General features: G+C 60.2%; 76 protein-coding genes, 2 tRNA genes and 2 pseudogenes. 24 read left to right on the top strand and 56 right to left on the bottom strand.

The window, feature by feature from the left end; all coding sequences use genetic code 11:
* The 12 genes from tolB to ACIPL0_RS12575 form a co-directional block, all read right to left on the bottom strand.
* Window positions 1–1,274 (bottom strand): Tol-Pal system beta propeller repeat protein TolB (gene tolB / locus ACIPL0_RS12630; protein ID WP_400731537.1); only part of this gene is annotated, 1,274 nt, incomplete at its 3' end.
* Window positions 1,271–2,359, bottom strand: a complete 1,089-nt coding sequence (tolA, locus tag ACIPL0_RS12625; protein WP_400596975.1) for a cell envelope integrity protein TolA — start codon at window positions 2,357–2,359, stop codon at window positions 1,271–1,273. The genes tolB and tolA, both read right to left, overlap by 4 nt.
* Window positions 2,359–2,823 (bottom strand): protein TolR, encoded by a 465-nt coding sequence (gene tolR / locus ACIPL0_RS12620; protein WP_400596974.1) that lies wholly within the window; start codon window positions 2,821–2,823, stop codon window positions 2,359–2,361. The genes tolA and tolR overlap by 1 nt, the downstream gene beginning before the upstream one ends.
* 14 nt (window positions 2,824–2,837) lie before the next feature.
* Entirely contained in the window at window positions 2,838–3,533 is a 696-nt protein-coding gene (tolQ, locus tag ACIPL0_RS12615) for a protein TolQ (protein ID WP_400596973.1), read from the bottom strand.
* On the bottom strand, window positions 3,523–3,993 hold the full coding sequence (gene ybgC, locus ACIPL0_RS12610) for a tol-pal system-associated acyl-CoA thioesterase (protein ID WP_400596972.1): 471 nt from the start codon (window positions 3,991–3,993) through the stop codon (window positions 3,523–3,525). The genes tolQ and ybgC overlap by 11 nt, the downstream gene beginning before the upstream one ends.
* 138 nt (window positions 3,994–4,131) lie before the next feature.
* Window positions 4,132–5,187, bottom strand: a complete 1,056-nt coding sequence (gene ruvB, locus ACIPL0_RS12605) for a Holliday junction branch migration DNA helicase RuvB (RefSeq protein WP_400596971.1) — start codon at window positions 5,185–5,187, stop codon at window positions 4,132–4,134.
* On the bottom strand, window positions 5,188–5,796 hold the full coding sequence (gene ruvA / locus ACIPL0_RS12600; RefSeq protein ID WP_400596970.1) for a Holliday junction branch migration protein RuvA: 609 nt from the start codon (window positions 5,794–5,796) through the stop codon (window positions 5,188–5,190). It abuts the gene before it with no gap.
* A 113-nt stretch (window positions 5,797–5,909) separates the two neighbouring features.
* Complete coding sequence (gene ruvC / locus ACIPL0_RS12595) at window positions 5,910–6,434, bottom strand: crossover junction endodeoxyribonuclease RuvC (protein WP_400596969.1); 525 nt, start codon at window positions 6,432–6,434, stop codon at window positions 5,910–5,912.
* Window positions 6,435–6,562: 128 nt separating this feature from the next.
* The gene (locus tag ACIPL0_RS12590) at window positions 6,563–7,309 is read right to left on the bottom strand and encodes a YebC/PmpR family DNA-binding transcriptional regulator (protein ID WP_400596968.1); all 747 of its coding nucleotides are present in this window, start codon (window positions 7,307–7,309) and stop codon (window positions 6,563–6,565) included.
* A 134-nt stretch (window positions 7,310–7,443) separates the two neighbouring features.
* The gene (aspS, locus tag ACIPL0_RS12585; protein ID WP_400597136.1) at window positions 7,444–9,219 is read right to left on the bottom strand and encodes an aspartate--tRNA ligase; all 1,776 of its coding nucleotides are present in this window, start codon (window positions 9,217–9,219) and stop codon (window positions 7,444–7,446) included.
* A 264-nt stretch (window positions 9,220–9,483) separates the two neighbouring features.
* Window positions 9,484–9,825, bottom strand: coding sequence for a ribbon-helix-helix domain-containing protein (locus ACIPL0_RS12580; RefSeq protein WP_400596967.1), 342 nt, complete (start codon window positions 9,823–9,825; stop codon window positions 9,484–9,486).
* 350 nt (window positions 9,826–10,175) lie between these two features.
* Window positions 10,176–10,649, bottom strand: a complete 474-nt coding sequence (locus ACIPL0_RS12575; protein WP_400596966.1) for a Dps family protein — start codon at window positions 10,647–10,649, stop codon at window positions 10,176–10,178.
* Between the two features lie 458 nt (window positions 10,650–11,107).
* Between ACIPL0_RS12575 and ACIPL0_RS12570 the strand changes: the two are divergent.
* Window positions 11,108–11,383 (top strand): annotated as a pseudogene (locus tag ACIPL0_RS12570) (cold shock domain-containing protein membrane protein); the annotation flags it as partial.
* 87 nt (window positions 11,384–11,470) lie between these two features.
* On the top strand, window positions 11,471–11,713 hold the full coding sequence (locus ACIPL0_RS12565; protein ID WP_400597134.1) for a cold shock domain-containing protein: 243 nt from the start codon (window positions 11,471–11,473) through the stop codon (window positions 11,711–11,713).
* Window positions 11,714–11,763: 50 nt separating this feature from the next.
* Here ACIPL0_RS12565 and ACIPL0_RS12560 read toward each other — a convergent pair whose 3' ends face one another.
* A complete protein-coding gene (locus ACIPL0_RS12560; protein ID WP_400596965.1) occupies window positions 11,764–11,970 on the bottom strand; it encodes a SlyX family protein in 207 nt (68 codons plus the stop codon).
* Window position 11,971: 1 nt separating this feature from the next.
* The gene (locus tag ACIPL0_RS12555) at window positions 11,972–12,400 is read right to left on the bottom strand and encodes an HIT family protein (RefSeq protein ID WP_400596964.1); all 429 of its coding nucleotides are present in this window, start codon (window positions 12,398–12,400) and stop codon (window positions 11,972–11,974) included.
* A gap of 992 nt (window positions 12,401–13,392) precedes the next feature.
* Between ACIPL0_RS12555 and ACIPL0_RS12550 the strand changes: the two genes are divergently transcribed.
* The 3 genes from ACIPL0_RS12550 (at window position 13,393) to ACIPL0_RS12540 (ending at window position 17,621) form a co-directional block, all read left to right on the top strand.
* Window positions 13,393–14,715, top strand: a complete 1,323-nt coding sequence (locus ACIPL0_RS12550) for an OprD family porin (RefSeq protein ID WP_400596963.1) — start codon at window positions 13,393–13,395, stop codon at window positions 14,713–14,715.
* A 172-nt stretch (window positions 14,716–14,887) separates the two neighbouring features.
* A complete protein-coding gene (locus ACIPL0_RS12545) occupies window positions 14,888–16,603 on the top strand; it encodes a proline--tRNA ligase (RefSeq protein ID WP_400596962.1) in 1,716 nt (571 codons plus the stop codon).
* A gap of 61 nt (window positions 16,604–16,664) precedes the next feature.
* A complete protein-coding gene (locus ACIPL0_RS12540; RefSeq protein WP_400596961.1) occupies window positions 16,665–17,621 on the top strand; it encodes a hypothetical protein in 957 nt (318 codons plus the stop codon).
* Between the two features lie 7 nt (window positions 17,622–17,628).
* Here ACIPL0_RS12540 and dinB read toward each other — a convergent pair whose 3' ends face one another.
* The gene (gene dinB / locus ACIPL0_RS12535; protein WP_400596960.1) at window positions 17,629–18,687 is read right to left on the bottom strand and encodes a DNA polymerase IV; all 1,059 of its coding nucleotides are present in this window, start codon (window positions 18,685–18,687) and stop codon (window positions 17,629–17,631) included.
* Between the two features lie 197 nt (window positions 18,688–18,884).
* On the opposite strand from dinB, the gene ACIPL0_RS12530 reads away from it, so the two are divergent.
* The 4 genes from ACIPL0_RS12530 to ACIPL0_RS12515 all read left to right on the top strand — a co-directional run bounded on the left by ACIPL0_RS12530 (window position 18,885) and on the right by ACIPL0_RS12515 (window position 23,557).
* Window positions 18,885–18,961: transfer RNA gene (locus ACIPL0_RS12530), tRNA-Met, on the top strand.
* Between the two features lie 241 nt (window positions 18,962–19,202).
* Window positions 19,203–19,279, top strand: a tRNA-Met gene (locus ACIPL0_RS12525).
* 334 nt (window positions 19,280–19,613) lie between these two features.
* Window positions 19,614–22,256, top strand: coding sequence for a bifunctional lysylphosphatidylglycerol flippase/synthetase MprF (gene mprF / locus ACIPL0_RS12520; protein ID WP_400596959.1), 2,643 nt, complete (start codon window positions 19,614–19,616; stop codon window positions 22,254–22,256).
* Window positions 22,256–23,557, top strand: coding sequence for an AcvB/VirJ family lysyl-phosphatidylglycerol hydrolase (locus tag ACIPL0_RS12515; RefSeq protein ID WP_400596958.1), 1,302 nt, complete (start codon window positions 22,256–22,258; stop codon window positions 23,555–23,557). Before mprF ends, ACIPL0_RS12515 begins: the two co-directional genes overlap by 1 nt.
* 207 nt (window positions 23,558–23,764) lie before the next feature.
* On the opposite strand, the gene ACIPL0_RS12510 is transcribed toward ACIPL0_RS12515, so the two are convergent.
* Window positions 23,765–25,663 (bottom strand): potassium transporter Kup, encoded by a 1,899-nt coding sequence (locus ACIPL0_RS12510; protein ID WP_400596957.1) that lies wholly within the window; start codon window positions 25,661–25,663, stop codon window positions 23,765–23,767.
* A gap of 272 nt (window positions 25,664–25,935) precedes the next feature.
* Here ACIPL0_RS12510 and rimO point away from each other — a divergent pair, with 272 nt between their 5' ends.
* Both rimO and ACIPL0_RS12500 read left to right on the top strand, forming a co-directional pair.
* Window positions 25,936–27,273 (top strand): 30S ribosomal protein S12 methylthiotransferase RimO, encoded by a 1,338-nt coding sequence (gene rimO / locus ACIPL0_RS12505; protein WP_400596956.1) that lies wholly within the window; start codon window positions 25,936–25,938, stop codon window positions 27,271–27,273.
* A 162-nt stretch (window positions 27,274–27,435) separates the two neighbouring features.
* On the top strand, window positions 27,436–27,891 hold the full coding sequence (locus ACIPL0_RS12500) for a GNAT family N-acetyltransferase (RefSeq protein ID WP_400596955.1): 456 nt from the start codon (window positions 27,436–27,438) through the stop codon (window positions 27,889–27,891).
* Window positions 27,892–28,018: 127 nt separating this feature from the next.
* On the opposite strand, the gene ACIPL0_RS12495 is transcribed toward ACIPL0_RS12500, so the two are convergent.
* On the bottom strand, window positions 28,019–29,014 hold the full coding sequence (locus ACIPL0_RS12495) for an alpha/beta fold hydrolase (RefSeq protein WP_400596954.1): 996 nt from the start codon (window positions 29,012–29,014) through the stop codon (window positions 28,019–28,021).
* Window positions 29,015–29,175: 161 nt separating this feature from the next.
* On the opposite strand from ACIPL0_RS12495, the gene ACIPL0_RS12490 reads away from it, so the two are divergent.
* The 3 genes from ACIPL0_RS12490 to tsaA are packed head-to-tail and all read left to right on the top strand — an operon-like array spanning window position 29,176 to window position 31,144.
* Window positions 29,176–29,886, top strand: coding sequence for an rRNA pseudouridine synthase (locus ACIPL0_RS12490; protein ID WP_400596953.1), 711 nt, complete (start codon window positions 29,176–29,178; stop codon window positions 29,884–29,886).
* A 54-nt stretch (window positions 29,887–29,940) separates the two neighbouring features.
* Window positions 29,941–30,402: a DUF1456 family protein gene (locus ACIPL0_RS12485; protein ID WP_400596952.1), complete on the top strand. Its 462-nt coding sequence runs from the start codon at window positions 29,941–29,943 to the stop codon at window positions 30,400–30,402.
* A gap of 31 nt (window positions 30,403–30,433) precedes the next feature.
* Entirely contained in the window at window positions 30,434–31,144 is a 711-nt protein-coding gene (gene tsaA / locus ACIPL0_RS12480; protein ID WP_400596951.1) for a tRNA (N6-threonylcarbamoyladenosine(37)-N6)-methyltransferase TrmO, read from the top strand.
* 356 nt (window positions 31,145–31,500) lie between these two features.
* Here tsaA and fpr read toward each other — a convergent pair whose 3' ends face one another.
* Window positions 31,501–32,280: a ferredoxin-NADP reductase gene (gene fpr / locus ACIPL0_RS12475; protein WP_002554680.1), complete on the bottom strand. Its 780-nt coding sequence runs from the start codon at window positions 32,278–32,280 to the stop codon at window positions 31,501–31,503.
* A 122-nt stretch (window positions 32,281–32,402) separates the two neighbouring features.
* Here fpr and ACIPL0_RS12470 point away from each other — a divergent pair, with 122 nt between their 5' ends.
* The gene (locus ACIPL0_RS12470; protein WP_400596950.1) at window positions 32,403–33,329 is read left to right on the top strand and encodes a LysR family transcriptional regulator; all 927 of its coding nucleotides are present in this window, start codon (window positions 32,403–32,405) and stop codon (window positions 33,327–33,329) included.
* Between the two features lie 154 nt (window positions 33,330–33,483).
* Here the strand turns inward: ACIPL0_RS12470 and ACIPL0_RS12465 are convergent, their stop codons facing one another.
* Both ACIPL0_RS12465 and erdR read right to left on the bottom strand, forming a co-directional pair.
* Entirely contained in the window at window positions 33,484–33,852 is a 369-nt protein-coding gene (locus ACIPL0_RS12465; protein WP_400596949.1) for a diacylglycerol kinase, read from the bottom strand.
* Window positions 33,853–33,959: 107 nt separating this feature from the next.
* Window positions 33,960–34,607: a response regulator transcription factor ErdR gene (gene erdR, locus ACIPL0_RS12460; protein WP_400596948.1), complete on the bottom strand. Its 648-nt coding sequence runs from the start codon at window positions 34,605–34,607 to the stop codon at window positions 33,960–33,962.
* A 225-nt stretch (window positions 34,608–34,832) separates the two neighbouring features.
* Here erdR and ACIPL0_RS12455 point away from each other — a divergent pair, with 225 nt between their 5' ends.
* Window positions 34,833–35,726, top strand: coding sequence for a DMT family transporter (locus ACIPL0_RS12455; RefSeq protein ID WP_400596947.1), 894 nt, complete (start codon window positions 34,833–34,835; stop codon window positions 35,724–35,726).
* A gap of 182 nt (window positions 35,727–35,908) precedes the next feature.
* On the opposite strand, the gene ACIPL0_RS12450 is transcribed toward ACIPL0_RS12455, so the two are convergent.
* Window positions 35,909–36,619, bottom strand: a complete 711-nt coding sequence (locus tag ACIPL0_RS12450) for a tRNA-uridine aminocarboxypropyltransferase (RefSeq protein ID WP_400596946.1) — start codon at window positions 36,617–36,619, stop codon at window positions 35,909–35,911.
* A 237-nt stretch (window positions 36,620–36,856) separates the two neighbouring features.
* On the opposite strand from ACIPL0_RS12450, the gene ACIPL0_RS12445 reads away from it, so the two are divergent.
* On the top strand, window positions 36,857–37,282 hold the full coding sequence (locus ACIPL0_RS12445; protein ID WP_400596944.1) for a quorum-sensing-regulated virulence factor family protein: 426 nt from the start codon (window positions 36,857–36,859) through the stop codon (window positions 37,280–37,282).
* Window positions 37,283–37,285: 3 nt separating this feature from the next.
* On the opposite strand, the gene ACIPL0_RS12440 is transcribed toward ACIPL0_RS12445, so the two are convergent.
* Window positions 37,286–37,480: a hypothetical protein gene (locus ACIPL0_RS12440; RefSeq protein WP_400596943.1), complete on the bottom strand. Its 195-nt coding sequence runs from the start codon at window positions 37,478–37,480 to the stop codon at window positions 37,286–37,288.
* A gap of 289 nt (window positions 37,481–37,769) precedes the next feature.
* On the opposite strand from ACIPL0_RS12440, the gene ACIPL0_RS12435 reads away from it, so the two are divergent.
* Window positions 37,770–38,888, top strand: a complete 1,119-nt coding sequence (locus ACIPL0_RS12435; RefSeq protein WP_400596942.1) for a TIGR00730 family Rossman fold protein — start codon at window positions 37,770–37,772, stop codon at window positions 38,886–38,888.
* Between the two features lie 88 nt (window positions 38,889–38,976).
* Here ACIPL0_RS12435 and recX read toward each other — a convergent pair whose 3' ends face one another.
* The 3 genes from recX to ACIPL0_RS12420 all read right to left on the bottom strand — a co-directional run bounded on the left by recX (window position 38,977) and on the right by ACIPL0_RS12420 (window position 41,136).
* The gene (recX, locus tag ACIPL0_RS12430; protein WP_400596941.1) at window positions 38,977–39,447 is read right to left on the bottom strand and encodes a recombination regulator RecX; all 471 of its coding nucleotides are present in this window, start codon (window positions 39,445–39,447) and stop codon (window positions 38,977–38,979) included.
* An 8-nt stretch (window positions 39,448–39,455) separates the two neighbouring features.
* Window positions 39,456–40,523, bottom strand: a complete 1,068-nt coding sequence (gene recA / locus ACIPL0_RS12425) for a recombinase RecA (protein ID WP_400596940.1) — start codon at window positions 40,521–40,523, stop codon at window positions 39,456–39,458.
* Window positions 40,524–40,608: 85 nt separating this feature from the next.
* The gene (locus ACIPL0_RS12420) at window positions 40,609–41,136 is read right to left on the bottom strand and encodes a CinA family protein (RefSeq protein WP_400596938.1); all 528 of its coding nucleotides are present in this window, start codon (window positions 41,134–41,136) and stop codon (window positions 40,609–40,611) included.
* A 330-nt stretch (window positions 41,137–41,466) separates the two neighbouring features.
* Here ACIPL0_RS12420 and mutS point away from each other — a divergent pair, with 330 nt between their 5' ends.
* Window positions 41,467–44,034, top strand: coding sequence for a DNA mismatch repair protein MutS (gene mutS / locus ACIPL0_RS12415; RefSeq protein ID WP_400597133.1), 2,568 nt, complete (start codon window positions 41,467–41,469; stop codon window positions 44,032–44,034).
* A 232-nt stretch (window positions 44,035–44,266) separates the two neighbouring features.
* Window positions 44,267–44,590: a ferredoxin FdxA gene (gene fdxA, locus ACIPL0_RS12410; protein WP_122318745.1), complete on the top strand. Its 324-nt coding sequence runs from the start codon at window positions 44,267–44,269 to the stop codon at window positions 44,588–44,590.
* Window positions 44,591–45,275: 685 nt separating this feature from the next.
* On the opposite strand, the gene rpoS is transcribed toward fdxA, so the two are convergent.
* The 8 genes from rpoS to ACIPL0_RS12370 form a co-directional block, all read right to left on the bottom strand.
* Window positions 45,276–46,280, bottom strand: coding sequence for an RNA polymerase sigma factor RpoS (gene rpoS, locus ACIPL0_RS12405; protein WP_400596937.1), 1,005 nt, complete (start codon window positions 46,278–46,280; stop codon window positions 45,276–45,278).
* Between the two features lie 103 nt (window positions 46,281–46,383).
* On the bottom strand, window positions 46,384–47,280 hold the full coding sequence (locus ACIPL0_RS12400) for a peptidoglycan DD-metalloendopeptidase family protein (protein ID WP_400596936.1): 897 nt from the start codon (window positions 47,278–47,280) through the stop codon (window positions 46,384–46,386).
* A 192-nt stretch (window positions 47,281–47,472) separates the two neighbouring features.
* Window positions 47,473–48,150 carry a protein-L-isoaspartate(D-aspartate) O-methyltransferase gene (locus tag ACIPL0_RS12395; RefSeq protein WP_400596935.1) on the bottom strand — a complete coding sequence of 226 codons (678 nt, stop codon included), beginning with the start codon at window positions 48,148–48,150 and terminating at the stop codon, window positions 47,473–47,475.
* Window positions 48,150–48,899 carry a 5'/3'-nucleotidase SurE gene (surE, locus tag ACIPL0_RS12390; protein ID WP_400596934.1) on the bottom strand — a complete coding sequence of 250 codons (750 nt, stop codon included), beginning with the start codon at window positions 48,897–48,899 and terminating at the stop codon, window positions 48,150–48,152. Before surE ends, ACIPL0_RS12395 begins: the two co-directional genes overlap by 1 nt.
* Window positions 48,887–49,945 carry a tRNA pseudouridine(13) synthase TruD gene (gene truD / locus ACIPL0_RS12385; RefSeq protein WP_400596933.1) on the bottom strand — a complete coding sequence of 353 codons (1,059 nt, stop codon included), beginning with the start codon at window positions 49,943–49,945 and terminating at the stop codon, window positions 48,887–48,889. The genes surE and truD overlap by 13 nt, the downstream gene beginning before the upstream one ends.
* Window positions 49,942–50,415, bottom strand: coding sequence for a 2-C-methyl-D-erythritol 2,4-cyclodiphosphate synthase (gene ispF / locus ACIPL0_RS12380; RefSeq protein WP_400596932.1), 474 nt, complete (start codon window positions 50,413–50,415; stop codon window positions 49,942–49,944). Before ispF ends, truD begins: the two co-directional genes overlap by 4 nt.
* A 107-nt stretch (window positions 50,416–50,522) precedes the next feature.
* A complete protein-coding gene (fghA, locus tag ACIPL0_RS12375; RefSeq protein ID WP_400596931.1) occupies window positions 50,523–51,374 on the bottom strand; it encodes an S-formylglutathione hydrolase in 852 nt (283 codons plus the stop codon).
* Window positions 51,375–51,468: 94 nt separating this feature from the next.
* Window positions 51,469–52,581 (bottom strand): S-(hydroxymethyl)glutathione dehydrogenase/class III alcohol dehydrogenase, encoded by a 1,113-nt coding sequence (locus tag ACIPL0_RS12370; RefSeq protein WP_400596930.1) that lies wholly within the window; start codon window positions 52,579–52,581, stop codon window positions 51,469–51,471.
* Window positions 52,582–52,694: 113 nt separating this feature from the next.
* Here ACIPL0_RS12370 and ACIPL0_RS12365 point away from each other — a divergent pair, with 113 nt between their 5' ends.
* Complete coding sequence (locus tag ACIPL0_RS12365; protein ID WP_400596929.1) at window positions 52,695–53,588, top strand: LysR substrate-binding domain-containing protein; 894 nt, start codon at window positions 52,695–52,697, stop codon at window positions 53,586–53,588.
* Window positions 53,589–53,747: 159 nt separating this feature from the next.
* Here the strand turns inward: ACIPL0_RS12365 and ispD are convergent, their stop codons facing one another.
* The 23 genes and pseudogenes from ispD to rpsB all read right to left on the bottom strand — a co-directional run bounded on the left by ispD (window position 53,748) and on the right by rpsB (window position 79,854).
* On the bottom strand, window positions 53,748–54,458 hold the full coding sequence (gene ispD / locus ACIPL0_RS12360) for a 2-C-methyl-D-erythritol 4-phosphate cytidylyltransferase (RefSeq protein WP_400596928.1): 711 nt from the start codon (window positions 54,456–54,458) through the stop codon (window positions 53,748–53,750).
* A gap of 10 nt (window positions 54,459–54,468) precedes the next feature.
* On the bottom strand, window positions 54,469–54,747 hold the full coding sequence (gene ftsB, locus ACIPL0_RS12355) for a cell division protein FtsB (RefSeq protein ID WP_400596927.1): 279 nt from the start codon (window positions 54,745–54,747) through the stop codon (window positions 54,469–54,471).
* Between the two features lie 158 nt (window positions 54,748–54,905).
* Window positions 54,906–56,195 carry a phosphopyruvate hydratase gene (gene eno, locus ACIPL0_RS12350; protein WP_400596926.1) on the bottom strand — a complete coding sequence of 430 codons (1,290 nt, stop codon included), beginning with the start codon at window positions 56,193–56,195 and terminating at the stop codon, window positions 54,906–54,908.
* 149 nt (window positions 56,196–56,344) lie between these two features.
* Entirely contained in the window at window positions 56,345–57,190 is an 846-nt protein-coding gene (gene kdsA, locus ACIPL0_RS12345) for a 3-deoxy-8-phosphooctulonate synthase (RefSeq protein ID WP_400596925.1), read from the bottom strand.
* 15 nt (window positions 57,191–57,205) lie between these two features.
* Window positions 57,206–58,837: pseudogene (locus tag ACIPL0_RS12340) on the bottom strand (CTP synthase).
* A 268-nt stretch (window positions 58,838–59,105) separates the two neighbouring features.
* Window positions 59,106–60,443 (bottom strand): tRNA lysidine(34) synthetase TilS, encoded by a 1,338-nt coding sequence (gene tilS, locus ACIPL0_RS12335; RefSeq protein WP_400596923.1) that lies wholly within the window; start codon window positions 60,441–60,443, stop codon window positions 59,106–59,108.
* A gap of 51 nt (window positions 60,444–60,494) precedes the next feature.
* Complete coding sequence (locus ACIPL0_RS12330) at window positions 60,495–61,442, bottom strand: acetyl-CoA carboxylase carboxyltransferase subunit alpha (protein ID WP_400596921.1); 948 nt, start codon at window positions 61,440–61,442, stop codon at window positions 60,495–60,497.
* A 114-nt stretch (window positions 61,443–61,556) separates the two neighbouring features.
* Entirely contained in the window at window positions 61,557–65,078 is a 3,522-nt protein-coding gene (gene dnaE, locus ACIPL0_RS12325; protein ID WP_400596920.1) for a DNA polymerase III subunit alpha, read from the bottom strand.
* A gap of 71 nt (window positions 65,079–65,149) precedes the next feature.
* Window positions 65,150–65,791, bottom strand: coding sequence for a ribonuclease HII (gene rnhB / locus ACIPL0_RS12320; RefSeq protein WP_400596919.1), 642 nt, complete (start codon window positions 65,789–65,791; stop codon window positions 65,150–65,152).
* An 11-nt stretch (window positions 65,792–65,802) separates the two neighbouring features.
* Complete coding sequence (gene lpxB, locus ACIPL0_RS12315; protein ID WP_400731536.1) at window positions 65,803–66,957, bottom strand: lipid-A-disaccharide synthase; 1,155 nt, start codon at window positions 66,955–66,957, stop codon at window positions 65,803–65,805.
* Between the two features lie 2 nt (window positions 66,958–66,959).
* Entirely contained in the window at window positions 66,960–67,736 is a 777-nt protein-coding gene (gene lpxA / locus ACIPL0_RS12310; protein ID WP_400596917.1) for an acyl-ACP--UDP-N-acetylglucosamine O-acyltransferase, read from the bottom strand.
* Window positions 67,733–68,173 carry a 3-hydroxyacyl-ACP dehydratase FabZ gene (fabZ, locus tag ACIPL0_RS12305; RefSeq protein WP_279893329.1) on the bottom strand — a complete coding sequence of 147 codons (441 nt, stop codon included), beginning with the start codon at window positions 68,171–68,173 and terminating at the stop codon, window positions 67,733–67,735. Before fabZ ends, lpxA begins: the two co-directional genes overlap by 4 nt.
* A 112-nt stretch (window positions 68,174–68,285) precedes the next feature.
* Entirely contained in the window at window positions 68,286–69,341 is a 1,056-nt protein-coding gene (gene lpxD / locus ACIPL0_RS12300) for a UDP-3-O-(3-hydroxymyristoyl)glucosamine N-acyltransferase (protein ID WP_400596915.1), read from the bottom strand.
* A gap of 4 nt (window positions 69,342–69,345) precedes the next feature.
* A complete protein-coding gene (locus ACIPL0_RS12295; protein WP_400596914.1) occupies window positions 69,346–69,849 on the bottom strand; it encodes an OmpH family outer membrane protein in 504 nt (167 codons plus the stop codon).
* A 46-nt stretch (window positions 69,850–69,895) separates the two neighbouring features.
* Complete coding sequence (gene bamA, locus ACIPL0_RS12290; protein WP_400596913.1) at window positions 69,896–72,283, bottom strand: outer membrane protein assembly factor BamA; 2,388 nt, start codon at window positions 72,281–72,283, stop codon at window positions 69,896–69,898.
* 76 nt (window positions 72,284–72,359) lie between these two features.
* Window positions 72,360–73,712 carry a sigma E protease regulator RseP gene (gene rseP / locus ACIPL0_RS12285; protein WP_400596911.1) on the bottom strand — a complete coding sequence of 451 codons (1,353 nt, stop codon included), beginning with the start codon at window positions 73,710–73,712 and terminating at the stop codon, window positions 72,360–72,362.
* An 81-nt stretch (window positions 73,713–73,793) separates the two neighbouring features.
* The gene (gene ispC / locus ACIPL0_RS12280) at window positions 73,794–74,984 is read right to left on the bottom strand and encodes a 1-deoxy-D-xylulose-5-phosphate reductoisomerase (protein WP_400596910.1); all 1,191 of its coding nucleotides are present in this window, start codon (window positions 74,982–74,984) and stop codon (window positions 73,794–73,796) included.
* Entirely contained in the window at window positions 74,981–75,796 is an 816-nt protein-coding gene (locus ACIPL0_RS12275) for a phosphatidate cytidylyltransferase (RefSeq protein WP_400596909.1), read from the bottom strand. Before ACIPL0_RS12275 ends, ispC begins: the two co-directional genes overlap by 4 nt.
* Window positions 75,796–76,551 carry a polyprenyl diphosphate synthase gene (gene uppS / locus ACIPL0_RS12270; protein ID WP_400596908.1) on the bottom strand — a complete coding sequence of 252 codons (756 nt, stop codon included), beginning with the start codon at window positions 76,549–76,551 and terminating at the stop codon, window positions 75,796–75,798. The genes ACIPL0_RS12275 and uppS overlap by 1 nt, the downstream gene beginning before the upstream one ends.
* Before the next feature lie 15 nt (window positions 76,552–76,566).
* Window positions 76,567–77,124 carry a ribosome recycling factor gene (frr, locus tag ACIPL0_RS12265; protein ID WP_400596907.1) on the bottom strand — a complete coding sequence of 186 codons (558 nt, stop codon included), beginning with the start codon at window positions 77,122–77,124 and terminating at the stop codon, window positions 76,567–76,569.
* Window positions 77,121–77,864: a UMP kinase gene (gene pyrH / locus ACIPL0_RS12260; protein WP_007924076.1), complete on the bottom strand. Its 744-nt coding sequence runs from the start codon at window positions 77,862–77,864 to the stop codon at window positions 77,121–77,123. Before pyrH ends, frr begins: the two co-directional genes overlap by 4 nt.
* A 202-nt stretch (window positions 77,865–78,066) precedes the next feature.
* Window positions 78,067–78,933: a translation elongation factor Ts gene (tsf, locus tag ACIPL0_RS12255; protein ID WP_400596905.1), complete on the bottom strand. Its 867-nt coding sequence runs from the start codon at window positions 78,931–78,933 to the stop codon at window positions 78,067–78,069.
* A 183-nt stretch (window positions 78,934–79,116) separates the two neighbouring features.
* A complete protein-coding gene (gene rpsB, locus ACIPL0_RS12250; protein ID WP_400596903.1) occupies window positions 79,117–79,854 on the bottom strand; it encodes a 30S ribosomal protein S2 in 738 nt (245 codons plus the stop codon).
* Window positions 79,855–80,194: 340 nt separating this feature from the next.
* On the opposite strand from rpsB, the gene map reads away from it, so the two are divergent.
* The 3 genes from map (at window position 80,195) to dapC (ending at window position 85,009) form a co-directional block, all read left to right on the top strand.
* Window positions 80,195–80,977 carry a type I methionyl aminopeptidase gene (map, locus tag ACIPL0_RS12245; protein WP_400596902.1) on the top strand — a complete coding sequence of 261 codons (783 nt, stop codon included), beginning with the start codon at window positions 80,195–80,197 and terminating at the stop codon, window positions 80,975–80,977.
* A 54-nt stretch (window positions 80,978–81,031) separates the two neighbouring features.
* A complete protein-coding gene (locus ACIPL0_RS12240; protein WP_400596901.1) occupies window positions 81,032–83,728 on the top strand; it encodes a [protein-PII] uridylyltransferase in 2,697 nt (898 codons plus the stop codon).
* Between the two features lie 78 nt (window positions 83,729–83,806).
* Entirely contained in the window at window positions 83,807–85,009 is a 1,203-nt protein-coding gene (gene dapC / locus ACIPL0_RS12235) for a succinyldiaminopimelate transaminase (RefSeq protein WP_400596900.1), read from the top strand.
* The last annotated feature ends 968 nt before the right edge of the window (window positions 85,010–85,977 follow it).

Genomic DNA, 85,977 nt, shown 5'->3' with positions numbered 1-85,977 from the left:
TCTCTGACTTCGCCTTGAGCGGTAGGAAGCGGGAGCCTTACGCGTCCATTAATGGACACGAGCATCAAGACTCCCCGGCCCTGCTGGCGGGTGGCGTAGATTACCATGGTGCCGTTGGGCGCAACAGTAGGCGACTCATCAAGGTTGCTGTCTGTAAGGATTTTTACGCTACCGCGCTGCAAATCCTGAGCAGCCACCTTGAAGTTGGTGAAACCATCTTGACGATGAATCATGACCAACGTCTTTTCATCAGCCGACAACTTGGGTGCCGCGTTGTAGTTGCCGATAAAAGTGACGCGTTCTGCACCGCCGCCATTAATGCTGGATTTATAGATCTGTGGTTTGCCGCCACGATCAGAAGTGAAATAAATGGTCGAACCGTCTTTACCGAAGAAAGGTTCGGTATCGATGGAAGCGTCATTGGTTACCCGGGTCAATTGACGCGAAGCCAGGTTCATCACATAGATTTCCGGGTTGCCGTCTTTCGACAGCACCATCGCCAGCTTGGTGCCATCCGGCGACCAGGCAGGTGCACCGTTCAGGCCTTCGAAGTTGGTGATCTGCTCACGGCGACCGGTGTCGATGTGCTGAACGAAGATGCGCGGACGCTTCTGCTCGAACGACACATAGGCGATGCGCTTGCCGTCCGGCGCGAAGCGCGGCGACAGGATAGGCTCGCGGGATTGCAGCAGGGTCACGGCGCGGGCGCCGTCATAGTCGGAACGCTGCAGGGTGTAACGCGTGTTGTTGGCAGCGAAACGCTCGGCGGTGACGTACAACATGCGAGTGGAGAACGCACCCTTGATGCCGGTCAGCTTCTCGAACGACTGGTCAGAGATGTAGTGCGCCATGTCACGCAATTGATCAGTCGTACCCGACACGTTACCGGTCAGCACTTGCTGTTCGGTCGCCACGTTGAACAGTGCGTACTGCACCTGCAGGCGACCGCCCGCAGGCACGATGCTGCCGACCATCACGTACTGGGCACCCAGCGCTTTCCAGTCACGGAAAATGACTTCGCTGGCCTGGCTCGGCTGGCTGATCATGTTTTCCTTTGGAATCGGCGAGTAGTAGCCCGAGTTCAGCAGGTCATTGCTGATGATCTGCGCCATGTCTTCCGGCAAGACGCTGCCACCCTGCAGGCCGAAAGGCACGACAGCGATAGGCGTGGCACGGTCACTGCCGCTTGTGACCAGAATGTTCTTTTCGTCGGCAGCGGCGAAACCCGCTGCACAACAAAGAACGACAAGCAATCCTCGAAGAAGGTTAATCACAAGGCTAGATCCTCAGGTGTGAATGTCATCTTGAATGAACGGTAAGGCGCGAAATCCGAAGGTTTCAACCCCTGCATCTCGGTCAACCGACCAATGTTTTTGACTGCCGCTACCGCCGAACTGTCGAACGGACCATCACCACTGGACTTGGACACGCTCACCGAAGTGATCGTCCCGTCCGGCAGCATGTTGATCTGCAACACGACCGTCATGCCCTTGCGCGCTGAAGGTGGGCGTGCCCAGCCTTCTGCCGCTCGCGAGCGGATCAGGTCGTCGAAGTTGCCAGCCGTTTCGTCACCACGCTCATCGGCCAGCGCCTGCTGGCGCTCCGGCTTGTCGGAAAGCAGATCGGCCAAAGCCTGCGCCTTCTTCTCTTCCGCCGATTTACGGGCAGCGTCCTGAGCTTTCTTCTTCGCGTCGTCAGCAGCTTTTTTCTTGGCATCCTCGGCCGCTTTCTTCTTCGCGTCCTCGGCAGCCTTTTTCTTGGCGTCTTCGGCCGCCTGCTTCTTCGCATCCTCGGCAGCCTGTTTCTTGGCTTCCTCGGCGGCGGCGCGCTTGGCGTCCTCTTCGGCCTTTTTCTTGGCGTCTTCTTCAGCTTTCTTCTTGGCTATATCAGCCAATTGTTTCTCTTCGGCGGCTTTCTTGGCGTCGTCCGCTTTTTTGGCTTCGGCTTTCTTGGCGTCGTCGGCTTTCTTGGCGTCGTCGGCCTTTTTCGCCTCTTCTGCCTTCTTCGCTTCCTCAGCCTTCTGTTCTTCGGCTTTTTGAGCGGCATCGGCTTTCTTTTGTTCCGCCGCCTTTATCGCCTCTTGCTCAACTTTCTTCTGCTCCATCTGCTCGACTTCTGTCTGTCGCGCAGCGGATTTCTTTGCCTCGCCAGCAAGCTTCTGGTTGGTCTGGGTGGTGGCCTGGCTTTTCGATTTCAACTGATAAAGCGTGGCCTGAACGATCGGCCTGGCTTCAGGCAGCTCCGGCGTCATCGCGAAGCTGACGAACAGCAGACCGAAAATCAGGACGTGCAGGGCCACGGCCCAGACCGAGGGCCAGAAGTAGCTTTCCGAGGCAGACGGCTCTCGAATCGGCTGCATCAGGGCGCCTCAGTAATCAAACCAACGTTCCCGACTCCGGCTTTCTGCAACCCGCCCATGGTGCCCATGACGGCGCCATAGTCGACGGATTTGTCGCCACGGATGAACACCTGGGTCTGCTTGCCGGCTTCACGACCGGCGGCAATGATCTTGGTCACGGCGCTGGTCAGTTGCGGCAAGGTCATCGCCTTGTCCATCTGTTTGTCGGTATCGACTTCACTGCCAAGGTTCCAGTAGTAGGTCTTGTCAGCCTTGATCGAAATGGTCAGAACCTGATTGTTGTTGTCCTGCGGCAAGGCTTCGCTGGAAACCTTGGGCAGGTCGACTTTCACGCCCTGGTTGATCATTGGCGCAGTCACCATGAAGATGACCAGCAGTACCAGCATCACGTCGATGTACGGCACTACGTTCATTTCGGCGACCGGCTTGCGTTTGCTGCGTCGGCCGCGAGCGATTAAAGCCATTGGGATTTACCTGCTTAGTCTTCGCTGGTGTGCACTTTGCGGTGCAGGATCGCCTGGAACTCGTCGGCGAATGTGTAGTAACGACCGATCAGGTTCTCGCCACGGGCGGAGAAACGGTTATAGGCAATGACTGCCGGGATTGCAGCGAACAGACCGATGGCGGTCGCGATCAGTGCCTCGGCGATGCCTGGCGCAACGGTGGCCAGAGTGGCCTGCTGAGCAGTGGCCAGACCGCGGAAGGAGTTCATGATCCCCCACACGGTACCGAACAGACCGACGTACGGACTGGTAGAACCGACGGTCGCCAGGAACGGCAGGCTCTGCTCCAGTTTCTCTTCCTCACGAGAGATGGCGACGCGCATGGCGCGAGCGACACCTTCCATCACCGCGTCCGGGTCGACGCCCGGCTGTTGGCGCAGGCGGGAGAATTCCTTGAAACCGGCACGGAAGATCTGTTCGACCCCGGAGTCCGGATCAGGATTGCTGCCCGCCTGACGGTACAGTTTGGACAGGTCGATACCCGACCAGAAACGCTCTTCGAAGCTGTCCAGTGCCCGACGCCCGGCACGCAGCATGGAGCTGCGCTGAAAAATGATGATCCACGAAGTGATCGAGGCAGCCACCAGGATCAGCATCACCAACTGAACCACCACGCTGGCATTGCTGACCAAACTCCACATGGAGGTATGGTCGACGACGTTAGCTTCCACGCTGTATCTCCTGCTCTGAATGTGTACCCGCGCCACCCTGGCCGGCAAAGGCCGTGCGCAGGGATTCGGGAATGGCCCGGGGTTTGAAACTATCGGCGCGCACACACGCCACCAAAAACTGCCCTTCACAGAGCAGCACATCATCCGCCGCCCGCCTGACCTGTTGTTTGAATCGCAGGCTGGCGCGGTTCAATTCCACAACCTCGGCACTGACCAGCAGTTCGTCGTCCAGTCGCGCCGGCACGTGATAACGCGCCTCGCTGGAGTGCACGACGAACAGCAGATTCTCGTCACCCGCCATGGTCGCCTGGGAAAAACCCAGCGCCCGCAACCGTTCGGTGCGAGCCCGCTCCATGAATTTCAGGTAATTGACGTAATAGACGACGCCGCCAGCATCGGTGTCCTCGTAATAAACGCGACAGCGATGTGCGAACGACTGAGCCCCGTTTTGCGCGCGCATACTCTAGTGCTTACTCCTCAGGTTGCCAATCCGGCCAGGCAACTGTTTTTGATCGTTTTTAACGTCAGGCGCGACGCCACATACCGGTGACAGCCCCTCAGACCATGAAAACGCCGAATAGGTCGGTCGCCCCCGGTTTTATTCGTCGGCATCGGCATCCGGCTCGTCGGCAGGCTGCCGCTCACCCATCCGCGACGGAATGTTCAGACCAAAGTGCAGATAGGCATGCCGGGTCACCATGCGCCCTCTTGGCGTGCGCATCATGTAGCCCTGCTGAATCAGATACGGCTCCAGCACGTCCTCGATGGTATGACGCTCTTCACTGATGGCCGCTGCAAGGTTATCGACACCGACCGGGCCACCGTCGAACTTCTCGATCATGGTCAACAGCAAACGGCGGTCCGAATGGTCGAAACCGCGCTCGTCGACATCCAGCAGGTTCAACGCCAGATCGGCGATGGCCTTGCTGATCTCGCCCTTGGCGCGCACTTCTGCGAAGTCCCGAACCCGACGCAGCAGCCGATTGGCGATACGCGGCGTGCCGCGGGCGCGCCGGGCGATCTCGAATGCGCCCTCATCGTCCATCTGCAGGCCAAGAATGCTCGCCGAACGCGACACGATCGTGGCCAAATCCGCCGTACTGTAGAACTCAAGACGCTGCACGATACCGAAACGGTCACGCAGTGGATTGGTCAGCATGCCGGCGCGTGTGGTGGCGCCGACCAGGGTGAACGGTGGCAGGTCGAGCTTGATCGAGCGCGCTGCCGGGCCTTCGCCGATCATGATGTCCAGCTGGAAGTCTTCCATCGCCGGATACAGCACTTCTTCGACAATCGGCGACAGGCGGTGGATTTCGTCGATGAACAACACATCGTGGGGTTCCAGGTTGGTCAGGATCGCCGCGAGATCCCCCGGACGCTCCAGCACCGGCCCCGACGTGCTTTTGATCGAGACCGACATTTCCTGGGCGATGATGTTGGCCAGCGTAGTCTTGCCCAGCCCCGGCGGGCCGAAGATCAAGGTGTGGTCCAGCGCTTCGTTGCGGCCACGGGCGGCCTGAATGAACAGTTCCATCTGCTCGCGCACCGTCGGCTGACCGATATAGTCAGCAAGGCTCAGCGGACGGATCGCGCGGTCCAGTTGCTCGTCACGATCACGGCCAGTGGCGGCGATCAGGCGGTCGGCTTCGATCACTTACAGCATCCCCTTCAGTGCACGGCGAATCAGATCTTCACTGCTCAAGTTCTTGTCCTTGATGGCGGTTACCGCCTTGCTGGCTTCCTGCGGCTTGTAGCCCAGGGAAATCAGCGCGCTGACCGCATCGGATTCGGCAGTCGCCACCGGCAACGGCGCGCCCGGTCCTTCGGAAACCAGGGTAAAAGTCCCTGGCAACGCCTCCCAGGCCTTGAAGCGGTCCTTGAGTTCGACCAGCAAGCGCTCGGCAGTCTTCTTGCCCACGCCTGGCACGCGAGTCAGGGCGGAGGTGTCCTGAGCCTGAACGCAGCGCACCAACTCATCGACTTCCAGCGTAGACATCAGCGCCAGCGCCAGCTTGGGGCCGACGCCATTGAGACGGATCAGCTCACGAAACATTTCGCGATCACGCTTCTCATAGAAGCCGAACAACAGATGAGCGTCTTCACGCACCACCAGATGCGTGTGCAAGGTCACCGTCTCACCTACGTGGGGTAGACGATAAAGCGTGGTCATGGGCACTTCGACCTCATACCCCACGCCATTGACATCCAGTACCAGGTGCGGCGGCTGCTTCTCGGCCAGGGCCCCGCGTAAACGTCCAATCACGTATCAGATCCTTTCCAGTAACCCGTCACCGCAAGGAACCAGGCAAACCCTGGTCGCCATGGTTGCAGGACGCTCGTGAGCTGCAAGTGAAATTTTATGAGCGAATGATGCTATCAGAGACGCAAGCGCCCACCACGACTGCGAGCGGTGCTCAGGCCATGCGGTATCAAACTGGAACGGACATGAGCATGGCACAAAGCAATCGCCAGTGCGTCGGAGGCATCCACCTGCGGCTTCTGAGTCAGCTTGAGCAGGTGCATGACCATCATCATCACCTGATCCTTGTTGGCCCCGCCCGTGCCGGCCACTGCCTGCTTGACCTGGGTGGCGGTGTATTCGGAAATCTCGAGACTTTCTTCGGCCGCTGCAACGATGGCCGCCCCGCGTGCCTGCCCCAACTTCAATGCCGAGTCGGCGTTACGCGCCATGAAAACCTTTTCAATGCCCATGGTCACCGGGCCGTATGTCTGAATCACTTCACGCACGCCGCGATAGACGATCTGCAGACGCTCATGCAACAGACCGCTGCCGGTGCGGATACAGCCAGAGGCCACGTATTCGCAACCACGCCCCGTGTCACGTACCACGCCGAAGCCTGTGATTCGCGAACCGGGGTCGATACCTAAAATAAGAGTCATAACGCCCGCAGCTTGAGATGTGTCACGCGCACAATTGAGCGCAGCATAAAGGCAGAAGCCGGAGGCCGATAGCACCGACCACGTCAGTGCTTCGTACCTCCGGCCTCGTGCCCGGACAGAACTGACGGTCAGCCAAGCTGCTCCATCACCTCATCCGGGATTTCAGCGTTGGAATAGACGTTCTGCACGTCATCCAGATCTTCGAGCATGTCGATCAGCTTGAGAACCTTTTCGGCCATGTCCAGATCGAGCACGGCGCTGGTGGTGGGCTGCATCACGATTTCCGCATCGGCAGCCTTGAAGCCAGCGGCTTCCAGAGCGTTACGCACCGCGTAGAAACCGGCAAACGAGGTGAAGACGTCGATGGAGCCGTCGTCGTTGGTCACGACGTCGTCGGCATCCGCCTCCATGGCTGCTTCCATGAGCGCGTCTTCGTCAACGCCGGCCGCGAAGGAGATCTGCCCCTTGCGCTCGAACAGGTAAGCCACCGAACCGTCGGTACCGAGGTTACCGCCACACTTGCTGAACGCATGACGCACAGCGGCGGCAGTCCGGTTACGGTTGTCGGTCATCGCTTCAACCATGACCGCGACGCCGCCCGGGCCGTAACCTTCATAACCCAGTTCGACCATGTCCTCGCCATCGGCCGACCCGGCACCACGGGCAATGGCGCGGTCGATGATGTCGCGGCTCATGTTCGCCCCGAGTGCCTTGTCCTGGGCCAGGCGCAGACGCGGGTTCGAGTTCGGATCACCACCACCCTGACGGGCAGCAACGGTCAGTTCGCGAATCCACTTGGTGAAAATCTTGCCTTTCTTGGCGTCCTGACGCTCTTTGCGGTGCTTGATGTTCGCCCACTTGGAATGACCAGCCATAACACGCTCCAAACCTTGAAACACGAACGCCCTCTGTTCGACGGCGCGAAAGAGGACGCTTTACTCGATTCTGTACCTGCATGCAGGCATGGGGTTCAGGGCGAACCGCGAACGGCACGCCCTGCCCCGGTGCATCACTCGGCCTTCGGCGTTTCGCGCAGGCGGATGTGCAGCTCGCGCAGAGCCTTGGCGTCGACCACGCCAGGAGCCTGGGTCATGACGTCCGCAGCGCTCTGGGTTTTCGGGAACGCGATCACTTCGCGGATCGACTGGGCGCCAGTCATCAGCATGACCAGACGATCCAGACCAAAAGCCAGACCACCGTGCGGCGGCGCACCGTATTTCAGTGCGTCAAGCAGGAAGCCGAACTTCTCCTGCTGCTCGTCTTCGGCGATGCCCAGCAGACGGAATACCGCCTGTTGCATTTCCTTGCGATGGATACGGATCGAACCGCCACCCAGCTCGGTGCCGTTCAGAACCATGTCGTAGGCGCGAGACAGAGCGCCTGCCGGATTGGCTTCCAGTTCCTCCGGGGAGCACTTCGGCGCGGTGAACGGGTGGTGCAGCGCACTGAAGCTGCCATCGTCGTTCTCTTCGAACATCGGGAAATCGACGACCCACATCGGCGCCCACTCACAGGTGAGCAGCTCGAGGTCGTGACCCAGACGGATACGCAGGGCACCGAGTGCCTCGCTGACAACCTTGAACTTGTCGGCACCGAAGAACACGATGTCGCCATCGACCGCACCGACGCGATCCAGGATCACGTTCAGATTGGCTTCCGGGATGTTCTTGACGATTGGCGACTGCAAGCCTTCGACACCTTTGGCGCGCTCGTTGACCTTGATGTACGCCAGGCCCTTGGCACCGTAGATGCCGACGAACTTGGTGTACTCGTCGATCTTGCTGCGCGGCATGCTCGCACCGCCAGGAACGCGCAATGCAGTCACGCGGCATTTCGGATCATTGGCAGGACCGCTGAAGACCTTGAATTCGACGTCCTTGAGCTGATCGGCAACGTCAACCAGCTCCAGCGGGTTGCGCAGGTCAGGCTTGTCGGAACCGTAACGGCGCATGGCTTCTTCGAAGGTCATGTGCGGGAAGTCACCGAACTCCAGGTCCAGGACTTCCTTGAACAGCTTGCGAATCATGCTCTCGGTGAGACCCATGATGTCTTTCTCATCGAGGAAGCTGGTCTCGATGTCGATCTGGGTGAATTCCGGCTGGCGGTCGGCACGCAGGTCTTCGTCACGGAAGCATTTGGCGATCTGGTAGTAGCGATCGAAGCCGGCGACCATCAGCAGTTGCTTGAACAGTTGCGGCGACTGAGGCAGGGCGAAGAAGCTGCCAGCGTGGGTACGGCTCGGCACCAGATAGTCGCGGGCACCCTCCGGGGTGGCTCGGGTCAGGATCGGCGTTTCGACATCAAGGAAGCCGTTGCCGTCAAGGAAGCCACGAATGCTGGAGGTAATGCGCGAACGCAGACGCAGCTTCTCGGCCATTTCCGGACGACGCAGGTCGATGAAGCGATAGCGCAGGCGGGTTTCTTCACCGACGTCGGAGTATTCGTTCAGCGGGAACGGTGGAGTTTCCGACTCGTTCAGCACTTCCAGTTCGTAACCCAGTACTTCGATGGCGCCGGACGCCATGTTCGGGTTGACCGCACCTGCCGGACGCGCACGCACCTTGCCGGTCAGCTTGACGACATATTCGCTGCGAACACGGTCAGCAATGGCAAAAGTATCAGCACGATCCGGGTCGAAGACCACCTGGGCCAGACCTTCACGATCGCGAATGTCGAGGAAAATCACCCCGCCATGGTCACGGCGGCGATGGACCCATCCGCAAAGGGTAATTTCCTGGCCTTCCAGGCTTTCGTTCAGTTGGCCGCAATAATGGCTGCGCATCATGATCGTGTGTTCGCTTCTCGTCATTCGGAATTCGGTGGAGCTCTCGCCCTTCGCCAGTGCGCAATGGTGCAGGAGCCTTGACAGGCAGTTCAACCCGTTGGTCTACCCCTGCCTCAAGTAAGGCGGGGGATTATATAGGGTTAATCAAGGCTGTGCAGCCGCGCCGGGAAATACTCGCATAGAACTTGCCGGATGCGGAAAACCCTCGCCACGCCACCGGACCGACTGCCGCTACCCGCGCAACGATGCCCGAACCCTCCACAATCAGGGGGCGGCTACCCGCAGGCCGTCGGCCTTTAGCAGGTGGGCCACACACACCACACGAATCAATCCGCTGAAATTCTTCACGCCGCCATAACGCAGGTGTACTTCACGATCGACATAGGAGAGCACGGCATTGATCGAGCAGTCGTTACATCGAGCGATTTCCGACAGGACGTTCCAGTACACCTCTTCCAGGCGCAAACATGTCGCCAGACCGTTCAATCTGACGGAGCGCGATTGTGGCTGCGCCAGTTCCATATTGAAGTCTTCGACGAAAGGGTCGTTGCGAACATTCATACATCGATGCAACTCCCTGTTTTCCCGGGCAATATTCTGACCCATGGCATTCCCCCTGCTACAGTTGTGAACATGACGATAGAAACATTTGAAATCAATTACTCAATGCGTCTATCAAGCCCTATTCCCCAGGCCTTATCCAGCAGAAGCAACACCTGCAACATGTAGGACATCACCACATTCAAAGAGCGACAAAAGAATGGGAACTGAGAGATTTTTCCAGAAAACAAGATGGTGCTAGATATGTATTTATTTATAGTCAGACAACAACTATCAAAAACCGATCAAACTCAATAAACAATGTAACCTTCGAACAAGATAAACCGTTTCAGCACCGCGCAAAACCAAAAAAATCAACACGGTGAGCGGCAAACAGTGCCGCTCACCGGAAGGCATTACTTGCCTTCGAGCATGGCGCGCAACATCCATGCGGTTTTCTCATGCACCTGCATACGTTGGGTCAACAGGTCTGCAGTCGGCTCGTCACTGACCTTGTCCAGCAACGGAAAAATGCCACGCGCGGTGCGCGTTACGGCCTCCTGCCCCTGCACCAGCGAACGGATCATGTCTTCTGCCGCCGGCACGCCTTCTTCTTCCTTGATCGAAGACAGACGGGCATAGGTCGAATAGGTGCCCGGCGCCGGGAAGCCCAGGGCACGGATACGCTCGGCAATGGAGTCGACCGCCAGTGCCAGTTCGTTGTACTGCTCTTCGAACATCAGATGCAGCGTACGAAACATTGGCCCCGTCACGTTCCAGTGAAAGTTGTGGGTTTTCAGGTACAGCACGTAGGTATCCGCCAGCAGGTGGGAAAGACCGTCCACGATGGACTTGCGATCCTCTTCGCTGATGCCGATATCGATTGCCATGTTTCGCCCTCTTTATATGATGGTTTTTTTCCAGATAACTGCAGCCACTCTACCAAGACCCTGGCAGCTGCGCAGCCATCTATGGGTATTAGCAAGTCCGGGTTGCCATACCACTACAGCAAGACTCGTCTTGACTGAGCCCTACACCCGCGAAAAATTCCCGCCCAACGGAAAAATCGATTGATATTTGTCGGCAAAGGCTCTGGCACAAGCCCTGGATCAAGATGCGAAATTTGGAACAAATAGCCACTATCCGGCGTCAATCGTCGCCCTAAGCACTTGATTTGAGTAGCTCAGGGCTTTGCGGTTAAATACGGTTGTGTCGCTACCGACGTGCCGAAAGGTTGTAGCGCATAGGCGGGCCAGACATTCGTGCATCACGCCTTCATTTATTTTCAGAAGCGTACCGGAGCGTCACCCGCTATTTCCTTGTGAACCATTTAATGTGAGTCATCGAAATGTTGAAAATAGTCCACCTGCTAACGGGCGCCGCCGCCCTGCTGCTTTCGTTCATACCCAGCCTGCGTAGCGAAGCGCTGTCTTCCTACCTGTCTCAACCGGATGCGCTCTACCTGGCATTCTTCGGCCTCATCAACCTCGTGCTCGCTCCGGTGATCCCTTACTGGAACAAAGGCCCGCGTCACCAATTGCAGAATCTGGTCAGCGCATTGCTCATCCTGGCAGTCGTCCTGCAGATCCTGACCTTGCTCGTCCCTCTGGAAACCATTGCCGGTCAGCCTGCCGTACTGGTCAGCCTGCTGGCCGTCGTGATCGCAGTCGCCATTCACCTGGCCGTCAGCTTCTACAAGTCGTCGCCGTCGATTGCCGCGCAACCCCACGAACAGGGCCAGCGCGATACTGGCACCGTGAAGTGGTTCAACACCTCCAAAGGCTTCGGTTTTATCTCCCGCGACTCCGGTGACGATATTTTCGTGCATTTCCGGGCCATTCGCGGTGAAGGTCATCGCGTGCTCGTCGAAGGCCAACGCGTAGAGTTTTCGGTGATGAACCGTGACAAGGGCCTACAGGCCGAGGACGTGATTGCGGCATTGCCGCGTCGCTGATTCCCGATGTCAAAAAAAACCGCGCTGCATGGCGCGGTTTTTTTGGGCTTTCAATAATGCGGCGGTGGCGCTTCATCTTCGGCAGACTCGAATTGCCCACCCATCTCCGCCTGGCGCTTGATCAGTGCCGCCACCTGCAACTGCAGATGCTCCACTGCACGCTGCTGACTCACCAGCACATCATTGAGCGCCTGGATCGTATCGTCCTGAAACGCCAGACGGCTTTCCAGCTCGGTCACCCGATCGTCGATATTCATCTCATCCGTGCTCCACGAAGGTGAAATCGTCAACCAGCACTGTTTTCAGCCTTTCGATAATGCCGCGGGCCTGATCGGCAGCATACGGGACCGCCGGACTCTTGCCCCAGACCGGCGCGGGCCATGCGATATCACTGCGGTGACGAACAATCACATGCATATGCAGCTGGCTCACGACATTACCCAGAGCAGCGACATTCATTTTGTCGGCATTGAACAGTTTCTGCACAAGTCCGGACAACAGCGTGGTTTCCTTCCACAACTGCGCCTGCTCGTCGGCAGATAACTGGAATACCTCACTTATATCGGCGCGTCTGGGCACCAGAACGAACCAGGGGTACTGGGAGTCATTCGACAGTAGCAAGCGACACAGTGGAAAGTCGCCGACTGGCAAAGTGTCCTGTAACAAACGCGGGTCTAAAACGAACACTCGACAACTCCTGTTTCAAAACGGTTTCCGGCGCCGCTTGCAGCTGCCGATGATCAACATGCCAGGCAGGATACTCGGGAACCCCGCGTGAATCACGCAACCCCGGACGATCAGGCGATATCGCCCGAGCACTGTTGGCCCAGAGACAGCGAGGCATCAATAGTGCTTGCGCACCAGCACTGCCCTGCTTTTTCGTCCACGCACCGAGATAGAGCGGCAGATTGCCATCGCCACCAAGCGTTGCAAGGCCGCAAAAAGCGAGCGAACGCCTGCAATATCAAGGGTTTCAGCGGAATGTCTTGCAGCTCGCTTTGACTGCGGAGTCAAGGCGCTGCTGCTCATCTGTACGTGCGTACCAGTTTCAGGCAAATCACCGGACAGATGCACCAAAACGACTCACTCGGCCGGCAGGTTTCGCAGCCAATATCCAAAATTTACTCACTTGCCGACGGTAACAGGTAACGCCAGTGACATTTTTGACCGGTAATCTCCTGCACATGGGCTTCGACGATAGATTTTTTGTAATTTTTTTATCTTTAAAAATCATGCAGTTACGAAATAAATCGAAGGTAAACACCGCGCTTTCGACATTTTTTTCAACCCCACGGGAACTTTGTGCACGCTTGTTGCTTTGTCACACACAGGATCGAAATGCACCGGCCAGGAGGTCAGGCTTCGATCACAAGAAAATGGCGACAGGCTCTGGGGGCGTTCGAAAAAAGGCAGGACCTGACTCTCTGCGGATCAGGGCCAGACCTCTCGAAAAGTACTACGGCGGTTGTACGTCTTTAGTTTAAGGAGCTGTTCAATAGCGACATGGACACAGCTGATTTGCGACACGGCCGTAAAGAAATTGAAAGGATAGGTTCGTAACTATCGCCAATAATGTCAGCGTGCTATAAGTTTCGCCGACACCAAAAAGAAAGAGCCGCCCAGATAAAAAAACAGGTGGACGGCAGTACTCTTCTTAAAACCAAAGGAGCAAAGTCACGATGAGAGTGATGAAGTGGAGCGCAATCGCCCTGGCAGTTACTGCGGCCAGTACCCAATTGGCATCGGCTGCAGCATTTGTTAGCGATCAGGCCGAAGCGACTGGTTTTGTCGAAGGTAGCAAGCTGGACCTCAAGGCTCGCAACTACTACTACAACCGCGACAAAATGAACGGTGCAGTAGACGACAAGGACTGGACTCAAGGTTTCTGGGGCAACTTCAGCTCCGGTTACACTCAAGGTCTGATCGGTGTGGGTGTCGACGCATTCGGTTACGCAGGCTTCAAACTTGACGGTTCCGACAAGTACTCCGGTTCGGGCAACCTGGTTACCGACAGCCAGGGCCGCAACGAAGACAGCTTCGGCAAGGCCGGTGGCGCTGTTAAGTTCCGCATTTCGAAAACCGAACTGAAAATCGGTGACATGCAGCCGCAGAACCCGGTCTTCGCAGTCGGCGGCTCCCGCCTGTTGCCACAGACCGCTACCGGCGTGACCCTGCAAAGCAGCGAGATCAAAGGTCTCGACGTCGAAGCAGGTCGCTTCACTTCGGGCACCAGCCAGGACGAAACCAACCGCAACGGCGACATCTGGGCAACCTACGCCGGCGTGACTTCCAAGTCCTCCACCTACGGCGGCGGCAAGTACTCCGTCACCGACAACCTGGGTGTTGCGTTCTACTACAACAAACTGGAAGACGTGTGGAACCAGTACTACGGCAACGTGAACTACGCGCTGCCACTGACCGACGACCAGTCCCTGGCCTTCGACGTCAACTACTACAACACCCAGGATACCGGCAGCAAGAAAGCTGGCGACATCAACAACAACGCGTTCTCGCTGTCCGCCGCTTACTCGTTCCTGGCTGCGCACACTGTGACCCTGGCATTCCAGAAGGTTAACGGTAATACGCCGTTCGACTACATCGGTATCGGCGACAACAACCGCGGTGGCGACTCGATCTTCCTGGCCAACTCCATCCAGTACTCCGACTTCAACGGTCCTGGCGAGAAATCCTGGCAAGCCCGTTACGACCTGAACATGGCTCCGTACGGCGTTCCTGGCCTGAGCTTCATGGCCCGTTACGTCAGCGGTACTGACATCGACGGTACCCATACTCCGTCCAACAGCACCTACACCGGCCTGTACGGCTCTGATGGCAGCCATCACGAGACCAACGTCGAGGCCAAGTACGTCGTTCAGACCGGCCCGGCTAAAGACCTGTCGTTCCGCATCCGTCAAGCGTTCCACCGTGCCAACACGGACGAGGGCGAAGGCGATGTCAACGAGTTCCGTCTGATCGTCGATTACCCGATTTCGGTTCTGTAATCGCACTGTCTGACACTCGTTATAAAAAAGCCCGGCCCAGTGCCGGGCTTTTTCATGGCCGCAAAGCCGCAAATCCCGCGCCTCAGCCTGCCCCACCGCCCTGTACTCGACCGTATCACCACCGTACAATGCCGGGTCATTTCCCAGTTAAAGCAACCGACAACGGCCGACCATGCGTACCAGTCAATATTTGCTCGCCACACAAAAAGAAACGCCTTCCGATGCGGTCGTGATCAGCCATCAGCTGATGCTGCGCGCCGGCATGATTCGCAAACTGGCCTCGGGTCTCTACACCTGGCTGCCCATGGGCTTGCGCGTGCTGCGCAAGGTTGAAACCGTGGTGCGCGAAGAGATGGACGCAGCGGGCGCACTGGAAGTGTTGATGCCTGGTATCCAGCCGGCAGAACTGTGGCAAGAGTCTGGCCGCTGGGAGCAGTACGGCCCCGAGCTGCTGCGCCTGAAGGATCGCCATGACCGCGATTTCTGCGCAGGCCCGACCCACGAGGAAGTCATTACCGATCTGGCACGCAACGAGCTGAACAGCTACAAGCAGCTGCCGATCAACATGTACCAGATCCAGACCAAGTTCCGTGACGAGATTCGTCCGCGCTTCGGCCTGATGCGTGGTCGTGAATTCATCATGAAGGACGCCTACTCGTTCCATGCGACCCAGGACTCCCTGCAGGAAACCTACGACCGCATGCACCAGGCGTACTGCAACGTGTTCACCCGTCTGGGCCTGAACTTCCGCCCTGTGGTTGCGGACAACGGCTCGATCGGTGGCGCGGGCTCCCATGAGTTCCACGTACTGGCAGCGTCCGGTGAAGACGACATCGTCTTCAGCGATACTTCCGACTACGCCGCCAACATCGAAAAAGCCGAGGCACTGCCACGGGAAACCAGCCGCCCTGCCCCAACCGAGGAGCTGCGCCTGGTCGATACGCCGGACGCGAAAACCATCGCGGCGCTGGTAGAGCAGTTCAACCTGCCGATCGAGAAGACCGTCAAGACGCTGGTCGTACACGCGGCTGAAGAAGGCAAGCTGATCGCCCTGATCATCCGTGGCGACCACGAACTCAACGAGATCAAGGCCGCCAACCTAGAACAGGTCGCCAGCCCGCTGGTCATGGCCTCCGAATCCGAACTGCGCGCCGCCATCGGTGCCGGTGCAGGTTCTCTCGGCCCGCTGAACCTGCCACTGCCATGCATCATCGACCGCTCGGTCGAGCTGATGAGCGACTTCGGCATCGGTGCCAACATCGACGACAAGCACTACTTCGGCGTGAACTGGGAGCGCGACCTGCCGGTTCCGACCGTTGCCGACCTGCGCAACGTTGTCGAAGGCGATCCAAGCCCGGACGGTCAGGGCAAGGTCATCATCAAGCGCGGTATCGAAGTCGGTCACATCTTCCAGCTCGGTACCAAGTACAGCGATGCGATGAAGTGCCAGGTGCTGGGCGAGAACGGCAAGCCGGTCACCCTGACCATGGGCTGCTACGGCATCGGCGTATCCCGCGTGGTGGCCGCTGCCATCGAGCAGAACTACGACGACAACGGCATCATCTGGAGCGAGGCACTGGCGCCTTTCCAGATCGCACTGGTACCGCTGCGTTATGAAACCGAGGTTGTGCGCGAGGCCACCGACAAGCTGTACGCCGAACTGAAAGCCGCTGGTTTCGACGTGCTGCTGGATGACCGCGACAAGAAAACCAGCCCGGGCATCAAGTTCGCCGACATGGAACTGATCGGCATCCCGCACCGCATCGTGGTCAGCGACCGCGGTCTGGCCGACGGCACCATCGAGTACAAGAGCCGTACCGAGTCCGAAGCCCAGGCTCTGCCGATCGCCGACGTGCTGTCGTTCATCAAGAACCGCTGCAACCGCTGAGTCGATGGCGCGCCCACCCCGGTGGGTGCGCCTTCATTGACCTGTCTGTCCAAGAGATCTCATGTTCAAGCGAAGTTCCTCCAGTCTCGCAGGTGCCGTGTTGTGCGGCAGTCTGTTTGTCAGTGGTTGCGCCAATCATCTGTCTCAACGCAGCGAGCATGAAGAGCGTGTCGAGCGCAAATTGCTCGATCACAGTTTCCAGATCGATGTCGGCGAGCCGAAAACCCTGGAACTGCCACAGCGCCGCGTACGCATCCACGAACTGAAGACGTTCGACATTACCGAATTCGAAGTCACCCGCCACTACGACCGCTACACGCCGTATCAGCCCTGGCGGGAAATCTATGAAATTCCCCTGGGCGCCGTGGCGATCGTTGCCGGTGTCGGCGCCAATGTGGTCAACGTCCTGACCTTCGGCAGTCTGCCCGACAGCGTCACCAAGGACTGGCTCAGCTACGGCGTGGCCGGCATCAACCCGTTCATGAACGCCCCTTCCCATGGCCGTGCCCAGCAGAACCTGGCGAGCATCGACGAAGTCCAGCGTGACCATCGCGTCGAGCATTCCAGCCTGCCGTGGAGCGAAGGCCCGGTTGAAATCAAGACCGGCAAGGAAACCAGCGAACTCACTACCGATCGCAACGGCATACTGCGGGTCAACCTGCTGGACAGCCCGTTTGCCGAACAGGATCTGAGTCACGTCACTCAACTGGGCATCCGGGTGGAGGACGACCAGACGCATGTGCAAGCCAACGCCAGCCTGCCACTGAGCAAATCCTTGCGTGGAAAACTGATCGAAGCCCACGACCTGATTTATGACGACCTCGAAGACGACGAAGTCGGTCAGTGGGTACACCGGGTCAAGCGCCTGTCGGAGCTGGGTCTTGAAGAAGAAGCCAGTGACCTTGAACAATCGCTGATCGAAATGACCCGGAACGACCCGCAGTTGCAGCACGAATTCCTGCGAGCGCTAGCCAAGGACGCTGGCCGTCTGGTGGCTGTTCCGGCAGGTAGCGAGTAACGCCGGTTCAGTCGAACAGCTCCAACTGCTCGTGACCTCTACGCAGATCGTGCAGGCGCACCCCGATCCCCAGCAATCGCACCGGCCTGTCGCCGCGTGCGAAGGCTTGGGTCAGCAGATACTCGTAGCTGTCCAGGTCGCGCCCCGCACCAGCCTGTTCAAGGGTGGTTTGAGTGAAGTCGTGGAATTTGACCTTCACGAAGGGTTTGCCGGGGCGGTAAAGGCCATCCATACGGGCGATCCGCCCATTCAGGCTTTCCAGCAATGCCGGCAATTTTTCCAGGCAACTGGCCAGATCCGGCAGATCGGTGTCGTAGGTGTTTTCCACGCTCACTGACTGACGGCGGCTGTCGTTTTGCACAGGCCGCTCGTCGATCCCTCGCGCCAGATTCCACAGCCGCTCGCCGAAAGAGCCGAACTCACGCACCAGCGCCAGCTTGTTCCACTCACGCAGGTCGTTACAGCTGCTAATCCCCAGCCGCCCCAGCTTGTCCGCCGTGACTTTGCCGACGCCATGCAGCTTGGCCACCGGCAACTGCGCTACGAAGTCTTCGACCAGATCCGGCGTGATGACGAACAGCCCGTTGGGCTTTTTCCAGTCACTGGCGATCTTGGCCAGAAACTTGTTGGGCGCCACCCCCGCCGATACGGTGATGTGCAGCTGGTTGGAAACCCTGCGGCGAATGTCCTGAGCAATGCGGGTAGCACTGCCGGCGAAATGGCTGCTGTCGGAAACGTCCAGGTACGCCTCATCCAGCGACAACGGCTCGATCAGATCGGTGTAATCGCGAAAGATGGTGTGGATTTCCTTCGACGCTTCTTTATAGGCATCCATTCTCGGTTTGACGATGGTCAGATCCGGGCACAGCGAAAGCGCGTGTCGGGACGACATGGCCGAACGCACGCCATAGGCGCGTGCTTCATAGTTGCAGGTCGCAATCACCCCCCGCCGGTCCGCCGAGCCACCCACCGCCAGCGGCTTGCCCGCCAGACGCGGGTCATCGCGCATTTCAATGGCAGCATAGAAGCAGTCACAGTCGATATGGATGATTTTGCGTTGCGGCATGACAGGCTGTCGGAGGAAACGGATGACGCAGTATCACACATCAATCCCACATGACCCACTCGGCAAAAAAGGCACACAGCCGCAGGGGACCGGCCCTCTCCGGCCGATCCGCCTTGCTAAGCATTTGAAGAAAAAGCAGTTTTCTTCAGCAAAAGGTTGACACCCTGTCGATCCTCTGTAGAATGCCGCCTCACAGACGCGGGATGGAGCAGCCTGGTAGCTCGTCGGGCTCATAACCCGAAGGTCGTCGGTTCAAATCCGGCTCCCGCAACCAAACGTCTGAAAAAGGCCACTCGCAAGAGTGGCCTTTTTTTTGCGCGCACGAAAAACATGGCCGTTCACATGAATGAAATATCTTTCATCAATGATGGCGCCCTGCCCCGCAGCGCGTCGCGATAAAAGCCTTGTCCGACCGCCACTTAGACGTATCAACAGAAAGAATGCGGTTATTTTGTCGATCCTGGCGTTTAAAGATTGACACCCTGTCGTTCCTCTGTAGAATGCCGCCTCACAGACGCGGGATGGAGCAGCCTGGTAGCTCGTCGGGCTCATAACCCGAAGGTCGTCGGTTCAAATCCGGCTCCCGCAACCAAACGTCTGAAAAAAGGCTACTCGAAAGAGTGGCCTTTTTTTTGCCCGCGGAAAAAGCATCCGAACGGCGTGGATATATGCTTGTCACATTTCGAGGCCTGGACAAACTTTTCACCGTCGGCCTGTAACTGTATGTTGCTGGCCGCGATAGTTTTTTCCCCGTCGGCCGATATGCTGAGTAACAGCTGAACCTGGACTGAATGGTCACCGGATCTTAGTCGTCGTATTCGCCCGTTAGACGTTCAAGCGCTAACATCCTGAATTATTTTTTGCGTAGGGATTGGTAACTTGGCTGTATACCCCCATCCTGTCGCGCACGATCCAAGGAGTGATTGATGCGCGCCAACCCATCCGACACCCACGAAGCCGTCCAAGAGAATCCTTCGGTTCCTCCTGCCCGGCCGCGCGTCCGTGAGCTGATCAGTAAATATCGCCAGCCGATCGGCGTTGGTATCACCATCCTGCTGTTCGCCCTTGCACTGATCGCCTGTCGGCACATGCTGATGGAGCTGGACATCTACGCCCTGCAGGATTCCCTGCTCAGCGTTCCTTTACCATCGCTGGGCGGCGCCCTGCTGGCGACCGCCATCGGCTTTACCATCCTGCTCGGCTACGAGTGGTCTGCCAGTCGCTATGCCAATGTCGACCTGCCAGCAAAAACGCTGGTGATGGGCGGTTTCTGCGCGTTCGCCATCGGCAATGCCGTGGGCCTGTCCATGCTTTCCGGCGGCTCGGTCCGCTATCGCCTGTATTCGCGCCTGGGTCTGGGCGCCGGCGAAGTCGCCCACATGACCCTGTTCGCCAGCCTGTCGCTGGGTTGTGCCCTGCCTCCGCTGGCAGCCCTCGCCACCTTGAGCGATCTGCCTGCCGCCTCGCTGGCCCTGCACTTGCCCGTGCCGCTGCTGGCAACCATTGCCGTTGCAGTACTGGCATTCAGCCTGATCCTCGGTGTGGCGGTGTACCGTCGTCGCCTGCCGGAACAGACGATCCCGCACAACCTGCTGGTCCGCGCCGGCCGCCGCACTCTGCGCCTGCCGGGTCTGCGCCTGACCCTGATGCAACTGGTGATCACTGCACTGGACGTAGCTGCCGCAGCGGCCGTGCTGTATCTGTTGCTGCCCTCGGCACCGCCGTTCGGCGCGTTTCTGCTGGTCTACCTGCTGGCCCTGGCCGCAGGCGTACTCAGCCATGTACCCGGTGGCGTCGGTGTTTTCGAAGCGATTCTGCTCACCGCCTTTGCCGATGAACTCGGCGCGGCGCCACTGGCGGCCGCTCTGCTGCTGTATCGCTTGATCTATGTTCTGCTGCCGCTGCTGGTGGCCTGTCTGGTGCTGCTGTTCAGCGAAGCCAAGCGCCTGCTGTTTGCCCGCCAGGCCATCCGCGTGGCGTCGGGCCTGGGGGCTCCGATCCTCGCTCTGCTGGTATTCCTCTCCGGCGTGGTGCTGCTGTTCTCCGGCGCGACACCGGAAATCGATACCCGCCTGGAAAGCCTGGGCTTCCTGATTCCGCACCGTTTGATCGACGCCTCGCACTTCGGCGCCAGCCTGATCGGTGTGCTCTGCCTGTTGCTGGCCCAAGGCCTGCGTCGGCGCCTGTCGGCGGCGTGGATGCTGACCACCATTCTGCTGTTCGCCGGCTCCGTGCTGTCGATCCTCAAGGGGTTCGACTGGGAAGAAGCCAGCCTGCTGCTGTTGACCGCCTGTCTGCTGGCCGTCTTCCGCCGATCCTTCTATCGTCCGAGCCGCCTGCTGGAACTGCCGTTTTCGCCGCTGTATCTGGTCGCCAGTATCTGTGTGCTGGGTGCATCGTTCTGGCTGCTGCTGTTCGCCTATCAAGACGTTCCGTACAGCCATCAGCTGTGGTGGCAATTCACCCTCGACGCCGACGCACCACGGGGTCTGCGTTCGGCCTTGGGCAGCGCGGTGTTGCTGGTGATCGTCTCGCTGACCTGGCTGCTGCGCACCGCGCGCCCGGTGATCGACCTGCCGGACGAAGAACAGCTGAACAAGGCCGCCGCGATCATCAAGGCATCCAACCAGCCTGACGGCGGTCTGGTGCTGACTGGCGACAAGGCCGTGCTGATGCACCCGGAGGGCAACGCCTTCCTGATGTACGCCCACCGTGGCCGCAGCCTGGTGGCGCTGTATGACCCGATCGGCCCGACCCAGCAACGCGCCGAACTGATCTGGCAATTTCGCGACCTCTGCGACGTGCACCACGCCCGTCCGGTGTTTTATCAGGTACGCGCCGAGAACCTGCCGTTCTACATGGACATCGGCCTGACCGCGATCAAGCTCGGCGAAGAGGCACGGGTCAACTTGCTCGACTTCGACATCGACGCCAAGGGCAAGGAAATGAAGGACCTGCGTTACACCTGGAACCGCGGTGGACGCGATGGCCTGTCGCTGGAGATCTATGAAGTCGGCCAGGCGCCGATGGACGAGTTGAAAGTGATTTCCGATGCCTGGCTGACCGGCAAGAACGTGCGCGAGAAAGGTTTCTCCCTCGGCCGTTTCAGCCTCGACTACCTCAAGCACTTCCGCATTGCCATCGTGCATTTCCAGGGCAAGCCGGTTGCGTTCTCCAACCTGCTGGAAACCTCGCGCAATGAAATCGCGAGCCTGGACCTGATGCGTTCGCACCCGGATGCGCCAAAGCTGACCATGGAGTTCATGATGGTCGGCCTGATCCTGCATTACAAAAAAGAAGGCTACGCCCGCTTCAGCCTGGGCATGGTGCCGTTGTCCGGCCTGCAGCCGCGGCGCGGCGCACCGCTGACTCAGCGTCTGGGCTCGATGGTCTTCACCCGTGGTGAGCAGCTCTACAACTTCCAGGGCCTGCGCCGCTTCAAAGACAAGTTCCAGCCGGACTGGGAGCCCCGTTACATGGCCGTGCCTGCCGGACTGGATCCGCTGGTGGCACTGGCCGATACCGCCGCCCTGATCGCAGGCGGCCTGACTGGATTGGTGAAACGCTGATGATTCAACGCTACTGGCGCTTTTTGCTCGCAGCCCTGGTAATTCTGATAGTCGCGCTGGGCTTCTGGCTGTGGAACCGCCCTGCCGCGCAACCGACCCTCGAACGCATCACCCTGGATGACGGCTCGGCACTGATCCGTGCCACCCCGTCGACCAAGGTCAAGACCCGCGTGGCCCTGGCCGTGACCACCGAAGACGCGCTGACCGAAAAACAGGTCCTGGCCCTGAGCTACGACGCTTCGGCGCAAGTCATCCAGGTCGTTTTGCCGAAAGACGACTGCACGCTGCAGACAAAGACGTTCAACGCTGCGCTGCAAAAGCTCGACGGCGCTCCGGACGTAGTCGCAGGCATCAGCGCCGGCGGCTCGGTCGCCTGGGACTGGCTGGCCAGCCAGAACAACGACAAGGCGCAGGCGGTTTCGGTGAACTTCGTCCTCAATCAGCCGGACTGCAAGGTTCCACCGCCGAAAGCCGCTGCCCATGGCAAATGGACCGTGGCCTGGAACGACGGTCCGGATGACGACACCGCTGTCTTCGTGCGTGATACCCCTAACGCCGAAACCAAAATCAGCGACTACGACATCAAGTACCCGCAGATTCTCAACACCGAAGTCCGTCATCTGCTGATCGCCGATGACGCCAACGGCGGCCTGAACATCCCGGTGGTGGAAGTGCCTTCGAGCCAGCCATCGGACACCGTCACCCTGTTCCTTTCCGGTGACGGCGGCTGGCGCGACCTGGACAAGGACGTGGCAGGCGACATGGCGAAATCGGGCGGCTACCCGGTGGTCGGCATCGACACCCTGCGCTACTACTGGGAACACAAATCGCCGGAGCAGACTGCCACCGACCTCAGTGAACTGATGGCGCACTACCGGCAGAAATGGGGTGCCAAGCACTTCGTGCTCGCAGGCTATTCGTTCGGCGCCGATGTGTTGCCTGCGATCTACAACCGCCTGCCGGAAGAAGACAAGGCCCGCGTCGATGGCATCATTCTGCTCGCCTTCGCTCGCAGCGGCAGCTTTGAAATCGCCGTGGAAGGCTGGCTCGGCGCTTCCGGCAAAGAAGCCGCTACCGGCCCGGAAATGGCCAAGCTGCCGGGCGACAAGGTGTTCTGCGTCTATGGCGTGGAAGAGAAGGACGAAAGCGGCTGTACCGAAGCCACCGCTCCAGGTCAGAAGCAACAACTGCCCGGTGGCCACCACTTCGACGAGGACTACCCGGCGCTGGCCAAGCGCCTGATCGCGGTCATCGACAAGTGGAAAGGCAAGGAAGCGCCAGAGTCGGCCAGCGCGGAGTAAGTCCCGCCCATAAAAAATCCCCGCTAGCCGATGGCTGCGGGGATTTTTTTATGCCTGCAAAAAGCCACATGATCCTGCGATCTTGCCCCGTTGCTGGCATCGATCATCTGTGGGAGCGAATTCATTCGCGAGACGACGGACCAGACGAAGAATGTGTATCGGACATTCCGGCCTCTCGCGAATGAATTCGCTCCCACAAGGGATGGTTTACATCTCCACCTGCGTGCCCAGTTCGATCACTCGGTTGAACGGCAGCTTGAAGAACCGCAGGTTGCCGTTGGCGTTCTTCAACATGAACGCGAACAGGCCTTCGCGCCAGCGCGCCATGCCCACCAGCTTGGACGACACCACGGTCTCGCGGCTGAGGAAGTAAGTGGTGCGCATCGGGCTGAAGTCCAGATCAGGCAGATGGCACAGCTTCAGCGCTGCCGGCACATCCGGCTCGTCGATGAAACCGAAGTGCAGGATGACCCGGAAGAAGCCCTCGCCATACGCCTCGACCTCAAACCGCTGGGCCGCCGGCACCCGTGGCGTGTCTTCGTAAACCACCGTCAACAGCACCACCTGCTCGTGCAACACCTGGTTGTGCAGCAGGTTGTGCAACAGCGCATGGGGTACGGCGTCCGGGCGCGCAGTGAGAAACACGGCGGTGCCCTGCACGCGGTGGGGCGGCTGCACGCGGATACTGCTGATGAAGATCGGCAGCGGCAGGCCACCTTCGTCGATACGCTCCACCAGCAGCTGCTTGCCGCGTTTCCAGGTGGTCATCAGGATGAACAGCGCGATACCCGCCAGGAACGGGAACGCACCGCCCTGCACCACCTTCGGTACGTTGGCGGCGAAGAACATACCGTCCACGAACAGGCAGCCCAGCAAGATCGGCACCGCCACGAACGGCGACCAGCGCCAGGCCAGCAGCATGACCGACGACACCAGAATCGTGGTGCACAGCATCGTGCCGGTCACCGCCACACCGTACGCCGAAGCCAGCGCGCCGGACGACTCGAACCCCAGCACCAACAGGATCACGCCGACCATCAGCGACCAGTTCACCGCACCGATGTAAATCTGCCCCTGGGCATCACTGGAGGTGTGCTGGATGTACATGCGCGGGATGTAACCGAGCTGGATGGCCTGCAAGGTCATGGAGAACGCGCCGGAAATCACCGCCTGCGAGGCGATAATGGTCGCCAGCGTCGACAGGCCGATCAGCGGCAACAGCGCCCAGCTCGGCGCCAGCAGATAGAACGGGTTACGCACCGATTCCGGGTCTTCGATAACCAGCGCACCCTGACCGAAATAGTTGAGCACCAGCGCCGGCAGCACCAGCCCGAACCAGGCGCGGGAGATCGGTTTGCGACCGAAGTGGCCCATGTCCGCATACAGGGCTTCGGCACCGGTCAGCGCCAGCACCACCGCGCCCAGCACAGCTACACCAATGCCCGGATGAGCGATGAAGAAGCGCACGGCCCACGCCGGATTGACCGCGTTGAGCACTTCCGGCTGACGGATGATGCCGTGAATGCCGAGAATGCCCAGCACTACAAACCAGGTCACCATCACCGGGCCGAACAGCACGCCGATCCGCGCCGTACCGTGGCGCTGGATCAGAAACAGCCCGACCAGCACGATCAGGGCAATCGGCACAACCCAGTGATCGAGCCCGTCGAAAGCCAGCTCCATCCCCTCGACCGCCGACAACACCGAAATGGCCGGGGTGATCATGCTGTCACCGTAGAACAGCGCCGCACCGAACAGGCCAAAGACGATCATCGATGCCTGCAGCTTCGGGTATTTCGCCGACGCACGTCGCGCCAGCGCAGTCAGGGCCATGATGCCGCCCTCGCCGTCGTTGTCGGCACGCAACACCAACACCATGTACTTGAACGACACGACCCACACCAGCGCCCAGAAGATCAGCGAAAGGATCCCCAGCACCGCATCGTGCCCCGCCTGCACGCCATAGCCGCCAGCGAAGACTTCCTTGATCGTATACAGCGGGCTGGTGCCGATATCGCCGTATGCCACCCCTACCGCCGCCACCAAAAGGCTCAACGGTTTCGCTGAATGCTGTCCGGTCTCTGCCTGACTCGTTGCGTGACCCATTTACCACTCCTGAAACATGACTCGTGCACTGCGAACCGCCGCTGTCGGATCGACCCCGAGCGCTGCAGTAAATTCCGCTGAAACCCACCGACAAGGGCCGTCGGTCTCAACGCGGCGAAGCATAGCGCAGCACTCGTCGTAATTCTCGGTATAACACTGGTCAATCGTTCGACTGATCGCTAGAATTGCGCACTTTTTGATCAGAGGCGCCCCAAGCGCCCAGTCGGTGCCCTTGGCCAGTCGCCCGGGCACACCTACGCCGAGGTTAGTCAATGTCCACCGTTACCACGCCTGCCGCCCCCAAGGTCGGTTTCGTTTCTCTGGGTTGCCCGAAGGCGCTCGTCGATTCGGAGCGCATCCTCACTCAGCTGCGCATGGAAGGCTATCAGGTCGTGCCGACCTACGAAGACGCCGACGTGGTGGTGGTCAACACCTGCGGCTTCATCGACAGCGCCAAGGCCGAATCTCTGGACACCATCGGTGAAGCCCTGGCAGAAAACGGCAAGGTCATCGTCACCGGTTGCATGGGTGTGGACGAGAGCGTCATTCGCAACGTGCACCCGAGCGTGCTGGCCGTGACCGGTCCACAGCAGTACGAGCAGGTGGTCAATGCCGTCCATGACGCCGCCCCACCGAAGCTCGATCACAACCCGCTGATCGACCTGGTGCCGCCACAAGGCATCAAGCTGACCCCGCGCCACTACGCCTACCTGAAGATTTCCGAAGGCTGCAACCACAGCTGCAGCTTCTGCATCATCCCGTCGATGCGCGGCAAGCTGGTCAGCCGTCCGGTCGGCGACGTGCTCGACGAAGCCCAGCGCCTGGTCAAGGCCGGCGTCAAGGAGCTGCTGGTGATCTCCCAGGACACCAGCGCCTACGGCGTCGATGTCAAATACCGCACCGGTTTCTGGAACGGCCAGCCAGTAAAGACCCGCATGACCGAACTGTGCCAGGCGCTCAGCTCGCTGGGCGTGTGGGTGCGCATGCACTACGTTTACCCGTACCCGCATGTGGACGAGATCATCCCGCTGATGGCCGAGGGCAAGATCCTGCCGTACCTGGACATCCCGTTCCAGCACGCCAGCCCGAAGATCCTCAAGCTGATGAAACGCCCGGCGTTCGAAGACAAGACCCTGGCGCGCATCAAGAAATGGCGCGAGCAATGCCCGGACCTGATCATCCGTTCGACCTTCATCGTCGGCTTCCCCGGCGAAACCGAGGAAGATTTCCAGTACCTGCTGGACTGGCTGACCGAAGCGCAGCTGGACCGCGTCGGCTGCTTCCAGTACTCGCCGGTCGAAGGCGCGCCAGCCAACCTGCTGGACGCACCGATCGTGCCGGATGACGTCAAGCAGGACCGCTGGGACCGCTTCATGGCCCATCAACAGGCCATCAGCGCTGCCCGTCTGCAGATGAAGATCGGCAAGGAAATCGAAGTGCTGATCGACGAAGTGGACGAACAAGGCTTCGTCGGCCGTTCCTTCTTCGACGCGCCGGAAATCGACGGCAACGTGTTCGTCGAAAGCGACCGCGACCTCAAGCCGGGCGACAAGGTGCTGTGCCGCGTGGTCGATGCCGATGAGTACGACCTGTGGGCCGAGCCGGTCTGAAATCGCTTCGCGAGCAAGCTCGCTCTCACAGGTCAGCGGTTGACGCTGTGGCGGCGAGCTGATGTTTCAACGAACCCCGCCCGTCAAACGGCGGGGTTTGTTTTTTCTGGCTATTGTCATCACATTAAGGACTGACCAGAAAGAACAAGGAGACGCGGCACCATGACCCACCACTCGGTCATTTATCTGCCCAAGCCACACGATTACGCCGAGCTGACCCGGGTATGGGAAGCCTCCGTGCGCGCTACTCACGATTTCCTCCCGGATGACTACATCGCCCTGCTGAGAAACCTGCTGGAGACGCAGTATCTGGACACGGTGAGTCTGTTCTGCACCCGCGATTCGCAGCTGCACATCACCGGTTTCGGCGGCACCAGCCCGGGCAAGCTGGAGATGCTGTTCATCCATCCTGACTACCGTGGCATGGGCCTGGGCAAGAAGTTGCTGGACTACGCCATCGAGCACTTCCAGGTGAACGAACTGGACGTCAACGAACAGAATCCGCAGGCGTTGGGGTTCTACGAGAAACAGGGCTTCGAGGTGGTGGGACGTTCAGAGGTGGACGGCCTGGGGCGGCCGTATCCGATGTTGCGGATGCATCGCAGGAAGGTGAGGTAACAATGTAGGAGCCGGCTTGCTGGCGAACGCGCCTTGCCTTACACATCAATGTCGACTGAACCGACGCATTCGCCAGCAAGCCGGCTCCTACAGGTCTAGCGGTGACGGTTATACAGCGGCGAGCACATTAGCGCTTCAAGCTCTCCAGCAACACCCGGTTGAACTGCTGCGGGTCCTGAATCTGCGGTGCATGCCCCAGCCCGGCGAACTCCACCAGCGTGGCCTGCGGAATGCGTTTGGCCGCAGCCTTGCCCAGCTCGGGATAGTTACCCAGCGACTTGCGCAGCTCTTCCGGCGCAGCGTCTTTGCCGATGGCGGTGTTGTCCTTCTGGCCGATGAACAGCACGGTCGGCATCTTCAGCTTCTCGAAGTCGTAGAACACCGGCTGGTTGAAGATCATCCCGTAGGTCTGCGCCGAGGCCCGCGCCACTTCTTCCTTGCCCTTGCCGTTGAACATCCCGGCCTGCATGTCGACCCAGTGATCGAACTCCGGCCGCCATTCATTGGCGTAGTAAGTCGACTGCTGATATTTGCGGATACTCTCGGCGCTGGTCTTCAGCTCGCGGGCGTACCAGTCGTCAAAGCTGCGGTCGGGCACGCCCTTGGCTTTCCAGTCCTCCAGACCAATCGGGTTGACCAGCAGCAACTGGTCGACTTGATCCGGGTACATCAGGGCAAAGCGGGTTGCCAGCATGCCGCCCATGGAATGCCCCATCACGGTGACATGGTCGATGCCCAGATGAGCCAACAGCGCCTTGGTGTTCTGCGCCAGTTGCTCGAAGCTGTATTGATAGTCGGCCGGCTTGCTGGAGCGACAGAAACCGATCTGGTCCGGCGCCACCACGCGGTATCCCGCCGCCGTCAGGGCCTTGATGCTGCCTTCCCAAGTGGCGCCGCAGAAGTTCTTGCCGTGCAGCATCACCACTGTGCGGCCATTGGGCGTACCGCTCGGCCTGACGTCCATGTAGCCCATCCTCACCTGGGCGCCCTGGGAGTCGAAACTGAAATCCTGCGCCGGGAACGGGTACTGGAACCCTTCCAGTTGCGGGCCATAGGACGGCGTTTGCGCTGCCATCAGCGGCAGACTGACGCTCATCAGCAGCGCGGGTAGCCATTTGCTCATGTAGAAGCTCCGGACAAAGTGAGAATCAGGGCAAACCCTCGCTGCCCCGGTAAAAAACCTCCGAATGGAGGCGTATTCGCCGGGCATTTTCAATGTTGCCGCGATTAACGGTGCTTGCACGGGTACAATAGGCGCCTTTTCCTGCTGCCACGGCTTTTCTCATGACTGACCCCATTCGCCTTTCCAAACGCCTGATCGAGCTGGTCGGCTGCTCCCGCCGGGAGGCCGAGCTGTTCATCGAGGGTGGCTGGGTCACCGTAGACGGTGTCGTCGTCGACGAGCCGCAGTTCAAGGTCGATCAGCAGACCGTCGCGCTGAGCCCGGACGCCAAAGCCGTGACTCCGGAAGCCGTGACCCTGCTGTTCAACGTACCCGCCGGCATGTCCCCGGAAAGCGCCCTGCCGCTGATCAGCCCGGCCAGCCTGTCGGCCGAACACAGCTTCGGCAAGCGTCCGCTCAAGGGCCATTTCCTGCGTCAGGAAGCGATCTCGACTCTGCAAGCCAACGCCGGTGGCCTGATGGTGTTCAGCCAGGACTGGAAGATCCTGCGCAAGCTCACCGATGACCGCAGCAAGATCGAACAGGAATACGTGGTCGAGGTGGCTGGCGAAATGGTCGCCCACGGCCTCAACCGCCTGAATCACGGCATGACTTACAAAGGCAAGGAACTGCCCAAGGTCAAGGCCAGCTGGCAGAACGAAACCCGTCTGCGCTTCGCCATGAAAAACCCGCAGCCCGGCGTCATCGCCCAATTGTGCGAAGCGGTGGGCCTGAAGGTCGTGTCGATGAAGCGCATTCGCGTCGGCGGCGTGTCCATCGGCAAGGTGCCCGAAGGCCAGTGGCGCTACATGACCGACAAGGAAAAGTTCTAAGCCTTTCTCTCAGCGCCGCGCCCGATTGCGCGCGCTCATACAGGATTACGCATCATGATGAACAACGACGTACTGCGCAGCATCCGTTACATGCTGGATATCAGCGACGGCAAGGTTGCAGACATCATCCGCCTGGGCGGTCTGGAAACCAGCAAGACTCAGGTCATGGCCTGGATGAAAAAGGACGAAGAAGAAGGCTTCGAGCCGTGCAGCGATGAAGTGCTGGCGTATTTTCTGGATGGTCTGGTGTTCTTCAAGCGCGGCAAGGACGAAAGCCGTCCGCAGTTGCCGATCGAGCTGCCAATCACCAACAACATCATCCTGAAGAAGCTGCGCGTGGCGTTCGAGCTGAAAGAGGAAGACCTGCACGACATCCTCAAGGCCGTTGACTTCCCGGTGTCCAAACCGGAGCTGAGCGCGCTGTTCCGCAAGGTCGGTCACAACAACTACCGTCCGTGTGGCGATCAGTTGCTGCGCAACTTCCTGCGCGGCCTGACCCTGCGCGTGCGCAGTTGAGCACGATCGGTCATTCGATGAGCCCTGCCCTGTGAACTCTGGCTACAACGTCTCCCCCGTCGGCTTCGTGCGCTCCTGCTTCAAGGAGAAATTCGCCATCCCGCGCCAGCCGCAACTGGCGCCGGCCGCACGCGGAGTACTGGAACTGCTGCCACCCTTCGACCAGGGCGACGCGGTACAGGGGCTGGAGCAGGTCAGCCATGTCTGGTTGCTGTTTCTGTTTCATCAGGCGCTGGAAGACAAGCCGCGCCTGAAGGTGCGCCCACCGCGCCTGGGCGGCAATCAGTCGATGGGCGTATTCGCCACCCGCGCCACTCACCGCCCCAACAGTATCGGGCAGTCGGTGGTGCGTCTGGAGAAGGTCGAGGCTGGTCGCTTGTGGCTGTCCGGCATCGACCTGCTGGACGGCACACCGGTGCTCGATATCAAGCCGTACGTGCCTTATGCCGATGCTGTTGCCGACGCCCATAACGACATGGCAGCTGCGGCGCCCGAGTTGATCCCCGTGGATTGGGATGACCCGGCACTGTTACAGGCCCGCGATCATGCTCTGCGTCTGGGCGAACCGCTGGTGGAGCTGATCGAGCAATGCCTGGCCCAAGACCCGCGTCCGGCCTATCAGGTGCCGACACCGGAACGTCGTTACGGCGCGCAGTTCTGGGATCTCGACGTACGCTGGCATTACCCGCAGGCCGGGCAGATTCGGGTGCTGGAAGTCGTTCCCAGCCACAAATCCGCGTAGTCATAGCCGGACAGACGGCTTTTGTGGGAGGGAGCCCTGCTCGCGAAGGCGTCATGCCAGACACCACACCATTGAGCCCTCTGTCGCAGTCCGGCTTGCTGGCGGCAGCGATCTCAAGGGTGTCACCGCCGGCAAGCCGGACTGCTACAAAGACAGTGTCCACCTCCAGGCAGGCACCTTTTCAACGCCCACAAAAAAACCGCCTGGTCCGTGACCTCCAGGCGGTTTTTTTCAGACCCTGAAGTTGCCAGAGCCTGTACTGACTCGATCGCGGACAAATTCGCTCCCACACCTTGTGCGAGCGATTCATCCACGATGGGTCGGATTCAGTGCCTGCCTTGCGGCAGGCCGATGTATCACTTCTCGACGAAAGCGCGTTCGATCAGGTAGTCACCCGGCTCACGCATGCGTGGCGAAACGGTCAGGCCGAAGCTGTTCAGCACTTCGCTGGTTTCGTCGAGCATGCTCGGGCTGCCGCACAGCATGGCGCGGTCGTCCTGCGGGTTGATCGGTGGCAGACCGATGTCGCTGAACAGCTTGCCGCTGCGCATCAGGTCAGTCAGACGACCTTCGTTCTCGAATGGCTCGCGAGTCACTGTCGGGTAGTAGATCAGCTTGTCGCGCAGCGCTTCACCGAAGAATTCGTTCTGCGGCAGGTGCTCGGTGATGAACTCGCGGTAGGCGACTTCGTTCACGTAGCGCACGCCGTGGCACAGGATGACCTTTTCGAAACGCTCGTAGGTTTCAGGGTCCTGGATCACGCTCATGAACGGCGCCAGACCGGTGCCGGTGCTCAGCAGGTACAAGTGTTTGCCGGGCTTGAGGTCATCGAGTACCAGCGTGCCGGTAGGCTTCTTGCTGATGATGATCTCGTCGCCTTCTTTCAGGTGCTGCAACTGCGAGGTCAGCGGGCCGTCCGGCACCTTGATGCTGAAGAACTCCAGATGCTCTTCCCAGTTCGGGCTGGCGATGGAGTAGGCACGCATGAGCGGGCGCCCGTTCGGCTGCTGCAGACCGATCATGACGAACTGACCGTTCTCGAAGCGCAGACCTGGATCACGGGTGCACTTGAAACTGAAGAGGGTGTCGTTCCAGTGGTGGACGCTGAGGACACGCTCGTGATTCATGTTGCTCATGGTACGTGGGAACTCCTGAAAATTTGCATGCACCGGTCAAGGCGCCATTGCGCGATATTCTAGTGGCAGACACAATATCTGTTAACTGGATTATCAAGATATGGGTTATCGGTTATATAGATATGCGATTCACGCTTCGTCAACTCCAGGTATTCGTCGCCGTGGCCCAGCAGGAAAGCGTTTCCCGCGCGGCTGTGCAACTGTCGCTGTCGCAATCGGCGGCCAGTACCTCCATCACCGAACTCGAACGGCAGTCCAGTTGCCAGCTGTTCGATCGCGCCGGCAAACGCCTGAGCCTGAACGCCACCGGACGCCAGTTGTTGCCACAGGCCGTCGCCCTGCTCGACCAGGCCAAAGAGATTGAAGATCTGCTCAACGGCAAGTCCGGTTTCGGCTCGCTGGCCGTGGGCGCCACGCTGACCATCGGCAACTATCTGGCGACCCTGCTGATCGGCAGCTTCATGCAGCGCCACCCGGAAAGCCAAGTGAAGCTGCATGTGCAGAACACCGCCAATATCGTGCAGCAGGTGGCCCATTATGAAATCGACCTGGGCCTGATCGAGGGTGACTGCAGCCACCCCGACATCGAAGTACAAACCTGGGTCGAAGACGAGCTGGTGGTGTTCTGCGCGCCGCAGCATCCGCTGGCCAAACGCGGTCAAGCGACCTTGAAGGAACTGACGCAGGAAGCGTGGATTCTGCGAGAACAGGGTTCGGGCACACGCCTGACGTTCGATCAGGCCATGCGTCATCATCTCAACAGCCTGAATGTGCGGCTGGAGTTGGAACACACCGAAGCGATCAAGCGCGCGGTCGAATCAGGTCTGGGGATCGGCTGCATTTCCCGCCTGGCGCTGCGCGACGCTTTCCGACGCGGCAGTCTGGTGGCGGTGGAAACCCCGGAGCTGGATCTGGTGAGGCAGTTCTATTTCATCTGGCACAAACAGAAGTACCAGACCTCGGCGATCCGCGAGTTTCTCGATCTGTGCCGGTCGTTCACCGCTGGCGTGAGCCGCAGTGACGAGATCGTTTTGCCGAGTATTGCCTGAATAGACAACCCGCATACCCTGTGGGAGGGAGCTCTGCTCGCGATGGCGTCATGCCAGTCGACATTGTGGTTTCGGATCTACCACTATCGCGAGCAGAGCTCCCTCCCACGGGCTTCGCCCAGAATCAAAAGAGGCATTGCAGGCAGGCTTTGTCTCACCCCAACAAAATCAACGCCCAGACCACGGCAATCATGGTCAACGCCACCAACTGGGCAGCGCTGCCCATGTCCTTGGCGTTTTTCGACAGCGGATGGCGATCCAGAGAAATCCGGTCAATCGCCGCTTCAATCGCCGAGTTGAGCAACTCGACGATCAACGCCAGCAGGCAGACTGCAATCAGAATCGCGTGCTCACCACGGCTGACGTGAAAGAAGAACGACAGCGGAATCAGGATGACATTGAGCAGCACCAACTGGCGGAACGCGGCTTCGCCTTTGAAGGCAGCGCGCAGACCGTCGAGGGAATAACCAGAAGCGTTGAGGATGCGTTTAAGGCCGGTTTGACCTTTGAAAGGCGACGTCATAAGGCGGACTACTGATAAATGAAGACGGTGGAGGCTAGTCCGACGGCAGTCAAAAAAGTGTGAAGAGCAGCCGTCGAAGGCCCGAAACAGACGCAGGGCGCCCGGACTCAGTTGGGCGCAATCGATTCCAGTTGTTGCAGCAGCAATGCAGCCTGAGTACGCGTGCGCACACCCAATTTGCGGAAGATCGCGGTGACGTGGGCCTTGATGGTCGCTTCCGACACATTCAGCTCATAGGCGATCTGCTTGTTCAACAGACCTTCGCAGACCATGGTCAGCACGCGGAACTGTTGTGGTGTCAGGCTGGCAAGGCCTTCGCTGGCCGCCTTGGCTTCCGCCGAAACGCTGACGCTTTCATTGACCTGCGGCGGCCACCAGACATCGCCGTCGAGCACCGTACGCACCGCTTGCTGGATGGTTTCCAGCGAGCTGGATTTAGGGATGAAGCCGCTGGCCCCGAACTCGCGAGACTTGACCACGACTGCTGCCTCTTCCTGGGCTGACACCATCACCACCGGCACCTGCGGGTACTGCCCACGCAGCAGCACCAACCCGGAAAAACCGTAGGCACCCGGCATGTTCAGATCGAGCAGGACCAGATCCCAATCGGCCTTTTCAGTCAGACGCGCTTCCAGACCGGCGATGCTGTCGGCTTCGACCAGACGAGCGTCAGGCCCCAGGCCAAGGGTCAGCGCCTGACGCAGAGCGCTGCGAAACAGGGGATGGTCGTCGGCGATCAGGATGTCGTAGGTCATTTCATGATCCTGTTTATAAGCGGATGCCGACGGATTCGGCTCCCGCAATGGCATCGCTAAATGCCAGTCGATGCGCAGCGCGCCAACCGGGCGCAACCGCGTGGAAATCAGACAGAATGCGGTGTTCAGCCCTGTCTGCGGCGCCAAGAATGCCCAGCGAAGCCGGGGTGGTCAAGCGTGGCGCTTTACGGCACAGTCTGCGGCCCTGACCAGTAGAGTGCCATCATGCAAAAACACGCCCTGCGAGCGGACCTCCTCATGCTGCTGACCGCAATGATCTGGGGCTCCGGATTCGTCGCACAGACCGCCGGCATGGATCATATCGGCCCGTATCTGTTTTCCGGCCTGCGCTTCGCCCTGGGCTCTCTATGTCTGCTGCCGCTGATCCTTCGCCGCCCCGCCAAAGGCCCCGCACCTGAGCCCCTGCTCACTCGCGGCCTGCTGCAAGGCGGTGTCGCCATGGGCATCGCCCTGGCGCTGGGCATCAATCTGCAACAGGTCGGCCTGCTGTTCACCAGCGTGACCAACTCCGGCTTCATCACCGGGCTGTATGTGATTGTAGTTCCGCTTCTGGGCCTTTTGCTGGGCCACAAGACGGGCATGGGCACCTGGCTCGGCTGTGTGCTGGCGGTGCTCGGCATGTTTCTGCTCAGTGTCGGCGATGACTTTCATGTCGCGTCCGGCGACTGGCTGCAATTGATCGGCGCGTTCGTCTGGGGCGGGCACGTGATTCTGGTCGGCCTGTTCGCCAGCCGTCATGATCCGGTGCGCTTGGCGTTTCTGCAGTTCGTCACCTGTTCGCTGGTGAGCCTGATTCTGGCACTGATCTTCGAGCCGATCTCGCTGGCTGCCATCGTTGCCGCTGGCCTTGCCCTGCTGTATGGCGGCGTGGTCGCGGTCGGCATCGGCTACACCCTGCAAGTCGTCGCGCAAAAAGACGCCATCGCCTCCCATGCGGCAATCATTCTGTCGCTCGAAGCGGTGTTCGCGGCGATTGCCGGGGCGTGGTTGCTGGGCGAAGCGCTGCAACCGCGGGGTTATGCGGGCTGTGCGCTGATGCTGGCGGGTATGCTGCTGGCGCAATTGTGGCCGAAAAAGGCGGAGCGTGTTGTTTCTTGACCCTCCCCGAAATCGCTTCCACTTACCAGACATACGGATGATCTGATGTGGGAGGGAGCTCTGCTCGCGATAGCGGTCGATCAGCGATTACTCTGCTGACTGACACTCCGCCTTCGCGAGCAGGGCTCCCTCCCACAGGGTTCGCGCAGACCTGAAAACACTCCTGGCTGTCTGGCAGGCTGCTACAGATACGGCTTCAGATAGCTATGGGGCGCGTCATCCGGATCAATCGGCAATTGGAACTTCGCGCCCAGATAATGTGCGCTGAACACATCCAGGTAAGCATCCAGCACACCGCTGGCCTGCTGATCGTCGGCCAGCTCCAGACACAGCGCCGCCACCTCTGCCGTACAGAAATGATCGTCGCGCTTCGACCGGCGCAGGCGATAACGTGACATCTGCTCCGGCTCCAGACTCAGCACCGGCAGGTGATCCAGATACGGACTCTTGCGAAACATCTTGCGCGCTTCCGGCCAGGTCGCGTCGAGCAGAATGAACAGCGGGCGCTTGCCGTCAGCCACTCGCACCTCGGTCACCACCCGCTCAGGCTCGACGAACTCGCCCGGGAAGACAATGTAAGGCTGCCATTGCGGATCATTGAGCAGCGCTGGCAGACGCTCATCGACCTCTATGCGCGACCAGCCGAACGCTTCGGTGTCCTTGATCACATCGGCAATCAGCCAGCCGGTGTTGGTCGGTTTCAGCGGCTCGGTGTCATACATCAACAGACACACCGCCGAGCGCGCCTGAACCGATGGCTTCCAGGCGCACAGGCAGTAGCTCTCGATCACTCGACACTGCGGGCAACGCGGGGCGCGTGAGCCACGGGCAATGAAAGGCTTGGTGCTGCGCGCCAGCCGTTCGGCGCGCAGGCGGAAAACAGCATGGCTCATGACAAGCACCGCCCGGGCAAAGGGATCGGGCGGCAAAAAGACAGCGACACGATGGACATCCGGCAGGAAAAAAGTCGGCGCAGTCTATCAGAAGCGGCCTGTTCACTGGTGTCCGCCGAGGCGACTCCCCTATACTGCCGGGCCTTGAACGCCTGAATATCACCAGTGAACGCTTGTGCCTGTCACCGGTCCAACGGCCAGCCTCAGCACCACCTTCCACTGCTCCCGGAGAATCCAATGCTGCGCTTCATCGCTCCCACCCTCACGCTTCTGCTCGTCGCTCCGCTGTGCGCCAACGCGGCGTCCAAGCAGGATTACGAACTGAGCCAGATGCTGGAAAAAGTCGCGAAGGAAAGCAGTGTCGGCACACCGCGCGCGATCAACGAGGACATCCTCGATCAGGGTTACACCGTCGAAGGCAACATGCTGATCAACCACCTGAGCGTACAGGCCGGCCACGCAGCTCAAATGCGCGAGAACCCGGACCTCGTTCGCGGCCAGTTGGGCGCCAGCGTCTGCCACAACGCCGGCTATCGCCAGTTGATGGCCAAGGGCGCGATCCTTCGCTACCAATTCTCCGAGTACAAGACCAACCGTCCGATCACCACTCAGGAGATCAAGGCAGCTGATTGCGCGGCCAAGCCGCCAGCGAAGAAAAAGTAAGGCTCAATGACTCGCCGCGCGCCGCTGCTGATCATCGGCGCGCAACTCGGCCACCAACGCCTGCAAGTAGTATGAACGCCTGCCGTCATTCCTCAGTCGGCTCAGGCATTCCTGTTCAAGGGTCAGTTGATGGCTGTCCGCAGCTTCATTCAGCAAGCGGAACAGGTCGTGATCGACCTCTAGCCGGATGATCTCCATTGTCTCCCTCCATGGGTCGTCCACGCCCTTTGCGCGGCGCGGGCAAACTTGATGACTGCCGATCGGGGCATCCCTCCACGGGAGCTTGCCGACGCTATCCAGATTGCGATGGCAGCTATTGGCCATCTGTTCAGTAAATCACAAGCGATCGAGCTGCACGCGCTGCCCGACGAGCGGGAAAACAGAGCCCGATTGCACCAAACAATCGTTGCCAGCCCCTCCGTTCGGGCACATCATCAATCCTGTCGCAGCAGACAGGATTGAGATTTTGCAAAAGGAGAAAGCCTGAATGCCTTACGTCCCCAACGATGTGTTGTCTCGTCATTTTCAGAGCAACGGGATCGACCATACCGGCAAAGTCGAAGAACAACTCGCCCTGATCGCTCCCCACAGCCCCAATCTTCCGTTGTACCGCGACATGATCCTGACCGTCCTGCGCATGGCCCAGGACGACCGCAATCGCTGGAATGCCAAGATTGTCCTGCAGACGCTGCGGGAAATGGAAAACGCCTTTCGCGTGCTCGAACGATTCAAGGGGCGCCGCAAGGTCACGGTGTTCGGCTCGGCGCGCACGCCGGTCGAACACCCGATGTTTGCCCTGGCCCGGGAACTGGGCGCCAGCCTCGCGGCCTCCGATCTGATGGTCATCACCGGCGGCGGTGGCGGCATCATGGCCGCCGCCCATGAGGGTGCGGGGCTGGACCACAGCATCGGCTTCAATATCACCCTGCCGTTTGAACAACACGCAAACGCCACCATCGACGGCACCGACAACCTGCTGTCATTCCACTTCTTCTTCACCCGCAAGCTGTTCTTCGTCAAGGAAGCCGACGCGCTGGTGCTCTGCCCTGGCGGCTTCGGCACGCTGGATGAAGCCCTGGAAGTGCTGACCCTGATCCAGACCGGCAAGAGTCCGCTGGTGCCGGTGGTCCTGCTTGACGCGCCGGGCGGTACGTTCTGGGAAGGCGCACTGACGTTCATCCGCAATGAACTGGAAGGCAACCGCTACATCCTTCCTTCCGACATGAACTTGCTGAAGCTGGTGTACAGCGCGGACGAGGCCGTTGCCGAAATAAACCAGTTCTACGGCAACTACCACTCCAGCCGCTGGCTGAAGAACACCTTCGTCATTCGCATGCAGCATCCATTGACCGACAAGGCACTGGCAGAGATGCAGCAAAGCTTTGCCGATCTGCGTCTGAGCGACGATTTCCGTCAATACGGGAGTCAGGAAGAGCACGACGACGAAGCGCAATTCAGCCACCTGACGCGACTGGCATTCAGATTCAATGGCCGCAATCAGGGACGTCTGCGCGCGTTGGTGAATTTCATCAATCAGAGCGAGAACTGGGCCAGACCAGCTTCACCGCAGCACGTGCGCGGTAGAGAGCCGTTGCAGACCACTTGAGGGAGATTTGTAACAGTCCGGCTTACCGGCGATAGCCACTCAAAAAGCCATCGCAGGCAAGCCAGGCTGCTACGGGCAGGCAAAACAGCTAGTAATCGTCGCTGCTTTTACCGCTCAACAAACGGCTGATGAGCTCCGGGGGAAATCCGCGATAACTCAGAAAGCGCATCTGCTGCCCCCTTTCACGGGCATCCTTGGGCAACTGTCCGGCAAACTTGCGCTGCCAGGACTCTTCCAGCTTTTCTCGCCAGTCGATCCCGCATTCACGCAACGCCTGTTCGATATCGGAGCGTTGCAAACCGCGTTGGCCCAACTCTTCACGGATACGCAAAGGGCCATAGCCGGAACGGGCGCGATAGGAAACGAAACTTTCGAGGTAACGGGATTCGGAAAGCAGTCCCTCTTCCGTCAAACGGTCGAGGGCTGATTCGATCAGCTCGGGGGGAGCGCCGCGCTGACGCAACTTGCGCGTCAGCTCGACTCGACCATGCTCGCGGCGTGCGAGCAGGTCCATTGCAGTACGCCGTACTGCGACCGGCGTATCCAGCTCAACTGACATGACGGCAATCAGAGGTCGGCGTCAGCTTCGATTTCAGCCATGTCGTCTTCTTCGGCAACACGGGAAGCCTGGGCTTTGACGTCAGGTGCTGCAGTCAGCAGTTTGTCGCGGATCTGTTTCTCCAGGGTCGCGCCGATTTCCGGGTTGTCCTGCAGGAACTTGGCCGAGTTGGCTTTACCCTGACCGATCTTGTTGCCCTGGTAGCTGTACCATGCGCCGGATTTTTCCAGCAGACCGTGCAGCACGCCCAGGTCGATGATTTCGCCGTTGCGGTAGATACCCTTGCCGTAAAGAATCTGGAACTCGGCCTGACGGAACGGCGGAGCCACCTTGTTCTTGACGATCTTGACGCGGGTTTCGCTGCCGACCACTTCGTCGCCTTCCTTCACCGCGCCGGTACGGCGGATGTCCAGACGAACCGATGCGTAGAACTTCAGCGCGTTACCACCGGTGGTGGTTTCCGGGCTGCCGAACATCACACCGATCTTCATACGGATCTGGTTGATGAAGATGACCAGGCAGTTGGCGTTCTTGATGTTACCGGTGATTTTGCGCAGCGCCTGAGACATCAGACGGGCTTGCAGGCCGACGTGCATGTCGCCCATTTCGCCTTCGATCTCGGCCTTTGGAACCAGCGCGGCCACGGAGTCGACCACGATCACGTCGATGGCGTTGGAACGCACCAGCATGTCGGTGATTTCCAGCGCCTGCTCGCCGGTGTCCGGCTGCGAAACCAGCAGGTCGTCGACGTTGACGCCCAGCTTGCCGGCGTATTCAGGATCGAGCGCGTGTTCGGCGTCGACGAATGCACAGGTCGCGCCCATTTTCTGGGCTTCGGCGATCACCGACAGGGTCATGGTGGTCTTGCCGGACGATTCAGGGCCGTAGATTTCCACGATACGGCCTTTTGGCAGGCCGCCGATGCCCAGCGCGATGTCGAGGCCCAGCGAGCCAGTGGAGATGGCAGGAATAGCCTGGCGGTCATGGTCACCCATGCGCATCACGGCACCTTTGCCGAACTGGCGCTCGATCTGACCCAAGGCCGCAGCCAAGGCTTTCTTCTTGTTCTCGTCCATTGAAGTCCTCTCGTAATCGGTTAGGCCTCACGGCCGATATAACTGTATAAGTGAACAGTATTATTCCACAGGGTTGAGCCCACGCCTACCCCCGATTTGGTATTTCTCCGCGGGTCAGGCCGATCAGGCCCTCTAGCGCGGCCTTCACCGTTTGTCGGCGTACGGCATCGCGATCGCCGGCAAACTGAAAACGCAGGGAAATCAATTGCTCGGCAGCGCCCCAGCAAATCCAGACTGTCCCTACCGGCTTCTCGACCGAACCACCGTCCGGACCGGCCACACCGCTGACCGCCACCGAAAACTGCGCACCACTGTTGGCCTGCGCTCCCTGGGCCATGGCTTCGACCACTTCGCGGCTGACCGCACCGACCTGGCCGAACAACTCATGGGGCACGCCCAACTGCCGGGTTTTCTGTTGATTGGAATAGGTGACATACCCCGCCTCGAACCAGGCCGAGCTGCCGGGAATACGCGTAATCGCTTCGGCAATGCCGCCGCCGGTGCAGGATTCGGCGGTGCTGACCTGCGCGCTCACGTCCCGCAGGCGCTGGCCGAGCAAGGCCGAAAGTTCGGTGATTTCATCCACGGCGCTTCTCCGTATCGTTGAAGACATTCGCGCACACGCTACACGACCGAAGCGCGTGCGCAAGACAGGGCCGGGCGTAACAGGCTGAGCAATGCATCTGGCAATCCTTTTCGAAGTTGCCGTCCTCTGGGCGGGCGGCGACTTCGACAGCCTAGACAGCCTGCAGCGCCTCGTGTCGATCCGGAAACGCGCAGTGACGAATACGCCGGGCCTGCGATCACTGACCGTGCGTGGTAACCTTGCCCATCGCAAAAATAGCCGGATCCGACGCCATCCCCCTTCGCGGGTGCCTCAGGCGTTGCCCCACATTTGCCCCAATCTCCCACGAATTTGCCCGAATTGCCGATGAATAAAGCCATTTCCGACCTTTCCGCTCATACCCCCATGATGCAGCAGTACTGGAAGCTGAAGAATCAGCACCTGGACCAGCTGATGTTCTATCGCATGGGCGACTTCTACGAGATTTTCTACGAGGACGCGAAAAAGGCCGCCAAGCTGCTGGACATCACCCTGACCGCCCGCGGCCAGTCTGCCGGTCAGAGCATTCCGATGTGCGGCATCCCGTACCACGCGGCCGAAGGCTACCTGGCCAAGCTGGTGAAGCTGGGCGAGTCGGTGGTGATCTGTGAGCAGATCGGCGACCCGGCTACCAGTAAGGGGCCGGTCGAGCGTCAGGTCGTGCGCATCATCACCCCGGGCACCGTCAGCGACGAAGCCTTGCTCGACGAACGCCGCGACAACCTGATCGCGGCCGTTCTGGGTGACGAGCGCCTGTTCGGCCTGGCCGTGCTGGACATCACCAGTGGCAATTTCACCGTGCAGGAAATCAAGGGCTGGGAAAACCTGCTGGCCGAACTGGATCGCCTCAACCCTGCCGAATTGCTGATTCCGGATGACTGGCCACAAGGCCTGCCAGCCGAGAAGCGTCGCGGCTCACGTCGCCGTGCGCCATGGGATTTCGAGCGGGACTCGGCGCACAAGAGCCTGTGCCAGCAGTTCTCGACCCAGGACCTCAAAGGTTTCGGCTGCGAAATGCTGACCCTGGCCATCGGCGCTGCCGGCTGCCTGCTGGGCTACGCCAAGGAAACCCAGCGCACCGCCCTGCCGCATCTGCGCAGCCTGCGTCATGAGCGCATGGACGACACCGTGATCCTCGACGGTGCAAGCCGGCGCAACCTGGAATTGGACACCAACCTGTCCGGCGGTCGCGACAACACCCTGCAGTCGGTCATGGACCGCTGCCAGACAGCCATGGCCACTCGCCTGCTGACCCGCTGGCTGAACCGCCCGCTGCGCGATCTGAAGGTACTGGAGGCACGGCAAGAGTCGATCAGTTGTTTCCTCGACCGTTACCGCTTCGAACAGCTGCAGCCACAGCTCAAAGAAATCGGCGACATCGAACGTATTCTCGCCCGTATCGGCCTGCGCAATGCGCGGCCACGGGATCTGGCCCGCCTGCGCGATGCGCTCGGCGCTCTCCCGGAACTGCAACGGGCCCTGGCCGAGCTGGAAGCTCCGCACATTCAGGCACTGGCCAAAACCACCAGCACCTACCCTGAACTGGCCGATCTGCTGCAACGCGCGATCATCGACAACCCGCCAGCGGTGATCCGTGACGGCGGCGTATTGAAAACCGGCTATGACGCCGAACTGGACGAGTTGCTGTCGCTGAGCGAAAACGCCGGCCAGTTCCTGATCGATCTCGAAGCCCGCGAGAAAGCCCGTACCGGCCTTGCCAACCTCAAGGTCGGCTACAACCGGGTCCACGGTTATTTCATCGAATTGCCGAGCAAGCAGGCTGAACAGGCTCCGGCTGACTACATCCGTCGACAGACGCTCAAGGGTGCGGAACGCTTCATCACCCCTGAACTGAAAGAGTTCGAAGACAAGGCACTGTCAGCCAAGAGCCGTGCCCTGGCCCGCGAAAAAATGCTCTACGAAGTGTTGCTGGAAGACCTGATCGGCCATCTGGCGCCACTGCAGGACACCGCCGCCGCACTGGCCGAGCTGGATGTGCTGAGCAACCTTGCCGAGCGTGCGCTGAACCTTGACCTGAGTCGTCCGCGCTTCACCAGCGAGCCGTGCATGCGTATCGAGCAAGGCCGCCATCCGGTGGTCGAGCAGGTGTTGTCCACGCCGTTCGTGGCCAACGATCTCGACCTCAACGACAACACGCGCATGCTGGTGATCACCGGTCCGAACATGGGCGGTAAATCCACTTACATGCGCCAGACCGCACTGATCGTGCTGCTGGCCCACATCGGCAGCTTCGTGCCGGCGGCCAGCTGTGAGCTGTCGCTGGTGGACCGTATCTTCACCCGGATCGGCTCCAGCGACGACCTGGCCGGTGGGCGTTCGACCTTCATGGTGGAAATGAGCGAAACCGCCAACATTCTGCACAACGCCACCGACAAGAGCCTGGTGCTGATGGACGAAGTCGGCCGCGGCACCAGTACTTTCGACGGTCTGTCCCTCGCCTGGGCTGCGGCAGAATGTCTCGCCCAGCTGCGCGCCTACACCCTGTTCGCCACGCACTACTTCGAACTGACGGTGCTGCCGGAAAGCGAGCCGCTGGTGGCTAACGTGCATCTGAACGCCACCGAACACAACGAACGAATCGTGTTCCTGCACCGAGTGCTGCCAGGCCCGGCCAGCCAGAGCTACGGTCTGGCCGTCGCCCAGCTGGCGGGGGTTCCAGGCAAGGTAATCAGCCGCGCCAAGGAACATCTGCAGCGTCTGGAAACCACCAGCCTGCCTCATGAGCAGCCGAAACCAAAACCAGGCAAGGCACCGGCGCCACAGCAAGCCGACATGTTTGCCTCGTTGCCGCACCCGGTCCTTGAAGAGCTGGCGAAGCTGAAAATCGATGACATGACGCCGCGCCAAGCTATCGAATGGTTATATGGACTGCAAAACCGGATCTAACGGTATTTGCAACAAGCTGTTAGAATCCCGCGCGGTTTGGGAACGGCAAGGCCTGGAGCCTGGCCGTAAGAGATCCGAGCCGCGTTCGGACACGGCGAACCAAAGCCTCGTTTTGCTACCCCGACTCGGGATGGGACGAGGCTGACCGTGTTCAGAATGCCCGGGAACGTTCCCAACCGAGCAACCCTGCCGTGAAGGGCTCTGCTGCCGCCGCCTGAGGAGAGAATTAGAAATGACCTTCGTCGTCACCGACAACTGCATCAAGTGCAAGTACACCGACTGCGTAGAAGTCTGTCCGGTGGACTGCTTTTACGAAGGCCCGAACTTCCTGGTGATTCACCCGGATGAGTGCATCGACTGTGCGCTGTGCGAGCCTGAATGCCCGGCCCAGGCAATTTTCTCGGAAGACGAGATCCCTGCCGGCATGGAAAACTTCATCGAGCTGAACGCCGAACTGGCAGACGTCTGGCCGAACATCACCGAGCGCAAAGACGCGCTGCCTGACGCTGAAGAGTGGGATGGCAAGACCGGCAAGATCGCCGACCTCGAGCGCTAAGCGTCAGTCGTTTCAAGCAAAGGCCCTGCGGGGCCTTTCGCGTTTCTGCACACCGCACTTTTCTGCGGGCAAAAAAAAGGGGCGGTTTGACCCGCCCACATTTTTTCCTTAATCCCTTTAATCCTTGTCATCATCCTGATGAATCACATCCTGTGATGTCCATGGGCGATCATCCTTGACTGCCTGTGCCAATCCGTCGGTACAGTTGAGATCTTAGTGATTTAACCGATCGGAACAAGCCCCATAGTCTTTGCAAAACATTGTTAGACGCGCAACTAATCATGAGAAAAAACCAGTAAATACAGGCACATAAGAAAAATCTTGTGCATCTGAAAGATCAATTCGCTGGCTAAATACGACGATAACTTACAGAGCTGGTAAGAAATCTCTTACAACTAAAGTTAGATTGACCGACGCAACAACTTATATCAGAGGCGTCATATCAACGCCGGTTTAACCGGAGATTCATGAGACGGACTTGGTATCGTAAAAACGGACACCGGGATCGGCTTCTGTAGGAGTGGGCTTGCCCGCGATTCGGCGTATCCGGAACAGCGAGTGCAACTGACATGACGTAATCGCGAGCAAGCTCACTCCTACAGTGATGAAGCGCATTCGGGAAATCATCCACAAAAAACCCCGCCGAAGCGGGGCTTTTCAATGGCGTCTCACGAAGCCGACTCTGTCACTGAAACAGTGACTCGCTGGACAGGCCATTCTTTTCGAGGATTTCCCGCAGCCGCTTGAGACCTTCCACCTGGATCTGGCGAACACGCTCACGGGTCAGGCCGATCTCCAGACCGACATCTTCCAGCGTACTGCTTTCGTGCCCACGCAGGCCGAAGCGGCGCACAACCACCTCACGCTGCTTGTCGGTCAGCTCCGACAGCCACTGGTCGATGCTCTGGGAAAGGTCATCGTCCTGCAGCAGCTCGCAGGGATCGGTCGGGCGATCATCAGTGAGGGTATCGAGCAGGGTCTTGTCCGAGTCTGGCCCGAGCGACACATCCACGGAGGATACGCGCTCATTCAGACCCAGCATGCGTTTGACTTCGCAGACCGGCTTTTCCAGCAGGTTGGCGATCTCTTCAGGGGAAGGTTCGTGGTCGAGCTTCTGCGTCAGTTCCCGCGCCGCACGCAGGTAGACGTTAAGCTCCTTGACCACATGAATCGGCAGCCGGATGGTCCGGGTCTGATTCATGATCGCGCGCTCGATGGTCTGACGGATCCACCAGGTCGCGTAAGTGGAGAACCGGAAACCGCGTTCCGGATCGAATTTTTCGACCGCGCGAATCAGGCCCAGGTTGCCCTCTTCGATCAGGTCCAGCAATGACAGGCCACGATTGACGTAACGTCTGGCGATTTTCACCACCAGGCGCAGATTGCTTTCAATCATGCGTTTGCGTCCGGCCGGATCGCCGCTCTGCGACAGACGCGCAAAGTGGACCTCTTCTTCCGGAGACAGCAAGGGAGAAAATCCGATTTCATTGAGATACAGCTGCGTGGCATCCAGTGCCCGCGTGTAGTCAATGTACTTGTGCTGCTTGAGTGCTGCGGAGTTTTTGGTCTTCGAACGAACAGAAGGTGTAGCTGGCTTCTCATCCGTTGCAGAATCCAGGACGATCCCGTGCTCCATGAGGAGAACTTCGTCGTCTATGTCAAACTCCGGCGCTTCTTTGTTGAGAGCCATTGTTATAGTCCTTTGGTGAGTTCGACCTCAAGCTCCAGTGGCGCCTTCATCCATGGCATCACTTGAGCCTGTCCCCTCTACGCAGGAACAGGCTGGCAACCGATCAACGACGTGGCAAGAATTCCAGCGGATCCACAGGCTTACCCTGACGGCGAATCTCGAAATGCAGTTTCACCCGATCAGTTCCCGTTGACCCCATCTCGGCAATTGTCTGCCCTGCCTTGACCTGTTGTCCCTCCCGAACCAACAGCCTACGGTTATGACCGTATGCACTGACGTAGGTATCGCTGTGTTTGATGATCACTAATTCGCCGTAGCCCCTTAATCCACTTCCGGCGTAGACAACCGATCCATCAGACGCGGCCAAAACAGGCTGTCCCAAATCACCAGCGATATCAATTCCTTTATTCAAACTACCGTTTGAAGAAAATTTGGCGATCAAAACGCCACTAGTTGGCCATGCCCAACCACTCGATGAACGGGCTCCAGCCACTACAGGTGTATTGACCGGTTCGGTGACCGGGGCCGTCGCAGGCGGTGGAACAACAACCGGTGTAACGCCTACAGGCCGCGTTATCACCGTGGTTTTCAAGGACCCGGAAGGCGAAGTCGAGCTGTTGGTCGTCGCTGGCGGGACTACAACCGGTGCCGCCGTTGCAACACTGGATGTTGAATTTGAACGGCCGTCGAAGCGAATCGCCTGTCCGACGTGAATGGTGTACGGCTCAGGAATATTGTTGCGGGCAGCCAGGGCTTTCCAGTCCCAGCCGTAACGAAAAGCAATGGAAAACAACGTGTCGCCGCGCTTCACGACGTACTGGCCGGTGGTCACTGGCTGGCGAACCGGCGCCGCCGGTTTGCCATTGTTGCGGTCGACGACGCGCACGCCGTTCGATGGCGCACTGGAACATCCGACCAGAAGGACACTCAAGGCGATGCCACTCAGCAGACGCTGAACACTTGTTGACGACGTAAGCTGCCGAATGACTGTGAGACTCACCCGCCACTCCCTTTACCGGTGACTGAATTAAAGCTGCCTGTGATGTCTGGATCATGACGGGCAGCCATGGAAAAACGGATTACAAAAAAAATCGCAGCGATTGCGCTGTTGGAGGGCCTGACGCCGTCCGCAAAATGCCGACCTGTAGACCGGCAGCGCTTCACGGAATTCATTGCTGATGCAAATTTGCCTCTATGCCAACGGGCCATTGAGCAGCGGCACGAAACGCACGGCACCCAAGACATGCCGAGAGAAGCCGTGCTCCTCACGGACAATCAACATCAGTTGTTGCACTTCACCCGAACCGACCGGAATCACCAGGCGCCCGCCGGGTGCCAGTTGATCCAGCAACGCCTGCGGTACATCTGTCGCCACCGCCGTGACAATGATGCCGTTGTAAGGCGCCAGTGCCGGCCAGCCTTCCCAGCCATCGCCCCAACGGAACACCATGTTGCGCAGATTGAGCTCGACCAGACGCTCTTTGGCGCGGTCCTGCAGGCTCTTGATGCGTTCCACGGAGAACACCCGCTCCACCAGTTGCGCCAGTACCGCTGTCTGATAGCCGGAGCCGGTGCCGATCTCCAGAACCTTGTCCAGCGGCCCCGCTGCCAGCAGCAGCTCGCTCATGCGCGCGACCATATAGGGCTGGGAAATGGTCTGGTTGTTGCCGATCGGCAGCGCAGTGTCTTCATAGGCGCGGTGGGCCAGCGCCTCGTCGACGAACAGGTGCCGCGGCGTCTTGCGAATGACCTCCAGCACCTGGTTGTTGGTGATGCCTTCTTCGTACAGACGCTGGATCAAGCGCTCGCGAGTACGCTGTGAGGTGAACCCCACGCCACGACGTAACAGATCATCTTGCTCACGCGACATCAGGCCATTCCCTCCAGCCATGCGTTCAGGCTGTTGAAACCATCCTGATAGGTTCGATCCAGCTGCAACGGAGTAATCGAGACGAAGCCTTGCATCACCGCGTGGAAATCGGTCCCCGGGCCGCCGTCTTCGGCGTCGCCGGCTGCCGCGATCCAGTAACCGGCCTTGCCACGCGGATCGACCACGCGCACCGGCGCGGCGGCACGGGTCCGATGGCCCAGACGGGTCAGCTGGATGCCACGCACATGAGCCAGCGGCAGGTTCGGAATATTCACGTTCAATACGGTACGTGGCGGCAGATCGAGTTGCTCATGGGCCTCGATCAGGAGCCGGGCGTAATGCGCGGCGGTCGCGAGGTTATCGACCTGACGTGACAAAAAGGAAAACGCGAACGATGGCCGTTGCAGAAAGCGCCCTTCCAGCGCCGCTGCCACCGTGCCGGAATACAGCACATCATCGCCCAGGTTGGCGCCCAGATTGATACCCGACACCACCATGTCCGGTTCAAACGGCAGCAAGCCATTGAGACCCAGGTGAACGCAATCGGTAGGCGTGCCATTCAGGCTGATGAAGCCGTTATCCAGCGTGTGCGGATACAAAGGCCGGTCGAGGGTCAGGGAACTGCTGGCACCGCTTTTGTCCTGGTCGGGCGCGATGACCGTGCATTCGGCATAGTCCGCCAGCGCGCCGTAAAGCGCGGCGATGCCGGGTGCCGTGACCCCATCGTCATTTGAAATCAGAATACGCATGAGCTGTCCGTCTGTCCTGTCGGCACCAGATCGACGAGTTCGCGCACCAAGGCAGTGGCGAAGCATCCGGCCGGCAGGACGAATTCCAGTTGCAGAATGTCAGGCTCGGGATAATGCCACGTCAACCGCCCGATGGGCAGTCGCAGGATGCGACGTTCGTGCGCCATTCCGGCTTTTATCAACCAGTTGCACAGCGCCGACTCACGCTGCGCGATGGCATTTTCCAGCGTAGCGGTCGCGCCGCCTGCTGGCGACTCGCCCTCGCCCCACTGCGGACCGGTCGGGTGCAGGTCGAGAATGGCCAGACGCGGGTCGCTGCATTCGGCCTCGCCGGCCGGGAAAAAGCTGCGGCTGTCAGTGAACGCCAACAGATCGCCCACTTGCGCCCGTTGCCAACTGCCGTCGGCCACCCGCGCTGCCAGCACCTGATTGAACAGGTAACTGCGGGCAGTGGAGAGCAGGCGCGAACGCACATTGCGCTGCTCGGGCAGGGCCTGACGCTCGGCATACTGCCGCGCTTCGCCGACGTTGCCGCCGTCATGGCCAAAACGCTGCGCGCCGAAATAGTTGGGAATGCCTTGCTGGCGGATGTTCTCCAGGCGCTGATCGAGAGCGGCCTTGTCGGCCTGCAGTTGGGTCAGGCGCAAGGTGAAACCGTTGGCGGCGTGGGCGCCGCGCTGCAACTTGCGCTTGTGGCGCTTGCTGTCGAGGATCTTCAGTGTCTCGTTTTCCGCCGCCGATATGTCCGGATCGGCCTTGCCCGGCAACTGAATGCTGAACCACTGACGGGTCAGGGCCTGGCGGTCTTTCAGCCCGGCGTAGCTGACCGTACGCAACGGCACGCCTGCTGCGCGGGCCAGCCGCCGTGCGGCTTCTTCGGTATTCAGACCGCGTTTTTCCACCCACAGCCACAGGTGCTCGCCGTCACCGGACAATGGAATGTCCAGCACTTCGTCGACTTGAAAGTCTTCAGCAGTGGCTTTGAGTACGGCACGCCCAAGGGCATCGCCATGAGCCCGCGGGCCCAGCAGTTCGAATTCGGTCATGCGGCGATCAACAACGCGACCGCGTGAACGGCGATGCCTTCTTCACGGCCGGTAAAGCCCAGCTTTTCAGTGGTGGTGGCCTTGACGTTGACCTGGTCGAGTTCGACTTGCAGGTCTTCGGCGATCAATGCGCGCATGGTGTCGATGTGCGGCGCCATTTTCGGCGCCTGGGCGACGATGGTGGCGTCGACGTTACCGACTTTCCAGCCTTTGGCTTGTACCTGCTTGAGCACATGACGCAGCAGCACGCGGCTGTCGGCTCCCTTGAATTGCGGGTCGGTATCAGGGAAATGCTTGCCGATGTCGCCGAGCGCGGCAGCACCCAGCAAGGCATCGCTCAACGCGTGCAGCAGCACGTCGCCATCGGAGTGCGCGAGCAAGCCGAATTTGTGTGCGATCCGCACCCCACCCAGGGTAATGAAGTCACCGTCGGTAAACCGGTGCACATCGTAGCCGTGGCCAATACGCATAGAAAAACGCCCTGAAAAAGTCAGGGCGTGATTCTACCTGCTTTGTCTGACATTAGGAGCAATTGTCATTCATCTGCAGCCCGCGTCGGCTGCGGTGATAATGGCAATCAGCCTTGCCCGTTCAGGGCGCGGGCATGGTGACGCAGGTGGTCTTCGATGAAGCTGGCGATGAAGTAATAGCTGTGGTCGTACCCCGGCTGCATGCGCAACTCCAACGGATGCCCCACCGCCTTCGTCGCCTGCACCAATGCTTCGGGCTTGAGCTGGTTGGCGAGGAAGTCATCACGGTCGCCCTGATCGACCAACAACGGCAGACGCTCGCTGGCCTCGGCGATCAGCACGCTGGCATCCCACTCGCGCCAGCGCGAACGGTCTTCACCCAGATAACGGGAAAAGGCCTTCTGCCCCCACGGACAATCCATCGGGTTGCTGATCGGCGAGAACGCCGACAACGACTGATAACGACCGGGATTGCGCAAGGCACACACCAGCGCGCCATGGCCGCCCATCGAATGGCCGCTGATGCTGCGCTTGTCCGAAGCCGGGAAGTGCGCTTCGATCAGCGCCGGCAGCTCGCTGACCACGTAGTCGTACATGCGGTAGTGGCGCGCCCACGGCTGCTGGGTGGCATTGAGGTAAAAACCGGCGCCCAGACCGAAGTCGTAGGCGTTGTCCGGGTCATCCGGCACATCGGCGCCACGAGGGCTGGTGTCCGGCGCGACGATGATCAGACCCAGTTCGGCTGCGATGCGCTGGGCACCGGCTTTCTGCATGAAGTTTTCATCGGTACAGGTCAGCCCCGACAACCAGTAAACCACCGGCAGCTTGCCGCCCTGCTCGGCCTGAGGCGGCAGATACACGGCAAACACCATGTCGCAACCCAGCACATCGGAGTGATGTTTATAGCGTTTATGCCAGCCGCCGAAGCTCTTCTGGCACGACAGATTCTCAAGACTCACGGGTCGTTCCTCCCGGCTTCAAGCGGCAGCCTCCAGCTGCGAGACGAGGAGTTGCGCTCGCTTGCCGCTCATGGCTTGCCGCTTGTGGCTGCTGTTAGAAGTGGATGACGGAGCGGATGCTCTTGCCTTCATGCATCAGGTCGAACGCTTCGTTGATCTTGTCCAGGCCCATGGTGTGGGTGATGAAGGTGTCCAGCGGGATTTCGCCCTTCTGCGACTTCTCGACGTAGCTTGGCAGCTCGGTACGGCCCTTGACGCCGCCGAATGCCGAACCGCGCCAGACACGACCGGTCACCAGCTGGAACGGACGGGTGGCGATTTCCTGACCGGCAGGCGCCACACCGATGATGATCGACTCGCCCCAACCCTTGTGGCAGCACTCCAGGGCAGCACGCATCAGTTGCACGTTACCGATGCACTCGAAGCTGTAATCCACGCCGCCGTCGGTGAGTTCGACGATCACTTCCTGAATCGGTTTGCTGTGCTCTTTCGGGTTGATGAAATCAGTTGCGCCCAGCTCACGGGCCACGTCGAACTTGGTCGGGTTGATATCGATGGCGATGATCCGCGAAGCCTTGGCCATTTTCGCGCCGATGATTGCCGCCAGACCGATGCCGCCCAGACCGAAGATGGCAACGGTGGCGCCCTCTTCTACTTTGGCGGTGTTGAGCACGGCGCCGATACCGGTGGTCACACCGCAACCGAGCAGGCAGACCTTTTCCAGCGGCGCGTCTTTAGGGATTTTTGCCAGGGAGATTTCCGGCACCACGGTGTACTCGGAGAACGTCGAGCAACCCATGTAGTGATAGATCGGTTGGCCGTTGTAGCTGAAACGGGTGGTGCCATCCGGCATCAGGCCCTTGCCTTGGGTGGCGCGGACTTTCTGGCAGAGGTTGGTCTTGCCGGATTTGCAGAATTTGCACTCGCGGCATTCGGCGGTGTACAGCGGGATCACATGGTCGCCCACTGCCAGCGAGGTAACGCCTTCACCGACCGCTTCGACAATACCGCCACCTTCGTGACCGAGGATGCACGGGAACACGCCTTCGGAGTCGGCGCCGGACAGGGTGTAGGCGTCGGTATGGCACACGCCGGAAGCCACGGTGCGGATCAGGACCTCACCGGCCTTCGGCGCCTCGACGTCCACTTCGACAATTTGCAGAGGCTCGTTGGGAGCGAAGGCAACGGCTGCACGTGACTTGATCATCAATCTTCTCCAGCGGGTGGGATAACGTTAAACAGAGCAGCGAGTGTAAAGCAGTGCCGTTTGATGAATAATCCAGGCAAAAGCAAAACATTAATGCTGTACAGGGATAATCAATGTACGCCAATCGCTGGGAAGGTCTGGACGAGTTCGTCGCCGTGGCCGAGTGTGGCCAGTTCACCGCCGCTGCAGAACGCATGGGCGTGTCGTCGTCGCACATCAGCCGGCAGATCGCCCGTCTGGAAGAACGCTTGCAGACCCGCCTGCTCTATCGCAGTACGCGCAAGGTGGCCTTGACCGAGGCCGGCCAGACGTTTCTGCATCACTGTCAGCGCCTGCAGGATGGTCGCGAAGAAGCGTTGCGCGCCGTGACCGATCTCACCAGCGAGCCCAAGGGCCTGCTGCGCATGACTTGCGCAGTGGCGTATGGCGAGCGCTTCATCGCACCCTTGGTGACACGCTTCATGGATGAGTACCCGCAATTGCGGGTCGATATCGAACTGACCAACAACACGCTGGATCTGGTACATGAAGGCATGGACCTGGCGATCCGCCTCGGGCGTCTGCAGGAATCACGGCTGGTCGCGACACGCCTGGCACCACGGCGGATGTACCTGTGCGCGTCACCGTCTTATCTGGAACGCTATGGCCGTCCGCACAGCCTGTCAGAGTTGAGTCGGCATAACTGCCTGATCGGCAGTTCAGACAGCTGGCTGCTGCAGCAGAACGGTCGCGAGTTCTCTCAACGGGTACACGGCAACTGGCGCTGCAACAGCGGTCAGGCGGTGCTGGATGCGGCGCTGCTGGGTGTGGGACTGTGTCAGTTGCCGGATTATTACGTGCTCGAACACCTGAAAAGCGGCGCGCTGATTTCGCTGCTCGACGCCCATCAGCCGCCTAATACAGCGGTGTGGGCGCTGTATCCGCAGCAACGGCATTTATCGCCGAAGGTGCGCAAGCTGGTGGATTATTTGAAGACAGGGTTGGCGTTGCGGCCGGAATATCGCTAGTCGCCCTGCACATCCCTGTAGGAGCGCGGCTTGTCCCGCGACCTGCCGGGAACCGGCAGTCAATCCGGCAAACGCGGTGTGCCAGGACTGCACAGTTGTCAGTGCTGCGCAGCCGCTCGCAGGACAAGCCAGCTCCTACAGGGGCGGCGTTGTTCTCAGTCAGCGGTTGAACTCGCCACGGCGCTGACGCAGCCACTCCAGGTCTTCCGGGCGGGTGACCTTGATGTTGTCGGCGCGGCCTTCGATCAGCCGGGGCGACTGACCGGCCCATTCGATGGCCGAGGCTTCGTCGGTGATCGCAACGTTCGACACCAGGCTGTCCGCCAGAGCGCGATGCAACGGGCCGAGGCGGAACATCTGTGGCGTGTATGCCTGCCAGATCAGGCTGCGGTCGACGGTTTCCGTCACCCGGCCGTTGGCGTCGGCCCGTTTCAGGGTGTCTTTGGCCGGCACCGCGAGCAGGCCGCCAACCGGATCGGTCGCCAGTTCGGCCAGCAGGTTGTCCAGATCCGAGCGTGTCAGATTCGGCCGCGCCGCATCGTGGACCAGCACCCAATCATTGTCGTCGGCGCCGTTGGCGTGCAGATGCAGCAATGCGTTGAGCACCGAGTCTGCACGCTCCTTGCCGCCATTGACGCGCTGAATCCGCGAATCCAGCGCGCAGGGCAAGGTGGGCCAGTAAGGGTCATCCACAGCCAGACTGATCACCAGGCCCTTGAGCCGGGGATGATCGAGAAAGCAGAGCAGGCTGTGTTCAAGAATCGTGAGGCCGCCCAGTTGCAGATATTGCTTGGGACGGTCTGCCGCCATGCGTGCGCCAACGCCCGCCGCGGGAATCACTGCCCAGAAGGCAGGAAGGGAATGTGCCATTACGCCGGTGTCACTGTGCCAACTGATAAAGGGTTTCGCCGTCCTTGACCATGCCCAGTTCGTGGCGGGCACGTTCTTCAACGGTTTCCAGGCCTTTCTTCAGCTCCAGCACTTCCGCGTCCAGGACCCGGTTGCGCTCCAGCAAGACCTCGTTTTCGGCATGTTGATCGGCGATCTGCTGGGTCAGACTGGCCACCTGCGCAAGACTGCCGTTACCCACCCACAAGCGGTACTGCAAACCCGCAAGCAGCAAAAGCAGAATGAGGAACAACCAGTTAGGACTGCGCATGACGAATATCTGTTACCCGGTAAAGAAAGACAGCAAAACCGACCATTTCAAATGACCAAGAGCCCGGCGATGACCGGGCTCATGGATCAGAACGCCAGGGGGAATCACCTTTCGGCGATTCCTCCTACGACGCGTGCTGCCTTTTTACCATCTTGCAATCAGCCGCGAAACTCGGCGCGACCATTGTATTTGGCCTTGCCAGCCAATTGCTCTTCGATACGCAGCAGTTGGTTGTACTTGGAAACGCGGTCGGAACGGCACAGCGAACCGGTTTTGATCTGGCCGGCAGCGGTACCGACTGCCAGGTCGGCGATGGTGGAGTCTTCGGTTTCACCGGAACGGTGCGAGATCACCGCGGTGTAACCGGCCGCCTTGGCCATCTGGATGGCTTCCAGGGTTTCGGTCAGCGAGCCGATCTGGTTGAACTTGATCAGGATCGAGTTGGCGATCTTCTTGTCGATGCCTTCTTTCAGGATCTTGGTGTTGGTCACGAACAGGTCGTCACCCACCAGTTGCACCTTGTCGCCGATCTTGTCGGTGAGGATTTTCCAGCCAGCCCAGTCAGACTCGTCCAGACCGTCTTCGATGGAGATGATCGGGTACTGCTTGGTCAGGTCGGCCAGGTAGTCGGCGAAACCGGCGGCGTCGAAGACTTTGCCTTCGCCGGACAGGTCGTATTTGCCGTCTTTGTAGAACTCGCTGGCGGCGCAGTCCAGGGCCAGGGTCACGTCGGTGCCCAGCTTGTAGCCGGCCTTCTCGACCGCTTCGGCGATGGCGGCCAGTGCGTCGGCGTTGGACGCCAGGTTCGGCGCGAAACCACCTTCGTCACCCACTGCGGTGCTCAGACCCTTGGCCTTCAGCACGGCTTTGAGATGGTGGAAAATCTCGGTGCCCATGCGCAGACCTTCGGAGAAGGACTTGGCGCCAACCGGCTGCACCATGAATTCCTGGATGTCGACGTTGTTATCGGCGTGCTCGCCACCGTTGATGATGTTCATCATCGGAACCGGCATCGAGTAGACGCACGGGGTGCCGTTGAGGTTGGCGATGTGCGCGTACAGCGGCAGGTCCTGATCCTGCGCGGCAGCCTTGGCCGCAGCCAGGGAGACGGCGAGGATGGCGTTGGCGCCCAGCTTGGCCTTGTTCTCGGTACCGTCCAGCTCGATCATCGCGCGGTCCAGCGCTTTCTGATCGGCCGGGTCCTTGCCCAGCAGCAGGTCACGGATCGGGCCGTTGATGTTGGAAACAGCCTTCAGAACGCCCTTGCCCATGTAACGGCTCTTGTCGCCATCACGCAGCTCCAGTGCTTCACGCGAGCCGGTGGATGCACCGGACGGCGCGCAGGCACTGCCGATGATGCCGTTGTCGAGGAGCACATCTGCTTCCACGGTGGGGTTGCCACGGGAGTCGAGAACTTCACGACCTTTGATGTCGACGATTTTTGCCATTGTTGTTAACACTCCAAGATTGACGAAAACGACGCAGCGGGAAAAACGGCTGACGTTCCGGGCGCAAGAAGGGCAGGCCCGACACGACAGGAGCTCCCGACCTTGCGGCCGGGAAGGAAACGAGCGGCACTTTACCGTAGAAGCAGCCGTCAGGCGGTTTCTATCGTCGGAAAGCCTTTGACCAGCTCGTCGAGAGCTTTCAGCTGGGTCAGGAACGGTTCCAGCTTGTTCAGGCGCAGCGCGCACGGACCGTCGCATTTGGCGTTGTCCGGGTCCGGATGCGCCTCCAGGAACAGACCGGCCAGGCCCTGACTGATGCCGGCCTTGGCCAGGTCGGTGACCTGGGCACGACGACCACCAGCGGAATCGGAGCGACCACCCGGCATCTGCAGGGCGTGAGTCACGTCGAAGAACACCGGGTATTCGAAGGCTTTCATGATGCCGAAGCCGAGCATGTCCACAACCAGGTTGTTGTAACCGAAGCTGGAACCGCGCTCGCAGAGGATCAACTGATCGTTACCTGCTTCTTCGCACTTGGTCAGGATGTGTTTCATTTCCTGAGGCGCGAGGAACTGGGCTTTCTTGATGTTGATCACTGCACCGGTCTTGGCCATCGCGACGACCAGATCGGTCTGGCGCGACAGGAAAGCCGGCAGCTGGATGATGTCGCAGACTTCGGCAACCGGCGCTGCCTGGAAAGGCTCGTGCACGTCGGTGATCACCGGCACACCGAAGGTGCTCTTGATCTCTTCGAAGATGCGCAGGCCGGCTTCCATACCCGGACCACGGTACGAGGTCACCGACGAGCGGTTGGCCTTGTCGAAGCTGGCCTTGAACACGTAAGGGATACCGAGCTTCTCGGTGACCCGTACGTATTCTTCACAGACCTGCATCGCCATGTCGCGCGATTCCAGGACGTTCATGCCGCCGAACAGCACCATTGGCTTGTCGTTGGCTATGTCGATGGAACCGACGCGGATGGTTTTCTGTGCCATGTAATGAATTCCCTATCAGGCGTTCTTCTGACGCTGAGCAAGTGCTGCCTTGACGAAACCGCTGAACAGCGGATGGCCGTCACGCGGCGTGGAAGTGAACTCAGGGTGGAACTGGCAAGCCACGAACCATGGATGGTCCTTGGACTCGACCACTTCGACCAGCGCGCCATCGCCGGAACGACCGGAGATTTTCAGGCCGGCGTCGACCAGCTGTGGCAGCAGGTTGTTGTTCACTTCGTAGCGGTGACGGTGACGCTCGACGATGGTGTCGCTGCCGTAGCAGTCGTGCACCAGAGAGCCCGGCTCCAGTTGGCATTCCTGCGCGCCCAGGCGCATGGTGCCGCCCAGATCGGAGGTTTCGGTACGGGTTTCGACGGCGCCGGTGGAATCGGCCCATTCAGTGATCAGGCCAACGACCGGGTGCGCGCTGTTGCGCTCGAACTCGGTGGAGTTGGCGTCTTTCCAGCCCACCACGTTACGGGCGAACTCGATGACCGCCACTTGCATGCCCAGGCAGATACCCAGGTATGGCACCTTGTTTTCGCGAGCGAACTGCACGGCAGTGATCTTGCCTTCCACGCCACGCAGACCGAAGCCGCCTGGAACCAGGATCGCGTCCACGCCTTCCAGCAGGCCGGTGCCCTGATTCTCGATGTCTTCGGAATCGATGTAGCGCAGGTTGACCTTGGTGCGGTTGGTGATGCCGGCGTGGCTCATCGCTTCGATCAGCGACTTGTACGCATCCAGCAGCTCCATGTACTTGCCGACCATGGCGATGGTGACTTCGTGCTCAGGATTGAGCTTGGCATCGACGACCTTTTCCCACTCGGACAGGTCGGCGCCGCCGCATTGCAGGCCGAAACGCTCGACGACGAAGTCATCCAGACCCTGGGCGTGCAGCACGGCCGGGATCTTGTAGATGGTGTCGACGTCTTCCAGCGAGATCACCGCACGCTCTTCAACGTTGGTGAACAGCGCGATCTTGCGACGCGAGGACACATCCACCGGATGGTCCGAGCGGCAGATCAGCACGTCAGGTTGCAGGCCGATGGAGCGCAGTTCCTTGACCGAGTGCTGGGTCGGCTTGGTCTTGGTTTCGCCCGCGGTGGCGATGTACGGAACCAGGGTCAGGTGCATCAGCATCGCGCGCTTGGAGCCGACTTCGACGCGCAACTGGCGGATGGCTTCCAGGAACGGTTGCGACTCGATGTCACCCACGGTGCCGCCGATCTCGACCAGTGCGACGTCGGCATCGCCGGCGCCCTTGATGATGCGGCGCTTGATTTCGTCGGTGATGTGCGGAATGACCTGGATGGTCGCGCCCAGATAATCACCACGGCGCTCTTTGCGCAGGACGTGTTCGTACACACGGCCGGTGGTGAAGTTGTTGTTCTGGGTCATGGTCGTACGAATGAAACGTTCGTAGTGGCCCAGGTCCAGGTCGGTTTCGGCGCCGTCGTGGGTGACGAACACTTCACCGTGCTGGAACGGGCTCATGGTGCCCGGGTCGACGTTGATGTACGGATCCAGCTTGAGCATGGTGACCTTAAGTCGTCTCTACTCCAGTATGTAGGCTTATTATGGTTTGGCTTTTCCTTTCCCCAATGAAGAAACAACACCGCCCGTGACGAAGATGTAGCGCGTCATGAAAAACCCTAGAAGTCTGCGTTAAAGCGGTCATAGCCGCCTGGGAAAGCGAAGGAAGGCCGAAGCCCCCGATGACCTGCGTGTCTCACCGTGCATTCCTGAAACTGCTGCGTTGAAAGCGACTGGCCACATCCGCACCTGTCCATTGCTCGCCACATTTTGAGAATCGCCCAGTAAAGACTGGCTGGAAATCGGCAACTCACGTCGTTCCGGAAGGATCGACATAAGCTGTATCAAGAAGGGAGCGTAGTCTACCGGAAACGGGCTCTCATCTCAAACCGTGGTCATTCGTCGGTGGCTGCCAGTGCAATCGCCAGTCGCCACGGGGGTCTGCGTCCAGTCCGGGCAGGTTCGCCACCGCCAATAACTGCTCGCCGCGATACAACAGCGGCAACCTGCCGCGCAAAAAAACCGGCACGCCTTTTTCGTTGAGCAGGCGTTTGAGATCGCGCCGTCCGCGATCCGGCACGTCGAGGGTTTCGCCACCCTTGCGGTAATGCACATGCAGGCCGCCATGGGGCACTTCGCCAACAATCTGCAGCATGCCGTTGCCCGGCAGTTGCAGCGGTTGTGATGCACTCGACCAGTGCTGCGAGATAGCGACGTCCTTGAGCCAGACACCGGACAGCCACCAGATGCGCCCCTCGGCGCGGTGCAACTGACCGTCGGCCAGACGCCAGATCGGTCGCCCGTCGGGACCGGCATCACGCAACGAATCCCAGCCGGCCCAATGGTCGCTGTCAGGTAGCCGCGTCAATGGCGCCAGCCAGTGCCGCAAGGCGTTGCGCTGGCGCGCCACGGACAAGGTCTGCAACGGTGCCAGCGCCAGGGACGGCAATTCCAGCCACGGCCATGGCGCCGGTACATCGGCCAGCGCCAGGTCCTGGATTGCCAGTTCGTCCAGCAGGCCCTGCGCCTCTGCCAGATGCGCCGCGCTGCGCGACAGACTGGCGAGCGCCTGCGGCCAGCGCGAAGTAAGCATCGGCATGACGTGCTGACGCAGAAAATTGCGCGAAAAACGGCTGTCCCGATTGCTCGGGTCTTCAACCCAACTCAGGCGCTGCTCTGCCGCATAGGCCTCCAGCGTCGCCCGCGACTCGTCCAGCAGCGGGCGCAGCAACCTCCCCTCTCCCAACGCGCGCTGCACCGGCATCGCCGCCAGACCACGCACGCCAGCACCACGCAACAGACGGAACATCAGGGTTTCGGCCTGATCGTCACGATGCTGCGCTGTCAGCAAGAGTTCACCGGGCTGCAACAGTTCGTCGAAGGCGGCATAGCGCGCATCCCGCGCCGCCTGCTCCAGGCTTGCGCCCGAGCGCACCTGCACGTCGATGACCTGCAACGGCACGCCGAGAATCTGGCAGACCTGACGACAATGCCCCGGCCACGACGCGGCAACGGCCTGCAAACCGTGATGGACATGAACGGCATTCAAGGGGGGAATGTGCTGGTGCCGAGAGAGATCGGCCAGAAGATGCAGCAAGACAGTGGAGTCGAGCCCACCGGAAAACGCGACATGCCAGACAGCTGCGTCGCGCCAGAGATCAAGGCGCGACAACAGCCGTGTGGTTAACGCTTGGGTGACACTGTCCGGTTTGCTCATGCAAGGTGACCTTGGATTGCGCCGACCGGACCGAGAACAGCAGCGTCTTGATTAAACGCCGTAGCTCATCAGACGCTCGTAACGACGGGCCAGCAGTTCATCGCTGTTGAACTTCTTGAGCATGGCCAGCTGGCTGCTCAGGGCTTCGCGAATCGAGGCGGAAGCCGCAGCCGGATCACGGTGCGCGCCACCCAGTGGCTCGCTGATGACCTTGTCGACGATACCCAGGCCTTTCAGGCGCTCGGCCGTAATACCCATGGCTTCAGCGGCATCCGGCGCCTTCTCGGCGGTCTTCCACAGAATGGAAGCGCAGCCTTCCGGCGAAATCACCGCATACGTGGAGTATTGCAGCATGTTCAACTGATCGCAGACACCGATGGCCAGCGCACCACCGGAACCACCTTCACCGATCACGGTGGCGATGATCGGCGTCTTCAGACGCGCCATCACGCGCAGGTTCCAGGCGATGGCCTCGCTCTGGTTGCGCTCTTCGGCGTCGATACCCGGGTAAGCACCCGGCGTGTCGATGAAGGTCAGGATCGGCATCTTGAAGCGCTCGGCCATCTCCATCAGACGGCAGGCCTTGCGGTAGCCTTCAGGACGCGGCATGCCGAAGTTGCGGCGCACTTTCTCGCGCACTTCGCGGCCTTTCTGATGACCGATCACCATCACTGGCTGGTCATCCAGACGCGCGATACCGCCCACAATGGCAGCGTCGTCGGAGAAATGACGGTCGCCGTGCAGCTCGTCGAACTCGGTGAAGATGTGTTCGATGTAGTCCAGGGTGTACGGACGACGCGGATGACGCGCCATGCGCGCGATCTGCCAACTGGTCAGGTTGCCGAAAATGCTTTCGGTGAGCGTTTTGCTCTTCTCTTGCAGTCGAGAGATTTCGTCGCTGATGTTCAGCGAGTTGTCATTGCCTACCAGACGCAGCTCTTCAATCTTGGCTTGCAGGTCAGCGATCGGCTGTTCGAAATCCAGAAAATTCGGGTTCATAGGCATCCGTCTTGGGTCGACGGCCAAGAGGCCGGCCGGTTGATCCGTAAGCGCCATACCTTAATGGAATTGGCGCTCGCGGGTCGAGTTTTAATAAATTCGTAAGATCAGCTTTCAGCGATACTGCAGGAAGACGTTCTCTCGTCCGAACTGGTCACGCAGGGCCTGAATCAGGCTGTCTGCGGGATCGATCCGCCACGCTTCGCCAAACTGCAGCAACGCCCTGGCATCCTGCCCGGTGTAATCGAGCGTGATCGGACACGCTCCCCGATGCTTCTTGCACAGGTCGCCCAACCAGCGCAGACGGTCGCCCTTGAGCGCCTCGCTACGCACGGTCAGACGCAAACTTTCGGCCAGACCGGTCCGCGCCTCCTCCAGACTCATGACCCGCTTGGCACGCAAACGCAGGCCACCAGAGAAGTCATCGGAGCTGACCTCGCCTTCCACGACCACCATGGCATCGGTCTGCAGCAGCGACTGCGCCGCCGCGAACGAGTCGGCAAACAACGAGGCCTCGATGCGCCCGGAGCGGTCGTCCAGGGTGATGAAGCCCATCTTGTCGCCTTTCTTGTTCTTCATCACCCGCAGGGCAATGATCAGACCCGCCACGGTCTGGGTATCACGGGCCGGTTTCAGATCGACGATACGCTGCCGGGCAAACCGGCGGATCTCGCCTTCGTATTCGTCGATCGGGTGACCGGTCAGGTACAGACCCAGGGTGTCCTTCTCGCCACGCAACCGCTCCTTGAGAGTGACCTCGCGAGCGTTGCGATGGTTCGCATAAACATCGGCATCTTCTTCCACGAACAGCCCACCGAACAGGTCGGCGTGGCCGCTGTCATGGCTGCGCGCAGTCTGTTCGGCGGCCTGAATGGCCTCTTCCAGCGCAGCCAGCAACACGCCGCGGTTGCGGTCGATATTGGCCTGATACTGTTTCGGTTCGTCGTAGAAGAACGGGCCGAGACGGTCCAGCGCGCCGCTGCGGATCAGGCCGTCCATGGTGCGTTTGTTGACCCGCTTGAGGTCGATCCGCTCGCAGAAATCGAACAGGTCCTTGAACGGACCGGCTGCCCGCGCTTCGGTGATCGCTTCCACCGGACCTTCGCCCACGCCCTTGATCGCCCCCAGGCCGTAAACGATGCGGCCCTCGTCGTTCACCGTGAACTTGAACTCTGAGTTGTTCACGTCCGGCGCATCGAGGCGCAGCTTCATGGTCCGCACTTCTTCGATCAAGGTCACGACCTTGTCGGTGTTGTGCATGTCCGCCGACAACACCGCCGCCATGAACGGCGCCGGGTAGTGTTTCTTCAGCCAGGCGGTCTGGTACGACACCAGACCATAGGCGGCGGAGTGGGATTTGTTGAAACCGTAACCGGCGAATTTTTCCACCAGGTCGAAAATGTTGCCCGCAAGGTCGGCGTCGATGCCATTGGTGGCGCAGCCTTCAATGAAGCCACCACGCTGCTTGGCCATTTCTTCGGGCTTTTTCTTGCCCATGGCGCGACGCAGCATGTCCGCACCGCCGAGGGTGTAACCGGCCATGACCTGAGCGATCTGCATCACCTGTTCCTGATACAGGATGATGCCGTAAGTCGGTGCCAGTACCGGCTGCAGACCTTCGTACTGATAGTCCGGGTGCGGATAGGCCAGCTCGGCGCGGCCGTGCTTGCGGTTGATGAAGTCATCCACCATGCCCGATTGCAGCGGGCCGGGACGGAACAGTGCCACCAGTGCGATCAGGTCTTCCAGGCAGTCGGGCTTGAGCTTCTTGATCAGCTCCTTCATGCCCCGCGATTCAAGCTGGAACACCGCCGTGGTTTCGGCCTTTTGCAGCAGATCGTAGGTCGGCGCGTCATCCAGCGGAATAAAGGCGATGTCCAGCGGTTCCTCGCCCACCTTGGCGCGGTCGCGGTTGATGGTCTTCATCGCCCAGTCGATGATCGTCAGCGTACGCAGACCAAGGAAGTCGAACTTCACCAGGCCTGCGGCCTCGACGTCATCCTTGTCGTACTGGGTTACCAGACCGCTGCCTTCTTCGTCGCAGTAAATGGCCGCGAAGTCGGTCAGTTTGGTCGGCGCGATCACCACACCACCGGCGTGCTTGCCGACGTTACGCACCACGCCTTCGAGCTTGCGCGCCATCTCCCAGATTTCCGCGCCTTCCTCGTCGGTCTTGAGGAAGTCACGCAGGATTTCTTCCTGCTCGTAGGCTTTTTCCAGGGTCATGCCGACTTCAAACGGGATCATCTTTGACAGACGATCGGCCAGACCGAATGACTTGCCCTGGGCCCGCGCCACGTCGCGCACCACCGCCTTGGCGGCCATGGAACCGAAGGTGATGATCTGGCTCACCGCGTTGCGGCCATACTTGTCGGCCACGTAGTCGATCACCCGGTCGCGACCGTCCATGCAGAAGTCGACGTCGAAGTCGGGCATCGAAACCCGCTCGGGGTTGAGGAAACGTTCAAAGAGCAGGTCATAGGCCAGCGGGTCGAGGTCGGTGATCTTCTGCACATAGGCCACCAGCGAACCGGCACCCGAACCCCGTCCGGGGCCGACCGGCACGCCGTTGTTCTTGGCCCACTGGATAAAGTCCATAACGATCAGGAAGTAACCGGGGAAGCCCATCTGGATGATGATATCCAGCTCGAAATTCAGCCGATCGACGTAGACCTGACGCTTGGCTTCGTAGTTGGGCGTGGTTTCCTTTGGCCACAGCACGGCCAGACGCTCTTCCAGGCCCTCGAAGGACACCTTGCGGAAGTATTCGTCGATGGTCATGCCATCAGGGATCGGGAAGTTGGGCAGGAAAGCCTTGCCCAGACGCACATCGATGTTGCAGCGCTTGGCGATCTCGACGGTGTTTTCCAGCGCATCGGGCAGATCGCTGAACAGCTCGGCCATCTCCTCGGCGCTTTTCAGGTACTGCTGGTCGCTGTAGTTGCGCGAGCGGCGCGGGTCGTCCAGCGCCCGGCCTTCACCGATGCAGACGCGGGTTTCGTGGGCTTCAAAGTCTTCCTGCTTGATGAAGCGCACATCGTTGGTCGCCACCAGCGGCACGCCATGACGGTCGGCCAGGGCCACGGCGGCGTGCAGGTGTTCTTCGTCGTTGATGCGGCTGGTGCGCTGGATCTCGATGTAGAAACGGTCCTGAAAAACCGCCAGCCATTCCTTGAGCAGCTCATCGGCCTCCGCCGGATTGCCACCCAGCAAGGCCATGCCGATCTCGCCTTCCTTCGCCGCCGACAGGGCAATCAGCCCCTCGTTGGCTTCGGCCACCCATTCGCGCTCGATGATCACCATGCCGTTGCGCTGGCCGGTCATGAAACCACGAGAAATCAGCTCGGTGAGATTGAGGTAGCCCTTGGGGTTCATCACCAACAGGCTCATGCGGCTGAGCGGCGCATCCTTGTCGCGACCGGCCAGCCAGATGTCGGCGCCGCAGATCGGCTTGATCCCCGCACCCATGGCGGTCTTGTAGAACTTGACCAGCGAACACAGGTTGTTCTGGTCGGTCACCGCCACCGCAGGCATGCCCAGGCCGGTCAGCGCCTTGACCAGCGGCTTGACCCGGACCAGACCGTCAACCAGAGAGTATTCGGTGTGCATGCGCAGATGAACGAAAGAAGCCGACATGGGTGATCCTATGGCGCACAGAAAACAAAGGCCGGATTGTACCGGCCTCTCATGAAAACATCAGCCCGCGATCAATTCAGCGGCAGCGGACTGAAACCGGTGGCGGTCAGCATTTCGCGCGCCTCCCAGGCGGCGCGCACCGGAGCAAAGGAGCGCCGGTGGATCGGCGTCGGCCCGAGCCGCGCCAGCGCTTCCAGATGCACCGGGGTCGGATAGCCCTTGTGCCCGCCGATGCCGTAGCCCGGATAGATCAGCTCCATCTCGGCCATTTCCCGGTCACGGGTGACTTTGGCCAGAATCGACGCGGCGGCGATGGCCGGCACCCGGGCGTCGCCCTGCACGACCGGCGCGCAAGGTACTGACAGTTGCGGGCAACGGTTACCGTCGATCAGCGCCAGCTTCGGCGTAACGATCAGCCCTTCGACCGCGCGCTTCATCGCCAGCATGGTGGCGTGAAGGATGTTCAGCTCGTCGATTTCTTCGACTTCGGCCCGCGCAATGTGCCAGCACAGGGCCTTCTCGCGGATTTCGTCGAACAGCTTTTCACGTTTGGCTTCGGTGAGTTTCTTCGAATCGTTCAAGCCCAGAATCGGGCGGCCCGGATCGAGAATCACCGCTGCGGTCACCACGGCGCCGCACAGCGGGCCACGGCCTACCTCATCGACACCGGCGACCAGATCTTCGACCAGATTGAAGTCCAGACCCATTTGCATTGATTGCGTACTCATGGTGAAGGCGAACGGCCAATCAGGCTCAACACCGCTTCGGCGGCCTGATTGGAGGCGTCGCGACGCAAGGTTCGATGGATGGCGTCAAAGCCGTCGGTCTGCACGGAACCGTCGTCGAGCAGCGGCAACAGGGTCTGTGCCAGTGCATCGGCGCTGGCGGCGTCCTGAATCAGCTCAGGCACCAGCAGGCGCTGGGCCAGCAGGTTCGGCAACGAGACGTACGGACTTTTCACCATCCGCTTGAGAATCCAGTAGGTCAGCGGCGCCAGGCGGTAAGCCACCACCATAGGCCGCTTGTACAGCAAGGCTTCCAGCGTGGCCGTACCCGAGGCGATCAGCACCGCGTCACAGGCGGCAAGGGCAACATGGGAGCGACCGTCGAGCAGGGTCAACGGCAGATTGCGGCCTTGCAGCAATTGTTCGATCTGCGCGCGACGTTGCGGGCTGGCGCAAGGCAGCACGAAACGAATGTCCGGACGCTGTGCCAGCAAGCGTTCTGCCGCATCGAAAAACAGCGCACCCAGGCGACCGACTTCGCCACCGCGACTGCCCGGCATCAGCGCGACCACCTTGCCCTCGCCCAGCCCAAGTTCGGCACGAGCAGCGGAGCGGTCGGCGTCCAGCGGGATGGTGTCAGCCAGCGGGATGGTGTCAGCCAGCGGATGGCCGACAAAACGCACCGGCACGCCCTTCTCTTCGTAGAAACGCGCCTCGAATGGCAGCAGGGTCAGCATCAGGTCGCAGCCTTCGCGAATCTTCAGCACACGCTTCTGCCGCCACGCCCACACCGACGGGCTGACGTAGTGCACGGTCTTGATCCCGGCCTGACGCAGTTTGAGTTCGATGTTGAGGGTGAAGTCCGGCGCGTCGATACCGATGAACACGTCCGGTTTTTCGGCAATGAGCGTCTGAATCAGCTCCTTGCGCCGTGCCAGCAGCTCTTTGAGACGGCCCAGCACCTCGACCAGCCCCATGACCGAAAGACGCTCCATCGGGAAGTACGAGCGCATGCCTTCCGCTTCCATGAGCGGTCCGCCGACACCGATGAATTGAGCATCAGGATGGCGCGCCTTGATGGCGCGCATCAGACCCGAGCCGAGGATGTCGCCGGAGGCTTCTCCGGCGACCAGCGCGATCCGCAGGGCACCCATGATCAGCGGGTGATGCCGCGGGTCGAATTCTGGATGGAGTCGCGGAACAGGGCGACTTCAGGGAACTGTGCCGCTGGCTCGGCCAGCTCGACGATGGCCTCTTCGATGGTCAGACCCTGGCGATAGACCGTCTTGTAGGCGCGACGCAGCGCATGAATCGAGTCATCGGAGAAACCGCGACGGCGCATGCCTTCAAAGTTCATGCTGCGCGCTTCGGCCGGGTTGCCGAACACGGTGACGAACGCCGGAACATCCTTGCCGATGGCGGTGCCCATGCCGGAAAAGCTGTGGGCGCCGATATGGCAGTACTGGTGAACCAGGGTGAAACCCGACAGGATCGCCCAGTCGGCAACGTGCACATGCCCGGCCAACGCAGTGTTGTTGACCAGAATGCAGTGATTGCCGATGACGCTGTCGTGACCGATATGGGCATAGGCCATGATCAGGTTGTGGTCACCGATGGTGGTTTCCGAACGGTCCTGAACGGTGCCACGGTGAATGGTCACGCCTTCGCGGATGACGTTGTGGTCGCCGATCACCAGGCGCGTCGCTTCGCCCTTGTACTTCAGGTCAGGCGTATCCTCACCGACCGAAGAAAACTGGTAGATGTGGTTGTGTTTGCCGATTTTGGTCGGGCCACGCAGGATCACATGCGGGCCAATGACCGTACCCTCGCCGATTTCCACACCGGGCCCGACGATCGACCACGGGCCGACCTCCACGTTGTCGGCCAGAACGGCCGTCGGATCGATGATTGCGCGAGGGTCAATCAAACTCATAGCTTACGTTCCGCACAGATGATTTCTGCGGAGCAGACCGGCTTGCCGTCCACCGACGCCTGGCACTCGAACTTCCAGATCTGACGCTTGCAGCTGATGAACTTGGCTTCAAGGATCAGTTGGTCGCCCGGCAGTACCGGCTGACGGAAACGCAGCTTGTCGGAGCCCACGAAGTAATAAAGAGTGCCGTCAGCAGGCTTCACGTCAAGCATCTTGAAGCCCAGGATGCCGGCGGCCTGCGCCATGGCCTCGATGATCAGCACGCCCGGCATGATTGGATGCGCGGGGAAATGACCATTGAAGAACGGTTCATTGATGCTGACGTTCTTGTAGGCACGAATGCTCTTGTTCTCGACATCCAGCGCCACCACACGGTCCACGAGCAGGAACGGGTAACGGTGGGGCAGATATTCGCGGATTTCGTTGATGTCCATCATTTCGAGAGGAAGCCTGTAGTCAAGATGGGGAGTGCGCGACGAACGCGCGGCACTCCTCTGGCAAATCAAGGAGGCAGTTTATCGGCTTTGCACACTTGATAAGAAAAAAGTATCAGCCATCAGATGATGCTTTACCGCCTGAGGTCACTGCCTCGAGATTTTTTTCCAGCTGCTGCAGGCGTCGTGCCATATCATCCAGCCGGCGAATCCGCGCCGCGCTCTTGCGCCATTCCGCAGCCGGCTGCATGGCCGTACCCGAAGAATAGGAGCCCGGCTCGGTGATCGAATGGGTCACCATGGTCATGCCGGTGATGAACACGCCGTCGCAGATTTCGATGTGGCCAACCAACCCGACACCGCCTGCGAGCATGCAGTGCTTGCCGATTTTGGTGCTGCCGGAAATCCCCACGCACGCGGCCATGGCCGTGTGATCTCCCACCTGGACGTTATGGGCGATCTGAATCTGGTTATCCAGCTTCACACCGTTGCCGATACGGGTGTCGTCCATCGCACCACGGTCGATGGCGGTATTCACGCCAATCTCGACATCGTCGCCGACAGTCACACCGCCAATCTGCGCGATCTTCTGCCAGACGCCTTTCTCGTTGGCAAAACCGAAACCCTCACCGCCCAGCACTGCGCCGGACTGAATGACCACACGCTGACCGATGCGCACGTCGTGGTACAGGGTCACGCGAGGCGCTAGCCAGCCGCCATCGCCCACCACGCTGCGTGCACCGATGAAACAGTGCGCTCCGAGCGTCACACTCGCACCGATGCGGGCACCGCTCTCGATGACCACGAAAGCCCCGACGCTGGCAGAAGGATCGACAACCGCATCATCGGCAACGACGGCGGTCGGGTGGATGCCCGCAGCAGCTTTGGGTTTGGGGTCGAACAGGTGAGAAATACGCGCGTACGCCAGATACGGATCGGCGATCAGCAGTGCATCTCCGGCGTAGCCTTCGGCATCCGCGGGCTTGAGCAGCACGGCAGAGGCGTTGGTGGTCGCGAGGAATTTACGGTACTGCGGATTGGCCAGAAAGCTGACCTGACCAGGACCGGCTTCCTGCAAGGTCGCCAGTCCGGTGATTTCTCTGTCCGCCGGGCCACGAAGCGTGGCACCGAGGAACTCGGCCAGATGGCCGAGTGTGATAGTCGCAGTCATGAAGTTACTTCAGCTGGTTCATGCGCTCGATGACCTGGCGAGTGACGTCGTACTGAGGCTTGACATCAATCACGGCACCGCGCTCGAACACCAGGTCATAGCCGCCTTTCTTGATCACTTCTTCGACAGCCTGATCCAGTTTCGGCTTGAGCTGCTTGAGCATGTCGCGGTCGGCAACGGCCTTGGCTTCGTTCAGTTCCTTGGACTGGAACTGGAAGTCACGGGCTTTTTGCTTGAAGTCCAGTTCCAGACGCTCGCGCTCAGGCTGGGCCATTTTGTCGCCACCGGCTACCAGACGATCCTGGATGCCCTTGGCACTGCTTTCCAGCGCCTTGAGCTTGGTCAGTTGCGGACCGAACTTCTTCTCGGCATCGACCGCGTACTTCTTGGCAGCGTCGGACTCCAGCAATGCCATCTGATAGTTCAGAACGGCGATTTTCATGTCAGCGAATGCCGGGCCTGCTACCAGAACCGTTGCCAGCAGGGCCAGTTGGGTCAACTTACGCACGATGTAACTCCTACAGAATCCGTTGTCGTTGTCGGTGATCAGACCCTTAGAAGGTCTGACCGAGAGAGAATTGGAAAACCTGGGTTTCGGTATTGTTGTCCGGTTTCTTCACCGGCATGGCCAGAGCGAAGCTCAATGGGCCCAGAGCGGTGATCCAGGTCACGCCAACACCGACAGAGCTTGCCAGACCGGACAGATCAGGGCCGTTACACTCGACCTTCTCTCCGTTAATAGTGGTCTTGGTTGCGCCGCAATTGGTGTCGAAAACGTTACCCACGTCCCAGAACAGCGAGGTACGCAGCGAGCGCTGATCCTTGACGAATGGCAGCGGGAACAGGATTTCGGCACCGCCGGTGATCAACACGTTACCACCAAATGGCAGCGGATCCTGATCCGGGTCCTGAGCTGTACCCGGCTTACCACCGTTATCTGCGCCTCGGCTTGGCGTACTGCGCGGGCCCAGGGTGCTGTCCTTGAAGCCACGCACCGAGTTGAAGCCACCTGCGTAGTAGTTTTCATAGAACGGCAGACCCGAGGTCGAACCGAAACCGTCACCGTAGCCCAGCTCCGAGTGCAGACGCAGGGTGGTGTTGGTGGTCAGCGGATGGAACAGCTGGCCACGGTAGTCAAGCTTGTAGAACGACAGGTCGCTGCCCGGGATCGTGGTTTCCAGTGTCAGGCTCTGGGAGTGACCACGGGTCGGCAGGGTGCCTTTGTTCAGCGTCGATTCGGACCAACCGACGGACGCCTTGAAGTTGGTGAAGCTGTCACCTTCCTTGTCCAGGAAGTCGAAGATCTCGTCAACGGTATAGGTACCGGTGTTGATCTGGTCCTGCTGCACCGACAGACCGAAGTTCAGACGCGAAGTCTCGCTGATCGGGTAGCCCATGTTGATGCCGGCGCCGATGCTGTCTACCGAGTAGCTGGCGATGTCGACGTTGAGGTCGTCATAGTTGGTCTTGCGGTAGAACGCGCTGTAGCCGAGGCTCACGCCGTCCGGGGTGAAGTACGGATCGACATAGCTGAAGTTGTAGCGGGTCTGGTATTCACTCTTGGTCAGACCGATGCTGACCTTGTTACCGGTACCCAGGAAGTTGTTCTGGCTGATCGAACCACCGAGGATCAGACCGGCGCTCTGGGCGAAACCGACGCTGGCGGTGATCGAACCGGAAGCCTGCTCTTCCACGGCGTAGTTGACGTCGACCTGGTCATCGGTGCCCGGCACCGGCGGGGTCTCGACGTTGACTTCCTTGAAGAAGCCCAGACGGTCCAGACGGGTCTTGGACTGGTCGATCAGGTAGGTCGAAGCCCAGCCGCCTTCCATCTGACGCATCTCGCGACGCAGTACTTCGTCAGCGGTCTTGGTGTTGCCACGGAAGTTGATGCGGTTCACGTAGGCACGTTTGCCCGGATCGACGGCGAACAGGATGTCCACGGTGTGATCTTCGTCGTTCGGCGTCGGCACGCCGTTGACGTTGGCGAAGGTGTAACCCTCGTTACCCAGACGACGGGTGATCAGCTCGGACGTGGTGGTCATGACCTTGCGCGAGAATACCTGGCCCGGCTGCACCAGCAGCAGCGACTGGACCTGATCTTCCGGCACCTTGAGGTCGCCACTCAGCTTGACCGACTTGACCTTGTACTTCTCGCCTTCATGGATGTTGACGGTGATGTACACGCTTTTCTTGTCAGGCGTGATGGACACCTGGGTCGAGGCGATATCCATGTTGATATAGCCGCGGTCGAGGTAGTACGAACGCAGACGTTCCAGGTCGCCGGACAGCTTTTCACGGGCGTACTTGTCGTCGTTCTTGAAGAAGGACAGCCAGTTGGTGGTCTTCAGTTCGAACAGGTCGGTCAGGTCTTCTTCTTTGAAAACCGAGTTGCCGACCACGTTGATGTGCTGGATCGCTGCGACCGCACCTTCGTTGATGTTGATCTTCAGACCGACACGGTTGCGCGGTTGCGGCACGACTTCGGTGGAGACTTCAGCCGAGTAGCGGCCCTGGGCCACGTACTGGCGCTGCAGTTCGTTACGCACGCCTTCGAGGGTCGCACGCTGGAAAATCTCGCCTTCGGCCAGACCCGACTGCTTCAGACCTTTCATCAGGTCTTCAGTGGTGATTGCCTTGTTGCCCTCGATCTCGATGCTCGAAACCGACGGGCGCTCGACCACCGTAATGACCAGAACGTTACCGTCGCGGCCCAGCTGGATATCCTGGAAGAAACCGGTCTTGAACAGGGCACGGGTAGCGTCGACCAGATGCGCGTCATCGGCCGTCTCGCCCACGTTCAACGGCAACGCACCAAACACACTGCCGGCGGAAACCCGCTGCAGGCCGTTGACACGGATATCGGAGATAGTGAAGGACTCGGCGTGAACTTCGGCGATCATCAGTGCGGAAAGAACCGCAGTTAGCAGCAGACGTTTCATGAAGTCCTTTCTTATTCCAACTGGCAATAAACAAACTGCCGCAAAATGCGGCAGATTCACAATTCGGCGTAGCTTTTTACAGGCGTCCCAGATCGTTCACCAGTGCGAGCAACATGACTCCGACCACCAGACTGATACCGATCTGCATCCCCCAGCCCTGAACCTTTTCCGACAGCGGACGACCACGCGCCCACTCGATCAGATAAAACAGCAAGTGCCCCCCGTCCAACACTGGAATGGGCAGCAAATTGAGAACCCCCAGGCTTATGCTCAGATAAGCGAGGAAATTCAAGAAGTCACCTACACCTGACTGGGCCGAAGCGCCCGCCACTTTAGCAATGGTTATCGGTCCGCTCAAGTTTTTTACCGAGAGCTCGCCGAACAACATTTTCTTCAGCGAATCGAGGGTCAGAACGCTCATTGTCCAGGTACGTCGCGCGCCCTCTGCCACCGCAGCCAGCGGCCCGTAGCTGACTTCGCGGAGCATCTCCGGCGGCCAGTCGACGCCTTTGACGCCGGCGCCCAGATAGCCTGTCGCGGCCTTGCCTTCACCCCGCGCAACCAGCGTCACCGGCACATCCAGTTGCACGCCGTCACGGTCGATATGCAGAGAAATGCGTGTATCAGGGCGGACACGAACCTGATCCACCACTTGCTGCCAGTCATTCAGCGCGCTGCCATCGAGCGCCAACAGACGGTCGCCGGTTTTCAGCCCCGCCGCCTGAGCCGGACCTTTGGGATCGAGTTCGGCCAGCACCGGCGGCAACGCCGGACGCCACGGACGAATGCCCAGAGAGCGGATCGGATCGGGCTCGTCGGCACCCTTGAGCCAGTTGTCCAGCACCAGCGAACGCGGGCTGTCGACATCCGAGCCCTGCTCGCGCACCTTCAGCGCAATGCTGCCGGTCTCACCGAGACGACGTACCAGTTGCAAGTTGACCGCTGCCCAGCCGCTGGTGGCTTCACCGTCCACCGAAACGATTTCCTGGCCCGAAGCCAACCCTGCTCTCTCAGCAATACTGCCTGCTTCGACGCCGCCGATGACCGGGCGCACCTGCTGGCTGCCGAGCATGGCGAGTACCCAGAAAAATACAATCGCCAACAGGAAGTTGGCGACCGGGCCGGCGATGACGATGGCGATGCGCTGGTAAACGGATTTGCGATTGAAGGCCTGATCGACCTGATCGGCAGGGACATCACCCTCCCGTTCGTCGAGCATTTTCACGTAACCGCCCAACGGAATGGCGGCCACGACATATTCGGTCCCCTTGCGATCATGCCAGCGCAACAGTGGCATGCCGAAGCCTACAGAGAACCGCAGCACCTTGACCCCACAACGCCGCGCCACCCAGAAGTGGCCGAATTCGTGAAAGGTAACCAGCACACCCAAGGCAATCAGGGTGCCGACAATCATGTATAGCGCGCTCATCGCAGTTCTCCGGGGATCGGCTCATCGCTGCCGGCATACGCAGCCCGCCTCGATTGACCTTTTCCGTATGGCATCTGCCGTTTATCGACCATGCCGACCGAGCCACTGCCCGGCCAGCGAGCGAGCCCGGGCGTCGACTTCGAACACTGTTTCCAGCTCGTTGACAGCGACGACCGGCTCAAGATTCAGGACTTCATCGATCATACCCGCGATTTCCGGAAAACGAATCCTTCGATCCAGAAACGCAGCCACGGCGACTTCGTTGACGGCGTTCAGCACCGCCGGGGCGCTGCCACCGGTTTCCGCAGCTTGCCGCGCCAGACGCAGGCAAGGGAAGCGCACTTCGTCCGGTGCCTGGAAGTCCAGGCGCGCCACCTTGAAGATATCCAGCGGGGCAACTCCGGAGTCGATTCGCTCCGGCCACGCCAGCGCGTGGGCGATCGGCGTGCGCATGTCCGGGTTACCGAGCTGCGCGAGCACCGAGCCATCGACATAGTCGACCATCGAATGAATGACGCTTTGCGGGTGGATCACCACCTCGACCTTGGCTGGCGTAGTATCGAACAGCCAGCAAGCCTCGATGAGTTCGAGACCCTTGTTCATCATGCTCGCCGAATCCACGGAAATCTTGCGTCCCATGGACCAGTTCGGGTGCGCGCAGGCCTGCTCCGGCGTGACGTGCTCCAGATCAGCCAGCGGTGTCTGGCGGAACGGACCGCCGGAAGCCGTCAGCAGAATGCGTCGAGCACCAACACTGGTCAGACCGTTGGCGTAATTGCCCGGCAGGCACTGGAAAATCGCGTTGTGCTCGCTGTCCAGCGGCAGCAGCACGGTGCCACTGCGACGAACGGCCTGCATGAACAAGGCGCCGGACATGACCAGCGACTCCTTGTTGGCCAGCAGCACCTTCTTGCCCGCCTCGACGGCCGCCAGGGTCGGACGCAGACCGGCCGCCCCGACAATCGCCGCCAGTACGGTATCGACCTGCGGATGGGCAGAGACTTCGCAAAGCCCCTCCTCCCCTACCAGCACACGGGTTTCCAGTCCGGCCGCACGCAGATCGTCCTGCAACTGCCGCGCCGCAACGGCGGTAGGCACCACGGCAAACTGCGGCACGTGACGCACACACAGCGCCAGCAACTCAGCCAGACGCGTGAAGCCGGTCAGGGCAAACACCTGATAACGCGAAGGATGACGAGCGATGACATCCAGGGTACTCAACCCCACCGAACCGGTGGCGCCAAGGACGGTAATTTGCTGAGGCCCGTTCACATTACGCCCCAGTCAGCCGCCCAAAGCAGCAGTGCGAATACCGGAATGGCCGCTGTCAGACTGTCGATGCGGTCCAGCACGCCACCATGACCCGGCAGCAGGTTGCTGCTGTCCTTGATCCCGGCAGTACGCTTGAACATGCTTTCGGTGAGATCGCCTACCACGGAAACCAGCACCACGATGGCCGCTCCCAGCAGCGAGAAGAAGAAGCCGGAGAACGACCAGCCGCGCACCACCCCCACCACTGCAGTGATCACCAGACAGGCGATCAGGCCACCGTAGAGACCTTCCCAGCTCTTGCCGGGGCTGACTTTTGGCGCCAGCTTGCGCTTGCCGAAGGCCTTGCCGGAGAAGTAGGCACCGATATCGGCACCCCATACCAGAACCATTACCGACAGGATCAACCAGTTACCCAGCGGCCACTGCTTGATCAGAACCAGCCCCTGCCAGGCCGGCAGGAGAATCAGCAGGCCGATAGCCAGCTTGTAGATGGCACTCGACCAGTGCTCGCTGGACTCCGGATAGGTCAGTACCAGCCAGGTCGCCGCCAGCCACCAGAGCAGTGCCGCCACCAGAATCCATGGCGCCAGACCTGGCAGGAGATAAAGCAGGAACAGCAATACCGCCACCACGACGGCGTAAAGCACTCGCGACGACTGAGCCTGAAAACCGGCCAGACGCGCCCATTCCCACGCCCCCAGCACGACGACCGCAGCGATGAACAATGCAAAGCTGCCACCTTCCAGCAGAAAAAATCCGCATAGGGCCAGTGGCGCCAGGATCAACGCAGTGATGATTCGTTGTTTGAGCATTAAGCACGGGCTCCGGCTTCGACCTGCTCGCTGGTTTTCCCGAAGCGGCGCTGGCGCGAAGCGAAATCGGCCAGCGCATGGCGCATGGCGTCGTGTTTGAAGTCCGGCCAGAACAGGTCGGAGAAGTACAGCTCGGCATACGCCAGCTGCCACAGCAGAAAGTTACTGATGCGATGTTCACCACCGGTGCGGATGCACAGGTCGGGCAACGGCAGGTCGCCCGTGGCCAGGCAGGTCTGCAACAGCTCTGGCGTAATGTCTTCCGGACGCAGATGCCCGGCCTGAACCTCACGCGCCAGACGCTGTGCGGCCTGGGCAATGTCCCATTGACCGCCGTAGTTGGCGGCGATCTGCAGGACAAAGCGGCTGTTTCCGGCCGTGGCCGCTTCCGCTTCGCGGATAGCCGCCTGCAACTCGGGATGAAAACGCGAACGGTCGCCGATGATGCGCAAACTGATGCCGTTCTCGTTGAGGCGCTTGGTTTCACGGCGCAAGGCCGTGAAAAACAGCTCCATCAGCGCACCGACTTCTTCGGCCGGGCGCTGCCAGTTCTCACTGGAGAAAGCGAACAGGGTCAGCACCTCGACCTTGGCCTCGGCGCATACCTCGATGACCGCCCGCACTGCATCGACACCGGCCTTGTGCCCGGCAACGCCCGGCAACAGGCGTTTCTTGGCCCAGCGATTGTTGCCATCCATGATGATGGCGACATGACGCGGCACCGATGACGGCACAGCCAGCTTTGTCTTTTCCATGAAAGCTTCCCGACCTTATACGGCCATCAGGTCCGCTTCTTTTTCTTCCGTGGCCTTGGTGATCTGAGCCTCGAAATCCTTGATCAGTTTGTCGATATCAGCGCTGGCACGACGCTCTTCGTCTTCGCTGATTTCCTTGTCCTTGACCAGTTTCTTCAGATCGCCCATGGCGTCACGACGAATGTTGCGCACGGCAACACGAGCATCTTCAGCCGCGCTGCGCGCCTGCTTGGTGAAGCCCTTGCGGGTCTCTTCGGTCAGCGGCGGCATGGAGATCAGCAGCAACTCGCCCAGGTTGGTCGGGTTGAGGTTCAGACCGGCACTGCCGATGGCCTTGTCGACCGCAGCCAGCATGTTGCGCTCGAACGGCACGACCTGCAGGGTACGCGAGTCCTTCACGGTGACGTTGGCGACGCCGCTCAGCGGAGTGTCCACGCCGTAGTAAGGAACCATCACGGTGCCCAGGACACTTGGGTGCGCCTTGCCAGTACGGATCTGGCCGAATGCATGGTGCAGGGAGTCCAGGGATTTCTGCATGCGCTGTTGAGCGTCTTTCTTGATTTCGTTGATCATTGTTCGCCTTCCTCGATCAAGGTTCCTTCCGCACCGCCATGCACGATGTTCAGCAGGGCGCCGGGCTTGTTCATGTTAAAGACACGCAGCGGCATCTTGTGGTCACGGCACAGGCAGATGGCCGTGAGATCCATTACGCCCAGCTTGCGATCCAGCACTTCATCGTAAGTCAGATGATCGAACTTCTCGGCATGCGGGTCTTTGAATGGATCGGCAGTGTACACACCATCGACCTTGGTTGCCTTGAGCACCACGTCCGCATCGATTTCGATGGCACGCAGGCAGGCGGCCGAATCGGTGGTGAAGAACGGATTGCCGGTGCCGGCCGCGAAGATCACCACTTCTTTGGAGTTGAGGTGACGCATGGCCTTGCGACGGTCGTAGTGATCAGTCACGCCAACCATGGAAATCGCCGACATGACGATGGCGGAAATGTTGGCACGCTCGAGCGCGTCACGCATGGCCAGGCCGTTCATCACCGTCGCCAGCATGCCCATATGGTCACCGGTGACCCGGTCCATGCCGGCAGCGCTGAGCGCAGCACCACGGAACAGGTTGCCACCGCCGATCACCAGACCGACCTGGACACCTATGCCGACCAACTGGCCGACTTCAAGCGCCATGCGATCCAGCACCTTCGGATCGATACCGAACTCTTCCGAGCCCATCAGGGCCTCGCCGCTGAGCTTGAGTAGAATGCGTTTATAGCGAGCCTGATAACCACTGCCCTGCTGAGCCATTGCGAATCTCTCCTGCGGCATCTTAAAAAAATTTTACGGGTGGCGGTGCCTTGAGCCTGCGCTAACTCTAGGCCACTGCCTTGAGGATGTGCAGCCTTGTGAGCCACACATCCTGAAAAAACAAATTCATCCTGCCGTTTCGACAAAGAGGCTGCGCGCGTGAGCGGGCAGCCTCTTTGGGGCGACAGTTGAAAAAACCGTCTTATTGCTTGCTGGCAGCAGCCACTTGAGCGGCAACTTCTTCAGCAAAGTTGTCAACTGGCTTCTCGATGCCTTCGCCCACTTTGAAGTAGGTGAAAGAAACGATTTCAGCGCCGGCTTTCTTGGCCAGAGCACCAACAGTGACCTCAGGGTTCATGACGAACGCCTGCTCGACCAGGCTGGCTTCAGCCTTGAACTTGGCGATACGGCCAGCGACCATCTTCTCGGCGATGTCGGCAGGCTTGCCTTTCAGCTTTTCTTCGTTCAGTTGCAGGAAGACGCCTTTCTCGCGCTCGATCGCTTCGGCGGAGATTTCTTCCGGCTTCAGGAACTCAGGGTTGCTGGCAGCGACGTGCATCGCGATGTTCTTGGCCAGCTCGCTGTCGCCGCCTTTCAGCGCAACAACGACACCGATCTTGTTGCCGTGCAGGTAGGCACCCAGCACGTCACCTTCGATACGGGCCAGACGACGGATGTTGACGTTTTCGCCAGTCTTGGCAACCAGAGCCAGACGTGCAGGCTCTTGCGCTTCGATCAGCGGCTCGACAGTGGTCAGCTTGTCGGCGAAAGCCTTCTCGACGCTGGCAGCGACGAATGCCTTGAAGTCGTCCTGCAGAGCCAGGAAGTCGGTCTGCGAGTTGACTTCGACCAGAACAGCGACCTTGCCGTCGCTCTTCACGCCGATGGAGCCTTCAGCAGCCACGTTACCAGCCTTTTTGGCGGCCTTGATGGCGCCCGAAGCACGCATGTCGTCGATGGCTTTTTCGATGTCGCCGCCGGCCTTGGTCAGGGCCTTCTTGCAGTCCATCATGCCTTCGCCGGTACGCTCGCGCAGTTCTTTGACCAACGCTGCAGTAATCTCTGCCATTTCAAAATCCTCTTTGGATAGGTCTTCAACCATTCCACCCGCCGGGCGGGCGTTCAAATTCTTGAAAATCCATGATGGCAGCTACAGATGACCGTTCGGCCCTCACAGCGCCAGATGGTTTTCGAGGTGGCAAAAAGGGGGCGTAGCCCCCTTTTTGCGTGCCCAGTAGACGCTAAGCGTCACTTACTCGGCAGCAGGTACAGCCGCTTCTTCAGCGTAAACTTCGGTGCCGCCGGCAACGTTGTTGCGACCACGGATAACCGCGTCAGCCATCGAACCCATGTACAGCTGAATGGCGCGAATGGCGTCATCGTTACCTGGGATGATGTAGTCAACGCCTTCCGGGCTGCTGTTGGTATCGACTACGCCGATGACCGGGATGCCCAGCTTGTTGGCTTCGGTGATCGCGATGCGCTCGTGATCAACGTCGATGACGAACAGTGCGTCTGGCAGACCGCCCATGTCCTTGATACCACCCAGGCTGCGATCCAGTTTTTCCAGATCACGGGTGCGCATCAGGGCTTCTTTCTTGGTCAGCTTGGCGAAGGTACCGTCTTCAGCCTGAACTTCGAGCTCGCGCAGACGCTTGATGGAAGCACGGATGGTCTTGAAGTTGGTCAGCATGCCGCCCAACCAGCGGTGGTCGACGTACGGCGAACCGCAACGTGCTGCTTCTTCTGCAACGATCTTGCCGGCGGAACGCTTGGTGCCGACGAACAGGATCTTGTTCTTGCCCTGAGCCAGGCGCTCAACGAACGTCAGAGCGTCGTTGAACATAGGCAGGGTTTTTTCGAGGTTGATGATGTGAATCTTGTTACGCGCGCCGAAAATGTACTTGCCCATTTTCGGGTTCCAGTAACGGGTCTGGTGGCCGAAGTGCACACCGGCCTTCAGCATATCGCGCATATTGACTTGGGACATGATAGTTCCTTGATAAGTCGGGTTAGGCCTCCACGTATCCCAATGACCAACCAGCGGCAGTGAGCCGAGGGCACCCAGGTCATCGTGTCGACACGTGTGTGGGTTTGTGCTTTCGGGGGCATCCCCGTAAAGCGGCGCACTTTATATCACAAAAGGTCAGGCAACGGAACCCGAATCAAGGTCCTGTTTTCCTGCGGCTTTTGTCCGCGCGCTCATACAGGTTCGCACAACGGTCGGCCCCTGTATAAAGGCAGCGATGATAACCCGCCCGGCGGCGGTCTGATAGAATCGCGTTTTTCCGTGTTTTAGCCGCGGCCGCGCCGCGCCGAGAGAGCCTTGTATGTCCGTGACCCTGAAAACCCCCGAAGACATCGAAAAGATGCGCATCGCCGGCCGTCTGGCCGCCGAAGTCCTGGAAATGATCGGTGCCTATGTCAAACCGGGCGTGACCACCGACGAGCTGGACCGCATCTGCCACGACTACATCGTCAACGAGCAGAAGGCCATCCCGGCGCCGCTGAACTACAAGGGTTTCCCGAAATCCATCTGCACCTCGATCAACCATGTGGTCTGCCACGGCATCCCCAACGAGAAGCCGCTGAAGGAAGGCGACGTGCTGAACATCGACGTGACCGTGATCAAGGACGGCTACCACGGCGACACCAGCAAGATGTTCCACGTGGGCAAGGTGCCTGAATGGGCCGAGCGCCTGTCCCGGGTCACTCAGGAGTGCATGTATAAAGGCATCGAGCTGGTCAAACCCGGCGCACACCTGGGCGATATCGGCGAAGTGATCCAGAAGCACGCCGAAAAGAACGGCTTCTCGGTCGTCCGCGAATACTGCGGCCACGGCATCGGCAAGGTGTTCCACGAAGAGCCGCAGGTCCTGCATTACGGCAAGGCCGGCACCGGCATGGAGCTGAAAGAGGGCATGACCTTCACCATCGAGCCGATGATCAACCAGGGCAAGGCCGACACCCGCCTGCTCGGCGACGGCTGGACAGCCATCACCAAGGACCGCAAGCTGTCGGCGCAGTGGGAACACACCATTCTGGTGACCGCCACTGGCTATGAGATCTTCACGCTGCGCAGCGACGACACCATCGCTCGCACCTCCGCCTGATCACCACGCCGCCAAGCCTGATCCGGTCGATATAGATAGAAGGAAAGCAGTTCGATGCCGCAGGTGGACCCAGATTTGTTCGATCGCGGCCAGTTCCAGGCCGAACTGGCGCTGAAGGCCAGCCCTATCGCTGCCTTCAAGAAAGCCATCCGTCAGGCCCGCGAGGTGCTTGACCAGCGTTTCAAATCGGGCCGGGAAATCCGCCGCCTGATCGAGGACCGGGCCTGGTTCGTCGACAACATCCTGCAGCAGGCGTGGGAGCAGTTCGACTGGAGCGAAGACGCCGACATCGCCCTGCTGGCAGTCGGCGGCTATGGCCGTGGCGAGCTGCACCCCTACTCCGACATCGATCTGCTGATCCTGCTGGACAGCGCCGATCACGAAGTCTTCCGCGATTCCATCGAACGCTTTCTGACCCTGCTGTGGGACATCGGCCTGGAAGTCGGTCAGAGCGTACGCTCGGTGGATGAATGCGCCACCGAGGCCCGCGCCGACCTGACGGTGATCACCAACCTGATGGAAAGCCGCACCATTGCCGGCCCCGAGCGCCTGCGCCAGCGCATGCTCGACGTCACCAGCACCGGCCAGATGTGGCCGAGCAAGGAATTCTTCCTCGCCAAGCGTGCCGAGCAGAAGACCCGCCACCACAAGTATTTCGACACCGAATACAACCTGGAGCCGAACGTCAAAGGCTCGCCAGGCGGTTTGCGCGACATCCAGACCATTCTCTGGGTAGCCCGCCGCCAGTACGGCACCCTGAACCTGCACGCCCTCGCCGATGAAGGCTTTTTGCTGGAGAGCGAAAACGACCTGCTGGCGTCGTCCCAGGAATTCCTCTGGAAGGTCCGCTACGCCCTGCACATGCTGGCGGGGCGCTCTGAAGACCGGCTGCTGTTCGACTACCAGAGCCACATCGCCCGCCTGCTGGGCTACGAGGACAGCGACGCCAAGCTGGCCATCGAACGCTTCATGCAGAAGTACTACCGGGTGGTCATGAGCATCGCCCAGCTCAGCGACCTGATCATCCAGCACTTCGAGGAAGTGATCCTTTCCGACGATCAGAACACCGTCACCGAAGCGATCAACTCGCGCTTCCAGCTCCACGACGGCTACATCGAGGCGACCAACCCGAACGTGTTCAAGCGTACGCCGTTCGCCATGCTGGAAATGTTCGTGCTGATGGCTCAGCACCCGGAAATCAAGGGTGTGCGCGCCGACACCATCCGTCTGCTGCGCGAGCACCGGCACCTGATCAACGACGACTTCCGCAACGACATTCGCAACACCAGCCTGTTCATCGAGCTGTTCAAGTGCGAAATCGGCATTCACCGCAACCTGCGGCGGATGAACCGTTACGGCATTCTCGGCCTGTACCTGCCGGAGTTCGGCCATATCGTCGGGCAGATGCAGCACGACCTGTTCCACATCTACACGGTCGACGCCCACACACTGAACCTGATCAAACACCTGCGTAAGCTGCAGTACACGCAGATGTCAGAAAAATTCCCGCTGGCCAGCAAGCTGATGGGCAAGCTGCCCAAGCCCGAATTGATCTATCTGGCCGGCCTGTACCACGACATCGGCAAGGGCCGTGGCGGCGATCACTCGGAGCTCGGTGCGGTCGACGCCGAAGCGTTCGGTATCCGCCATCACCTGCCGACGTGGGACACCCAGTTGATCGTCTGGCTGGTGCAAAACCATCTGGTGATGTCGACCACCGCCCAGCGCAAGGACCTGTCCGATCCGCAGGTGATCCACGATTTCGCCCAGTTCGTTGGCGACGAAGTGCACCTGGACTACCTCTATGTCCTGACCATTGCCGACATCAACGCCACCAACCCGACCCTGTGGAACTCGTGGCGGGCCAGCCTGCTGCGCCAGCTCTACACCGAGACCAAGCGCGCCCTCAAGCGCGGCCTGGAAAATCCGGTAGACCGCGAAGAGCAGATCCGTCGCACACAGAGCGCCGCGCTGGACATTCTGGTGCGCAACGGCACCGATCCGGACGACGTCGAGCAACTCTGGTCGCAGCTGGGTGATGACTATTTCCTGCGCCACACTGCTGGTGACGTGGCCTGGCACAGCGATGCGATCCTGCAGCAGCCGGCCGACGGCGGGCCGCTGGTGTTGATCAAGGAAACCACCCAGCGCGAATTCGAAGGCGGCACGCAGATCTTCATCTATGCACCGGACCAGCACGACTTCTTCGCCGTGACAGTGGCAGCGATGGACCAGTTGAACCTGAACATTCACGACGCCCGGGTCATCACCTCCACCAGCCAGTTCACCCTCGACACTTACATCGTGCTCGACAGCGACGGCGGCCCGATCGGCGACAACCTGGAGCGGATCAAGACCATCCGCGACGGCCTGACCGAAGCGCTGCGCAACCCGGACGACTACCCGACCATCATCAAGCGCCGGGTGCCGCGTCAGCTCAAGCATTTCGCGTTTGCACCCGTGGTGACGATTTCCAACGACGCGCAGCGGCCAGTCACCGTGCTGGAACTCAGCGCGCCTGACCGCCCGGGTCTGCTGGCACGTATCGGCAAGATTTTCCTGGAATTCGACCTGTCGCTGCAGAACGCCAAGATTTCCACCCTGGGCGAACGCGTGGAAGACGTGTTCTTCCTCACCGACGAGAACAACCAGCCGCTGTCCGATCCGCAACTGTGCAGCCGGCTGCAGGACGCCATCGTCCAGCAACTCAGCGTCAATCAGGAACCCGGCGAACTGCGCATCAGCATCTGAACGCCCTGACGATTTGATTCAACGGCGCCTGCCACCTCACCGGCTACAGGCGCCCCGCTCCCCCGAGAACGATTGCCCATGAACAACGCTCTGCAACAGCTCCAGCCTTACCCGTTCGAAAAGCTTCGCGCCCTGCTCGGCGGCGTCACGCCCAACCCGGACAAGCGCCCGATCGCCCTGTCCATCGGTGAACCGAAGCACACCTCGCCGGCGTTCGTCGCCAAGGCGCTGGCCGACAACCTCGACAAGATGGCGGTCTACCCGACCACCATTGGCATCCCGGCGCTGCGCGAAGCCATCGCCGGCTGGTGCGAGCGTCGTTTCGGCGTGCCTGCGGGCTGGCTGGATGCGGCGAAGCATGTGCTGCCGGTCAACGGCACCCGCGAAGCGCTGTTCGCCTTCACCCAGACCGTGGTCAATCGCAGCGATGACGGCCTGGTGGTCAGCCCCAACCCGTTCTATCAGATCTACGAAGGTGCGGCGTTCCTCGCCGGGGCCAAGCCGCACTACCTGCCGTGCCTGGTCGAACATGGCTTCAACCCGGACTTCGACGCCGTGCCGGCCGAGATCTGGGAACGCTGCCAGATCCTGTTCCTGTGCTCGCCGGGTAACCCGACCGGCGCGCTGATCCCGCTGGACACCCTGAAAAAGCTGATCGCCCTGGCCGACGAGCACGATTTCGTGATCGCCGCCGACGAGTGCTACAGCGAGCTGTATTTCGACGAACAGACCCCGCCACCGGGCCTGCTCACCGCCTGCGCCGAGCTGGGTCGCAGCGATTTCAAACGCTGCGTGGTGTTCCACAGTCTGTCCAAGCGCTCCAACCTGCCGGGCCTGCGTTCGGGCTTCGTGGCCGGCGACGCCGACATTCTCAAGGCGTTCCTGCTGTACCGCACCTACCATGGCTGCGCGATGCCGGTTCAGACCCAACTGGCCAGCGTTGCCGCGTGGAACGACGAAGAACACGTGCGTGCCAACCGCGACCTGTACCGCGAGAAGTTCGACGCCGTGCTGGATATTCTTTCGCCGGTGATGGACGTGCAGCGTCCGGACGGCAGTTTCTATCTGTGGCCGAATGTCGGCGGCGACGATGCGGCCTTCTGCCGCGACCTGTTTGAAGCCGAGCATGTCACCGTAGTGCCGGGCTCGTACCTGTCTCGTGACGTCGAAGGGGCCAACCCTGGCGCCGGTCGTGTACGCATGGCGCTGGTCGCACCACTGGCCGAATGCATCGAAGGCGCCGAGCGCATTCGCGCGTTCGTGACCCGCAACCGCGGGTAATCTCCGTAGCAGTCCGGCTTGCCGGTGGTCGCGCCTTCAAAATCGCTGCCGCCTGTAGGAGCTGGCTTGCCCTGCGAGCGGCGACGGAGTCATCGTAAAACCGGCGAACGCGGTGTATCAGGAAAGTCGAGTCGGCAGGTTTTACGACTGCTGCGCAGCCGCTCGCAGGGCAAGCCTGCTCCTACAAGTTTTGCGTACTGCGCATATTTCAGGCGCACCACAAAATCCATGTGGGAGGGAGCCCTGCTCGCGAAAGCGGTGGATCAGTCACTACAGCATTGTCCAGCCAGACGCCTTCGCGAGCAGAGCTCCCTCCCACGGCCTTCGGCCAGAATCAAGTGCAGACGGTGTTTTGCCGAACTGCTACAGATCTCTTACCGCAGATCCCGTAGGAGCCGGCTTGCTGGCGAAAGCGGTGGATCAGTCGACACAGCATTGCCCGGACTGACGCCTTCGCGAGCAAGGCTCCCTCCCACGGCCTTCGGCCAGAATCAAGTGCAGACGGTATTTTGCCGAACTGCTACAGATCTCTCACCGCAGAGCCCGTAGGAGCCGGCTTGCTGGCGAAAGCGGTGGATCAGTCGACACAGCATTGCCCGGACTGACGCCTTCGCGAGCAAGGCTCCCTCCCACGGCCTTCGGCCAGAATCAAGAGCAGCGAGTATTTCGCCGGACGGCTACGGATCTCTCACTGCAGATCCCGTAGGAGCCGGCTTGCTGGCGAAAGCGGTGGATCAGTCGACGCAGCATTGCCCGGACTGACGCCTTCGCGAGCAAGGCTCCCTCCCACGGCCTTCGGCCAGAATCAAGAGCAGCGAGTATTTCGCCGGACGGCTACGGATCTCTCACTGCAGATCCCGTAGGAGCCGGCTTGCTGGCGAAAGCGGTGGATCAGTCGACACAGCATTGCCCGGACTGACGCCTTCGCGAGCAAGGCTCCCTCCCACGGCCTTCGGCCAGAATCAAGT

The organism is Pseudomonas sp. NPDC090208 (genome assembly GCF_044746785.1).
Classification (GTDB): Bacteria; Pseudomonadota; Gammaproteobacteria; order Pseudomonadales; family Pseudomonadaceae; genus Aquipseudomonas.
Note: the sequence above shows the minus strand (reverse complement) of the source record. Positions and strands in the feature narration are given on the sequence as shown.

What these genes read in the sequence shown, in the direction of transcription:
- ACIPL0_RS12495 (WP_400596954.1), bottom strand. Translation starts at nt 29,014, where the DNA reads ATGAGCAAATGGCTACCCGCGCTGCTGATGAGCGTCAGTCTGCCGCTG.
- ACIPL0_RS12275 (WP_400596909.1), bottom strand. Translation starts at nt 75,796, where the DNA reads ATGCTCAAACAACGAATCATCACTGCGTTGATCCTGGCGCCACTGGCC.
- lpxB (WP_400731536.1), bottom strand. Translation starts at nt 66,957, where the DNA reads ATGGGTGCCCTGCGGATCGCGCTGGTCGCCGGAGAAGCCTCCGGCGAC.
- ACIPL0_RS12465 (WP_400596949.1), bottom strand. Translation starts at nt 33,852, where the DNA reads ATGACGTCGCCTTTCAAAGGTCAAACCGGCCTTAAACGCATCCTCAAC.
- rpoS (WP_400596937.1), bottom strand. Translation starts at nt 46,280, where the DNA reads ATGGCTCTCAACAAAGAAGCGCCGGAGTTTGACATAGACGACGAAGTT.
- bamA (WP_400596913.1), bottom strand. Translation starts at nt 72,283, where the DNA reads ATGAAACGTCTGCTGCTAACTGCGGTTCTTTCCGCACTGATGATCGCC.
- recX (WP_400596941.1), bottom strand. Translation starts at nt 39,447, where the DNA reads ATGTCAGTTGAGCTGGATACGCCGGTCGCAGTACGGCGTACTGCAATG.
- ACIPL0_RS12440 (WP_400596943.1), bottom strand. Translation starts at nt 37,480, where the DNA reads ATGGAGATCATCCGGCTAGAGGTCGATCACGACCTGTTCCGCTTGCTG.
- dnaE (WP_400596920.1), bottom strand. Translation starts at nt 65,078, where the DNA reads ATGTCGGCTTCTTTCGTTCATCTGCGCATGCACACCGAATACTCTCTG.
- ruvC (WP_400596969.1), bottom strand. Translation starts at nt 6,434, where the DNA reads ATGACTCTTATTTTAGGTATCGACCCCGGTTCGCGAATCACAGGCTTC.
- uppS (WP_400596908.1), bottom strand. Translation starts at nt 76,551, where the DNA reads ATGGAAAAGACAAAGCTGGCTGTGCCGTCATCGGTGCCGCGTCATGTC.
- lpxA (WP_400596917.1), bottom strand. Translation starts at nt 67,736, where the DNA reads ATGAGTTTGATTGACCCTCGCGCAATCATCGATCCGACGGCCGTTCTG.
- ACIPL0_RS12470 (WP_400596950.1), top strand. Translation starts at nt 32,403, where the DNA reads ATGCGATTCACGCTTCGTCAACTCCAGGTATTCGTCGCCGTGGCCCAG.
- ACIPL0_RS12365 (WP_400596929.1), top strand. Translation starts at nt 52,695, where the DNA reads ATGTACGCCAATCGCTGGGAAGGTCTGGACGAGTTCGTCGCCGTGGCC.
- ftsB (WP_400596927.1), bottom strand. Translation starts at nt 54,747, where the DNA reads ATGCGCAGTCCTAACTGGTTGTTCCTCATTCTGCTTTTGCTGCTTGCG.
- eno (WP_400596926.1), bottom strand. Translation starts at nt 56,195, where the DNA reads ATGGCAAAAATCGTCGACATCAAAGGTCGTGAAGTTCTCGACTCCCGT.
- fabZ (WP_279893329.1), bottom strand. Translation starts at nt 68,173, where the DNA reads ATGATGGACATCAACGAAATCCGCGAATATCTGCCCCACCGTTACCCG.
- rseP (WP_400596911.1), bottom strand. Translation starts at nt 73,712, where the DNA reads ATGAGCGCGCTATACATGATTGTCGGCACCCTGATTGCCTTGGGTGTG.
- ACIPL0_RS12580 (WP_400596967.1), bottom strand. Translation starts at nt 9,825, where the DNA reads ATGGGTCAGAATATTGCCCGGGAAAACAGGGAGTTGCATCGATGTATG.
- map (WP_400596902.1), top strand. Translation starts at nt 80,195, where the DNA reads ATGTCCGTGACCCTGAAAACCCCCGAAGACATCGAAAAGATGCGCATC.
- pyrH (WP_007924076.1), bottom strand. Translation starts at nt 77,864, where the DNA reads ATGGCTCAGCAGGGCAGTGGTTATCAGGCTCGCTATAAACGCATTCTA.
- tsf (WP_400596905.1), bottom strand. Translation starts at nt 78,933, where the DNA reads ATGGCAGAGATTACTGCAGCGTTGGTCAAAGAACTGCGCGAGCGTACC.
- ACIPL0_RS12455 (WP_400596947.1), top strand. Translation starts at nt 34,833, where the DNA reads ATGCAAAAACACGCCCTGCGAGCGGACCTCCTCATGCTGCTGACCGCA.
- ybgC (WP_400596972.1), bottom strand. Translation starts at nt 3,993, where the DNA reads ATGCGCGCGCAAAACGGGGCTCAGTCGTTCGCACATCGCTGTCGCGTT.
- ACIPL0_RS12490 (WP_400596953.1), top strand. Translation starts at nt 29,176, where the DNA reads ATGACTGACCCCATTCGCCTTTCCAAACGCCTGATCGAGCTGGTCGGC.
- surE (WP_400596934.1), bottom strand. Translation starts at nt 48,899, where the DNA reads ATGCGTATTCTGATTTCAAATGACGATGGGGTCACGGCACCCGGCATC.
- ACIPL0_RS12550 (WP_400596963.1), top strand. Translation starts at nt 13,393, where the DNA reads ATGAGAGTGATGAAGTGGAGCGCAATCGCCCTGGCAGTTACTGCGGCC.
- frr (WP_400596907.1), bottom strand. Translation starts at nt 77,124, where the DNA reads ATGATCAACGAAATCAAGAAAGACGCTCAACAGCGCATGCAGAAATCC.
- aspS (WP_400597136.1), bottom strand. Translation starts at nt 9,219, where the DNA reads ATGATGCGCAGCCATTATTGCGGCCAACTGAACGAAAGCCTGGAAGGC.
- dapC (WP_400596900.1), top strand. Translation starts at nt 83,807, where the DNA reads ATGAACAACGCTCTGCAACAGCTCCAGCCTTACCCGTTCGAAAAGCTT.
- mprF (WP_400596959.1), top strand. Translation starts at nt 19,614, where the DNA reads ATGCGCGCCAACCCATCCGACACCCACGAAGCCGTCCAAGAGAATCCT.
- truD (WP_400596933.1), bottom strand. Translation starts at nt 49,945, where the DNA reads ATGACCGAATTCGAACTGCTGGGCCCGCGGGCTCATGGCGATGCCCTT.
- lpxD (WP_400596915.1), bottom strand. Translation starts at nt 69,341, where the DNA reads ATGACTGCGACTATCACACTCGGCCATCTGGCCGAGTTCCTCGGTGCC.
- fpr (WP_002554680.1), bottom strand. Translation starts at nt 32,280, where the DNA reads ATGAGCAACATGAATCACGAGCGTGTCCTCAGCGTCCACCACTGGAAC.
- ispF (WP_400596932.1), bottom strand. Translation starts at nt 50,415, where the DNA reads ATGCGTATTGGCCACGGCTACGATGTGCACCGGTTTACCGACGGTGAC.
- ACIPL0_RS12575 (WP_400596966.1), bottom strand. Translation starts at nt 10,649, where the DNA reads ATGGCAATCGATATCGGCATCAGCGAAGAGGATCGCAAGTCCATCGTG.
- ACIPL0_RS12485 (WP_400596952.1), top strand. Translation starts at nt 29,941, where the DNA reads ATGATGAACAACGACGTACTGCGCAGCATCCGTTACATGCTGGATATC.
- tolA (WP_400596975.1), bottom strand. Translation starts at nt 2,359, where the DNA reads ATGCAGCCGATTCGAGAGCCGTCTGCCTCGGAAAGCTACTTCTGGCCC.
- ACIPL0_RS12420 (WP_400596938.1), bottom strand. Translation starts at nt 41,136, where the DNA reads ATGTCTTCAACGATACGGAGAAGCGCCGTGGATGAAATCACCGAACTT.
- rpsB (WP_400596903.1), bottom strand. Translation starts at nt 79,854, where the DNA reads ATGTCCCAAGTCAATATGCGCGATATGCTGAAGGCCGGTGTGCACTTC.
- rnhB (WP_400596919.1), bottom strand. Translation starts at nt 65,791, where the DNA reads ATGCAAATGGGTCTGGACTTCAATCTGGTCGAAGATCTGGTCGCCGGT.
- tolR (WP_400596974.1), bottom strand. Translation starts at nt 2,823, where the DNA reads ATGGCTTTAATCGCTCGCGGCCGACGCAGCAAACGCAAGCCGGTCGCC.
- ACIPL0_RS12450 (WP_400596946.1), bottom strand. Translation starts at nt 36,619, where the DNA reads ATGAGCCATGCTGTTTTCCGCCTGCGCGCCGAACGGCTGGCGCGCAGC.
- ACIPL0_RS12445 (WP_400596944.1), top strand. Translation starts at nt 36,857, where the DNA reads ATGCTGCGCTTCATCGCTCCCACCCTCACGCTTCTGCTCGTCGCTCCG.
- ACIPL0_RS12590 (WP_400596968.1), bottom strand. Translation starts at nt 7,309, where the DNA reads ATGGCTGGTCATTCCAAGTGGGCGAACATCAAGCACCGCAAAGAGCGT.
- ACIPL0_RS12560 (WP_400596965.1), bottom strand. Translation starts at nt 11,970, where the DNA reads ATGAATATCGACGATCGGGTGACCGAGCTGGAAAGCCGTCTGGCGTTT.
- erdR (WP_400596948.1), bottom strand. Translation starts at nt 34,607, where the DNA reads ATGACCTACGACATCCTGATCGCCGACGACCATCCCCTGTTTCGCAGC.
- dinB (WP_400596960.1), bottom strand. Translation starts at nt 18,687, where the DNA reads ATGCCGCAACGCAAAATCATCCATATCGACTGTGACTGCTTCTATGCT.
- ACIPL0_RS12510 (WP_400596957.1), bottom strand. Translation starts at nt 25,663, where the DNA reads ATGGGTCACGCAACGAGTCAGGCAGAGACCGGACAGCATTCAGCGAAA.
- ACIPL0_RS12500 (WP_400596955.1), top strand. Translation starts at nt 27,436, where the DNA reads ATGACCCACCACTCGGTCATTTATCTGCCCAAGCCACACGATTACGCC.
- recA (WP_400596940.1), bottom strand. Translation starts at nt 40,523, where the DNA reads ATGGACGAGAACAAGAAGAAAGCCTTGGCTGCGGCCTTGGGTCAGATC.
- ACIPL0_RS12515 (WP_400596958.1), top strand. Translation starts at nt 22,256, where the DNA reads ATGATTCAACGCTACTGGCGCTTTTTGCTCGCAGCCCTGGTAATTCTG.
- ACIPL0_RS12370 (WP_400596930.1), bottom strand. Translation starts at nt 52,581, where the DNA reads ATGATCAAGTCACGTGCAGCCGTTGCCTTCGCTCCCAACGAGCCTCTG.
- ACIPL0_RS12540 (WP_400596961.1), top strand. Translation starts at nt 16,665, where the DNA reads ATGTTCAAGCGAAGTTCCTCCAGTCTCGCAGGTGCCGTGTTGTGCGGC.
- ACIPL0_RS12240 (WP_400596901.1), top strand. Translation starts at nt 81,032, where the DNA reads ATGCCGCAGGTGGACCCAGATTTGTTCGATCGCGGCCAGTTCCAGGCC.
- ACIPL0_RS12395 (WP_400596935.1), bottom strand. Translation starts at nt 48,150, where the DNA reads ATGTCGCGTGAGCAAGATGATCTGTTACGTCGTGGCGTGGGGTTCACC.
- ACIPL0_RS12545 (WP_400596962.1), top strand. Translation starts at nt 14,888, where the DNA reads ATGCGTACCAGTCAATATTTGCTCGCCACACAAAAAGAAACGCCTTCC.
- ispD (WP_400596928.1), bottom strand. Translation starts at nt 54,458, where the DNA reads ATGGCACATTCCCTTCCTGCCTTCTGGGCAGTGATTCCCGCGGCGGGC.
- ACIPL0_RS12435 (WP_400596942.1), top strand. Translation starts at nt 37,770, where the DNA reads ATGCCTTACGTCCCCAACGATGTGTTGTCTCGTCATTTTCAGAGCAAC.
- fdxA (WP_122318745.1), top strand. Translation starts at nt 44,267, where the DNA reads ATGACCTTCGTCGTCACCGACAACTGCATCAAGTGCAAGTACACCGAC.
- rimO (WP_400596956.1), top strand. Translation starts at nt 25,936, where the DNA reads ATGTCCACCGTTACCACGCCTGCCGCCCCCAAGGTCGGTTTCGTTTCT.
- ACIPL0_RS12330 (WP_400596921.1), bottom strand. Translation starts at nt 61,442, where the DNA reads ATGAACCCGAATTTTCTGGATTTCGAACAGCCGATCGCTGACCTGCAA.
- tilS (WP_400596923.1), bottom strand. Translation starts at nt 60,443, where the DNA reads ATGAGCAAACCGGACAGTGTCACCCAAGCGTTAACCACACGGCTGTTG.
- kdsA (WP_400596925.1), bottom strand. Translation starts at nt 57,190, where the DNA reads ATGGCACAGAAAACCATCCGCGTCGGTTCCATCGACATAGCCAACGAC.